The sequence below is a fragment of the Erwinia sp. AC075 genome (genome assembly GCF_979253995.1).
On record NZ_CEEDEU010000001.1, the window covers coordinates 2055906 to 2167674 of the forward strand.

General features: G+C 56.2%; 112 protein-coding genes and 3 pseudogenes (2 of these 115 only partly in view). 50 read left to right on the forward strand and 65 right to left on the reverse strand.

Annotated elements, in window-relative coordinates; translation table 11 throughout:
* Together clpA and clpS are read right to left on the reverse strand one after the other, a co-directional pair.
* Window positions 1–1322: the 5' portion of an ATP-dependent Clp protease ATP-binding subunit ClpA gene (clpA, locus tag AC0IXH_RS09620; RefSeq protein WP_013201509.1), read on the reverse strand. Its footprint begins 955 nt before the window's first position; only the first 1322 of its 2277 coding nucleotides appear in the window; the start codon lies at window positions 1320–1322; its stop codon lies beyond the left edge, outside the window.
* Between the two features lie 28 nt (window positions 1323–1350).
* Window positions 1351–1671 (reverse strand): ATP-dependent Clp protease adapter ClpS, encoded by a 321-nt coding sequence (gene clpS, locus AC0IXH_RS09625; RefSeq protein WP_013201508.1) that lies wholly within the window; start codon window positions 1669–1671, stop codon window positions 1351–1353.
* A gap of 318 nt (window positions 1672–1989) precedes the next feature.
* Here clpS and cspD point away from each other — a divergent pair, with 318 nt between their 5' ends.
* The 4 genes from cspD to ltaE all read left to right on the forward strand — a co-directional run bounded on the left by cspD (window position 1990) and on the right by ltaE (window position 6351).
* Window positions 1990–2217, forward strand: a complete 228-nt coding sequence (gene cspD / locus AC0IXH_RS09630) for a cold shock-like protein CspD (protein ID WP_013201507.1) — start codon at window positions 1990–1992, stop codon at window positions 2215–2217.
* Window positions 2218–2542: 325 nt separating this feature from the next.
* Window positions 2543–3442: a LysO family transporter gene (locus AC0IXH_RS09635; RefSeq protein WP_471720363.1), complete on the forward strand. Its 900-nt coding sequence runs from the start codon at window positions 2543–2545 to the stop codon at window positions 3440–3442.
* Window positions 3443–3565: 123 nt separating this feature from the next.
* Entirely contained in the window at window positions 3566–5287 is a 1722-nt protein-coding gene (gene poxB, locus AC0IXH_RS09640) for a ubiquinone-dependent pyruvate dehydrogenase (protein WP_206402826.1), read from the forward strand.
* A 62-nt stretch (window positions 5288–5349) separates the two neighbouring features.
* Window positions 5350–6351, forward strand: coding sequence for a low-specificity L-threonine aldolase (ltaE, locus tag AC0IXH_RS09645; protein WP_346566023.1), 1002 nt, complete (start codon window positions 5350–5352; stop codon window positions 6349–6351).
* A 53-nt stretch (window positions 6352–6404) separates the two neighbouring features.
* Here the strand turns inward: ltaE and AC0IXH_RS09650 are convergent, their stop codons facing one another.
* The gene (locus AC0IXH_RS09650) at window positions 6405–7232 is read right to left on the reverse strand and encodes an N-acetylmuramoyl-L-alanine amidase (RefSeq protein ID WP_013201503.1); all 828 of its coding nucleotides are present in this window, start codon (window positions 7230–7232) and stop codon (window positions 6405–6407) included.
* Between the two features lie 107 nt (window positions 7233–7339).
* Between AC0IXH_RS09650 and AC0IXH_RS09655 the strand changes: the two genes are divergently transcribed.
* The 6 genes from AC0IXH_RS09655 to AC0IXH_RS09680 all read left to right on the forward strand — a co-directional run bounded on the left by AC0IXH_RS09655 (window position 7340) and on the right by AC0IXH_RS09680 (window position 11817).
* Window positions 7340–7882, forward strand: a complete 543-nt coding sequence (locus AC0IXH_RS09655) for a lipoprotein (protein ID WP_013201502.1) — start codon at window positions 7340–7342, stop codon at window positions 7880–7882.
* Window positions 7883–8087: 205 nt separating this feature from the next.
* Entirely contained in the window at window positions 8088–8816 is a 729-nt protein-coding gene (gene artP / locus AC0IXH_RS09660) for an arginine ABC transporter ATP-binding protein ArtP (RefSeq protein ID WP_013201501.1), read from the forward strand.
* Between the two features lie 14 nt (window positions 8817–8830).
* Entirely contained in the window at window positions 8831–9562 is a 732-nt protein-coding gene (gene artJ, locus AC0IXH_RS09665) for an arginine ABC transporter substrate-binding protein (RefSeq protein ID WP_471720364.1), read from the forward strand.
* Between the two features lie 7 nt (window positions 9563–9569).
* The gene (gene artQ / locus AC0IXH_RS09670) at window positions 9570–10286 is read left to right on the forward strand and encodes an arginine ABC transporter permease ArtQ (RefSeq protein ID WP_471720365.1); all 717 of its coding nucleotides are present in this window, start codon (window positions 9570–9572) and stop codon (window positions 10284–10286) included.
* Window positions 10286–10954: an arginine ABC transporter permease ArtM gene (artM, locus tag AC0IXH_RS09675; protein ID WP_346566020.1), complete on the forward strand. Its 669-nt coding sequence runs from the start codon at window positions 10286–10288 to the stop codon at window positions 10952–10954. The genes artQ and artM overlap by 1 nt, the downstream gene beginning before the upstream one ends.
* A gap of 125 nt (window positions 10955–11079) precedes the next feature.
* Entirely contained in the window at window positions 11080–11817 is a 738-nt protein-coding gene (locus tag AC0IXH_RS09680) for a transporter substrate-binding domain-containing protein (protein WP_013201497.1), read from the forward strand.
* A 60-nt stretch (window positions 11818–11877) separates the two neighbouring features.
* Here the strand turns inward: AC0IXH_RS09680 and AC0IXH_RS09685 are convergent, their stop codons facing one another.
* Both AC0IXH_RS09685 and AC0IXH_RS09690 read right to left on the reverse strand, forming a co-directional pair.
* On the reverse strand, window positions 11878–12357 hold the full coding sequence (locus tag AC0IXH_RS09685) for a YbjO family protein (protein ID WP_134823806.1): 480 nt from the start codon (window positions 12355–12357) through the stop codon (window positions 11878–11880).
* 247 nt (window positions 12358–12604) lie between these two features.
* Window positions 12605–12802 carry a hypothetical protein gene (locus AC0IXH_RS09690; RefSeq protein ID WP_346566018.1) on the reverse strand — a complete coding sequence of 66 codons (198 nt, stop codon included), beginning with the start codon at window positions 12800–12802 and terminating at the stop codon, window positions 12605–12607.
* Here AC0IXH_RS09690 and AC0IXH_RS09695 point away from each other — a divergent pair.
* The 3 genes and pseudogenes from AC0IXH_RS09695 to AC0IXH_RS09705 all read left to right on the forward strand — a co-directional run.
* Window positions 12755–12963: pseudogene (locus AC0IXH_RS09695) on the forward strand (hypothetical protein); the annotation flags it as partial. The gene AC0IXH_RS09690 and the pseudogene AC0IXH_RS09695 overlap by 48 nt on opposite strands.
* Window positions 12940–13199 (forward strand): annotated as a pseudogene (locus AC0IXH_RS09700) (hypothetical protein). The pseudogenes AC0IXH_RS09695 and AC0IXH_RS09700, both read left to right, overlap by 24 nt.
* A 24-nt stretch (window positions 13200–13223) precedes the next feature.
* On the forward strand, window positions 13224–14327 hold the full coding sequence (locus tag AC0IXH_RS09705) for a M20 peptidase aminoacylase family protein (RefSeq protein WP_346594947.1): 1104 nt from the start codon (window positions 13224–13226) through the stop codon (window positions 14325–14327).
* 78 nt (window positions 14328–14405) lie between these two features.
* On the opposite strand, the gene potI is transcribed toward AC0IXH_RS09705, so the two are convergent.
* From potI to AC0IXH_RS09745, 8 genes are all read right to left on the reverse strand, one after another.
* Window positions 14406–15248 (reverse strand): putrescine ABC transporter permease PotI, encoded by an 843-nt coding sequence (gene potI, locus AC0IXH_RS09710; protein ID WP_013201493.1) that lies wholly within the window; start codon window positions 15246–15248, stop codon window positions 14406–14408.
* The gene (gene potH, locus AC0IXH_RS09715) at window positions 15245–16207 is read right to left on the reverse strand and encodes a putrescine ABC transporter permease PotH (protein ID WP_471720366.1); all 963 of its coding nucleotides are present in this window, start codon (window positions 16205–16207) and stop codon (window positions 15245–15247) included. The genes potI and potH overlap by 4 nt, the downstream gene beginning before the upstream one ends.
* A 10-nt stretch (window positions 16208–16217) precedes the next feature.
* Window positions 16218–17351: a putrescine ABC transporter ATP-binding subunit PotG gene (gene potG, locus AC0IXH_RS09720; RefSeq protein WP_134824873.1), complete on the reverse strand. Its 1134-nt coding sequence runs from the start codon at window positions 17349–17351 to the stop codon at window positions 16218–16220.
* 121 nt (window positions 17352–17472) lie between these two features.
* Window positions 17473–18582 carry a spermidine/putrescine ABC transporter substrate-binding protein PotF gene (gene potF, locus AC0IXH_RS09725; RefSeq protein ID WP_013201490.1) on the reverse strand — a complete coding sequence of 370 codons (1110 nt, stop codon included), beginning with the start codon at window positions 18580–18582 and terminating at the stop codon, window positions 17473–17475.
* 429 nt (window positions 18583–19011) lie between these two features.
* Complete coding sequence (locus AC0IXH_RS09730; protein ID WP_013201489.1) at window positions 19012–19491, reverse strand: YbjN domain-containing protein; 480 nt, start codon at window positions 19489–19491, stop codon at window positions 19012–19014.
* 86 nt (window positions 19492–19577) lie between these two features.
* A complete protein-coding gene (gene rimK / locus AC0IXH_RS09735; protein WP_105759333.1) occupies window positions 19578–20480 on the reverse strand; it encodes a 30S ribosomal protein S6--L-glutamate ligase in 903 nt (300 codons plus the stop codon).
* Window positions 20481–20497: 17 nt separating this feature from the next.
* Window positions 20498–21220 (reverse strand): oxygen-insensitive NADPH nitroreductase, encoded by a 723-nt coding sequence (nfsA, locus tag AC0IXH_RS09740; protein ID WP_471720367.1) that lies wholly within the window; start codon window positions 21218–21220, stop codon window positions 20498–20500.
* On the reverse strand, window positions 21204–21485 hold the full coding sequence (locus tag AC0IXH_RS09745) for a DUF1418 family protein (RefSeq protein ID WP_346566012.1): 282 nt from the start codon (window positions 21483–21485) through the stop codon (window positions 21204–21206). The genes nfsA and AC0IXH_RS09745 overlap by 17 nt, the downstream gene beginning before the upstream one ends.
* A 200-nt stretch (window positions 21486–21685) precedes the next feature.
* On the opposite strand from AC0IXH_RS09745, the gene AC0IXH_RS09750 reads away from it, so the two are divergent.
* Window positions 21686–21949 (forward strand): GrxA family glutaredoxin, encoded by a 264-nt coding sequence (locus AC0IXH_RS09750; protein ID WP_013201485.1) that lies wholly within the window; start codon window positions 21686–21688, stop codon window positions 21947–21949.
* Between the two features lie 125 nt (window positions 21950–22074).
* Here the strand turns inward: AC0IXH_RS09750 and ybjM are convergent, their stop codons facing one another.
* Window positions 22075–22455: an inner membrane protein YbjM gene (gene ybjM, locus AC0IXH_RS09755; RefSeq protein ID WP_013201484.1), complete on the reverse strand. Its 381-nt coding sequence runs from the start codon at window positions 22453–22455 to the stop codon at window positions 22075–22077.
* 860 nt (window positions 22456–23315) lie between these two features.
* Here ybjM and ybjG point away from each other — a divergent pair.
* Window positions 23316–23921: an undecaprenyl-diphosphate phosphatase gene (ybjG, locus tag AC0IXH_RS09760; RefSeq protein ID WP_346566010.1), complete on the forward strand. Its 606-nt coding sequence runs from the start codon at window positions 23316–23318 to the stop codon at window positions 23919–23921.
* A gap of 492 nt (window positions 23922–24413) precedes the next feature.
* A complete protein-coding gene (locus tag AC0IXH_RS09765) occupies window positions 24414–25697 on the forward strand; it encodes an HAAAP family serine/threonine permease (RefSeq protein WP_013201482.1) in 1284 nt (427 codons plus the stop codon).
* Window positions 25698–25750: 53 nt separating this feature from the next.
* Here AC0IXH_RS09765 and AC0IXH_RS09770 read toward each other — a convergent pair whose 3' ends face one another.
* Window positions 25751–26953 (reverse strand): serine hydrolase, encoded by a 1203-nt coding sequence (locus AC0IXH_RS09770; protein WP_013201481.1) that lies wholly within the window; start codon window positions 26951–26953, stop codon window positions 25751–25753.
* A gap of 273 nt (window positions 26954–27226) precedes the next feature.
* Here AC0IXH_RS09770 and AC0IXH_RS09775 point away from each other — a divergent pair, with 273 nt between their 5' ends.
* Window positions 27227–27883, forward strand: coding sequence for an HAD family hydrolase (locus AC0IXH_RS09775; protein WP_134823800.1), 657 nt, complete (start codon window positions 27227–27229; stop codon window positions 27881–27883).
* A 68-nt stretch (window positions 27884–27951) separates the two neighbouring features.
* Here AC0IXH_RS09775 and AC0IXH_RS09780 read toward each other — a convergent pair whose 3' ends face one another.
* The 6 genes and pseudogenes from AC0IXH_RS09780 to AC0IXH_RS09805 all read right to left on the reverse strand — a co-directional run bounded on the left by AC0IXH_RS09780 (window position 27952) and on the right by AC0IXH_RS09805 (window position 31842).
* Window positions 27952–29064, reverse strand: coding sequence for a PQQ-dependent sugar dehydrogenase (locus tag AC0IXH_RS09780; protein WP_013201479.1), 1113 nt, complete (start codon window positions 29062–29064; stop codon window positions 27952–27954).
* Between the two features lie 115 nt (window positions 29065–29179).
* Complete coding sequence (locus tag AC0IXH_RS09785; protein WP_013201478.1) at window positions 29180–29842, reverse strand: DUF3313 domain-containing protein; 663 nt, start codon at window positions 29840–29842, stop codon at window positions 29180–29182.
* Window positions 29843–30047: 205 nt separating this feature from the next.
* Entirely contained in the window at window positions 30048–30377 is a 330-nt protein-coding gene (locus tag AC0IXH_RS09790; protein ID WP_053145847.1) for a DUF1493 family protein, read from the reverse strand.
* A complete protein-coding gene (locus AC0IXH_RS09795; RefSeq protein WP_134823798.1) occupies window positions 30371–30829 on the reverse strand; it encodes an STM2901 family protein in 459 nt (152 codons plus the stop codon). Before AC0IXH_RS09795 ends, AC0IXH_RS09790 begins: the two co-directional genes overlap by 7 nt.
* Window positions 30830–31003: 174 nt before the next feature.
* Window positions 31004–31495 (reverse strand): Hcp family type VI secretion system effector, encoded by a 492-nt coding sequence (locus AC0IXH_RS09800; protein WP_346594953.1) that lies wholly within the window; start codon window positions 31493–31495, stop codon window positions 31004–31006.
* A 32-nt stretch (window positions 31496–31527) separates the two neighbouring features.
* Window positions 31528–31842 (reverse strand): annotated as a pseudogene (locus tag AC0IXH_RS09805) (DUF1493 family protein).
* Window positions 31843–32092: 250 nt separating this feature from the next.
* Between AC0IXH_RS09805 and rimO the strand changes: the two are divergent.
* Complete coding sequence (rimO, locus tag AC0IXH_RS09810; RefSeq protein WP_013201476.1) at window positions 32093–33421, forward strand: 30S ribosomal protein S12 methylthiotransferase RimO; 1329 nt, start codon at window positions 32093–32095, stop codon at window positions 33419–33421.
* A 51-nt stretch (window positions 33422–33472) separates the two neighbouring features.
* Here rimO and AC0IXH_RS09815 read toward each other — a convergent pair whose 3' ends face one another.
* From AC0IXH_RS09815 to AC0IXH_RS09840, 6 genes are all read right to left on the reverse strand, one after another.
* Window positions 33473–33922, reverse strand: a complete 450-nt coding sequence (locus tag AC0IXH_RS09815) for a DUF4385 domain-containing protein (protein ID WP_151037872.1) — start codon at window positions 33920–33922, stop codon at window positions 33473–33475.
* A gap of 77 nt (window positions 33923–33999) precedes the next feature.
* On the reverse strand, window positions 34000–34905 hold the full coding sequence (gene gsiD / locus AC0IXH_RS09820) for a glutathione ABC transporter permease GsiD (protein WP_013201474.1): 906 nt from the start codon (window positions 34903–34905) through the stop codon (window positions 34000–34002).
* Window positions 34906–34914: 9 nt separating this feature from the next.
* Window positions 34915–35835: a glutathione ABC transporter permease GsiC gene (gene gsiC / locus AC0IXH_RS09825; protein ID WP_013201473.1), complete on the reverse strand. Its 921-nt coding sequence runs from the start codon at window positions 35833–35835 to the stop codon at window positions 34915–34917.
* 66 nt (window positions 35836–35901) lie between these two features.
* Window positions 35902–37437, reverse strand: a complete 1536-nt coding sequence (gsiB, locus tag AC0IXH_RS09830; protein WP_053146443.1) for a glutathione ABC transporter substrate-binding protein GsiB — start codon at window positions 37435–37437, stop codon at window positions 35902–35904.
* A gap of 48 nt (window positions 37438–37485) precedes the next feature.
* Window positions 37486–39342: a glutathione ABC transporter ATP-binding protein GsiA gene (gsiA, locus tag AC0IXH_RS09835; protein WP_013201471.1), complete on the reverse strand. Its 1857-nt coding sequence runs from the start codon at window positions 39340–39342 to the stop codon at window positions 37486–37488.
* A gap of 9 nt (window positions 39343–39351) precedes the next feature.
* A complete protein-coding gene (locus tag AC0IXH_RS09840; protein ID WP_471720368.1) occupies window positions 39352–40314 on the reverse strand; it encodes an isoaspartyl peptidase/L-asparaginase in 963 nt (320 codons plus the stop codon).
* 252 nt (window positions 40315–40566) lie between these two features.
* On the opposite strand from AC0IXH_RS09840, the gene moeA reads away from it, so the two are divergent.
* The 3 genes from moeA (at window position 40567) to AC0IXH_RS09855 (ending at window position 44235) form a co-directional block, all read left to right on the forward strand.
* Complete coding sequence (moeA, locus tag AC0IXH_RS09845; RefSeq protein WP_013201469.1) at window positions 40567–41799, forward strand: molybdopterin molybdotransferase MoeA; 1233 nt, start codon at window positions 40567–40569, stop codon at window positions 41797–41799.
* A gap of 1 nt (window position 41800) precedes the next feature.
* On the forward strand, window positions 41801–42553 hold the full coding sequence (gene moeB / locus AC0IXH_RS09850) for a molybdopterin-synthase adenylyltransferase MoeB (protein ID WP_013201468.1): 753 nt from the start codon (window positions 41801–41803) through the stop codon (window positions 42551–42553).
* A gap of 137 nt (window positions 42554–42690) precedes the next feature.
* On the forward strand, window positions 42691–44235 hold the full coding sequence (locus AC0IXH_RS09855; RefSeq protein WP_471720369.1) for a sensor domain-containing diguanylate cyclase: 1545 nt from the start codon (window positions 42691–42693) through the stop codon (window positions 44233–44235).
* Between the two features lie 69 nt (window positions 44236–44304).
* On the opposite strand, the gene AC0IXH_RS09860 is transcribed toward AC0IXH_RS09855, so the two are convergent.
* The 7 genes from AC0IXH_RS09860 to ompX all read right to left on the reverse strand — a co-directional run bounded on the left by AC0IXH_RS09860 (window position 44305) and on the right by ompX (window position 52835).
* Window positions 44305–45897 (reverse strand): ABC-F family ATPase, encoded by a 1593-nt coding sequence (locus AC0IXH_RS09860; RefSeq protein ID WP_041691954.1) that lies wholly within the window; start codon window positions 45895–45897, stop codon window positions 44305–44307.
* A gap of 165 nt (window positions 45898–46062) precedes the next feature.
* Entirely contained in the window at window positions 46063–47616 is a 1554-nt protein-coding gene (locus AC0IXH_RS09865; RefSeq protein ID WP_134823790.1) for an efflux transporter outer membrane subunit, read from the reverse strand.
* A 1-nt stretch (window position 47617) separates the two neighbouring features.
* Complete coding sequence (locus AC0IXH_RS09870) at window positions 47618–49186, reverse strand: DHA2 family efflux MFS transporter permease subunit (protein WP_105759398.1); 1569 nt, start codon at window positions 49184–49186, stop codon at window positions 47618–47620.
* Window positions 49183–50337 (reverse strand): HlyD family secretion protein, encoded by a 1155-nt coding sequence (locus AC0IXH_RS09875; RefSeq protein ID WP_373421581.1) that lies wholly within the window; start codon window positions 50335–50337, stop codon window positions 49183–49185. The genes AC0IXH_RS09870 and AC0IXH_RS09875 overlap by 4 nt, the downstream gene beginning before the upstream one ends.
* Before the next feature lie 198 nt (window positions 50338–50535).
* Window positions 50536–51651 carry an SLC13 family permease gene (locus AC0IXH_RS09880; protein ID WP_013201462.1) on the reverse strand — a complete coding sequence of 372 codons (1116 nt, stop codon included), beginning with the start codon at window positions 51649–51651 and terminating at the stop codon, window positions 50536–50538.
* 25 nt (window positions 51652–51676) lie between these two features.
* Complete coding sequence (gene mntR / locus AC0IXH_RS09885; protein ID WP_013201461.1) at window positions 51677–52129, reverse strand: manganese-binding transcriptional regulator MntR; 453 nt, start codon at window positions 52127–52129, stop codon at window positions 51677–51679.
* A gap of 190 nt (window positions 52130–52319) precedes the next feature.
* A complete protein-coding gene (gene ompX, locus AC0IXH_RS09890; protein ID WP_013201460.1) occupies window positions 52320–52835 on the reverse strand; it encodes an outer membrane protein OmpX in 516 nt (171 codons plus the stop codon).
* A gap of 365 nt (window positions 52836–53200) precedes the next feature.
* Here ompX and rhtA point away from each other — a divergent pair, with 365 nt between their 5' ends.
* The 7 genes from rhtA to ybiO all read left to right on the forward strand — a co-directional run bounded on the left by rhtA (window position 53201) and on the right by ybiO (window position 60248).
* Window positions 53201–54094: a threonine/homoserine exporter RhtA gene (gene rhtA / locus AC0IXH_RS09895; RefSeq protein WP_346566001.1), complete on the forward strand. Its 894-nt coding sequence runs from the start codon at window positions 53201–53203 to the stop codon at window positions 54092–54094.
* A 386-nt stretch (window positions 54095–54480) separates the two neighbouring features.
* Window positions 54481–54984: a DNA starvation/stationary phase protection protein Dps gene (gene dps, locus AC0IXH_RS09900; protein WP_013201458.1), complete on the forward strand. Its 504-nt coding sequence runs from the start codon at window positions 54481–54483 to the stop codon at window positions 54982–54984.
* Between the two features lie 88 nt (window positions 54985–55072).
* Complete coding sequence (locus AC0IXH_RS09905) at window positions 55073–55336, forward strand: DksA/TraR family C4-type zinc finger protein (RefSeq protein ID WP_013201457.1); 264 nt, start codon at window positions 55073–55075, stop codon at window positions 55334–55336.
* 297 nt (window positions 55337–55633) lie between these two features.
* Window positions 55634–56380, forward strand: coding sequence for a glutamine ABC transporter substrate-binding protein GlnH (gene glnH / locus AC0IXH_RS09910; RefSeq protein WP_013201456.1), 747 nt, complete (start codon window positions 55634–55636; stop codon window positions 56378–56380).
* A gap of 88 nt (window positions 56381–56468) precedes the next feature.
* Window positions 56469–57128, forward strand: a complete 660-nt coding sequence (glnP, locus tag AC0IXH_RS09915) for a glutamine ABC transporter permease GlnP (protein ID WP_013201455.1) — start codon at window positions 56469–56471, stop codon at window positions 57126–57128.
* A complete protein-coding gene (glnQ, locus tag AC0IXH_RS09920; RefSeq protein ID WP_013201454.1) occupies window positions 57125–57847 on the forward strand; it encodes a glutamine ABC transporter ATP-binding protein GlnQ in 723 nt (240 codons plus the stop codon). Before glnP ends, glnQ begins: the two co-directional genes overlap by 4 nt.
* A 133-nt stretch (window positions 57848–57980) precedes the next feature.
* Window positions 57981–60248 (forward strand): mechanosensitive channel protein, encoded by a 2268-nt coding sequence (ybiO, locus tag AC0IXH_RS09925; protein ID WP_346565999.1) that lies wholly within the window; start codon window positions 57981–57983, stop codon window positions 60246–60248.
* On the opposite strand, the gene rlmF is transcribed toward ybiO, so the two are convergent.
* Window positions 60245–61177 (reverse strand): 23S rRNA (adenine(1618)-N(6))-methyltransferase RlmF, encoded by a 933-nt coding sequence (gene rlmF, locus AC0IXH_RS09930; protein ID WP_013201452.1) that lies wholly within the window; start codon window positions 61175–61177, stop codon window positions 60245–60247. The genes ybiO and rlmF overlap by 4 nt on opposite strands.
* Window positions 61178–61303: 126 nt before the next feature.
* Between rlmF and AC0IXH_RS09935 the strand changes: the two genes are divergently transcribed.
* Window positions 61304–61933: a flavin reductase family protein gene (locus AC0IXH_RS09935; protein ID WP_471720370.1), complete on the forward strand. Its 630-nt coding sequence runs from the start codon at window positions 61304–61306 to the stop codon at window positions 61931–61933.
* A 365-nt stretch (window positions 61934–62298) separates the two neighbouring features.
* Here AC0IXH_RS09935 and AC0IXH_RS09940 read toward each other — a convergent pair whose 3' ends face one another.
* Genes AC0IXH_RS09940 through AC0IXH_RS09960 form a run of 5 tightly spaced genes read right to left on the reverse strand, consistent with a single transcriptional unit; the run spans window position 62299 to window position 66925 of the window.
* Window positions 62299–63801 carry an HAL/PAL/TAL family ammonia-lyase gene (locus tag AC0IXH_RS09940; protein ID WP_471720371.1) on the reverse strand — a complete coding sequence of 501 codons (1503 nt, stop codon included), beginning with the start codon at window positions 63799–63801 and terminating at the stop codon, window positions 62299–62301.
* Between the two features lie 2 nt (window positions 63802–63803).
* Complete coding sequence (locus AC0IXH_RS09945; RefSeq protein WP_013201449.1) at window positions 63804–64586, reverse strand: ABC transporter ATP-binding protein; 783 nt, start codon at window positions 64584–64586, stop codon at window positions 63804–63806.
* Window positions 64579–65322, reverse strand: coding sequence for an ABC transporter permease (locus AC0IXH_RS09950; protein ID WP_471720372.1), 744 nt, complete (start codon window positions 65320–65322; stop codon window positions 64579–64581). The genes AC0IXH_RS09945 and AC0IXH_RS09950 overlap by 8 nt, the downstream gene beginning before the upstream one ends.
* A 12-nt stretch (window positions 65323–65334) precedes the next feature.
* Window positions 65335–66051, reverse strand: coding sequence for an ABC transporter permease (locus AC0IXH_RS09955; protein WP_013201447.1), 717 nt, complete (start codon window positions 66049–66051; stop codon window positions 65335–65337).
* Window positions 66052–66067: 16 nt separating this feature from the next.
* Window positions 66068–66925, reverse strand: coding sequence for a transporter substrate-binding domain-containing protein (locus AC0IXH_RS09960; protein ID WP_013201446.1), 858 nt, complete (start codon window positions 66923–66925; stop codon window positions 66068–66070).
* Window positions 66926–67386: 461 nt separating this feature from the next.
* On the opposite strand from AC0IXH_RS09960, the gene hutC (AC0IXH_RS09965) reads away from it, so the two are divergent.
* Window positions 67387–68115 carry a histidine utilization repressor gene (gene hutC, locus AC0IXH_RS09965; RefSeq protein WP_471721140.1) on the forward strand — a complete coding sequence of 243 codons (729 nt, stop codon included), beginning with the start codon at window positions 67387–67389 and terminating at the stop codon, window positions 68113–68115.
* 39 nt (window positions 68116–68154) lie between these two features.
* Here the strand turns inward: hutC (AC0IXH_RS09965) and hutG are convergent, their stop codons facing one another.
* Both hutG and hutI read right to left on the reverse strand, forming a co-directional pair.
* Window positions 68155–68934 carry an N-formylglutamate deformylase gene (hutG, locus tag AC0IXH_RS09970; protein WP_471720373.1) on the reverse strand — a complete coding sequence of 260 codons (780 nt, stop codon included), beginning with the start codon at window positions 68932–68934 and terminating at the stop codon, window positions 68155–68157.
* Window positions 68931–70151, reverse strand: a complete 1221-nt coding sequence (gene hutI, locus AC0IXH_RS09975) for an imidazolonepropionase (RefSeq protein WP_471720374.1) — start codon at window positions 70149–70151, stop codon at window positions 68931–68933. The genes hutG and hutI overlap by 4 nt, the downstream gene beginning before the upstream one ends.
* Before the next feature lie 76 nt (window positions 70152–70227).
* On the opposite strand from hutI, the gene AC0IXH_RS09980 reads away from it, so the two are divergent.
* Together AC0IXH_RS09980 and AC0IXH_RS09985 are read left to right on the forward strand one after the other, a co-directional pair.
* The gene (locus AC0IXH_RS09980; RefSeq protein ID WP_471721141.1) at window positions 70228–71583 is read left to right on the forward strand and encodes a formimidoylglutamate deiminase; all 1356 of its coding nucleotides are present in this window, start codon (window positions 70228–70230) and stop codon (window positions 71581–71583) included.
* On the forward strand, window positions 71580–72128 hold the full coding sequence (locus AC0IXH_RS09985) for a HutD/Ves family protein (protein WP_471720375.1): 549 nt from the start codon (window positions 71580–71582) through the stop codon (window positions 72126–72128). Before AC0IXH_RS09980 ends, AC0IXH_RS09985 begins: the two co-directional genes overlap by 4 nt.
* Before the next feature lie 775 nt (window positions 72129–72903).
* Here AC0IXH_RS09985 and hutC (AC0IXH_RS09990) read toward each other — a convergent pair.
* A complete protein-coding gene (gene hutC / locus AC0IXH_RS09990) occupies window positions 72904–73659 on the reverse strand; it encodes a histidine utilization repressor (RefSeq protein ID WP_013201440.1) in 756 nt (251 codons plus the stop codon).
* 385 nt (window positions 73660–74044) lie between these two features.
* Between hutC (AC0IXH_RS09990) and hutH the strand changes: the two genes are divergently transcribed.
* The 3 genes from hutH (at window position 74045) to AC0IXH_RS10005 (ending at window position 78595) form a co-directional block, all read left to right on the forward strand.
* On the forward strand, window positions 74045–75589 hold the full coding sequence (gene hutH, locus AC0IXH_RS09995) for a histidine ammonia-lyase (protein WP_013201439.1): 1545 nt from the start codon (window positions 74045–74047) through the stop codon (window positions 75587–75589).
* Window positions 75590–75615: 26 nt separating this feature from the next.
* Window positions 75616–77301: a urocanate hydratase gene (gene hutU / locus AC0IXH_RS10000; RefSeq protein ID WP_013201438.1), complete on the forward strand. Its 1686-nt coding sequence runs from the start codon at window positions 75616–75618 to the stop codon at window positions 77299–77301.
* A 136-nt stretch (window positions 77302–77437) separates the two neighbouring features.
* Window positions 77438–78595, forward strand: a complete 1158-nt coding sequence (locus AC0IXH_RS10005) for a M20 aminoacylase family protein (RefSeq protein ID WP_346599310.1) — start codon at window positions 77438–77440, stop codon at window positions 78593–78595.
* Window positions 78596–78661: 66 nt separating this feature from the next.
* Here the strand turns inward: AC0IXH_RS10005 and ybiB are convergent, their stop codons facing one another.
* The 3 genes from ybiB to AC0IXH_RS10020 all read right to left on the reverse strand — a co-directional run bounded on the left by ybiB (window position 78662) and on the right by AC0IXH_RS10020 (window position 82784).
* Window positions 78662–79633 carry a DNA-binding protein YbiB gene (gene ybiB / locus AC0IXH_RS10010; protein WP_105759412.1) on the reverse strand — a complete coding sequence of 324 codons (972 nt, stop codon included), beginning with the start codon at window positions 79631–79633 and terminating at the stop codon, window positions 78662–78664.
* A gap of 20 nt (window positions 79634–79653) precedes the next feature.
* On the reverse strand, window positions 79654–81816 hold the full coding sequence (gene dinG, locus AC0IXH_RS10015; protein ID WP_471720376.1) for an ATP-dependent DNA helicase DinG: 2163 nt from the start codon (window positions 81814–81816) through the stop codon (window positions 79654–79656).
* A 68-nt stretch (window positions 81817–81884) separates the two neighbouring features.
* Complete coding sequence (locus AC0IXH_RS10020; protein WP_206402715.1) at window positions 81885–82784, reverse strand: LysR substrate-binding domain-containing protein; 900 nt, start codon at window positions 82782–82784, stop codon at window positions 81885–81887.
* 128 nt (window positions 82785–82912) lie between these two features.
* Here AC0IXH_RS10020 and speB point away from each other — a divergent pair, with 128 nt between their 5' ends.
* Both speB and AC0IXH_RS10030 read left to right on the forward strand, forming a co-directional pair.
* Window positions 82913–83875 carry an agmatinase gene (gene speB, locus AC0IXH_RS10025; protein WP_471720377.1) on the forward strand — a complete coding sequence of 321 codons (963 nt, stop codon included), beginning with the start codon at window positions 82913–82915 and terminating at the stop codon, window positions 83873–83875.
* A 35-nt stretch (window positions 83876–83910) separates the two neighbouring features.
* Window positions 83911–84996, forward strand: a complete 1086-nt coding sequence (locus AC0IXH_RS10030) for an iron-containing alcohol dehydrogenase family protein (protein ID WP_471720378.1) — start codon at window positions 83911–83913, stop codon at window positions 84994–84996.
* 199 nt (window positions 84997–85195) lie between these two features.
* Here the strand turns inward: AC0IXH_RS10030 and AC0IXH_RS10035 are convergent, their stop codons facing one another.
* From AC0IXH_RS10035 to AC0IXH_RS10045, 3 genes are all read right to left on the reverse strand, one after another.
* Entirely contained in the window at window positions 85196–85924 is a 729-nt protein-coding gene (locus AC0IXH_RS10035) for an SDR family oxidoreductase (protein WP_053145914.1), read from the reverse strand.
* The gene (locus AC0IXH_RS10040) at window positions 85924–86415 is read right to left on the reverse strand and encodes a nuclear transport factor 2 family protein (RefSeq protein ID WP_471720379.1); all 492 of its coding nucleotides are present in this window, start codon (window positions 86413–86415) and stop codon (window positions 85924–85926) included. The genes AC0IXH_RS10035 and AC0IXH_RS10040 overlap by 1 nt, the downstream gene beginning before the upstream one ends.
* A 66-nt stretch (window positions 86416–86481) precedes the next feature.
* Complete coding sequence (locus tag AC0IXH_RS10045) at window positions 86482–87228, reverse strand: SDR family NAD(P)-dependent oxidoreductase (protein ID WP_053145919.1); 747 nt, start codon at window positions 87226–87228, stop codon at window positions 86482–86484.
* Window positions 87229–87405: 177 nt separating this feature from the next.
* Between AC0IXH_RS10045 and AC0IXH_RS10050 the strand changes: the two genes are divergently transcribed.
* Window positions 87406–87987: a TetR/AcrR family transcriptional regulator gene (locus AC0IXH_RS10050; protein ID WP_053145921.1), complete on the forward strand. Its 582-nt coding sequence runs from the start codon at window positions 87406–87408 to the stop codon at window positions 87985–87987.
* A gap of 97 nt (window positions 87988–88084) precedes the next feature.
* On the opposite strand, the gene AC0IXH_RS10055 is transcribed toward AC0IXH_RS10050, so the two are convergent.
* From AC0IXH_RS10055 to argH, 8 genes are all read right to left on the reverse strand, one after another.
* Window positions 88085–88861 carry a DUF3750 domain-containing protein gene (locus tag AC0IXH_RS10055; protein ID WP_471720380.1) on the reverse strand — a complete coding sequence of 259 codons (777 nt, stop codon included), beginning with the start codon at window positions 88859–88861 and terminating at the stop codon, window positions 88085–88087.
* Window positions 88862–88945: 84 nt separating this feature from the next.
* Window positions 88946–90307 carry an MmgE/PrpD family protein gene (locus AC0IXH_RS10060; RefSeq protein ID WP_471720381.1) on the reverse strand — a complete coding sequence of 454 codons (1362 nt, stop codon included), beginning with the start codon at window positions 90305–90307 and terminating at the stop codon, window positions 88946–88948.
* Window positions 90304–91191 (reverse strand): polysaccharide deacetylase family protein, encoded by an 888-nt coding sequence (locus AC0IXH_RS10065; RefSeq protein ID WP_471720382.1) that lies wholly within the window; start codon window positions 91189–91191, stop codon window positions 90304–90306. Before AC0IXH_RS10065 ends, AC0IXH_RS10060 begins: the two co-directional genes overlap by 4 nt.
* Window positions 91184–92032, reverse strand: a complete 849-nt coding sequence (locus tag AC0IXH_RS10070) for a polysaccharide deacetylase family protein (RefSeq protein ID WP_199862659.1) — start codon at window positions 92030–92032, stop codon at window positions 91184–91186. Before AC0IXH_RS10070 ends, AC0IXH_RS10065 begins: the two co-directional genes overlap by 8 nt.
* Before the next feature lie 2 nt (window positions 92033–92034).
* On the reverse strand, window positions 92035–92856 hold the full coding sequence (locus AC0IXH_RS10075; protein WP_471720383.1) for an ABC transporter substrate-binding protein: 822 nt from the start codon (window positions 92854–92856) through the stop codon (window positions 92035–92037).
* A gap of 17 nt (window positions 92857–92873) precedes the next feature.
* Window positions 92874–93638 carry an amino acid ABC transporter ATP-binding protein gene (locus tag AC0IXH_RS10080; RefSeq protein ID WP_013201426.1) on the reverse strand — a complete coding sequence of 255 codons (765 nt, stop codon included), beginning with the start codon at window positions 93636–93638 and terminating at the stop codon, window positions 92874–92876.
* Window positions 93639–93650: 12 nt separating this feature from the next.
* Window positions 93651–94523 (reverse strand): amino acid ABC transporter permease, encoded by an 873-nt coding sequence (locus tag AC0IXH_RS10085; RefSeq protein ID WP_013201425.1) that lies wholly within the window; start codon window positions 94521–94523, stop codon window positions 93651–93653.
* A gap of 29 nt (window positions 94524–94552) precedes the next feature.
* The gene (argH, locus tag AC0IXH_RS10090; protein WP_471720384.1) at window positions 94553–95980 is read right to left on the reverse strand and encodes an argininosuccinate lyase; all 1428 of its coding nucleotides are present in this window, start codon (window positions 95978–95980) and stop codon (window positions 94553–94555) included.
* 172 nt (window positions 95981–96152) lie between these two features.
* Between argH and AC0IXH_RS10095 the strand changes: the two genes are divergently transcribed.
* Entirely contained in the window at window positions 96153–97103 is a 951-nt protein-coding gene (locus tag AC0IXH_RS10095) for a LysR family transcriptional regulator (protein WP_346565975.1), read from the forward strand.
* Between the two features lie 39 nt (window positions 97104–97142).
* Here AC0IXH_RS10095 and AC0IXH_RS10100 read toward each other — a convergent pair whose 3' ends face one another.
* A complete protein-coding gene (locus AC0IXH_RS10100) occupies window positions 97143–97664 on the reverse strand; it encodes a GNAT family N-acetyltransferase (RefSeq protein ID WP_346565974.1) in 522 nt (173 codons plus the stop codon).
* Window positions 97661–98227 (reverse strand): helix-turn-helix domain-containing protein, encoded by a 567-nt coding sequence (locus AC0IXH_RS10105; RefSeq protein WP_471720385.1) that lies wholly within the window; start codon window positions 98225–98227, stop codon window positions 97661–97663. The genes AC0IXH_RS10100 and AC0IXH_RS10105 overlap by 4 nt, the downstream gene beginning before the upstream one ends.
* 145 nt (window positions 98228–98372) lie before the next feature.
* On the opposite strand from AC0IXH_RS10105, the gene AC0IXH_RS10110 reads away from it, so the two are divergent.
* From AC0IXH_RS10110 to AC0IXH_RS10155, 10 genes are all read left to right on the forward strand, one after another.
* Window positions 98373–99104, forward strand: a complete 732-nt coding sequence (locus tag AC0IXH_RS10110) for a MerR family transcriptional regulator (RefSeq protein ID WP_013201420.1) — start codon at window positions 98373–98375, stop codon at window positions 99102–99104.
* Between the two features lie 16 nt (window positions 99105–99120).
* A complete protein-coding gene (locus tag AC0IXH_RS10115; RefSeq protein ID WP_013201419.1) occupies window positions 99121–99552 on the forward strand; it encodes a nuclear transport factor 2 family protein in 432 nt (143 codons plus the stop codon).
* A complete protein-coding gene (locus AC0IXH_RS10120; protein WP_013201418.1) occupies window positions 99549–100265 on the forward strand; it encodes an SDR family NAD(P)-dependent oxidoreductase in 717 nt (238 codons plus the stop codon). Before AC0IXH_RS10115 ends, AC0IXH_RS10120 begins: the two co-directional genes overlap by 4 nt.
* Before the next feature lie 3 nt (window positions 100266–100268).
* The gene (locus tag AC0IXH_RS10125) at window positions 100269–101534 is read left to right on the forward strand and encodes an NAD(P)/FAD-dependent oxidoreductase (RefSeq protein WP_471720386.1); all 1266 of its coding nucleotides are present in this window, start codon (window positions 100269–100271) and stop codon (window positions 101532–101534) included.
* Window positions 101531–102244 carry a DUF1365 domain-containing protein gene (locus tag AC0IXH_RS10130; RefSeq protein WP_151037904.1) on the forward strand — a complete coding sequence of 238 codons (714 nt, stop codon included), beginning with the start codon at window positions 101531–101533 and terminating at the stop codon, window positions 102242–102244. Before AC0IXH_RS10125 ends, AC0IXH_RS10130 begins: the two co-directional genes overlap by 4 nt.
* 3 nt (window positions 102245–102247) lie before the next feature.
* Window positions 102248–103477, forward strand: coding sequence for an SAM-dependent methyltransferase (locus AC0IXH_RS10135; RefSeq protein WP_013201415.1), 1230 nt, complete (start codon window positions 102248–102250; stop codon window positions 103475–103477).
* Window positions 103474–103959, forward strand: coding sequence for a DUF2878 domain-containing protein (locus tag AC0IXH_RS10140; RefSeq protein WP_013201414.1), 486 nt, complete (start codon window positions 103474–103476; stop codon window positions 103957–103959). The genes AC0IXH_RS10135 and AC0IXH_RS10140 overlap by 4 nt, the downstream gene beginning before the upstream one ends.
* The gene (locus AC0IXH_RS10145; RefSeq protein ID WP_471720387.1) at window positions 103956–104468 is read left to right on the forward strand and encodes a chalcone isomerase family protein; all 513 of its coding nucleotides are present in this window, start codon (window positions 103956–103958) and stop codon (window positions 104466–104468) included. The genes AC0IXH_RS10140 and AC0IXH_RS10145 overlap by 4 nt, the downstream gene beginning before the upstream one ends.
* Window positions 104468–105001, forward strand: coding sequence for a DUF3833 domain-containing protein (locus AC0IXH_RS10150; RefSeq protein ID WP_013201412.1), 534 nt, complete (start codon window positions 104468–104470; stop codon window positions 104999–105001). The genes AC0IXH_RS10145 and AC0IXH_RS10150 overlap by 1 nt, the downstream gene beginning before the upstream one ends.
* An 85-nt stretch (window positions 105002–105086) precedes the next feature.
* Window positions 105087–105191, forward strand: coding sequence for a protein YohO (locus AC0IXH_RS10155; protein WP_041691950.1), 105 nt, complete (start codon window positions 105087–105089; stop codon window positions 105189–105191).
* Here AC0IXH_RS10155 and AC0IXH_RS10160 read toward each other — a convergent pair.
* The 4 genes from AC0IXH_RS10160 to osmF are packed head-to-tail and all read right to left on the reverse strand — an operon-like array spanning window position 105178 to window position 108962.
* Window positions 105178–105903: an ABC transporter permease gene (locus tag AC0IXH_RS10160; protein WP_013201411.1), complete on the reverse strand. Its 726-nt coding sequence runs from the start codon at window positions 105901–105903 to the stop codon at window positions 105178–105180. The two genes, AC0IXH_RS10155 and AC0IXH_RS10160, sit on opposite strands and share 14 nt — an antisense overlap.
* Window position 105904: 1 nt before the next feature.
* Complete coding sequence (locus tag AC0IXH_RS10165) at window positions 105905–106837, reverse strand: ABC transporter ATP-binding protein (protein ID WP_346565967.1); 933 nt, start codon at window positions 106835–106837, stop codon at window positions 105905–105907.
* The gene (locus AC0IXH_RS10170; protein ID WP_134823762.1) at window positions 106834–107994 is read right to left on the reverse strand and encodes an ABC transporter permease; all 1161 of its coding nucleotides are present in this window, start codon (window positions 107992–107994) and stop codon (window positions 106834–106836) included. The genes AC0IXH_RS10165 and AC0IXH_RS10170 overlap by 4 nt, the downstream gene beginning before the upstream one ends.
* Before the next feature lie 47 nt (window positions 107995–108041).
* Window positions 108042–108962 carry a glycine betaine ABC transporter substrate-binding protein OsmF gene (gene osmF / locus AC0IXH_RS10175; RefSeq protein WP_151037911.1) on the reverse strand — a complete coding sequence of 307 codons (921 nt, stop codon included), beginning with the start codon at window positions 108960–108962 and terminating at the stop codon, window positions 108042–108044.
* A gap of 221 nt (window positions 108963–109183) precedes the next feature.
* Here osmF and AC0IXH_RS10180 point away from each other — a divergent pair, with 221 nt between their 5' ends.
* Entirely contained in the window at window positions 109184–110653 is a 1470-nt protein-coding gene (locus AC0IXH_RS10180; protein WP_013201407.1) for an MFS transporter, read from the forward strand.
* A gap of 32 nt (window positions 110654–110685) precedes the next feature.
* Here the strand turns inward: AC0IXH_RS10180 and idi are convergent, their stop codons facing one another.
* Together idi and AC0IXH_RS10190 are read right to left on the reverse strand one after the other, a co-directional pair.
* The gene (idi, locus tag AC0IXH_RS10185) at window positions 110686–111228 is read right to left on the reverse strand and encodes an isopentenyl-diphosphate Delta-isomerase (RefSeq protein ID WP_013201406.1); all 543 of its coding nucleotides are present in this window, start codon (window positions 111226–111228) and stop codon (window positions 110686–110688) included.
* Window positions 111229–111350: 122 nt separating this feature from the next.
* A protein-coding gene (locus tag AC0IXH_RS10190) for a methyl-accepting chemotaxis protein (protein ID WP_471720388.1) crosses the window boundary here: on the reverse strand, window positions 111351–111769 show its 3' end. Its footprint extends 1477 nt past the window's final position; only the last 419 of its 1896 coding nucleotides appear in the window; its start codon lies beyond the right edge, outside the window — the gene reads right to left on this strand; its stop codon occupies window positions 111351–111353.

Below are 111769 nucleotides of genomic sequence, written 5' to 3' on the forward strand. Positions count from 1 at the left end.
GAAACACTCTTCTCTGGAATACGCGCAATGCGGGCCACCACAGATTCGATATCCGACACGTTAACCGTTTTCTTACGCTTACTAACCGGCATCAGACGTGCGCGAGCGCCCGCCTCATCAATCACGTCAATCGCCTTATCAGGCAGATGACGGTCGTTGATGTATTTCACCGCCAGCTCCACGGCGGCTCTGACCGCTTTCGCGGTGTAGCGCACGTCGTGGTGAGCTTCGTATTTCGGCTTCAGACCATTGATGATTTGCACGGTTTCGTCGACAGAAGGTTCGGTAATGTCGATCTTCTGGAAACGGCGAGCCAGCGCACGGTCTTTTTCAAAGATGTTGCTGAATTCCTGATAGGTTGTGGAACCCATCACGCGAATTTTCCCGCTGGAGAGCAGCGGCTTGATCAGATTAGCGGCGTCAACCTGGCCACCTGATGCAGCACCGGCACCGATGATGGTGTGGATCTCATCGATAAACAGAATGCTGCTGGTATCCTGCTCAAGCTGTTTTAACAGCGCTTTGAAACGTTTTTCAAAATCACCACGGTATTTGGTGCCCGCCAACAGTGAACCGATATCCAGCGAATAAATCGTGGCATCTTTCATCACTTCCGGCACGTCACCCTGCACAATGCGCCAGGCCAGGCCTTCCGCAATGGCGGTTTTACCGACGCCAGACTCACCCACCAGTAACGGGTTATTTTTACGACGACGGCAAAGTACCTGAACAGTACGCTCCAGTTCTTTATCGCGCCCGATCAGTGGGTCAATCCCACCTACGCGAGCAAGCTGATTAAGATTGGTGGTGAAGTTTTCCATACGATCCTCCCCGCCTGCTTGCTCTTCGTTGACCGGATTTTCCGCACCTGACGCCGGACCCGGTTCATCTTTACGCGTCCCGTGGGAAATGAAGTTAACCACATCAAGACGGCTGACTTCATGCTTACGCAGCAGATAAGCGGCTTGCGACTCCTGCTCGCTGAAAATCGCGACCAGGACGTTAGCACCCGCAACTTCGCTACGACCGGATGACTGCACGTGGAATACGGCGCGTTGTAATACGCGTTGGAAACTGAGCGTCGGCTGAGTGTCGCGCTCTTCTTCGCTGACCGGCAAGACCGGGGTGGTTTGTTCGATGAAGGCTTCGAGCTCCTGCCGGAGAGCCACGATATCGACCGTGCAGGCTTCTAACGCCTCGCGGGCCGACGGGTTACTGAGCAATGCCAGTAACAAATGCTCGACAGTCATAAACTCATGACGGTGCTCGCGCGCTCTGGCGAAAGCCATATTTAAACTGAGTTCCAGTTCTTGATTGAGCATAGGCACCTCCCCCAATAGATCGCCTTATTCAGGCTTTTTCCAGCGTACACAGCAACGGATGCTCGTTCTCCCTGGCGTACTTATTTACATGAGCGACTTTGGTCTCTGCCACTTCAGCAGTATAGACACCGCAGATCGCCTTTCCCTGGTAATGGACCGCAAGCATCAGTTGCGTTGCACGTTCAGTATCATAAGAAAAGAACTTTTGCAGTACGTCAATAACAAATTCCATAGGTGTATAATCGTCATTGTTCAGAATAACTTTATACATCGAAGGTGGCTTAAGCCCTTCACGGAGCTTGTCATCTGCAAGGTGTTCAAAGTTAAGCCAATCGTTAGTGTTTGCCATACGTACCCAATCTCAACACGTTACTTACTCAGGTCAGACTAACATTATTAAGGGTATGTTTAACACGCCCAGAATGTTGGCCCACGCCGGTGATTTTTTTCTGCAAACTGCCGCTACGCGACCTCCATCACAAAATTCGCAATAGCGTTAACTGCTTCAAATTTTGATGATTTCGTCCCCGTTTGAACGCCCCATTTGCTTGACGCTCAATGCTAAATCTCTACAGTACAGGCATAAGCTGAATGCGTTTTAACCAGCTTAGAGGCTTTAAGCCTCGCCACCTCACTCATTCGAATGTCTTGCGAGGGAAGTAGAAGCATGGAGACGGGTACTGTTAAATGGTTCAATAATGCCAAAGGCTTCGGCTTTATCTGTCCAGTCAGTGGCGGCGAGGATATCTTCGCGCACTACTCGACCATCAAGATGGATGGATACAGAACGCTGAAAGCCGGGCAACAAGTCCAGTTTGATGTGCATGAGGGACCGAAGGGCAATCATGCCAGCCTCATTGTCCCTGTGGAAATGGCGATGGCAGTCAGTGCCTGACCTTTCCTTACCTCATTCTGAACAACCCTACAGTAAAATGCCAGCCATGCACGCTGGCATTTTTATGACTGACATCCGGCAATACCTTTAAGATTGGGCTGCTACGCCTCTTTTCAAGGGAGCAAATTCAGAATTCATCGTTACGCTGGCCGGCAACGGAGCAGTGTCATGATAACCCTCTGAAAATCCGAGCTTATGCAGGAAATGCTCCATATCCAGTACGGGTAACCCGACGAGGCCCGGTGAAGACGGGAACTTTGCTTTACTCCGCTAAGAATTTTCGCTAGCTTGACGCCACAAATTCTCCCCACGGACGACCTTCCCCATGTATTCAGGATTGCTGATCATTCTTATTCCTTTGATCCTCGGCTACATTCTGCCGACTACAAACCCCTCTTTGCTGCGACTGGTAAATAAGCTTCTCAGCTGGATGGTGTACGTTATCCTGTTTTTTATGGGCATCAGCCTGGCCTTTCTCGACGATCTGAGCAGCAATCTGCTGTCTATTTTCCATTACTGCGCGGTCAGTGCGGTCTGCATCTTGATCTGTAATTTGCTGGCGCTGCGGTTGTTGGAATCGCGCCGTCCGTGGACACATAAACACCGGCAGGAAGCCCTTCCTTCGCGGCTGCATATGGCGCTGGATTCATTAAAGCTATGCGGCGTGGTGGTGATTGGATTTGTGCTCGGCCTGAGCCACTGGGCGCCGCTGAAGTTTGCCTCGCTGGCCAGTGAGTACGCGCTGCTGTTTTTGCTGTTCCTGGTCGGATTACAGCTGCGCGGCAGTGGCATGACGCTGCGCCAAATTATCCTCAACCGTCGTGGCCTGATGGTGGCGATGGTGGTGTTCCTCAGCGCGATGGTCGGTGGCGTGCTGACCGCCTTATTGCTTGGCCTGCCGCTAAAAACCGGCATGGCGATGGCGTCTGGCTTCGGCTGGTATTCGCTGTCAGGCATTCTGATGACTGAATCCTTCGGGCCGGTGATTGGCAGCGCGGCGTTCTTTAATGACCTGATTCGCGAACTGCTGGCGATAATGCTGATCCCGGCGCTGATCTCACGTCACCGCTCAAGCGCGCTTGGGCTGTGTGGCGCAACCTCCATGGATTTCACCCTTCCCGTGCTGCAACGCAGCGGCGGAACGGAGATCGTACCGGCGGCCATTGTTCACGGCTTTGTGCTGAGCCTGTTTGCGCCCATTCTGATCGCGCTGTTCTCCTCCTGAGTCTCTGGCAGCCTGCGGGCTGCCGTAAACCGCACGTTTGACTACCGCACTCGCCCTGACAACGCCCCTCCTTCGTCTATGCTTTACTCTGACTAATTTGAGATAAGCCAAACGGAGAAAGGCATGAAACAGACCGTAGCCGCCCTTGTGGCGAAAACGTTAGAAAGCGCCGGGGTAAAACGCATTTGGGGAGTCACCGGAGATTCCCTGAACGGGCTGAGCGACAGCCTGAACAAAATGGGCACCATCGAATGGATGCCGACCCGCCATGAAGAAGTGGCCGCCTTTGCCGCCGGTGCCGAGGCACAAATCAGCGGCGAACTGGCAGTGTGTGCCGGTTCCTGTGGCCCCGGCAACCTGCACCTGATCAACGGCTTGTTTGACTGTCACCGCAACCGCGTTCCGGTACTGGCGATTGCCGCGCACATTCCTTCCAGCGAAATTGGCAGCGGCTATTTCCAGGAAACCCATCCGCAGGAACTGTTCCGCGAATGCAGCCATTACTGCGAGCTGGTCTCCAACCCGGAGCAGCTTCCGCAGGTACTGGGTATCGCCATGCGCAAAGCCATTCTTAATCGCGGTGTGTCCGTGGTGGTGCTGCCGGGTGATGTCGCCCTGAAGCTGGCGCCGGAAGGTGCGACGGCTAACTGGTATCCGCCTCAGTTGCCGGTGGTGCAACCGCAAGCCACTGAGATGGCTAAGCTGGCTGAACTGCTGAATGAGTCACATAACATCACCCTGATGTGCGGCAGCGGCTGTGCCGGCGCGCATGCGGAAGTCGTCAAGCTGGCCGAGACGCTGAAAGCGCCGATCGTTCACGCGCTGCGCGGCAAAGAGCATGTGGAATACGATAATCCTTATGACGTTGGCATGACCGGGCTGATCGGCTTCTCGTCTGGCTTCCATGCGATGATGAACGCGGACACCTTAGTGTTGCTGGGCACGCAGTTCCCTTATCGGGCGTTCTATCCTGCCGATGCGAAAATCATTCAGATCGATATCAATCCGGGCAGCATTGGATCGCACAGTCACGTCGATATGGCGTTAATTGGCGATATCAAAACCACGCTCGCCGCGCTGTTACCGCAGCTGGAGGTTAAACAGGATCGCGACTTCCTTGATAAAGCGCTTGAGCATTATGTCGATGCGCGTAAAGAGCTGGATAATCTGGCAACCGCCAATGATAAACAGGCGATTCATCCACAATACGTGGCCCAGCAGTTAAGTCGCTTTGCCGACGACGACGCCATATTTACCTGTGACGTGGGAACGCCGACCGTCTGGGCCGCACGCTATCTGAAGATGAACGGTAAACGCCGGCTGATTGGCTCCTTTAACCATGGCTCGATGGCTAACGCCATGCCGCAGGCGCTGGGGGCGCAGTCGCTGGACAAGCAGCGTCAGGTGATAGCGATGTGTGGCGATGGCGGTTTCAGTATGCTGATGGGCGATTTCCTCTCGGTTGCTCAGCTCAAACTGCCGGTAAAACTGGTGGTGTTCAACAACAGCGTCCTCGGCTTTGTGGCGATGGAGATGAAGGCCGGCGGTTATCTGACTGACGGTACCGACCTGGAAAATCCGAATTTTGCGGAGATTGCCACCGCCTGTGGGGTGAAAGGGATCCGCGTGGAGCGCGCGTCAGACCTTGATGCAGCCCTGCAGGAAGCGCTGAATCACGATGGTCCGGTGCTGGTTGATGTGGTGACCGCCAAAGATGAGCTGGCCATGCCGCCGCAAATCAAGCTGGAGCAGGCGAAAGGCTTTAGCCTGTATATGCTGCGGGCGGTGATCAATGGCCGTGGTGACGAAGTGGTTGAACTGGCAAAAACCAACTGGCTGCGGTAAAACATTTGCAGGTCTTTTTTTACGGACGCTACGGCGTCCGTTTTCATTAGAGGAGCTCAGGTGTGATTGATTTACGCAGTGATACGGTAACCCGCCCCAGCCAGGCGATGCTTTCCGCGATGATGGCCGCAGAAACCGGGGATGATGTTTACGGCGATGACCCAACGGTCAATGCACTTGAAGCCAGGGCCGCGCAGTTAACCGGCAAAGAAGCCGCCCTGTTTTTACCCACGGGCACCCAGGCTAACCTGATCGCGCTGCTGTGCCATTGTCAGCGTGGAGAGGAGTACATTGTCGGCCAGCTGGCGCATAACTATAAGTACGAGGCTGGCGGTGCCGCGGTGTTAGGCAGCATTCAGCCACAGCCGATTCTGGCGGCAGCTGACGGCACGCTTCCGCTGGATGTCGTGGCGCAGTTCATCAAGCCTGACGATTTCCACTTCGCGATGACCAAACTGCTCAGCCTTGAGAACACCCATAACGGTAAAGTCCTGCCGATTGCCTATCTGAAAGACGCCTGGGAATTCACCCGTCAGCACAAGCTGGCGCTGCATGTCGACGGTGCGCGTATTTTTAACGCCAGCGTGGCACTCGGAGTTGAGCTGGAAGCCCTGACGCGCTACTGCGACACCCTGACCATCTGTCTGTCAAAAGGGCTCGGCACGCCGGTAGGTTCACTGCTGTGTGGCAGCGCCGAATACATTCAGCGCGCCCGCCGCTGGCGTAAAATGACCGGCGGCGCGATGCGTCAGTCGGGCATTCTGGCGGCTGCAGGCCTGTATGCCCTGGAACACAACGTCGCCCGTCTGCAAGACGACCATGATAATGCCGCCTGGCTGGCGGAGCAGTTAAAAGCGATTGGCGTGGATGTGTCCCGTCAGGACACCAATATGGTGTTTGTAAGGTTGCCAGACGCGCAGATTGAACCGTTGAAAGCGTGGATGAAGCAGCAGAATATCCTGATCAGCACCGGTGCGGTCACGCGTCTGGTAACCCATCTGGATATCGACCGCCACGCGCTGGAAACGCTGGTGGCGCAGTGGAAGGCGTTCCTCGCCGCGTAACCCTGCACAGCCCACTCCCACCAGGGGAATGGGCTTTTTACTTTCCCGTCACCCTAACCTTCGCCGTACTTTTCCAGCAACGCTCTCACCGTCGCTTCCGTTTCCGCATCCGGCAGCCCTAAATAATTTGCGGGGCGGAAATGCATCTGGAAAGCAGCTATCACCTTACGCTGTTCGTCTGCCGTCATCTCCGGACTGGCCTGATAACCATAAAGTGAAAGCAGGGTCAGCAAATGGGCGTGATCGACCGGTTGCTCCGGCGGCCTGCCTGCCAGATAAAAACTGACCCGTCCGGCATCTGGCCAGGCGCCAATCCCCTGCTCTGCCAGCCATTGCCAGGGGAATAGCGGGCCAGGATCCTGCTTACGCTGCGGGGCGATATCGCTGTGCCCAACAACATCCTGCGGCAGGATGTTGTAACGCTGTACGATATCTCTGGCCAGCGGGGCCAGCGCCGCAATCTGTGACGGCGCAAACGGGTACCAGATTTGGCCAGCAGACGTTCGCCTGTAGCCCTGATTCTCCAGCTCGATGCCGATCGAGGTGTCATTTAACCGGGAGGCTCCCCGCCAGAAGCTGGGGCCCGCATGCCAGGCAAGCTGTGATTCCGGTACCAGACGAAACACCACCGGCTGATGTGCTTTCTCCACCGGTTTCGCCGGAATCAGGTAGTGTGCGCTTACGTCACGATCGGTGAGCGTAGCCAGCGAGCTGGGGAAATCTTCCGCGGTGTAGTGGATCACCAGCACCTTAATACGGGGACGGGCGCCATACGCGGGATGGCGGGTATCAACGGTGTAGCCGGAATGCGACTCGAAGCCTGATGAACCACAGGCGCTCAGCAGCAGCGAAAAAACTGCCAATATCAACAGACGCATCATTGAATGCTCTCCTTTTGTTGTTCTTTCCCAGTGTAGCCCTTCTGGTTAAGCAGAGCGGCTATACTCTATGCTAAAAACCGTCATCCAGAAACAATAAGGAAATCAAGATGAAATACCAAGCGATTGCTGCACTGGCTCCAATGGCGCTGCTTCTCAGTGCCTGTACCACGGTACAACCCGCGTATAAGGACATTGGTACGCGTATGGGGCCCTGCGTCGATGGCGGCCCGGATTCAGTCGCGCAGCAGTTCTATGATCTGCGCCTGAAAGAGCCGACTCAGGGAATGCCGACGGCGCAACAGCTGGCCAAATACCGCCCTTATCTCAGCGATAAACTGTATGCCACCTTGCTGAAAGCCAACAGCGACACCACTCGCGCGCCTGAGTTAAATCAGGGTGATATCTTCTCAAGTTTATCGGTTGGCCCAACCTCAGCCAGCGTGGCGGATGCGTCGACCATTCCGAATACCGATGCACGCAACATTCCGCTGCGCGTGACGCTCACTCGGGATGGCAGCAAGCCGGTAGAGTGGCAGGATGAAGTGCTGATGGTGCGCGAAGGCACCTGCTGGGCAGTTGACGACGTGCGCTACAACAGCCCGAATCCGCATCTTCAGGGCGGCTCGCTCAGCCAGTTGCTGCTGAAGTAGTGTCTCCCAGTGTCGTGCCATCGCCCGATGGCACGATCGCTCTCGCAGTTCTTGCATCTTCCCGGGCAAATCCGCTTAAAGCACGCGATCTTGTGCTAGCCTTTTAGTTTACAGCAGGCATAAAGGTATTTTCACGCACGATGATTGCATAAGTATGCCGTCAACGTTAAGATTCGCAGCATCAATTGCTATTCACTTTTTGCGCATGAGTATTCAACTAAACGGTATTAACTGCTTTTATGGTGCCCATCAGGCACTGTTCGACATTCAACTGGCGTGCCCTGAGGGCGAAACGCTGGTTCTGCTGGGTCCAAGCGGTGCCGGTAAGAGCTCTCTGCTGCGCGTTCTCAATTTGCTTGAGATGCCGCGTTCCGGCACGTTGAGCATTGCGGGACATCAAATCGACTTCAGTAAAACCCCGTCAGACGCGGCCATCCGCGAGCTGCGTCAAAACGTGGGTATGGTCTTCCAGCAATATAATCTCTGGCCGCACCTGACGGTGATGCAGAACCTGATCGAAGCGCCCTGCCGCGTGCTGGGGCTGAGCAAAGATCAGGCCCATGCCCGCGCCGGAAAACTACTGGATCGCCTGCGCCTGACCACATTCGCCGACCGCTACCCTTTGCACCTTTCCGGCGGCCAACAGCAACGCGTGGCGATAGCCAGAGCGTTAATGATGGAGCCGGCGGTGTTGCTGTTCGATGAGCCCACCGCCGCGCTTGATCCGGAAATTACGGCCCAGATCGTGTCGATCATTCAGGAACTGGCGCAGACCAACATCACCCAGGTCATCGTGACGCACGAAGTGGAAGTGGCGCGTAAAACCGCCAGCCGCGTGGTGTATATGGAGAACGGTTACGTGGTCGAACAGGGTGATGCCAGCCGCTTTACACAGCCGCAAACCGACGCGTTTGCCAATTATCTATCGCACTAATGCAGGGTATAATGATGAAAAAAGTCGTACTTGCCGCACTGTTAGCGGGTTTAAGCCTGAGCGCGAGCGCCGCGCAGACCATTCGTTTTGCTACCGAAGCCTCTTATCCTCCGTTTGAATTTGTCGATTCCGATAACAAAATTCAGGGCTTTGATGTCGATCTGGCTAACGCGCTGTGCCGTGAAATGAACGCAACCTGTACCTTCACTAACCAGGCGTTCGACAGCCTGATCCCAAGCCTGAAATTCCGTCGTTTTGACGCGGTAATGGCCGGCATGGACATCACGCCTGAGCGTGAGAAACAGGTTCTGTTCTCCAAAGCTTACTATGACAACTCTGCTCTGTTTATTGCGCAGAAAGGCAAAGTGGCTTCGGTTGATGCGTTGAAAGGCAAACGTGTTGGCGTACAGAACGGCACCACGCATCAGAAATACCTGACCGAAAAAATGACCGGCGTGAATGCCGTTCCTTACGACAGCTATCAGAATGCGATCCTCGACCTGAAAAATGGCCGTATCGATGTGGTATTCGGTGACACCGCGGTGGTGAACGAATGGCTGAAGCAGAACGCAAACCTGGCACCAGTGGGCGAGAAAGTGACGGATAAGGCTTACTTCGGCACCGGTTTGGGCATCGCGGTTCGTCAGGGTAACGCCGAGTTGCAGGGCCAGTTCAACACCGCACTGGACAAAGTGAAGGCTGACGGCACCTACAAAACCATCTACAGCAAATGGTTCCAGCAGTAATTTCTGAATGAATGAACTCACTCCTTTAGCAAGCGCCGCCGGCATGACCGTCGGCCTTGCCGTTTCTGCACTGGTCGTTGGGCTGATTCTGGCGATGATTTTCGCCGCCTGGGAATCGGCCCGCTGGCGTCCGGTCGCCTGGCTGGGAACCGGTCTGGTCACGCTATTCCGTGGCCTGCCGGAGATCCTGGTGGTGCTGTTCGTCTATTTTGGCGCCTCGCAACTGCTGCTGACCCTGTCCGATGGTTTCACCGTCAATCTGGGGCTGTTCAGCTTCCTGGTGCAGGTGAATATTCAGAACTTCGACGTCAGCCCGTTTCTTTGCGGGGTGATCGCCCTGTCGATCCTCTATTCCTCCTATGCTTCTCAGACCCTTCGCGGCGCGCTGAAAGCGGTCCCTGCGGGGCAGTGGGAATCGGGACAGGCGCTGGGCATGAAAACCCCGGCCATTTTCTTCCGCCTGATCCTGCCGCAGATGTGGCGTCATGCCCTGCCAGGCTTGGGTAATCAGTGGCTGGTGCTGCTGAAAGACACTGCGCTGGTCTCGCTGATCAGCGTGAACGATATTATGTTGCAAACCAAAAGCATCGCGGCCCGCACCCAGGAGCCGTTTACCTGGTATCTGATGGCCGCGGCCATCTATCTGGTGATCACCTTATTGAGCCAGCAGGTGCTGAAGCGAATTGATGCCCGTGCGACCCGTTTTGAGCAGGGGAATACCTGATGTTGAGCTATTTACCCGAACTGCTGAAAGGGCTGCATACCAGTCTGACGCTGACCGTGGCATCGCTGATCCTCGCGCTGGTGTTTGCGCTGATCTTCACGGTGATTTTATCGCTGAAAGTGCCGGTATTGCGGCTGGTAGTCCGGGGCTATATCACCCTGTTTACCGGGACACCGCTGCTGGTGCAAATCTTCCTGATCTATTATGGGCCAGGACAGTTTCCGTCGATTCAGGCCATTCCCTGGCTATGGCATTTACTCTCGCAGCCCTGGCTCTGCGCGCTGCTGGCATTGTCGCTAAACAGCGCCGCCTACACCACGCAGCTTTTCTATGGCGCGATGCGGGCGATCCCTGCCGGTCAGTGGGAATCCTGTGCCGCACTGGGTATGAACCGTAAAGAAACGCTGCGCATCCTGCTGCCCTATGCCTTTAAGCGCGCCCTCTCCTCTTACTCCAATGAGGTGGTGCTGGTGTTCAAAAGTACCTCGCTGGCCTACACCATCACGCTGATGGAGGTGATGGGGCACGGTCAATTGCTGTATGGCCGCACTTATGACGTCTCGGTGTTTGCGGCAGCGGGCCTGATTTACCTGTGCGTAAACGGCTTACTCACCTTAATGATGCGGATGATTGAACGTCGCGCGCTGGCCTTTGAACGCAGAAACTGATCGATGCCGGTGCAGGTCACCGGTATCCGTCAGAAACAGCCCTTCTTTAGCGGTTAATCCGCGGATAGCCCAGGCATCACCCGCGGCATAATGGTCAGGTAAAGTGACCGCAAGGACGGTACGTGATGCTTAAGTTTGTTTTTACCCTACTACTGACCTCGATATGTGCCTGTGCTCAGGCAGCGGAACCGCTGCGTTTTGCTTCTAACGCTAACAATCCTCCCTTTGAGTTTCTCACTGCTGAAAATCAGCTGGTCGGATTCGATATCGATCTGGCGAAAGCCCTGTGTGACCGGATGCAAAAGCAGTGTATTTTTACCAATAACACCTTCGAACGCCTGTTGCCGTCATTAAAGTTCCGCCGTTATGATGCGATCATTTCCGGTCTGGATATCACCGATGAGCGTAAGAAAACGGTCGAGTTTACCCAGCCTTATTTTATGAATTCGGGCACGCTGGTCGCCAGGGCGGGTCTGTACAGCAATATTGAACAGCTGAAAGGTAAGCGTATCGGTATCGGTGCGGAAACCACTCAGCAGGCCTATTTAATGACGGCCTGGCCTGAGATCATTACCGTCGCCTACGACAATTATCAGAATGCCTTACTGGATATTCGTAACGGCAGGCTGGATGGCATTTTTGGCGACACGCTGGCGGTGAAGGAATTACTGAAAACCAATCCACATCTGGCCAAAGTCGGCGATCCGATCACCGATAGCCGCTTCTTTGGTTCAGGATTGGGGATTGCCGTGCGCAAAGGCAACACCGAGCTGCGTGACAGCCTGAATCAAGCCCTGCAAAGCCTGAAAGACGATGGCACGCTGGAAAAGCTTCGCCAACGCTGGTTTGGCGCAGCGGCTTAGCTTAAAAAAGGTTTATTGCTCCCTCAGCCGACAGAAGGTCGGCGTCTGTCGTGCCGCCGTTCAGTGCTGCCTAAAAAATCGCCGGCTGCTTTCAGGCATAAACAGCAGCAGGATAATCAGCAGATCGGGCAACTTCTGCGAGATCAGCAGATGAATAATTTGCAGGTTGTTCTCGCCACTAACGCTGAACAGTTCAGGATAGATCCAGCCCATCGACGCGCAAAACATATAGATCAACACGGTGATTTGAGAAATCACAAAGCCCCAGCGTCCCCAGTTTTTCCCACGCATCATCGCAACCGCGCAACGCAGCTCAAAAAAGAAGATCAGCTGGCTGGCGATAAAAATCAACGTCGAGTTCCACGCCTGAGCACTGCGATAAACAAAGCTCATGACTTCTGCCAGACCTAAGTCATGCACCTGCAAGGCCACGCCGAGTACGCGCGTAGCGATCGCCGCAATGCCCGCCACCAGCACCGCCACAGGAATTGAAGACGGTGATTTCAGGACTGCTTTACCCTCTCTGAACACCTCTGACATGACACTCTCCTGACCAACCTGTTGCTCCGCCCCAAAACAGTGCACGTGCGCGATAGTGGGGGTCCACCGACCTGATGCCTGATTTTACGATAAATAAGGCTGGATAAATATTGAACGTCGGCATTACGCGATGTTTTTTTATTACGCCTTCATACGCAACGATGGCGGTAATAAGGGGTTATCGGCAGTTATTTTGTTTAATTCAGCCATACTGGCACGAACTCTGCAATTCATCCTTACCTGAAAGTTAACAGGTTATTTTTAGCGCAATTACCGAAAGAGTGCCACTCAGGGCCCCTTTTTTGCTGCGTTTTCTGCATTTTTCTATTTTTGGGAGGAGAAACGTTGATGAAGGAAGAGATAACGTGCTCGCCAGCCAGAACACCATCGGCATTGGGGTCTGCTGGAAATATTCACCCATTACGGTGCCATCCGCGCTGCGCATAAATTACTCACGCCGTTATTAAAACCTGTTTTAGGTTTGCGGGTCGATCCGGCCTGGCGCTAATTACCGATTTGCAAAGTACCGGTGCGGGATTAATCAATAACTATTTTGCTATTGGCTCAGCACTATTTGTTTCCCTGTCGATTCCGGTATTGATCCCGCGGATCGCCATTCATAATTTATTGCCGAATGTGGTGATGGCGTATGTGATTGCGGAGATGCTAAATTTACCCGGGATTATGGGCTTTATTGGTAAGGTGTTTGCACCGCACAGTGACAATACATGGGCCGTCTGCTGGGTGTGTCCGACGTGCCGAAGAAGTACTGGCCACTGCCGTTGGTGACCAGCATCCTGAATGCGGTCATCTCGATGTTGGTCATGCGAGTGGTTGCCTGATAACTGATAAATGGAGTGCTTAACGTGTTAAAAGTTTTAGAACATTACGCTTATCTGCATGAGATCCCTGAACTGGGATTCCAGGAATTTAAAACCTCGGCCTATATCAGCCAGCAGCTTAAAGCAGCAGGTTATGCGGTGCAGGACAACTTTAATGGCACCACGGGTATCGTCGCCGTACTGGACAGCGGCGTGCCGGGCCCTACCCTCGCTCTGCGGGCAGACATGGATGCGCTGGGCCATATCATTAATGGCGAAGCCTGTGCACGTCATACCTGTGGTCATGACGGCCATTCCTCGGTTGTGCTGACTGCGGCGCAGGAGTTGATTGCTGAAGGCGCGGTGAAAAAAGGCCGCCTGAAGCTGATCTTCCAGCCTGCAGAAGAGTTGGGCACCGGTGCGCTGGCGATGATTGCCGGCGGCGCCATCGACGATGTCGACATGATTCTGGGCTTCCACCTGCGTCCGGCAGAAGAGTGCGAAGTCGGCACAGCCATTCCGGCGGTCTATTATTCCGCCTGTGTCACCATTGAAGCGACCATCCGCGGCCAGACGGCACACGGCGCGCGCCCTCACCTTGGGATTAATGCGCTTGATGCCGGTGCCGCCGCGGTGCAGGCCGTTAATGGCGTGCATATGGCACCCGGTAAGAGCTGGAGTGCTAAAGCCACCCGCTTCCTGTGCGATGCCGGCGTGACCAACTCCATTCCCGATGAAGCCCGCGTGGTATTCGATCTTCGCGCAGCGGAAAATGAAGATATGGAGGTGTTGCAGGCGCGGGTAGAAAAAGCCGTTCAGCACAGCGTCGCCGCTTATGGCGCAACCGCGCATATCGTCGTTCTGAAATCGATGCCAGCGGCAGAGATTGATGATGAGATGACCGCGCTGATTTCGGCGTCAATCAAAGAGGTGCTGGGTGAAGAGGCGTTGATGCCGGTCCGTTCCACGCCGGGTAGCGAAGACTTCTTCCACTATGCGGTGCAGCGCCCTGAGGTCAAGTCCGGTTTCTGGGGATTAGGGACGGGATTAGTGCCGGGCCTGCATCATCCCGATATGCATTTCGATCTGAACTCGCTGCCTGTTGGCATCAAGGTGTTTAAAGCCTGCGTGCAGAAGGTCCTCGGATAGCCTCGCTCTGACAGTTTGCCGCCACCCAATACGACAATGGGTGGCGGCAAAAATCGCCTAACACAGCGCTAACGCGTCTTAACCGCCTCGCGCCTTCTGAATATCACGCAGCCGCTGCTTCTCTTCGTGCGCCATAAAGCGCCAGGCGATAAAGCCCACGATGCCCACCACAAAAAGGATTAACGACGCCAGCGCGTTGATTTCCGGGTTCACGCCACGGCGAACCGTTGCAAAGATCTGCATCGGCAAGGTGGTGGCACCTGGCCCGGTGACAAAGCTGGAAATTACCAGGTCATCCAGCGACAGCGTAAAGGCCAGCAGCCAGCCGGTGACAATCGCCGGGGCGATCATCGGAACGGTAATCACAAAGAACACCTTCAACGGTGTGGCACCCAAATCCATCGCCGCTTCTTCAATGGAGCGGTCAAGCTCGCGCAGACGCGAGTTGATCACCACCGCCACATAAGCGGTACAGAAGGTGACGTGCGCCAGCCAGATAGTCAGCATTCCGCGGTCGGCAGGCCAGCCAAAGGTATTGGCCATCGCAACAAACAGCAGCAGTAACGACAGGCCGGTGATCACATCGGGCATCACCAATGGTGCGGTCAGCATAAATGCAAATCCGGTTGAGCCTTTAAAGCGACCAAACCGCACGATAATCACCGCCGCAATGGTGCCCAGGACCGACGCCGCCGTTGCCGCCAGCGCGGCAATGCTCAGGCTCAGGGTCACCGCGCTGATCATCGCATCATCATGGAACAACACGTTATACCAGTGCAGGGAGAAACTCTCCCATGCCGCCAGTTGCGAGGAGTTAAACGAATAGATCACCAGCAACGCCATCGGCGCATACAGGAAGAAGAAGCACACCACGAGGATCGCCGTGCGCCATGGAGAACGAATGGTGGGTAAGGTAGTCATTTCGTTTCCCCCAGCTCTTTATTCTGATGCTTATGGAACCAGATAATCGGCAGGATCAAAATCAGCAGAATAATCACCGCCAGTGCCGACGCTACCGGCCAGTCACGGTTATTAAAGAACTCCTGCCAGAGCACGCGACCGATCATAATACTGTCAGGGCCGCCCAGCAGTTCGGGGATCACGTACTCACCCACCGCAGGGATAAACACCAGCATGGAACCGGCGATAATGCCGCCTTTGGTCAACGGCACAATCACGCTAAAAAAGGTTTTCATCGGACGCGCGCCAAGGTCCAGCGACGCTTCCACCAGCGAATAATCGATACGCGTTAACGCGGTATAAATCGGCAACACCATAAACGGTAAATAGCAGTACACGATGCCGATATAGACCGCCAGATTGGTATACAGAATGGCGATCGGATGATTGGTAATGCCGGTCCACATCAGGAAGCGGTTCAGAATACCGTTGTCATTCAGAATGCCCATCCAGGCATACACGCGCACCAGGAACGAGGTCCAGGAAGGCAAGATCACCAGTAACAGTAGAATATTACGCGTTGACGGAGAACTGTGCGCCACTGCCCACGCCAGCGGGTAGCCAATCAGCAGACAAACAACCGTCGAGATCGCGGCGACCTGCAACGAGTGCAGATACGCATCCACGTACAGCGGATCGTCTGTCAGCGTGATGTAGTTGCCCAGATTCATTACCATGGTCAGCTGACCATCGGCCCAGGTCACTAAATCGGTATACGGTGGGATCGCGCGCGCAATATCAGCGAAGCTGATTTTCAGCACGATCAAAAATGGCAGCAGGAACAGCAGTATCAGCCACAAATAAGGCAGTGCAATAACCAGCTTGCGGCCCTGTTTCATCTGCAACCGGCCGAGAAGCGCGCTAAAAGCACCCTGCTGTCGGGTTGGTGGCTCGGTCGTTCTCGAAGAATTCTCGCTCATCACTCCCCCACTACACCGTCAGAACCACGCAACTGTCCGCTTCCCAACAGAGACGCACTTCGTCCCCCCAGGTTGGCGCACCCTTGCGGAAGCGATGGGCGTTCTGTAACTGAGCACTGATCATCTGACCGCTGCGCAGGCGCACATGGTAAATCGACAGATCGCCCAGATAGGCAATGTGCACCACTTCACCGACCGCGAAGTTGCAACCGTCTGCCGGAACCTCTTCACACAGCATGACTTTCTCAGGACGCAGCGCGACGTGCACCGGCACGCCGTCCACCACGGAGGCATCAGAATCGACCTTTAGAGGATGGATCAGCCCTGGGCTTTCAATCACCAGACCATCGGCCTGACGCTCACGTAAAATCCCTTCGAACAGGTTTACCGATCCGATAAATTCCGCGCTGTAGCGGGTGGTCGGATGCTCATAAATCTCTTCCGGCTCGCCGATTTGCACGAACTTGCCACGGTTCATGATCGCAATACGGCCGGCCATGGTCATCGCTTCTTCCTGGTCGTGGGTCACCATTACGCAGGTTGCACCGACGCGCTCCAGAATATCGACCACTTCATGCTGCATACGGTCGCGCAGCTTCTTATCCAGCGCGCCCATTGGCTCATCCAGCAGTAGCAGCTTAGGACGTTTAGCCAGGCTGCGGGCCAACGCCACACGCTGGCGCTGTCCTCCAGAAAGTTGATGCGGTTTGCGTTTAGCAAACTCCTGCATATGCACCAGCGTCAGCATTTCTGCCACGCGGCTGGTGATCTCGTCTTTTGCCAGCCGGTCCTGCTTCAGGCCGAAGGCGATATTCTGCTCCACCGTCATGTGTGGGAACAGCGCGTAAGACTGGAACATCATATTAATTGGGCGCTGGTAAGGCGGCACGTGGGAGAGATCCTGGCCATCCAGCATAATCTGCCCGGAGGTTGGCGGCTCGAATCCTGCCAGCATACGTAGCAGCGTCGATTTGCCGCAGCCTGAGGCGCCAAGCAGTGCAAAAATCTCACCTTTGTAGATCGTCAGGTTGACATCATCAACCGCATGTTGACCGTCGAAAGACTTGGTCAGATTGCGGATCTCGAGCAGTGGCGTTAAGGCCTTGGCTGCTTTTTGTTGCGGACGGGCGATCGCGTCGTTCACTACCATTACTCTCCGGCGGCTTGAGAGAATACGGCATCTCAGCCGTATAAAAGACAAAACAGAGGCCAGTCACTGCGCCTCTGTTGCACGATCAAAAGTGAGTCAAATCCACTAATGTCTGTTACTTACCACTTTTAACTTTAGTCCATGCGCGCGTACGCACACGGTCAAGTTTCGGATCCTGTACTTTCAGCACGAACAGTTTCGCCATGGTTTCTGGCGTTGGGAAGATGCCAGGGTTGTTGCGGATATCTTCATTGATCAGCGGAACGGAAGCTTTGTTTCCGTTGGCATAGAACACCTTGTTAGAGACGTCAGCAATGACCTTCGGCTCCATCAGATAGTTGAGGAACTGGTAAGCTTCATCGACATTTTTGGCATCTTTAGGGATCGCCAGCATATCGAAGAACGCCAGCGCACCTTCTTTAGGAATGCTGTACGCCAGGTGAACGCCGTTTTTCGCTTCAATCGCGCGGTTTTTCGCCTGCAGAACGTCACCCGCCCAGCCAATCGCCACACAGGTGTTGCCATTTGCCAGGTCGTTAATGTACTGAGAAGAGTGGAAATAACGGATGCTTGGACGCAGCTTCAGCAGCAGGTCGGTGGCCGCACCAGAATAATCTTTAGGATCGGTGCTGTTCGGATCTTTGCCGAGGTAGTTCAGTACGGTGGCGAAGATCTCTTCCGGTGCATCGAGGAACGAGACGCCGCAGCTTTTCAGTTTTTCCAGGTTTTCCGGTTTCAGCACCAGATCCCAGCTGTCGACCGGGGCATCTTTGCCCAGCGCCGCTTTAACTTTATCGACGTTATAGCCGATACCGGTGGTCGCCCACAGGTAAGGGATGGCGTATTTGTTGCCCGGATCGTGCTGATCCAGCTTTTTCAAAATGTCCGGATCGAGGTTTTTGTAATTAGGCAGTTTGCTCTTATCCAGAGGCTGGAAGACGCCGGACTGCAGCTGACGCGCCAGGAAGCTGGAAGACGGCACCACCACGTCATAACCGGTGCTACCGGCCATCAGCTTGCCTTCGAGCACTTCGTTGGAGTCAAACACGTCATAGACCACTTTGATACCGGTTTGTTTTTCAAAGTTCGGTACGGTATCCGGGGAAATATAGTCTGACCAGTTATAGACATGCAGCGTCTTATCAGCAGCACCTGCGCCAGCGGAAGCCGCCATCAACACGCCAGCAACCACACCTGACAACCATTTCTTACGTTGGTTGAACATGTTTTCCATTCTCCTGAACAGGGATAATTACAAACAGAGGCACAGGCTCAGCCGGCCAGAACATGGCCCTATAATGAATGACTATTCATGGTGCTGTTAAATAGAAAAAACCTATACCTGAAGCGACGTTGCATGCGAAATGCAGCCTGGCAAGAATAGCCCCCCTGCTGCCCTCAGGCCAGCCCTCCGCGTAAAAAACGCCTTTTATCGATTTTTAATGCATGTTTCCTCTATGTGATACGCCAAAGGTGGCATAAACGGCGACAGATATCTGGCATTTTAGGCTATAAAGCAGAATAAAAAATGGTTGTTCAGGCGAATCAACTGGGGAAAATAGCAACAGTTAAAGGAGAGTGAATAAATAAACGGCAGGCAAAGCGGAGGACGGGTTAATCAGCGATCAACCCGACAGAGAAGAGAGGATGGAATTTAGTGCAGGATCGAATGGGAAGAGACGATTTCGGTACGGTCGTCTTCCTCGCCTGGGATCAACAGTTGGTTGGCAAACGCTTCCAGAACCACCATCGAGATTTGCTCTTCACTCTGCTTCATAAAGTGCGCAAATTGCCCGTAGGTGATGCCCGCAGCGACCGTCAATGACTGGCAAACGATCAGCTTAGGCAAGTTGTCATCCTGAATATCCAGGAAGGCCTTAATGGTCAGCGAGCTGGCGTTGATCTGCGAAAGATCGCCAACCAGCGGGATCAGCGCAGTAGGTTTAACCTCAGCCAGCGCTGAAAACAGAATGACGTTGTCGACCAAATCGAGCTTGGCATCAAACACCCCGTCGAAATTTTGCATATGCGGCAGGTGAAGCGCCTGACAAGAGTCGCACTCAAACCAGGTGATGCTTTGCTGATCCAGCCAACGTCGTATCACGTCAATATCTGGAACGACGAGTGAATCCATGTGCTTTCTCTCTTACCGCCTTAAAATTGCGGCCTAGCTTACGGAAAAACGCCGTTAAACACCACGATTGTGACAGAAATATGCGCTTATCCGCCGGTTTTCAGACAGAAGCCGGGGCGCGCCTGTTGCTCAATCCAGCCAATCATCATTGCGGCAATATCCAAACCGGTTGTCTTTTCAATTCCTTCCAGCCCGGGAGAGGCGTTCACTTCCATCACCAGCGGCCCACGTTTCGCCCGCAAAATATCCACGCCCGCCACGTCCAGTCCGAGCGTGGCCGCCGCGTTAATCGCCATTTCGCGCTCGCGTCCGGTAATTTCGATGCTGCGTGCGGTGCCGCCGCGATGAAGGTTAGAACGGAAATCACCTTCTTTCGCTGACCGCTCAATGGCCGCCACTACTTCACCGCCAATCACCAGGCAGCGAATATCCCGACCTTCAGCTTCTTTAATGAATTCCTGCACCAGAATATGCGCATTCAGTCCACGGAAAGCATCGATAACGCTTTCGGCTGCCTGACGCGTTTCCGCCAGCACCACACCAATTCCCTGAGTGCCCTCCACCAGCTTCACCACCAGCGGTGCGCCACCGACCATTTTAATCAAATCGCTGGTGTCATCAGGCGAATGGGCAAAGCCGGTAACCGGCATATCAATGCCCTGCCGCGCCAGCAACTGCAGCGACCGCAGCTTGTCCCGCGCGCGGGTGATGGCCACAGACTCATTCAACGGATAGCTGCCACAGACTTCAAACTGGCGTAGCACCGCCGTGCCATAAAAGGTGATCGCCGAACCAATGCGTGGGATCACCGCATCAAAATGGGCCAGCTGCTTGCCACGGTAATGAATGGCCGATGAACCGGGATTGATGTTCATATAGCAGGAGAGCGGATCGATCACTTCGACGCTGTGGCCACGCTTTCGCGCGGCCTCAAGCAGACGTTTGCAAGAGTAAAGCGAGCCATCTCGGGAAAGAATCGCTATTTTCACAGCTGCCTCCAGGGAACTTAACGCGTTGCCCAACCCTGCTTATGCAGGTAGTCCAGCATAAACGGACGGCTCTCTTTAACGATGGTTTTCTGGATGTGCTCACTCCAGCTTTCGCGGCGCGGATTGCTCTCGCGGGAAAGATAGTATTCTTCCTGCTCACCATCGTAGGCGGCAAGCACCTGCGCATCAATCGGCTGGTAATGGTTCTCGTGCACCAGCATCGCCAACGGCATACGCGGTTTCAACTGTGGCGTCTGCGCGGGCGTGCCAAGGCAAAGACCAAACAGCGGCAGCACAAATTTCGGCAGGCCCAGGAGTTCGGTCACTTCCGCGATGCTGTTACGGATACCACCAATAAAGACGCCACCCAGGCCGAGGGATTCTGCGGCGAGCATCGCATTTTGTCCCATCAATGCCGTGTCTACGCTGCCTAACAGCAGCTGTTCCGCCAGGCCTAACTGGGCGTCAGGGCAAATCTGCAGCAGGCGATTAAAATCGGCGCAGAACACCCAGAACTCCGCAGCCGTTCCGACATATTTTTGACCGCCGGTCAGGCCAACCAGTTTTTCACGCAGCGCCTTATCGGTAATGCGGATAATGGAAGAACATTGTAAAAAGCTTGAGCTTGAAGCTGACTGAGCGGCTGTCAGAATGGCCTCGCGTTGCGGGTCAGTCATCGGCTGGTCGGTAAACGATCGAATCGATCGGTGCGAGCGCTGTAGCTCAATGGTCGGGGTCATGCTTCTCTCCTGGTTTTACATCATCACGCTTAGCGTTAAAAAGTTCCGGCGCCATCGCTTTAGCCGTGCGCCACATCATCATCAGCGCCGCGGGTAGCATCATCGCAATCCCGACGAAAATCATCACGGTGGCGGCCAGCGGGCCGGAAAAAGGTGCCGGTAAGGGTAGCATCCGGTGCAGCGTGAAGTAAGAGAGCACCAGCAAAATACCCCCCAGCCCTTCCAGCAGTAAAATGGATTTGGGTAGCTGACTAAAAGCACGCATGGAGTATCTCCTCTGTAGGGGGTGCTCTATCCTTTATCAGGTTATTAAAGCCTATCCCGCAGCGTTGTGCATAGCCTGTACGAATCAGATCAACAGGTAATTCCTTCTTCCCTTCCCTGCGTGAAGAGGGCATCATATTCGGCATTAACTGATGAAGTGTGATGTACATCACATAAATTTTGACCTTTGAGGAGAAACCTATGTTTGCAGTGATTTTTGGACGCCCTGGCTGCCCTTACTGTGTCCGTGCGAAAGAGCTGGCTGAAAAGCTGACCGCCGAGCGCGAAGACTTCTCCTTTAGCTATGTGGACATCCACGCCGAAGGGATCACCAAAGCGGACCTGGAAAAAACCGTCGGCAAGCCAGTCGAAACTGTGCCGCAGATTTTCCTCGACGAGAAACACATTGGTGGTTGCACTGATTTCGAAGCTTACGCGAAAGAGAATCTGGGCCTGTTCCAGTAAGATTTCTCCGCTGGCTGTTTCATCAGCCTGCTGAAGGCGTAAAAAAGGTCGATATTTATCGACCTTTTTTATTGCCTGCAGTTTGTCACTTTAGCCTGCTCTTGCCACAGGCCGCGCGTTGGCTGTCAGTGCCTCGTATGATCTTCATCGCCCAGCAACGTGCGGGACAGCATCACCAACAGCGCACCGGATCCACACCAGAAAATCGCACTGGTGATAAAGGCCAGTTCCTGTAACACCGGGCTGGCTGCCGCCAGCGAAAAATGCAGAATAAGCCAGAAAACAGGCGTGGCCAGCAGGGCTCCCGCCAGCGCCACCGTCAGCGGCGCTTCTTTCGAGGTTAAGGCGGCAATTGCCCCAGGCAAGGCAAACATCAGCAGGCCCAGGCGGGGTTTTTCCTGAATAATGCTGTCGACACTCATTTCATATCTCACGGCGACAAAAACGAGGCAGTAAAGGACAAAACAAGCAATGACGCCTGTCCAGGACATCCCTTTAAATACCATAGGATCTTCTCCCGGCTATGTAATTCAGTTAACGAGTAAAAAACTACCGTAACTTACGTCGCGGCGATGACTGGCTGAAAAAGTGATACGAAAGTGTCAAAAACAGTTTTTGATTGCTGGCTGTTATTCAGGGTATCCCGGAATATTACCGCTACTCTGCTGGCAGCGACGCAATATAAGATAAATCCCGATTAACTTCAACAGGTTACTGGTAAACAGGACGTTACATGAGGCAGTAAAAGGTCGCAAAGTTGTTAAATCGAAATGACATGGTGTTTATGAGTGGTGCAGACTTAAGCCTAACCTGCGGTTTTATTGAGAAATTTCTTAAGCGCCAAATTCCCCTAATTTCCGGTTACCCCTTCTTCCTTATGCGAAAAAAAATATTTCTGTGCAGATCAGAACTTTTGCATTTTGCCGCAGTCCTAATTAGTGCCACTGCTTTTCTTTGAAATCCCCTAAATTGTGGAGCCCGTTAATCATATGATTGGCGGGTTTTTTTCTTTCTACTTCAGAGTAATCTTAGTTATTCCGCATGATGATCCCTTTTTTAACACCCCCGAATCTTTGCTCTCCCTTTCTCGGGCTGACAGTAAACTGTCATCAATTCTTAACAAAAGCACAACCAGACCGTCAAATAGGAGAGAGTCTATTTATCTTCTTGTGCGGTGCTTTTATCTTATCTGACTGATCCTGCAAGCCACTTGCCTTCGATGTCACGCAGGACAGCGTACTGGTATCGCCGTTAAGCACCGATGCCGAACGCCTTTTACCCCTTTGATCAACTGGCTGACAGGTTTGGCTGGAGTGTTGGACTTTAGGTGTGTCTTACACCTTTTTAAAACGAGGAATAAATAACGATGGAAGCGCTGAACCGCATGCTTTTTCTGTGGATAAACGCAACGCCGGCCTCACCGGACTGGCTGATTTCCCTGGCAACGTTTATCGCGCGCGACCTGATTGCCATTGTGCCTGTGTTGATAGTCGCCATGTGGCTGTGGGGACCAGAGCGCGAAGTGGGTTCACAGCGTAAGCTGGTGTTGAAAACGGGCATAGCGTTGGGTTATGCGCTGACTATCTCCTGGTGCGTCGGCAATTTATTCCCCCATGCGCGACCTTTTGTGGTGGGTCTGGGTCATCAGTTCCTGCCGCATGCGCCAGATGACTCTTACCCAAGTGACCACGGCACCGCCATTTTCACCTTCGCCATTGCCTTCTTCTGCTGGCATCGTCGCTGGTCAGGTGCCGTGTTATTGCTGATGGGTGCCGCCATTGCCTGGTCACGTATTTACCTTGGCGTCCACTGGCCAATGGATATGCTGGGAGGATTGCTGGTCGGTGCGCTCTCCTGTTTGTTTGCGCAGGTTGCCTGGTTTTTTTGTGGCCGCCGCCTGTTACAGAATATCTCCACGATATATCGACTGCTGTTCGCCTTCCCCATTCGTAAAGGCTGGGTGCGCAATTAGCGGTTGCGGATAAGTGCTTATTCGCTGCATGGTTAAAGAAGCGGCAGTTTTATTGCGCAACGCGATCTCATATTCGGTGAATTTAGCTCTCGTGTTGCGCAAGCCAGGATATTAGTTAACTTTTGCTCCCGCCTTAAAATCTATTGCATTGATTTACATCATATTTAATGTTGGTAAATCGTTAAAAAACGATCAGATGAACATTATTTAACCAACTCCAATCAGTAAAATCCCAGTCTAAAAAACCACAGCAGCAATATAAAACCAGCGTATTTGCCCACCTTAAAAATCCCCTCCAGCATTTATCACTAATAATATTATTGGTATTGTGATTCAGATCGCCAGAAATTCGTTTTCGCCCCCTTCCTTCTTCCATTTCAGATGGTAGAGTGTCGGCCTTTCAGGCAGAGCCTTAAATTAAATTGCGCTGGTTCGCCGCCGTTTTCGCTGTATAGCGCACTTTACTTTACTGTTTTCAAACTGGAGATCATCATGGATTCATCCAAAACGGCTTCACTGCCCCTCGCCAGCGCCGAAGAGGCAGCCAGCTGGCGCAAAAGCGACACCATGTGGATGTTGGGCCTGTACGGCACGGCGATTGGTGCCGGTGTGTTGTTCTTACCGATAAACGCCGGTATCGGCGGGTTGATCCCGCTGCTGATTATGGCGCTTCTGGCGTTCCCGATGACCTTCTTCGCCCATCGCGGTTTGTGTCGCTTTGTGCTGTCCGGACGTGAAGTGGGTGAAGACATCACCGGTGTGGTTGAAGAGCATTTCGGTCAGGGCGCCGGTAAATTGCTCACCCTGCTCTACTTCTTCGCGATCTACCCGATTCTGCTGGTCTACAGCGTGGCGATCACCAATACGGTTGAGAGCTTTATGACCCACCAGCTGCATATGCAGGCGCCGCCAAGGGCGCTGCTGGCCTTAATCCTGATTGTCGGTCTGATGTCGATTGTGCGTTTTGGCAAAGAGATGATCGTCAAAACCATGAGCGTGCTGGTTTATCCGTTTGTGATTGTGCTGATGGCACTGGCGCTGTTTTTGATTCCTCACTGGAACAGCTCCGTTTTCCAGCACGTCAGCTTAGCAGGCAGCGGCAGCAGCTTGTGGATGACATTGTGGTTAGCGATACCGGTGATGGTGTTCTCCTTTAACCATTCGCCGATCATCTCCGCGTTTGCGGTGGCCAAACGTCAGGAATATGGCGAGGAAGCCGAGAAGAAGTGCTCACGCATTCTGGCCCGCAGCCATCTGATGATGGTGGTAACGGTGATGTTCTTCGTATTCAGCTGCGTACTCAGCCTGTCTCCGGAGAATCTTGCCGAAGCCAAAGCGCAGAACATCTCGATCCTCTCCTATCTGGCGAACCACTTTGATACGCCGCTGATGGCCTGGCTGGCACCGATCATCGCCATGGTCGCCATTACCAAATCCTTCCTCGGTCACTATCTTGGTGCGCGTGAAGGCTTCAACGGCCTGATGGTTAAATCTCTCGGTGAGAAAGCGAAAAAGCTGCCGGAAGCGAAGCTGAACCGCATCACCGCCATCTTTATGCTGATCACCACCTGGCTGGTCGCTACCCTGAATCCAAGCATTTTGGGAATGATTGAAACCCTGGGTGGCCCGGTGATTGCCGTGCTGCTGTTCCTGATGCCGATGTATGCCATCAATAAAGTGCCGGCAATGCGTCAGTACAGCGGCAAAATCAGCAATATCTTTGTGGTGCTGGTGGGATTAATCGCGATTTCCGCTATCGCATACGATCTGGTCTGACAGAGATAAAAAAAGGGGCGAATCTCTTCGCCCCTTTCATTTCTTACCGCGCGTCAGGCAAACCATTTGCCGAACCAGCCGGTCATTTTCATCATCACGAAATCCCAGATGCGGCTAATAAATCCCCCCTCATTCACGTCTTCCATTACCACCAGCGGTCGCTGTTCAATCGTTTTGCCATCAAGCTGGAAATCGATATTGCCCACCACCTGATTTTTCTTCAACGGCGCAGTTAGCTGAGGCTGTGAGAGGGTAAAGCTGGCTTTAAGGTTCTTGAGCTGACCTTTCGGCACGGTCACTGAGGCATCGCTGGCGACGCCAAGATTGACCTCTTTCTTTTCGCCATACCACACCCGCTGGGTGGAAAACGGCTTGTCGGCTTTGATTGGCGTGACCGTATCATAGAAGCGGAATCCCCAGGTCAGCAGCTTTTCACTCTCGCGAAAACGCGTGGCATCGGTCGGGGAGCCTAACACCACTGAAATCAGGCGCTGGTCGCCACTGACCGCCGAAGCCACCAGATTATTTCCCGCGCCCGCGGTATGGCCGGTCTTGATGCCATCAACCTGCAGGTTGCTGCTCCACAACAGGCGGTTGCGGTTCTGCTGATGGATGCGGTTAAAGGTGAATTCTTTCTCTTTGTGCAGCGCATATTCTTGCGGAACGTCGCGGATTAACGCCTGGCCAATCAGCGCCATATCTCTGGCCGTGCTGTATTGCCCGTCAGAATCCAGTCCGTGCACGGTTTTGAAGTGGGTATTTTTCAGTCCGAGCGCCTGCACATAGTTATTCATCAGGCTGACAAAGGAGTCCTGACTGCCCGCAACATAATCGGCCAGTGCAATACTGGCGTCATTGCCAGACTGGATAATAATTCCCTTGTTCAGTTCTGAAACGGGAATGCGATCGCCCGGCTTCAGAAACATCAGCGAGGAACCTTGCAGAATGGGGTTACCCGTCGCCCAGGCATCCTTGCCGACGGTCACCATATCGTCGTTGGTAATTTTGCCGGCTTTGATGGCCTGCCCTACCACGTAGCTGGCCATCATTTTTGTCAGGCTGGCAGGGTCAAGACGGTCATCTGCATGGGATTCCGCCAGCACTTTACCGCTGTTGTAATCCATCAGGATCCAGGCTTTAGCATCGATTTGTGGCGCTGCGGGCGCCTCTTCTGCACGGGTTGAGAAGGTGAACAGCAACAGTGAAGTGGTGGCAGTCAGTGTCAAAGCACCGGCGGAAAGGCGTGATTTCTTCATGACGAGACCCAAGTATCCATTTGAAAGACAAGTGTTTTGCAGCGCGGCGGCGGAAACCCTGACACGCTAACGGTTTCTGGCCTTAAAAAGAACAGCATTACTGTAAAGTTATTCAGAGTTTATTAGATAAATCTGGGATATGCCGTTTCGCTGCGCTTTTTTTCGCCGTTTGCGGCCAACAGCACCAGGTGAAATTCCGATTTTTCGCAGAACAGTTAAGTCAGTCACATTTTTCCGCTAACCTGAATAAAGTTTGCCTCAGGAGTAATAACCATGGATTTAGCTTTGTTCGATCTTGATGAAACGTTGATCTGCGAAGACAGCACCGGCCTGTGGCTTCGTTATTTAGTCTCCCAGGGCTTTGCACCGGCCGCGCTGATTGAGCAGGAACGGGCGCTGATGGACCAGTATTATCAGGGTTCCCTGTCGATGGAAGAGTACATGTCCACCACCCTGTCGCCATTAACCGGCATGGGCACGCTTACGGTAACGGGCTGGGTCCGTCGCTTTATTCAGCGGGATATTCTGCCACGGGTTTATCCTTCCGCCCGCGAGAGAATGGCCTGGCATCAGGAACGCGGTGATAAGGTGATGGTGGTGTCTGCCAGCGGAGAACATCTGGTGGTGCCGATTGCCGAACAGCTGGGTGCCCATGGCGCGCTGGCGATTGGCGTGGAAATCGTCGATGACCGCTACAGCGGCCAGACCTACGGCACCATGACCTACAAAGAGGGCAAGGTCACCCGTCTTAATGACTGGCTGGCAGATCAGAGCGAAACCACCTTTGGGAAAACCTGGGCCTACAGTGACTCAATTAACGACCTGGCGTTACTTGAACATGCGGATCATGCCCATGTCATTAACCCCGGCGAACAGTTGCACAGTCTTGCCGAACAGCGTGGCTGGGAAGTGTGTCACTGGGTAAGATAAGCCTGACAAAAATCGGGAAGGCTGAATCAGCCCTCCCGATTTTGCTGACCATACCGTCAAGCCTGCCGTTATTTCGCTAATCCCACCTTAAGCAGCTTGCCGTCCGACTCGTCGGTCAGCACATAAAGATAGCCATCCGGGCCAGCCCGGACATCGCGGATACGCTCACCGCGATCCTTCAACAGGCGCTCTTTCTCTTCGACCTTATCGCCATTGACCGTCAGACGGATCAGACTTTTATCTTTCAGCGCCCCGATAAATAGCGAGTTTTTCCATTGCGGGAAGTGGCCGTTATAGAAGGCCATGCCGCTGATCGCCGGAGACACCTTCCACCAGAACACCGGCTGCACGGTGCCTGGCGCGGTTCCTCCTTTCGAGCCTGGCACTTTCTCACCGCTGTAATCAATTCCCCAGGTCGCCAGCGGCCAGCCGTAATTCTGGCCTTTTCGCGGAATATTCACCTCATCACCACCGCGTGGACCGTGTTCACTTTCCCACATCTCCTTGCTCCACGGATTAAAGGCAAGCCCTTGTGGATTGCGCATACCATAGCTCCAGATTTCAGGTCTGGCGCCCTTCTTACCGACAAAAGGATTATCTTTTGGAATACTGCCATCCGCATTGAGGCGAATAACCTTACCGGTTAAGGCGGTTAAATCCTGCGCTGACGCGGCCTGGAAGTTATCGCCAAAGGTGACGTACAAATAACCTGCCTGATCAAAGGCCAGTCGCGACCCTAAATTGGCCCCGCTGGAGAGTTTCGGTTGCTGGTGGAGTAAATCTTTAAAATCGGTCAGCTGCGTCAGATCTTTGCTGAGCAAGCCGGAGCCCACCACAGCACCGGCACGCCCGTTGTCATCGGCTTCGGTCCAGGTCAGATAGACGCGGCGGTTTTGCGCAAAGTCGGGGGACAGCACGACATCCAGCAGGCCGCCCTGACGTTGCGCCCAGACTTTCGGCACGCCGGTAATCGGTTGCGAGAGTCCTTTCCCCTGTTGCCAGTGCCGTAGCTGGCCCGATCGTTCGGTGATTAATATGCCTTGATTGTCGGGCAAAAAAGCCATCGCCCAGGGATGATCAAGCCCTTGTTGTAACTGCTCGACACTGACCTTTTCGGCCAGTACGGGATGGGAAAACAGGACGGCGCTGGCGAGTAAACAGAGGGGAAACAGACGAGACATACCTTCACTCCTTCAGGTCAATGTTCGTTAAATTTAGTGAAGAAGGCTGAAGACGGGGCTGTTTTTACAAAACATTAAGCGCCGCAAGGGTGCGACGCTTAATGGAAGGTGACGATTAAGGTTGATGCGGGAAGGTGGTGACGTCGTTAATCATGTCATCAGCGCCCTGCTTAAGGTCTTCCAGGGTGACAGGTGCCGAGTTGTTAGGTACGGTTTTGCCATAGGCTTTACGCACCGCTTCCACCACCGGCTTACCGGTTTTGGCATCAATCAGCTGCGCTTCAAGGTAAAGCACGCTATTTTGCGTCCGGTGGCCAGAGGCCGCCATGGTTCCGGCAATCACCGCGGCAACCGGCACCACTTCATAGAACTTCATGTCCTGATTTTCAGCACTGACGGTGGTGATCGCGGTTTTCATAATTAACGTATCTGGGCCCGGGGAACTGACCAGCGGCATTTGCTTAGCGACAGCCGCTTTCAGCCGGGTATCTACGTAGCTTCTCAGGCTATCCAACGTTTGCTGGCTAACGCGTTCGGTAGGTTTCGCCGCAGGGTAATAGACCACCGGGGTGAAATAGATCCCGCGATAATCAGAAGCTTTATAGTCTGGCGAAATCCAACGCAGCGTTGGATGCCCGCTCGGAGATTCGGTTGGTTTCAGTTTGGAATAATCTGAGAGAAACCCAGAATACTGATGGGATTCCGTGACTTTTGAAGAGCATCCGGCCAGAACCGCAATCGCAAGTCCGGCAACAAGACCAAGACGTAACACACGCATGGGGTGTTCCTTTTTCACAGAGGATTAGGCAAAAAAACGTAAGGACAACTGAAGCATAGCGCGTCTTCCGCGCATCACCAGAAAGCGTAAGAGTAAACGTTATGTCGCCATACTTTTACTCGTACCCTGCTCAATTCTTGCCTTTGCAATGGGGCTCACATTCCTGTGGGATTAACCTAAGCCGCGCGTTCTGCGCTAATTTAAGCTAGTCATACAACCATTTTCCGGCTTTTGCTGAATCGATCAACATTCCGACCGTGAAATCGGGAATATCCACCGGTTCGGATTTCTTAAAGGGATTCCAGGAAAAATGAACGTCAGGATAATAGGTTTCAATATGGAAGCTGGACATATCCACATTGAATTCTTCCGAGAAGTCATCGATCAATTCTTCAACATCATCCTGATCTAACTTCACGTCAAAATGAATGCTTGAGGACGCGGTGTAGGTGTCGTATTTCTTCTTCCTGAACATATACACGCCACTCCGGCGGGTCACGAATTCGATAACCCGCTGTTCAATGCTGTCTACCATAACTTGTCGTCACCTCGTGCTATGAAGTTATAATCGCGTAAAGAGCAGTAAGTGATCCTTGATACATCTGCAATCAGAATAACCTCACCGATGAGGGGTATGGTTCGCCCTACGAACGTGCTTACTTTTCTAACCATCTTTAGTTTCACAGTCCATGGCGTATAACCTCCTATCCATGTTGGCATTTTGATCCCAAATGGGAACATCGTATTTTTGAGAAGTCCTCTGACGCTTTTAGACACTCGTGAGGTACCGGGGACGGCGTTTATAGGTTTAGCTCGCGTTGTCTGATCATTAATACCGCTATATAAAGCAACTACAGCAGCGACATCTACTATCCCGAAGTGTTTCGCAGTATTCATCACGAATACCATAAAAAACAACTCAGAGGCGTTAACGTTAGATCGCCCTGCATAGAAATATGTTCCATTAAGTTCCTCAACTGTATCCATACTAATATCCCTTTTTTGCAGACTTAAGATTTGTTTTTTTACAATCAGGTTGGTAAATGACAGGCTTCCATATGATTCTTGGGGTCAAGTAAACCTTAATTGCCCTACAACAATGGCTTTTTAGACTCGCTACTCTCGGATGAAAAAGGGGCAATAGCCCCCTTTCCCTTTGTTTCAAGCCGTTGCCGTTGTACGCTCGTTCCAAGCGTCATGGGCTAACAGATTGCCGTCTTTGTACAGGTGAGTGATCTTCTCGTAGTTCAATGAAACTTCTTCCATGTGACCTGTTCCCGGGCAACCTCGCGTGTCGTGCATAGCAGGACTAACAGAAATCACTTTCACTTTTTCCAGTGTGATTACGTAATACACCACTTCCTGGCCGGCATAGTTGATGTGATAGAAACGAAATTCAGCCGATTTTAGTGTCTGCCCTGTTGCCGCAGCTTTGAAGAGGTAGGGAGAGGAGCTATCAAGCTCCTTGGTGAACTGGAAAGGTGAATGTTGGCGAGTCCCCGTAACCTTCCCTGTCATAGAGTCGGTTGGGAGGGTGATATTGTGATGCAAACTCCTCAGTTCCACACTTCCTTCACGGTGTTTCACCTCGGAAGAACCCCGGATTATAGCGCCGCCATCATCGGTCAAAAATAAGTGTACAGGTACGGCCATTTTGAGCTCCTTGCTTGTGGCTAGTCATACAACTATTTCCCGGCTTTTGCGGATTCAATCATCATCCCGACAGTGAAATCAGGGACGGGAAAAGTTGCACTCTTTTTAAAGACATTCCATGTAAAAGGCATATCAGGGAAATAGGTCTCAATCCTGAATTTTCCTCACTGAACATTAAACTTTTCGAAAAACTCATTCATCAAATCTTCAATTTCAAGCTCATCAATGCTCAGGTCGGTATCAAGGTCAGTCTCAGGCGATAATTTCACCTTCTTAAGATTGAACAGGTACGAGCCAGCATAGGGCCGCACATGCTCATAAACCCGCTGTTCAATGCTGTCTACCATAACTTGTCACTGTCCATTGATAACGCCAACAGCCTCAACAATACTGTTTGCAGCCACTGTTATACCGGTCAAAATCCCAGCAAATCAAACAAATGCCGCCCCTAATCCCGCTTGTTTTGATCTCCCTCAATCCGGCCGGGAATGCCCGTCGGTCAGAAGAATCCCCCTACACTTCATATTGCTGTATAAATTCTACGTAGAGATGGGTAGAATCCCGCGCAAAATTGCTGTGCAAAACAGGAAATGAGTAATGTCGCAAAATACAACTATGGCGCCGCGTGTCGGATTTGTTTCTCTCGGCTGTCCGAAAAATCTGGTCGACTCTGAACGCATCCTCACCGAGCTGCGCACCGAAGGCTATGAAGTGGTTCCACGTTATGACGATGCCGAAATCGTCATCGTCAACACCTGCGGATTCATCGACAGCGCTGTACAAGAATCGCTGGAAGCGATCGGCGAAGCGCTGAATGAAAACGGTAAGGTGATCGTCACCGGCTGCCTCGGTGCGAAAGAGAACCAGATCCGTGAAGTGCATCCAAAGGTGCTGGAAATCACCGGACCGCACAGCTATGAGCAGGTGCTGTCGCACGTCCACCGCTATGTGCCTAAGCCAGCGCATAACCCGTTCCTGAGCCTGGTGCCGGAACAGGGCGTGAAGCTGACGCCGCGCCATTACGCTTACCTGAAGATTTCAGAAGGCTGTAACCACCGCTGTACTTTCTGCATCATCCCTTCCATGCGTGGCGATCTGGACAGCCGTCCGATTGGCTCGGTGCTGGATGAAGCCAAGCGTCTGGCTGAAGCCGGCGTGAAGGAGCTGCTGGTGATCTCCCAGGATACTTCGGCTTACGGCGTGGACGTGAAACACCGTACCGGTTTCTGGAATGGATCGCCGGTAAAAACCAGCATGGTCAGCCTGTGCGAACAGCTGGCTAAACTGGGCGTGTGGGTGCGTCTGCACTACGTTTACCCGTACCCGCACGTGGACGATGTCATTCCACTGATGGCGGAAGGGAAACTGCTGCCTTACCTGGATATCCCGCTGCAGCACGCCAGCCCGCGCATCCTGAAGCTGATGAAGCGCCCGGGTGCCGTTGAACGTACGCTGGAGCGCATTAAGCGCTGGCGCGAAATTTGCCCGGACCTGACGCTGCGTTCGACCTTTATCGTCGGTTTCCCTGGCGAAACGGAAGAAGACTTCCAGATGCTGCTCGACTTCCTGAAGGAAGCGCGTCTGGATCGCGTCGGCTGCTTCAAATACAGCCCGGTTGAAGGCGCGACCGCCAATCAGCTGCCGGATCCGGTACCGGAGTCGGTGAAGGAAGAACGTTACGATCGCTTTATGCAGCTGCAGCAGGCGATCTCCGCCGAACGTTTGCAGGAAAAAGTCGGTCGTGAAATTCTGGTAATCATCGATGAAGTGGATGAAGAAGGGGCGATTGGCCGCAGTATGGCTGATGCACCAGAGATTGACGGTGCCGTCTATCTCAACGGCGAGAAATCCCTGAAGCCAGGCGATGTGGTGCGTGTGAAGGTGGATAACGCCGACGAATACGACCTGTGGGCGTCTAAGATTTAATACCTGCCAAAAGGGCCGGCCGGAATGTGCTGGCCCTTTTCACTTTCCGCGTTAGCCAAACTCTTTTTGATGCTGTTTTTTGCGCTGAAGATAGTCTTTATCGGCGCGAATCTGGTCCCAATACCCTTTGAAAATCGCCGCTGAGGCCGCTTTTTCCTCGTTCAGCTCGAAGGGCAACAGCTCGCGCTTCTCATCGTATTTCTTCCCGCCCTTATGGTTGGCATAGCGTCTGGCGCGGGTGTAGCCCATCTGAATAAATTTGCGGGCCATATCCATGCCGACAAACTCATCATTTTTCCGATACTGCTCAAAAAGCGCCATGATCGCCGTGGCTGACACCTGCGCAATATCCGGTGTCTTAAACCGCCAGTGCGGTAGGATCTCACTTTTATAGGGCTCAACCATTAACACGCCCTGTTCCCCGCGCCCCACCTGATACAACTCGGGATGCTTACGAAAGTCGATTGTTTTGAAATCCTGCTGATAGTCGAATTCTTTCATTGCCACCCCACTAAGAAAGAAGCAAGCATGGCACAGAAATCTGCAGCGCGCGCCGACAGGGCACGCACTCAGCGACATCAGGTCTTCAGTTTAGGATCCAGCGCATCGCGCAGGCCATCCCCCAGCAGATTGAACGCCAGCACCGTCAGGAAGATCGCCAGGCTGGGGAAAATCGCCACGTGCGGGGCCATCACCATATCGGCACGGGCTTCATTGAGCATCGCCCCCCATTCCGGCGTCGGCGGCTGTGCGCCCAATCCAAGGAACGACAGGCTGGCTGCGGTAATGATTGAGGTGCCAATACGCATGGTGAAATAGACCACGATCGATGAAATCGTTCCCGGCAGAATATGCCGCATGATGATGGTGAAATCGGAGGCACCAATACTGCGGGCCGACTCGATAAACGTCATATGCTTCAGCACCAGCGTGTTGCCGCGCACCAGACGGGCAAAGGCCGGGATACTGAAGATCGCCACCGCCACAATCACGTTGGACATCCCCGTGCCTAAAATCGCCACCACGGCCAGCGCCAGCAGGATCCCCGGAAAGGCGAACAGCACATCGCTGACGCGCATAATGATCCGATCCCACCAGCCTTCATAGTAGCCGGCCAGCAGCCCCAGCAAGGTGCCAATTGCCGCGCCGATCGCCACCGAGAAGAAGCCGGAAATTAGCGACAAGCGCGTGCCGGTCAGCACCCGGCTGAAGATATCGCGACCGAGCGAATCCACACCAAACCAGTGCATCATCGACGGGCCTTCGGTCAGCCGATCGTAGTCAAAATAGTTCTCTGCATCGAATGGCACAATCCACGGCGCAATCACCGCCACCACAATCAGCAGCAGCACAAACACCCCGGCCACCATCGCCACCGGCTGCTTTTTAAATCGCCGCCAGAATTCCCGCCAGGGTGTCCGCACGCGATGTTGGTTAATCGTTGGCATCGCGGACAGCGCCGCGCTACGTCGCCAGTTTTTCATCGCCGGTCCTTATTTGTAACGAATCGCGGGGTTGATGGCGGCGTAAAGCATGTCCACAACCAGGTTAATGAGAATAAATTCCAGCGAGAACAGCAGCACCTCGGCCTGCACCACCGGGTAATCACGCATCTCGACCGAATCCACCAGCAGACGCCCCAGTCCCGGCCAGTTGAATACTACTTCCACCACAATTGAGCCGCCAAGCAGGAAGCCAAACTGCAGGCCCATCATGGTGACCACCGGGATCATCGCATTGCGCAGGCCGTGCTTGACCACCACCAGCGTCTCACGCACGCCTTTGGCCCGCGCGGTGCGCATATAATCTTCCTGCATCACCTCAACAAACGAGGCGCGGGTAAAGCGCGCCATCACTGCCGCAACCGCGGCGCCCAGGGTGATGGACGGTAAAATATAGTGCTTCCAGCCGTCCGCCCCCACCGTGGGCAGCCAGCCTAATTCAACCGAGAACACCTGCATCAGCAGCATCCCCAGCGCAAATGCCGGGAACGAAATCCCGGAAACGGCCAGCGTCATGCCAAGCCGGTCTGGCCAGCGGTTGCGCCAGACAGCGGAGGTAATGCCGATGCCCATGCCAAAAATCACTGACCACACCATGCTGCTTAACGTCAGCCACAAAGTGGGTAAAAATCGCGCGGCAATTTCCGCCGAAACCGGCCGCTTTGATACCATCGACTGACCAAAATCGCCCTGCACTGCATTGCTGATAAAGTGCCAGAACTGCTGGATCATTGGCTGATCGAGGCCTAACTGCTGACGAACCAGTGCCACTACCGTTGCATCGGCTTCTGGACCGGCAATCAGCCTGGCGGGATCGCCCGGCAGCATATGTACAAACAGGAACACCAATACCGCCACAATCAGCAGTGTGGGGATCAGTCCCAGTAAGCGTCTGATAAAATAATTGAGCATGCGTCATCCTGCGCTTAAGACAACCACGCCTCCCATATCGGGAGGCGCGGTCACCGTGAGCGGGGTTTACTTCAGATCGGCGTCGTCAAAGCTGAACGAGGTGTCCGGCATCACGTAGAAGCCCGTCAGGTTTTTGGTGTTGGCTGAAACCAGTTTCTCCACCACCAGCGGTACCCAGGGCTGCTCTTTCCAGATAATGTCCTGAGCATCTTTGTACAGCGCGGCTTTCTTCTCGCCGTCGGTGGTTTTCAGTGCATCGGCCAGGTCGCTGTCAACCTTGGCATTACTGTAAAACGCGGTGTTGAAGATGGTTGGCGGCCAGGACTGGGTGGCAAACAGCGGCGTCAGTGCCCAGTTAGCCTCACCGGTGGACGCCGACCAGCCGGTGTAGAACATCCGCACACCGCTCTCTTTCTGCCCTTTGTCTTCCACTTCTGCCGCACGCTGTCCCGCATCCATCGCAGTCAGGGTGGCTTTAATGCCCACCTGAGCCAGCTGCTGCTGAGTGAACTGCAGCACTTTCTGCGCGGTGCTGTGGTTGTGGGATGACCATAAGGTGGTGGTGAAGCCGTTCGGGAAGCCCGCTTCCTTCAGCAGCTCACGCGCCTTAGCCGGGTTATATTCCGGGGCCGGATAGGTCTGGGCGAACTGGATCGCTGGCGGCACGATACCCGTTGCTGGCGTGGCATAACCGGCAAACGCCACTTTCACCAGCGCCTGACGGTTGATGGCGTAGTTGATCGCCTCACGCACCTTCGGATTATCGAACGGCTTTTGGGTGACGTTAAAGCTGATGTAACGCTGCATGATGGATGGCGAGGTCACCAGATCCAGCTTGCTGTTTTTCTCCAGCAGTTTTGCCTGCTCATAAGGGATTGGGAAGGCAAAGTTGGCTTCACCGGTTTGCAGCATCGCCGCACGGGTGTTGTTGTCCACCACCGGACGCCAGGTGATGGTATCCAGCTTCGGATAGCCTTTCTTCCAGTAGCCGGCAAATTTCTTCACCTTCACGAAATCGGTCTGGTTCCAGGTATCCAGCTCATACGGGCCGGTACCGACCGGGTGGAAGCCGATCTCCTTACCGTATTTCTTCAGCGCCGTTGGCGAAATCATCGCGGCAGCCGGACTGGCCAGCGTGTTGATAAAGGCCGAGAACGGCTGCTTCAGGGTGATTTTCACCGTCAGCGGATCGATAACCTCGGTGGTCGCAATGGATTTAAACAGGTTGTAGCGCTTCAGGTGATTATCAGGATTGCTGGCGCGATCGAGGTTGACCTTCACCGCTTCGGCATTGAAGTCGCTGCCATCCTGGAATTTGATGCCGCTACGCAGTTTGATGGTGTAGGTCAGGCCATCTTTGCTGGCATCGGAGCTTTCAGCCAGCACGTTGACCAGCTTCATGTCCTTATCAAAGCCAAACAGGCCCTGATAGAAGGATTTGGCCACCGCCTGCGACAAGGTATCGTTTGCGTCGTAGGGATCCAGTGTCGTGAAGTTGGAACCCACCGCGATCACCGCATCTTTCGCCGCCCAGGCAGGCACAGCGGCAAAGCTGCTCAATAAACCTGCGGTTAACAGTAACTTACGTTTGCTATGAATCATCATTGTGCGTTCATCTCCTGAAGTCCTTGTTGTTGTTGTGCAGCAATATCAGGCACCGCCAATCGCATGACGGGCAACATAGTGTCCGGCACTCACCTCAATCAGCGGTGCCACCACCGGTTCGTCCCCAAGGGCACGGATCGGGCTGGGAATTTCGTCCACCAGCAGCGCTCGTTCACGACGGCGATGTCGGGGATCGGCCACCGGCACCGCTGACATCAGCTTGCGCGTGTAGGGATGCTGGGGATTTTCAAATACGGACTGACGTGGGCCAATTTCAACAATCTGCCCGAGGTACATTACCGCCACGCGATGGCTGATGCGCTCGACGACCGCCATATCGTGGGAAATAAACAGGAACGCGATGCCGAATTCACGCTGCAAATCCAGCATCAGGTTGACGATTTGCGCCTGAATCGACACGTCCAGCGCGGAGACCGACTCATCGGCAATCACCACTTTAGGATTCAGCGCCAGCGCGCGGGCGATGCAAATTCGCTGACGCTGGCCGCCGGAGAACTCATGCGGATAACGCCGCGCATGTTCAGGTAACAGACCGACGCGCTCCAGCAGCCATGCCACCCGATCTTCTGCCGCCTGCCCTTTTGCCAGCTTGTGCACCAGCAGCGGTTCCATAATCGAAAAACCGACCGTCAGCCGGGGATCGAGCGATGCGTAGGGATCCTGAAAAATAAACTGAATATCCCGCCGCAGATGTGAAAGCGCCGAACCGGAGAGGGTGTCGATGCGCTGGCCATCAAAGGTAATGGTGCCGCCCTGGCTTTCCACCAGCCGCAACAATGAGCGACCGGTGGTGGATTTCCCACAGCCGGACTCGCCCACCAGCGCCAGTGTTTCACCGGGCCGCAGGTCGAAACTGACCTTCTCCACCGCATGAACCCGGCGGATGACGCGATTAAAAATGCCGCCACGGACATCGAAGCGCGTCACCAGGTCGCGAACCTGCAACACCGGCTCCGCGTCGGGTGAAACGGTATCCTGAGGCACCACGATTTCGTCGCGGCTCTCCAGTGAAATCAGTGGGAATTTGGCCGGATACGCCTGGCCAGTCATGGAGCCGAGTTTCGGCACGGCGGCCAGCAACGCCTTGGTGTAGGGCTGCTGTGGCGAGCTGAAAATCTCGTCCACGGTGCCGGTTTCCACCACATCGCCGCGGTACATCACCTGCACGCGATCGGCCATTTCGGCCACCACGCCCATGTCGTGAGTGATAAAAATCACCCCCATCTGCATCTCTTTCTGCAGCACGCGGATCAGCTGTAATATCTGCGCCTGAATGGTCACATCCAGCGCGGTGGTCGGCTCATCGGCAATCAGCAACGCCGGACGACAGGAGAGCGCCATCGCGATCATCACCCGCTGCCGCATCCCGCCGGAGAGTTGATGAGGAAAGCGGGTGAGGACGTTTTTCGCTTCCGGGATGCGCACCAGATCCAGCATTCTCTCGGCTTCCTGCAGCGCCTCGCGGTGGCTTTTCCCCTGATGCAGGCGAATCGACTCGGCAATTTGCTCGCCCACCGGGAACACCGGGTTTAGCGAGGTCATCGGCTCCTGGAAAATCATCGCCATATCCGCACCGCGAATGGTGCGCAGCTGGGATTGGCGCGCGCTGGCCAGATCGACGATGCGATCGTTGCGTCTGCGCAGCCACATTTCGCCGCTGTCGATGCTGCCACCGCCCTGCTCCACCAGCCGCATTAAGGCCAGCGAGGTGACCGATTTCCCGGAACCTGATTCGCCAACAATCGCCAGCGTCTCACCGCGCTGCACATCCAGCGACAGGTTTTTCACCGCCTGCACCACGCCCTCTTCCTGACGGAAGCTGACGCTGAGGTTTCTGACTGATAATACCTGCCCGGCAGGCAGGTCCGTGATCACCGGCATCCTGCTTCCTTATTCTTCGCGGTAAATACCGACATTAGGCGCATCACCCACATAGCCGTAGCCGCGATACATGCCTTCACTGTTGAATGGCAGGGCGACATTGCCCTCGCGGTCGACGGCGATCACGCCGCCGCTGCCACCCAGCACCCGGATTTTTTCCATCACCACGCGATCGCTGGCTTCTTTTAACGACAAGCCGCCGTACTCCATCAGCGCGGCGATATCGTAAGCCGCCAGCGTGCGCATAAAGACTTCGCCGGTGCCGGTACAGGAGACCGCAACGTTAGCGTTGTTGGCATAGCAACCCGCGCCAACAATCGGCGAGTCGCCCACGCGTCCGGCCTGTTTGTTGGTCATGCCGCCGGTCGAGGTGGCCGCGGCAAGATTACCGGATAAATCCAGCGCCACCGCGCCCACCGTGCCGAACTTGCGATCCGGATCGAGAGGATCGTCAGAGGTGTGCGCCGCGCCATCATGATCGAGCACGGCATGATCGGAATGCAGCGCGCGCTGAAGCTGTTCCCAGCGCTCAGGCGTGGAGAAGAAGTCAGGCGGAACCTGTTCCAGCCCGTGCTCAGCGGCAAATTTCTCTGCGCCTTCACCGATAAACATCACGTGCGGGCTGTTTTCCAGCACGGCACGGGCGGCCAGTACCGGATTACGCAAGGTATTCACCCCGGCAACCGCACCGGCGTCCAGCGAGCGGCCATCCATCACGCAGGCATCCAGCTCGTGGGTGCCCTGATGGGTGAAGACGGCGCCCTTACCGGCGTTAAACAGCGGGCACTCTTCCAGCAAGCGCACCGCTTCGGTTACGGCATCTAGCGCGCTGCCACCCGCCGCCAGCACCGCCTGTCCGCTGGCAACAATCCCCGACAGGGCCTGAATATAGTGCTGTTCTTTCTCTGCGCTCATGCTGGCGCGGGCAATTGCGCCCGCACCGCCGTGGATCGCGATGACTGCTCTGGCCATAATCCGATTACCCTGGGTGCTAAATCAGCATGAAAAACACTGAGTTAGAATGAAATTGTTAAGGTCTGCGTCGTTTTCGACTATAGGCAGGCTGTAAAGTGATGTAAAGCAGAATGTTCGCTGGCTGATAATAACGAAAGGTTCTATGTCATAACCGCCTTCGGTGCAGGCGTGACCAGACCGCGAATTCACGCCATAATAATGGCAACTGACTGGATGACGGCCCGACGCTTCGGGCACGCTGGAGACATTATGGAAGCCTTTACTGCGGGATTGATCTCGCTGGACGATGCGCTGGCGAAAATGCTGGCGGCGATTACCCCGCTGACAGAGACGGAAACCCTGCCGCTGTCCGCGGCCGTCGGACGCATCACCGCCTGTGCGGTGACCTCGCCGATTGACGTGCCGCCGTTTGCGAACTCGGCGATGGATGGGTACGCCTTAAGAATGGCAGACCTTGCCAGACAGCCGCTGAAAATTGCCGGTAAAGCCTTTGCCGGCGCCCCGTTCAAAGGTGAATGGCCCGCGGGCACCTGCCTGCGCATTATGACCGGCGCGCCGGTGCCACCCGGCACTGAAGCCGTAGTGATGCAGGAACAGACCGGCGAGGATGGCGATGCGATCCGCATTCTGGCCGACGTCACCGAAGGGCAAAATATCCGCCTGGCGGGCGATGACATCCTGCAAGGCGCAACGGTGCTGGAACAGGGTATCCGCTTAGGTGCCGCCGAACTGCCGCTGCTGGCGTCTCTCGGTGTGGCAGACGTGAAGGTGCTGCGCAAGCTGCGGGTCGCGGTGTTCTCCACCGGCGATGAGCTGCAACCTGTCGGCCAGCCGCTGGCGGAAGGACAGATTTATGACACCAATCGCTTTGCCGTGCGGTTGATGCTGGACAAGCTGGGTTGCGAAGTGATTGACCTCGGGATCATCCGTGACGATCGGCAGGCGCTGCGTGAGGCTTTCCGCCAGGCCGACAGTCAGGCCGATGTAGTGATCAGCAGCGGTGGCGTCTCGGTGGGCGAAGCGGATTACACCAAAAGCATGCTGGAAGAGTTAGGCGAAATCAGCTTCTGGAAGCTGGCGATTAAGCCGGGCAAACCGTTTGCCTTTGGCCGTCTGACCAACAGCTGGTTCTGCGGTCTGCCGGGCAATCCGGTTTCCGCCGTCCTCACCTTCTATCAGCTCGTTCAGCCACTGCTGGCAAAACTGACCGGGCAACAGGGACCGGCGCTGCCGCCTCGCCAGACGGTGAAAACGGCAACCGCGCTGAAAAAATCCCCTGGCCGCCTCGACTTCCAGCGCGGATTCGTGCAGCGCAACGAAGACGGCGAACTGGAGGTGCACTCCACCGGCCCGCAGGGTTCCCATGTGTTCAGTTCATTCAGCCAGGCCAACTGCTTTGTCGTGCTGGAGCGTGATCGTGGCAACGTTGAAGCAGGTGAATGGGTCGAGATCGAGCCGTTTAACAGCCTGCTGGAGGGCTGACATGCTGCCTGAACTCAGCGACGAAGAGAGCCTGCGCTACAATCGCCAGATTGTGCTGCGCGGCTTTGACTTTGACGGCCAGGAGAAGCTGAAAGCCGCTAAAGCGCTGATTGTCGGACTGGGCGGGCTGGGATGTGCCGCCGCGCCCTACCTCGCTTCCGCTGGCGTAGGGCAGCTTACGCTGCTCGATTTCGACACGGTTTCGCTCTCCAATCTGCAGCGGCAAATTTTGCATCGCGACAGTGCGATTGGCCAGGCGAAAGTCGATTCTGCCCGCCAGCAGTTAAGCCAGATTAACCCGCATATCCGCCTCGACGCCATCAACCAGCAGCTGGATGATGCGCAACTGGCTGAGCTGATTGGCCAGCAGGATGTGGTGCTGGACTGTACCGATAATGTGGCCACCCGTGAACAGCTAAACCGGCTGTGTTACGCCAGCAAAACGCCGCTGGTGTCGGGCGCGGCCATCCGTATGGAAGGGCAAATCGCCGTCTTTCGCTGGCAGCAGGATGAACCCTGCTATCGCTGCATCAGCCGCCTGTTTGGCGATGCCACGCTCAGCTGCGTCGAAGCAGGCGTGATGGCGCCGTTGGTCGGGGTGATTGGCTCGCTGCAGGCGATGGAAGCGATTCGCGTGCTGAGCGACTTTGGCAACCCGGTGCCGGGAAAACTGCTGATGTATGACGCGATGACGCTGCAATTCCGCGAAATGAAGGTGGCGAAAGATCCGGCCTGTGAGGTCTGCGGTCACTGATATTTTCCTCTGCTTGTTGGGCGTTTTTGCTACTAAGCGCCCACTTCTGCTCTTTTTCCACAGTTAAAACAACGCCCTTTACCCGCAGCCACTATAGTTAGGCGAGTTAATGCCGGTACTAAAGGAGCGTTTTGTTTATGACCGCGGAGCCCCGTCCACAGCCAGACGTCAACCTGCTCAACCTGAGAAAGATGCTGATTGTCTTTCTGCTGGTGATTGGTGGTGCAGTGGTGATGGTCACGGCCTGGGTGGTGTTCAACACCTGGGAACGGATGGTCGACGAGACGCAAAACGATGCGCGCAACCTGTCGCAATCCGTTTCCCGACAGGCGGAAGACTCCTTTTTGCAGGTCGAACTGACCTTACAGGATCTGCGCGATCGCATTACCCTGGTGGGTCTGGATAAAGAGCGGCAGGAATACCTGCGTTCGCTGATTACCGATCGCAAGGCGTCACTGCCACAGCTGCACGGGCTGTTTGTGTATGACAGTCAGGGCAACTGGGTGGTGACGTCAGAAGGCGCGCTAAAGCAGCACAGCAACAATCAGGATCGTGAATACTTTCGCTATCATCAGCAGCATAGCGATCCCGGCGTGCATATCAGTGAGGTGATCCGTAGCCGCACTACCGGCGCATTGATTATTCCGGTTTCCATGCGGCTGAATAATAGCGATGGCTCCTTCCGTGGCGTGCTGTTGGCGACCCTGCGCATCGACTATTTCCGGCAGATATTTGGCTATTACAATCTTGGCGAGCGAGGTTTAATTGCGCTGATCGTCAATAACGGCACTATCCTTTACGCCCGTCCCTTCCCTGACAGCACCATCAACCGCAATATTGCCAATAGCCCGTTATTTACCGATCTGCTTAAAACCTCGCCGAATGGGACCGCAACCTATAAGTCGGCATTAGACGGCGTGGAACGGGTGTTTGGCTATGCCAGCCTGAAGCGTTATCCGCTGGTGGTGACCGTCGGTTACGATCGTAAGCAGCTGGTTCATGCCTGGTTTACCGACCTGCTGATCTATCTGATCCTCTGCTGTCTGCTGCTGCTGGCGATTTTTGTGCTGGGCTATTTCCTGCTGCGCAATCTTAGCCAGAATATCCGCGATCAGGCCGAACTGGCTCAGGTGCGTGAACAACTCACCAGCATGAACCGCACGCTGCAAACGCTGGCACTGGTAGACAGCCTGACCGGGTTAGCGAATCGCAGACAGTTTGACCTCTATCTGGATCGGGCGATGGAACTCGCCAATAAGCTGCGAAAACCGCTGGCGCTGCTGATGATTGATGTCGACTCCTTTAAGAACTTCAACGACACCTATGGGCACCTGTCCGGCGATGACTGCCTGAAACGCGTCGGTGATGCGCTACTGCAGGTGTCACACCGGTCGGACGATATGATCGCCCGTTACGGCGGCGAAGAGTTTGCGGTGATCCTGCCAGACTGCGAGGGTGAAGGCGCTCTGCGCTTTGCCCGCTCAGCCCTTGAATCGGTGGCGGCCATGGCCATCCCCCATCAGAATAGCCAGCACGCGGCTAAAATAGTCACCATCAGCATTGGCGTCCACGTAATGAAGGGTGGCCTGCCGGAAAACTCACGCCATGCGTTGATTGGTCAGGCCGATAAGGCGCTGTACCAGGCGAAAATGTCCGGTAAAAACCGGGTTGAGATGGGATAACTGCGCGCAACCCAATAAAAAAGGGACCCGAAGGTCCCCTTATTGCGTTCTGTCAGTTCTGAGTCAAAATCAGTTGATGCCCTGACTGCGCAGATAGTCTTCGTAGTTACCGGTGAAGTCGTTGAATTTGCCCGGCGTCATTTCGATCACGCGGGTTGCCAGCGAGCTGACGAATTCACGGTCATGGGAAACGAACACCAGCGTGCCTTCATACATCTCCAGCGCCATGTTGATCGCTTCGATGGATTCCATATCCAGGTGGTTGGTCGGTTCATCCATGATCAGCACGTTTGGTTTTTCCATCATCAGCTTACCAAACAGCATGCGGCCTTTCTCACCACCGGACAGCACTTTAGCGGGCTTTTTAATGTCGTCCTGGCTGAACAGCAGACGACCGAGGATGCCACGCACAGCCTGCTCGTCATCGCTTTCCTGCTTCCACTGGCTCATCCAGTCGAACACGTTCAGATCGTTGGCGAAGTCGTGAGCATGATCCTGCGCGTAATAGCCGATACGGGCGTTCTCAGACCATTTCACTTCACCGTTATCCGGCTGCAATTCACCGACCAGCGTTTTCAGCAGCGTGGTTTTACCGATACCGTTCGGGCCCAGAATGGCCAGCTTCTCGCCGACTTCCAGCAGCAGGTTAACGTTCTTGAACAGCGGACCCTGATCGAATCCCTTGGTCAGTGACTCAAGCTGCAACGCATTACGGAACAGCTTCTTGTCCTGATCAAAACGAATGAACGGGTTCTGACGGCTGGAGGCTTTAACTTCATCCAGTTTGATCTTGTCGATCTGCTTGGCACGGGAGGTCGCCTGACGGGACTTCGAGGCGTTGGCGCTGAAGCGGCTGACGAAAGACTGCAGTTCGTTGATCTGCGCTTTCTTCTTGGCGTTCTCAGACAGCAGACGCTCACGTGACTGCGTTGCCGCGGTCATGTATTCATCATAGTTGCCCGGATAAACGCGCAGCTCGCCGTAATCCAGATCGGCCATATGGGTACAGACCATGTTCAGGAAGTGACGGTCGTGCGAAATGATGATCATGGTGCTGTTACGTTCGTTCAGCACCTGCTCCAGCCAGCGAATGGTATCGATGTCCAGGTTGTTCGTCGGTTCGTCGAGCAGCAGAATTTCCGGGTTGGAGAACAGGGCCTGCGCCAGCAATACACGCAGCTTCCAGCCGGGAGCCACTTCGCTCATTGGGCCGTAATGCTGCTCCAGCGGAATCCCCACGCCTAACAGCAGTTCGCCAGCGCGGGCTTCTGCGGTATAACCGTCCATTTCGCCATATTTGACTTCCAGATCGGCCACTTTATAACCGTCTTCTTCGGTCATCTCTGGCAACGCATAAATGCGGTCGCGCTCTTCTTTCACTGCCCACAGCTCGCCGTGGCCCATGATCACCGTATCCAGCACGGAAAACTCTTCGAAGGCGAACTGATCCTGGCGCAGCTTACCGATGCGTTCGTTAGGATCGAGCGATACGTTGCCGGCAGAAGGAACCAAATCCCCACCGAGGATTTTCATAAAGGTGGACTTGCCGCTACCGTTGGCACCGATCAGGCCATAGCGGTTGCCGCCGCCAAATTTGACAGAGATGTTTTCGAACAGCGGCTTACTGCCAAACTGCATGGTGACGTTGCTGGAAACTAGCACAGGATTGCCTTTCGTTTGCGATGTGAGTATGTGAACCAGCGCGCATTATGCCAAAAAAAAGGGGCGGCGAATACACCGCCACCCTTTCCACTGTCTTTAGTTCAGTTTAATGGCTTTCAGCTTGCCATGAACACGCCGGTAAAATTCAGCGTTCGGACATGAAGGTTAATTAATCGGCTTGTCGGCGCTCTCCGCCGGGCCGAATACCGAATAGTCTGGCATCTTCACGTTCTGATAAAGCTCCCAGCCGCCGCCGAGCGCCTTATACAACGCAACCAGATCCAGGCTGCTTTGCACGCGGGCCTGGGCGGCCTGCTGCTTGGCCTGTGCCAGCTGACGCTGCGCATCCAACGCGTCAATAAAGGTTGAAAGCCCCTGTTTGTAGCTGTCGCTGGCCAGGTCGAAGGCGTTCTGCATTGCCTCGACGGTTTGATCCAGCCCTTCCACCTGCTGCTGATCGGTACGGTAGCTGACCAGCGCATTCTCCACGTCCTGAAGTGCCGTCAGCACCGTCTGACGGTAACCTAACGCGGCACTGGCCTGATCCGCTCGGGCCAGCTTGACGCTGGAAATCAATCTGCCGCCCTGGAAAATCGGAATCGATACCGACGGCCCGAAGCTGTAGAAATTGCTGCTCCAGTTATCCAGATAGCTGATATCCGAGTTACGCATGCCAAACTGCCCGGTCAGTGACAAATCCGGGAACAGCTGCGCCACCGAGACGCCGATATTGGCGGTGGCGGCATGCAGCTTCGCTTCCGCCTGACGCACGTCAGGTCGCCTTCTGGCCAGCGTCGACGGCAAACCGACCGGCACCACTTTCGGCAGCGGCGGTAAAGGTTTACTGGCGATCAGCTCTGCGTCGAGGGCGCCCGGCGGCTTACCGATCAGCACCGCCAGACCGTTCAGGGCCTGATGGACCTGCGACTCGTATTGCGGCAGCTGGGCTCGCAGCGAATTCAACTGCGCGCGGGCATTTTCCACGTCCATTTGCGGCGCCAGGCCATTACGCTGCTGGCTTTGCGTCAGCTCAAACGTCTGCTGAGCAACATCGATCTGCGTTTGCAAGGTCTGGCTGACGGACTGCGCGCCACGCAGCTGCAAATAGGTTCTCGCCACTTCGGCTTCCAGCGACACCAGCGCATCGTTGCGGCTTTCGACCGACTCCTGCTGCTGAGCATCGGCCATTTCGACCTGACGCCGGACTTTGCCCCACAGATCCAGCTCCCAGGAGGCATCAAAACTGCCCTGGTAGAGCGCCACCGGCTTGGTCAGGCCGTTCAGCGCCGAGCTGACCTGCGGATCAACATTATCGGCCTGATCATAGACGCCATTGGACTCCAGCTCGCCCTTCAGGCCCAGCTGTTCGCGTTTCGCCGAGGCGTTGGCATTGACCGAGGGATACCACGCACCGCGCGCCTGATTCAGCTGCTGACGCGCACCGGCAATACGCAGTACCGCCTGCTGCAGGCTCAGATTGCCGGCAATGGCCCGGTCGATCAGGCTGTCAAGTTGCGGATCGTTAAACGATTTCCACCAGTTGGCGTTGGTGGCGCTGGCCTGGGGATTGGAGCCGCTGTCGTTTTTGATGCTGTTAAAGGCCGCAGGCGTTGACGGCTTCGGCGCCTGATAGTCAGGCCCGACCGAGCAGGCAGACAGGGCCAGCGTGGCCACCACCGCGCTAAGCCGCGAACGCAAAAAAGGAAGATAAACGTTCATGTCAGTGTGCTCCAGCACTGCCCTCGCTCTTAATCGGCGAAAGTAGTAAACAAAATGGAATAAGGATCAGGGCGACAAGGCTGAGGCCCATAAAGACGTCGACATAGGCCAGAATACGCGCCTGAGCAATCATCTCTTTATACAACTGTCCGGTGGCAATGGTGACCGGATCGCCCACCGCCGTGGTGAAATCCCGGACGCCCTGCGCCCAGCGCTCGACGGTCAGATTGAACGGCTCATTCAGCGGCGACATGTTATGCACCATATTGGCGCTGCGCACCTGCGCGCGTTCGGTGATCATCGCCGTTGACAGCGAAATGCCGATAGAGCCCGCGACGTTTCGACACATGGTAAACAACGCGGAGGCGTCCGCGTTAAGCCGTTGCGGGATCGTGACAAAGGCGATGGTGGTCAGCGGCACAAACAGGAATCCCAGCCCAATCGTCTGCGCACTGCGCATCAGCACCAGCGTGGTGAAATCGACGTTGGGCGTCAGCGTTGCCGAATAGACAAAGGAGACAAACAGGCAGGTAAAGCCAAAGGCAATGATCCACCGGGTTTGAATAATCGGCATCAGCTTCAACACTAGCGGGATCGACAGCACGATCAGCACCGCGCCGGGCGATAACACTAACCCCGACCAGGTGGCGGTGTAGCCTAAATCCTGCTGCGCCAGCTGCGGTATCACCACCGAGCTGCCGTACAGAATGGCCGCCATCCCGGCCATCAGCAGGCTGGCAACGGCAAAGTTCTTGTCCTTCAGGACATGCAGATCCACCACCGGTTTTTTGGCATACAGCAGCCAGTAAACGGCACCGACCAGCCCGATGGCGGTCAGCACGGCAAAGGTAATGATAAAGTTCGAGCTGAACCAGTCATCGTCTTCCCCGCGATCGAGCATCACCTGCAAACAGCCGAGGCCCAGCGTAATCAGCCCGATACCGATGTAATCGATACTGAGCTTACCTTTCGCCCATTTGCGTTCCCACGGCGGATCTTCCAGCAGCTGATAGATTGCCATCACGCTGAAAATCCCCACCGGGATGTTGATAAAGAATACCCAGCGCCAGCTGTAGTTATCGGTGATCCAGCCGCCGAGCGTCGGACCCAACACCGGAGCCACGATGATCGCAATCGACGAGAGGCCAAACGCTTTGCCGCGATCTTCCGGTTTGAAGTAATCCAACAGCACCGATTGCTGTACCGGCTGCAAACCACCGCCAAAAAAGCCCTGCAACACCCTGAACAGGATGATTTGCCACAGTTCGGTGGCAATGCCGCACAGGAAGGAGCAGATGGTGAACATCACGATGCAGATCAGGAAGAACTGCTTGCGGCCAAACATGCGGCTGAGGAAGGCCGAAATCGGCAACACGATGCCGTTGGCCACCAGGTAAGAGGTCAGAACCCAGGTGGATTCATCGTAACTGGAAGAGAGCGATCCGGCCACGTGCGGCAGCGCCACGTTGACGATGGTGGTGTCGAGGATTTCCATAAACACCGCCAGCGTCACCGTCATGGCGACCAGCCAGGGATTGCTGGCCGGCTTCCAGCTTTCGCTGTGACTCATTCCACCGTCACCTTCGGTTCAACCGACAGGCCCAGCGGCAGCGGCTTGTTCGGATCCAGACCTTTATCAATCACGATTTTGACCGGCACGCGCTGCACAATCTTCACGTAGTTGCCGGTGGCATTCTCCGATGGGAAGGTAGAGAAGCGCGAGCCCGATCCCATCTGGATGCTGTCGACGTGCCCTTCCAGCTTCATATCCGGCCAGGCATCCACGGTGATATCGACTTTGTCGCCCGGCTTCATGCGTTCCAGCTGCGACTCTTTGAAGTTAGCGGTGATCCACACGTCCGGTGACACCAGCGAGAACAGTGCGGTGCCCGCCTGAACCAGCGTCCCCACCTGCACATTACGTTTGGTGACGAAGCCATCATAAGGCGCACGCACTTCGGTATAGGAGAGATTGAGATTGGCGGTATTCAGCTGGGCCTGGGCCTGCTCGACCTGCTGCTGACGCGCCTCAACATTGGTTTCCTGTTGACGGATCTGCAGTTTAATCTGCGAAGCGACTTCGACCTGCGCTTTGGCGCTTTCGAGTTCAGCCGCCGCACTTCTTAACTGCGAATTGGCGGCATCGATATTACGCTGCGAGGTGGCACGGGGATCGACACCGCGCTGACGCCGGTAATCTTCCTGCGCGTTCATGTAATTGGCCTGCGCTTTCGCCTGCTGGGCCACGGCCTGATCTTTCTGCGCCGGATACTGCACCTTCGAAAGCTCCAGTGAAGCCTGCGCCTGGTGAAGCTGTGCGACAGCCAGCCCAAGTTGAGCCTGTGCCTGATCGCGTTGCGCTTTGTTGTCACGCGGATCGATTACCACCAGCAAATCGCCTTTTTTCACCCGCTGGTTATCTCTGACCCGCAGCTCGGTGACATACCCGGACGCCTTAGGCGCGATGGTGATCGCATCCGATTCCGTAAAGGCATCGTCTGTGGTTTCAATATTGCGCGTGGTGAACCAGAAGAACAGCGCCACAACGATCGCTATCACCACCACCACCGCCAGAATAATCAGCGGTTTTTTGCCGGGGCGTTTACGTTCGGGCGGCTCGTTATTGTCCTGTTGCGGGTTGTTGTCCTGCTGCTGGTTGTCATCCTGCTGACGCTGGTCGTCATCTGACCCATTATTCGATTGATTAGCCATAATTCTCATCAGTTAGCGAAGCCCATACCGGGCCTGAAGTCACTCAAGCTGTCTTAACAATAGAAGGAAAACTGACAAAATCAAACACAGCTTTACGACACTATACAGGATGAAAATCAGGGCAGGAAAGAGCGCCAGACAGCCCTAGTAGGCAACCTGACGCATTTAATGGCCGACCGGCCGGTGTGAACTCAGACTTTCCTCACATCAGACCGCATTTAATATCAAAAGCAGTCCCCAGCCTACCGCCATCGCCCAGGCCAGCATCGGCACCGAATAGAGATGGAAATGCCACCAGATGCTGCGGTCTTTTGCCATGCGCAGGGCAATCAGATTCGCCAGCGAGCCGGGTAACAGCCCAAAGCCACCGATGTTGACGGCCCAGGCCATCAGCGTGGTGGCAGGCAGGCTGCTCAGCAACAGGATCGTCGCCGGGACATTACTGATCGCCTGAGACAATCCGATGGCCAGAAGATACTGACCTCCTGCGGACAACTGGGTAATGTGGTGCAGTGAGCTTTGCAGCGCGGGCAATCGCGTCAGTAAAAACACATCAATAAACATCGCGATAAAGACCGCCAGCAGACTCCAGTCGATATTCAGTAGAATCCGCCGCGCCATCAGCATAAACACCGCAAATACCAACGCCAGACCCCAGATCGCCTGATCCAACTCCAGCGCGACGATAAACAGCCCATACAGGATCACACTGGCGATCATCAACGGGCGCTGCCACTGCGGACTGTCCTGCTCACCTGACAGCTCAATTTTCCTGGCGGAAAAACAGAGTGCGGTTAACAGCAGCAGGCTGGCGACCATCACGGCCGCCAGCGGCAGCATCTGCCAGACAAAACCGGCGAATCCGGCCTCACCGTGGCGCCACATCAGAATGTTCTGCGGATTGCCGATGGGGGTTAATAACGAGCCGGCATTAACGGCCAGCGCTTCGAAGATGATCAGCCTGGCGATGGGTAACGTAGAGTAGCGACGCAGCGACAGCGTCAATGGCACCAGAATAAACAGGGCGACATCGTTGGTCAGAAAGGTCGACAGCAAGGCGGCTGCGGCAATCAGGAACAATGCCAACGTGCGTTGGCGATGGAAGCGTTTGACCAGCCTGCGACCCAGCACATCGAAGTAACCACTCGCTTCGATGCCTTTGGTGAGCATCAGCAGGCCACACAGGGTGATGATGGTCGGCCAGTCAACCGCCCGGGGAAGCTGCTGCAGTGAGAATGGAGCAAAAAAGGCCAGTATCAGGCCCAACAGAACTAACAAATGCAAAAAGCGGTCTTGCAAAAAAGGTCTGAGCAGCGTTGCCATAAGGACTCACTGAGAAGGGATCGGGTTATTGACGGCTTTCGTAAAACTTCTGGAAAATAGCCAGGGTTTCATCACTGACATGATGCTCCAGCCCTTCCGCATCACGGCGTGCGGTGTCAGGACTGATCCCTAACGCCAGTAAAAAGGTTTCAACAATATAGTGCCGTTTGCGGCTCTCTTCCGCTAACGCCTCACCTTCCGGCGTCAGAAACACGCCACGATAAGGAATTTGCTCAACCAGCCCACCAATGGCCAGTCTTTTCAACATCTTAGCCACGGTCGGTTGTGACACACCCAGCCGGGCAGCCATATCCACCTGACGGGCTTCGCCATACTGGCGGATTAAATCGGAAATCAGCTCAACATAGTCATCAATCAGCTCGCGACGATGGGCTTCACGTACCTGGCGGAAGCCTTCGACATGCTCTTCGATATCTTTTAGTGGCGCGGGCGCTGCACTTTTGGCGCGACGACTCATTCAGCTTCCTCTTCTTATTCTCGGATACCCAGGTAGCGCATAACGGCAGCGGGTGCCACATTGTAAACTAAGCTCATAGAAGCACAAATATTCGCTTAAAAGCGTCAGTTACTGCAGACAGACAAAAAAAATCCGCCACTGAGGGCGGATTTTTTATAGCACCAGCTAGGCTGGGCTTGAGGGTGACAACTTAGAAGCTGTAACCTACGCCAGCAATCCAGGTGCCAACGTCAACGTTACGGATGCGGCTCTGCTCGTAACCAACGTCCAGGGCAACATCCTGAATGCCTGGGTTGAACTGCATGCCAGCACCGTAGGAGAAACCTACGTCGCTTGAATCAGATTTGTCACGGCTGGTAGTAGAGTTCTGCTGGAATTTACCGTAGCCGATACCTACAACACCATAGATGCTTGCCCAGTCGTTCAGACGGTAAGCAGGACCACCAGTGATACCGTAGTACTGGCCTTTGTTATAGATGCCAGCGTCAGTGTTATCTTTTTCGGTGTAGGTGAAAGAGCCGATCCAGCCCAGTGGATCGCTGCCGTTTTCGTAACGATATTTCAGGTTGAAGCCGTTTGCTTTGTTAGCAACGCCCTGGTAGTCGCTCTGAGCGTAGCCGCCAGAAACGGTGCTTTGTGCCATTGCTGAACCAGCTGAAACGGCCAGTACACAAGCCAGTGCGGAAAGACATGCAATTTTTTTCATAACCACCTCAAATGTGAAAATACTTATTCTCCTGACAACGCTGAAAATATAACAAAACTTAGCCAGAAACTCTGCCTAGATTTTGTTGTCCAACACAATGTTTGGTGTAACAGGACGTTAATGATGGTTCGTATGTCATTCTTTTCTCTTATGATTATCGAGTTCCCTTCACCTTGTCATCATAATGTAAAAAAATGTGCACTCAGATTATTCTTACTAAAATCTGACGTTTCTTTACTGAAACGGCCCTGTTTTTGACAGTTTCTGGACTTTTTTATCCGCCTTTAGATCCGTTTTTAGCCCCCTTCCAGTACACTCAACGGAACTTTTTCCCAAAATGATGGACGAATAAGGTTGGTTCACGGATGTCTTCTGCTGATAAATCTCCACTCTGGCTCCCTGTTGTTGTTCTGCTGATTGCCATGACCTCTATTCAGGGCGGCGCGGCGCTGGCGAAAACCCTTTTCCCTGTGGTTGGCGCGCCCGGCATTACCGCCTTGCGACTGGGGCTGGGCACCGTCATCCTCTGCATTATCTTCAAACCCTGGCGTTTACGCTTCAGTCGGCAGCAGTTTTTACCGCTGTTCCTGTATGGCCTGGCGCTGGGCGGCATGAACTACACCTTCTATTTAGCGCTGCGCACCGTGCCGTTGGGCATTGCGGTGGCGCTGGAGTTTACCGGTCCGCTGGCGTTAGCGCTGGCCGGCTCAAGAAAACCGCTGGATTTCGTCTGGGTGTTGCTGGCGTTACTTGGGTTGTATTTCCTGCTGCCGATTGGTCAGGACATTTCAAGCGTCGATCCGAAAGGGGCATTACTGGCGGTGGTGGCCGGCGCCTTCTGGGCCGTGTATATCCTGGCCGGTAAGCGCGCAGGGTCTGAACATGGTCCGGCGACCGTGGCGATGGGATCGCTGATCGCTTCGGTGATCTATGTGCCGGTTGGCCTGGCGTTTGCCAGCGCCGGGCTGTGGAGCCTGTCGCTAATCCCGGTCGCGTTATTGATTGCGGTGTTGTCCAGCGCACTGCCCTACTCGCTGGAGATGATGGCGTTAACGCGCTTACCTGCTAAAACCTTTGGCACCTTGATGAGTCTGGAGCCGGCGATGGCTGCGCTGTCAGGCATGCTGTTCCTCGGCGAAATCCTCAATTTCGTTCAGTGGCTGGGCCTGCTGGCGATCATTCTGGCCTCTGCGGGTTCAACGCTAACCATGCGTTCTTCAAAGCAGAAAATAGATCCCGTCAGTGAGATCCGCGAATAAAAATTCAGATAATTCTTGCCCCTACAGTGGGGTAAGGATTTTAATCATCGTGTAATACGACGGTTATTAAAAGCGGACCATCGTGTTGATTCAACGGGCAGAAATATCCTGCAAGGGTTATTCATTAAAAATAACGCGCGAGTTGACTGGGGTTTAATAACACCCTTAAAAGCCCTATAAATTAGCACCTTATAAAAACAACCTTGAGTGAGAATATTTATCACTCGCATTTTATTTGTCTGAATTCGTTTAATATCCAACCGCCTGGACGTGAAAGGCCTGCTCTATACAACTAATAGGCAGTAACTTTCCGGCAGAGTTAAAAACCGCTGCTATACTTAATCTCGTACTTAATTAGGACAACCACAATTAAGAGGATATTAATGATGAGTACCGCTAAACTGGTTAAAGCAAAATCTCCTGATCTGATTTACACCCGCAACAACGTGGCCGACGACGAGAAAAAAGCCACCATCGAGGTGCTTAATCGCATAGTTACGGAATTCATTGATTTGTCCCTGATCACCAAGCAGGCGCACTGGAATATGCGCGGCGCAAACTTTATCGGTGTGCATGAGATGCTCGACGGTTTCCGTACCGCGATTACCGACCATCAGGATACGATTGCAGAACGTGTTGTGCAGTTAGGTGGCGTGGCACTGGGCACCACCCAGATTGTTAACGACAGAACACCGCTGAAAAGTTACCCGCTCAATATCCACAGCGTGCAGGATCATCTTAAAGCGCTGGCAGAACGTTATGCCGTCGTTGCAAATGATACCCGCAAGGCAATCTCTGAAGTAGAAGATGAAGACACTGCAGATATCTTTACCGCGGCATCCCGCGATCTGGATAAATTCCTGTGGTTCATCGAATCCAATATCGAATAATGTCGGTCGCCGCGTTTAGCGCGGCTTGAAAGAGCGATTACAGAGCAGATGGCGTTTTCCATCTGCTCTTTTGCATCTGGAGGTCAGTATGGCAAGTGGATGGGCACGTGACGATGCCGTTCAGGAACAGATCGATTCCACCATTGATGATGCCGTATCGCGCGCGCGACGGGCTATCCATCACGGTGTCAGCGCGGAATATTGTGAACATTGCGGTGAGCCAATCCCCGAAGCCCGCCGACTGGCCCTGCCCGGCGTGCAATATTGCGTACAGTGTCAGCAGCAGCGCGACAACCAGCAGGCCGCATCGCTGTATAATCGCCGTGGCAGTAAAGACAGCCAGCTGCGCTAGTTCCCATGCTTTTCACAGCTAAACAAGACTTCGTTAACACTTATTCAATTTCCTCCTTCACTATCAGTTGTTTTTATCCCTCAGTTTGTTAAAAGAAACCCTGCACCATAATGGTTACGTTGCACCAAAGTAGCGCACCATAATGATGCATCGTGGATTTCCCTGCTTTCCAGCCCGGCTTAAATTGACTCAACGTGCTGTTTTCAATATATTTTGAAAAGTTGGCATAATATTTTCATATGGCTGCTGGCACTCAATCAGGCAAAGACCTTGCCTGACGGCAAAAAGGATAAAAAGATGAAGTCGATTGTTAAGTTTTCCCTGGCTGCGCTGACGTTGGCGTTTGCCGTCTCTTCTACCGCCGCAGAAAAGAAATTGGTTGTCGCAACTGACACCGCCTTCGTTCCTTTCGAATTTAAGCAGGGCAACGAATACGTTGGCTTTGATGTCGATCTGTGGGCCGCTATCGCCAAACAGCTGAACATCGAATACACCCTGAAGCCAATGGACTTCAGCGGCATTATCCCTGCGCTGCAGACCCGTAATATCGATCTGGCGCTGGCCGGTATCACCATTACCCCGGAACGCGAAAAGGCGATTGAATTCTCCGATGGCTACTACAAAAGCGGCCTGCTGGTGATGGTGAAAGCCAACAACGATAAGATCAAAAGCATTGCCGACCTCGACGGTAAAGTGGTGGCAGTGAAGAGCGGCACCGGTTCGGTGGATTACGCCAAAGAGCACATCAAATCCAAAGAACTGCACCAGTTCCCGAATATCGACAACGCCTACATGGAGCTGGGCACCAACCGTGCTGACGCCGTGTTGCACGACACGCCAAACATCCTGTACTTCATCAACACGGCCGGCAAAGGCCAGTTCAAAGCGGTAGGCGAGTCGATCTCCGCTCAGCAGTACGGCATCGCCTTCCCGAAAGGCAGCGACGAGCTACGTGAAAAAGTGAATGGGGCACTGAAAGTCCTGCGCGAGAACGGTACCTACAACACGCTGTATAAAAAATGGTTCGGCAGCGAGCCTAAATAATTCAATTTTTTGCAGTCTTTAACGCAGGCTCAGGCCTGCGTTTTTTCACCACCACCAGAATATGTTTTTTGATCCGGAGAAATAAAGCATGCAGTTTGACTGGAGCGCTATCTGGCCCTCGATTCCGGCCCTGCTTGAAGGCGCCCGACTGACGCTGTGGATTTCGGTCCTCGGTTTAGTCGGCGGTCTGATAATTGGCCTGGTAGCCGGCTTTGCCCGTGCTTATGGCGGCTGGATATCCCGCAATATCGCACTGGTATTTATTGAACTGATCCGCGGTACGCCAATTGTCGTGCAGGTGATGTTTATCTATTTTGCCCTGCCAATGGCCTTTACCGACCTGCGCATTGACCCGCTCAGTGCAGCTGTGGTCACCATCATGATCAACTCCGGCGCCTATATCGCTGAGATTACGCGCGGTGCGGTGCTGTCTATCCATAACGGTTTCCGTGAAGCGGGTCTGGCGCTGGGCCTGTCCCGTCGCGAAACGCTGCGCTACGTGATTATGCCGTTAGCGCTGCGCCGTATGTTACCGCCGCTGGGTAACCAGTGGATTGTCAGCATCAAAGACACCTCGCTGTTTATCGTGATTGGCGTGGCGGAACTGACCCGTCAGGGACAGGAAATTATTGCCGGAAACTTCCGTGCGCTGGAAATCTGGAGCGCCGTGGCCGTTATCTATCTGTTTATTACCCTGATGCTGAGCTTCATTCTGCGTCGCATTGAGAAAAGGATGAAAATCCTGTGATTGAATTTAAAAACGTCTCCAAGCATTTTGGCGAAACCCAGGTGCTGCACAACATCGACCTGACCATTCAGCAGGGCGAAGTGGTGGTGATTATCGGCCCGTCCGGATCCGGTAAATCTACTCTGCTGCGCTGCATCAACAAGCTGGAAGAGATCACCAGCGGCGAGCTGATTGTTGATGGTTTGAAGGTTAACGACCCGAAAGTCGACGAACGCCTGATCCGTCAGGAAGCCGGCATGGTGTTCCAGCAGTTCCACCTGTTCCCGCAGATGAACGCGCTGGATAACGTGGCGTTTGGCCCCATCCGCGTGCGCGGCACTAAAAAAGCCGAGGCGCATCGTCTGGCGAAAGAGCTGCTGGGCAAAGTTGGCCTGGCCGAACGTGCCCATCACTTCCCGTCTGAGTTGTCCGGTGGACAGCAGCAGCGCGTGGCGATTGCCCGTGCGCTGGCGGTGAAGCCAAAAATGATGCTGTTTGATGAGCCGACCTCGGCGCTGGACCCGGAATTGCGTCATGAAGTGTTGAAAGTGATGCAGGATCTGGCGGAAGAAGGCATGACCATGGTGATCGTCACGCACGAAGTGGGCTTTGCCAAGAAGGTCGCCTCGCGTCTGATCTTTATCGATAAAGGCCGTATTGCGGAAGATGGCAACCCGGATGAGTTGATCGACAACCCGCCGAGTGCCCGTCTGCGCGAATTCCTGCAGCACGTTTCCTGATCCCCCAGGGCGAACCCCGGTTCGCCCTGTTTTTCACCCACCTTATCTTAACGTGCCCTCTTTACCTTTTGCTGACGCTGAGCCGACTATACTTTGTGGCTGATGCTTTCTCGCGCCGCACTTGGAGAACACGATGTGGGTACCCTCTCCACCCTGGCGCTATGCCTTCAGGTGGCTTTTTTTTGCCGTAATACTGTTTACCGCACCGGCGCACGCCGTGTCACTTCCCGCCGCTGCCGTGGCGGCTTCGCAAACCCAGCAACACAGCGCGACCAGCCAGCAGGATCAACCTGACCCCGCTGAGCAAAAGGCCGCCTATGCCGCGTTAGCCAATATCCTGCAGAACGATCGGTCGCGTCAGGCGCTGATTGACCAGCTCAGAAGCGCCTCAGAGACGCCTGCCAGCGCGCCGGAACCGGTACTGACACCACCTGCAGTAGATGATGATAAAACGGTGCTGGAGAGCGTTACCGACGTCAGCCGCCACTTTGGCGGGGAGTTCCTGACCAAAGTCGAAACGCTGCAACGCAATATTGCCGATGCCCCGCACAAACCCTTTAATCAGCACACGTTCTTCACCGCCCTGAGCCACTTTTCGATGCTGGCCGTGGCGCTGTTCGCCTTTTACTGGCTGATCGGATGGGCAATGACGCCGGTTTACCGCCGGATGGGGCAATGGGGACGGGTGAAAAACAGCGACCGTACCAACTGGCTGCATCTGCCCGGCATGATCCTTGGCGCGTTTATTATCGATCTGCTGTTGTTGGGTATCGCGCTGTTTGTCGGGCAAATCCTCAGTGACGCGCTGAATGCCGGCAACCGCACCATCGCCTATCAGCAAGGGTTGTTCCTGAATGCCTTTGCGCTGATTGAATTCTTTAAGGCGATCCTGCGGCTGATGTTCTGTCCGCGCTATCCTCAGCTGCGTTTTTTCCATTTAGCTGATGACCGCGCCGCATACTGGAACACGCGTCTGAGCTGGCTGAGCGGACTGATTGGCTATGGTTTGCTGGTGGTGGTACCGATTGTTTCCAATCAGGTCAATGTCCAGGTGGCCGCGCTGGTTAACGTGATTGTGATGGGGCTGATTACCGTCTGGGCGTTGTATCTGATTTTCCACAACCGTCGCAATATTCAGCGCGAGTTGGTGAATCTTGCCGACCGTTCCCTGTCGTTCTTCTCGCTGTTTATCCGCGCGTTTGCGCTGGTCTGGCACTGGCTGGCCAGCGCCTATTTTATCGCCCTGTTCCTGTTTTCGATGTTCAATCCCGGCGACAGCCTGAAGTTTATGATGTCCGCAACGGTGCGTTCGCTGGCGATTATCGGCATCGGCGCACTGGTTTCGGGCATCCTGACCCGCTGGATTTCCAAAACCATCATTCTGTCGCCTGACTTACGGCGCAACTATCCCGAGTTGCAGCAGCGGGTGAACGGCTGGATTTCGGTGATGTTAAAGCTGGCGCGCACGCTGACGGTGTTCGCGGTGAGTTTGCTGTTGCTGAACGCGTGGAATCTGTTTGATCTCTGGCACTGGCTGACGGTCGGCGCGGGCGTGAAGCTGGTGGATGTGATTATCCGCATCGTGATGATCCTGTTCTTCTCCGCCGTCGGCTGGACGTTGCTGGCGAGTCTGATTGAGAGCCGTCTGGCGTCAGACTCCCACGGTCGCCCGATGCCCAGTGCCCGAACCCGCACCCTGTTGACCCTGTTCCGCAATGCGCTGGCGGTGGTGATCAGCACCATTACCATCATGATCCTGTTGTCAGAAATTGGTGTAAACATTGCGCCATTATTGGCGGGTGCCGGTGCGTTAGGTCTGGCGGTCTCCTTTGGTTCGCAAACGCTGGTGAAAGACATTATCACCGGGATTTTCATCCAGTTTGAGAACGGCATGAATACCGGGGATTTGGTGACTATCGGCGCGATCACCGGCACCGTAGAGCGGATGTCGATTCGTTCGGTCGGCGTGCGGCAGGATACCGGTGCGTATCACATCATTCCCTGGTCTTCGATCACCACCTTCGCCAACTTTGTGCGTGGCATTGGCTCGTTCGTGGCGAATTACGATGTCGATCGGCGGGAGGACAGCGAGCGAGTGAACAGCACGTTACAGGCGGCCGTTGAGGAGTTGATGCAGGATGCGGATATTCGGGGGATGGTGATTGGCGAGCCGTCCTTTGCCGGGCTGGTCGGGCTGACCAATCAGGGCTTTACGGTGCGGGTGTCCTTCACCACGCAGCCACTGAAGCAATGGACGGTTCGCTTCGCGCTGGACAACATGGTGAAGAAACATTTTGATGCGGCCGGTATCAGAGCGCCGCATCAGACCGTGCAGGTGATGCAGACCGGTAGCGAGATTGACGGTGCCGCCAGCGTCCAGTCGTTACCTGCGCCGGATTAAACGCGGCCCATCTGACGTTCACGCGCCGGTTTTTCCATAAAGGTCCAGGCGATGATGCGGCTCTGTTTTTGCCCCTGCGCCATTTCGATGGTGCGGTAGGCAACGACTTCGTGCTCTTCCAGTGCGCGCCAGATGTCCGGCAGGTTTTCTTTGCGGGATACCAGAGACGTGAACCAGACGCACTGGCGGGAGAAGTTAACGCTTTCGGCGATCATGCGGCTGATAAAGCCTTTTTCGCCGCCTTCACACCAGAGTTCATCCTGTTGGCCGCCGAAGTTGAGCGGAGAGTTTTTCGCCAGGCCGAGGTTACGCACTTTACGCTGGGTACCCTGTTGGGCATCGCCGGCAGAGGCGTGGAATGGCGGATTACACATCACCGCGTGGAAGAATTCGTTTTTGTGGATGATACCGCTGAACATCAGGCTGCTGTCTTTCTGACGACGCAGGCGAACGCCGCGGTTGAGGTCCGGGTTAGCGGCAATAATGGCGTTAGCGGCCTTCATCGCTTCTTCATTAACTTCGCTACCGGTGAAGCGCCAGCCGTATTCGCGGAATCCGATCAGCGGATAGATGCAGTTCGCGCCACAGCCGATATCCAGTACGGTGATGTCGCGCGGCACAGAACGCTTATTATCTTCCGCCAAAAGGTCGGCAAGATGGTGAACATAGTCAGCGCGGCCCGGCACCGGTGGGCAAAGGAAGCCTTCCGGGATGGTCCAGTTAGCGATCTGATAAAAGTGCTGCAGGAGCGCCTGATTCAGGGTACGCACCGCCGCCGGATCGGCAAAGTTCACCGATTCATCACCGTGTTGGTTAACGGCCACAAAGTCTGCCAGCGGAGGAAAGCTGGCGATCAGCGCGGGGAAGTCATAACGCGCGCGGTGACGGTTACGGGGATGAAGCTGTGTTTTTTCGGCGGTGTATTTCATGAGCGGCTCTCTTGTCTGAAGCCGCGTAAGATACCTGCTAAGGTAAAGATCGTAAACACTTCCCGACTTTTTTCCGCGAACAGTTGTTCTACACTGTGCGATTCCCGTAAAGATAAAGGTGTCCTGATGTCCCAATCCCGTTACTCGTATCAACCCCGTCTTGGTCATGGTTTACCGCACGATCCTTTAAACGCCATTATCGGTCCGCGGCCGATAGGGTGGATCAGTTCACAGAGTGCCAGCGGCGATCGCAATCTGGCGCCATACAGTTTTTTCAACTGTTTCAACTATAAGCCGCCGATCATTGGCTTTTCGAGTCAGGGTTGGAAAGACAGTGTGGCCAATATTGTTGAAACCGGCGAGTTTGTCTGGAATCTGGCAACGCGGGAGTTAGCGGAAGCGATGAACGAGAGTTCCGCCTCGGTTGCGCGAGATGAGGATGAGTTCGCGCTGGCCGGGTTAACCGCCTTGCCGGGCACGCAGGTGGCGGTGAGCATGGTCGCTGAAAGTCCGGTCAATTTTGAGTGCAAGTTGACGCAGGTGTTGCAGTTGGAAGGGGTCAACGGCGAGAAGTTGGAGCAGTGGATGGTGTTTGGCGAAGTGGTCGCGATCCACATTGATCCGGGGTTGTTGGAAGACGGCATTTACCAGACGGCGAAGGCCAATCCGATTCTCAGGGCCGGGGGTCCAAGTGCGTATTACGGCATCAGCGAGGAGTTGCGTTTCGATTTGATTCGGCCGGATGCGCGTCGGTAGGGTTTTTGAGAAATAAGGTTAAGGGCACAGGTCAAAACCTGTTCCGGGGTACGGCGTCAGCAAAGGTCAAAACCTGCTCCGTGGTTCGGCGTCAGCAAAGGTCAAAACCTGCTCCGTGGTTCGGTGTCGACATAGGGCACCTTATCCGGGACGCCGTAAATACATCCCTGTAGGCTTGGATGCAGCATCCCTGCTGCATACACCCGGCGAAGGTGCCCTATGCCGCCACCCTTAAGCTTCTGTGTTGTTGGGGAGCTGGGTGGCTGCACAGGTCAAAACCTGCTCCGTGGTTCGGCGTTGTTGTGGAGATTGTGGCTGGGTGGGAAAGTTTTAAGACCGACATGAGCGTTAATCTGTAGTCACTTTCAGACCGCAATATGCTGGGTGCGGATCAGATGCGCGGCTTTTTCGATCTCGGGTGCCAGCCAGCGATCTTCCCGCCAGGTTGCGACTGTCTGTCTCAGCAATCGCCAGGCACGTTGCGTGCCCTCGCCCCCGTGTTCAGCGTTATGGAAGTCCAGCGCCTGGGCGGCAAGCAGGTATTCGATAGCCAAAATCTGTACGGTGTTGTCGGTGAGTTTCAGCAGCTTTAATGCCGCGCTGGTGCCCATGCTCAGGTGGTCTTCCTGCAGGCCGGAGGTGACGTAGTTATCCAGTACCGCGGGCTGTGCCAGCTGGCGGTTCTCGCCGCACAGTGAGGCGGCAACGTATTGCGCAATCATCATGCCGGAGTTGACGCCCGGTTCAGCCACGAGGAAGGCGGGCAGGCCGCTGACCAGCGGGTTGATCAGGCGGTCGAGGCGGCGCTCCGCCACGCTGCCGGTTTCGGCCACCGCAATGGCTAACGCATCGGCGGCCAGCGCCACGGACTGGCCGTGCGGGTTGGCCTGTGACACTACGCGCCACTGCTCAGCCGTTCCCAGCACCAGCGGGTTGTCAGTGGCGGCATTCAGCTCTGTTTCAATCTGCCGGGCCGCGTAATCAAACTGATCGCGGCTGGCACCGTGGATTTGCGGCATCGATCTCAGGCTCAGAGCATCCTGAGTGCGGATGCCTTTGCTCTCGGCGATAATCTGGCTGCCCGCCAGCAGGCCACGCAGTCGTTCCCCCACAATCTGCACGTTGGCGCTGCCTTTGAGTGCCAGGATCTCGGCATCGAAGGCGTCGAGCTGGCCGCGCAAGGCTTCAAAACTCATCGCGCCGGTAACGTCTGCCCAGGCAAATAAGCGGCTTGCTTCTTCCAGCGCCAGGCAGGAGAGTCCGGTCATACAGGGCGTGCCGTTCACCAGGCTCAGGCCATCTTTCGCGCCTAACCGGCACAGCGGCAAATCTTCGGCCGCCAGTGCTTCCGTTGCCGGCACAATTTGCCCGCGATAACTGACGTGGCCGACGCCAATCAGCGCCAGCCCGACATGGGCCATATGCGTCAGGTAGCCAACCGATCCTTGCGTCGGCACCTGTGGGGTGATGCCGCGATTCAGTAACGACAGCAGCCCCTGCACAATTTCTGGCGAAACGCCGGATTTACCGTGGCTGTAGTTGCCAATGGCGGCGCAGATAATCGCCCTGACCTGCACATCCGGCAGTTTAGGCCCGACGCCGCAGGCATGGCTCAGCAGCGTATTGCGTGACAGCAGGCTGAGCTGATCGTCTTCCAGAGTGATATTGCACAGCGCGCCCAGCCCGGTGTTGATGCCATAGGCGATCTGCTTATCGCTGACGATGCGGCTGACAATGTCGCGCGCGGCATAGATGCGCTGCCAGGCGGCGGCACTCAGTTGCAGGCTGGCGGAGGATTTCGCCACCTGCACCACATCCTGCCAGTTCAGACGCGTATCGCCCCAGGTGACCTGCTCTGTTGTGCTCATGGTTAGCCCGCCCGATGACTGGAAATAAACTGTTGGAAACGCGGCGATCCCTGTTCGCCAAACATCTCTTCCGGCGTGCCCTGGCAGTCGATGGTGCCCTGATGCATAAACACCACGCGGTTCGACACGTTACGGGCAAACCCCATTTCATGGGTAACCACCAGCATGGTACGGCCCTCTTCGGCCAGGCTGCGCATCACTTTCAGCACATCGCCGACCAGCTCGGGATCCAGCGCGGACGTCGGCTCATCAAACAGCATCACTTCCGGCTCCATCGCCAGCGCACGGGCAATCGCCACGCGCTGTTGCTGACCGCCCGACAGCTGCGAAGGATAGAAATCTTTGCGGTTGAGCAATCCGACGCGGTCGAGAATTTTTTCCGCCTGCGCAATGCACTCTTTCTTGCTGCGCTTCAGCACATACAGCGGCCCTTCAATCACGTTTTGCAGCACGGTCATATGCGACCACAGATTGAAGCTCTGAAAGACCATTCCCAGCCGGGAACGCAGCGACTCCACCTGGCGATGGTTGGCCGCCAGCTGATGCCCGCGCGCATGGCGCTTCATCTCGATGGTTTCGCCCGCCACGCTGACCACGCCCGAATCCGGCGTTTCCAGCAGATTGATGCAGCGCAGAAAGGTACTTTTGCCGGAGCCGCTCGCGCCGAGGATCGAAATCACGTCGCCCTTCCTCGCCTCCAGCGAAATGCCTTTTAATACTTCAAGCGAGCCGAAAGACTTGCGGATGTCGTTCATCGACAGGGTAATTGGGGCGTAATCAGTCATGTTTCTCTCCGGCAATCACAGGGGGAACAGGCAGAGGCACATCGGCCTCCACCGGGCGCAGACGTGGCGACAGCCTGCGCTCAATCCAGGCATAGATTTGGACGATGATAAAATTGAGGATTAGGTAAATCAGCGCCGCACAGACGAACACTTCCATCGTGCGGTACGTGCGCTGAATAATCTGTTGCGCCACGCCGGTGACATCCCACACCGTCACCAGGCTGGCAAGCGCGGTGGACTTCACCAGCAGGATCGCTTCGGTAGAATAGGCCGGCAGCGCATAGCGCAGCATGATGGGCGCGATAATCCGGCGCAGCAGCAGCCAGCGGGACATGCCGCAGGCCATTCCGGCTTCAATCTGCCCGGAAGGGATCGCCAGCAGGCCACCACGGAAAATTTCGGCGGTGTAAGACGCGGTACAGAGTGCCAGCGCCACCACGGCGCAGAAGAACGGCTCACGCAGCACCGGCCAGACAAAGCTGTGGCGGATCACCTCGAACTGCCCCAGGCCGTAATAGATCAGGAACAGCTGGATCATCAGCGGTGAGCCGCGGAAAACCAGAATATACAGACGGGCGAAGCCGCTGAACAGCGGGTTGCGGCTCATACGCATCGCCAGGATCACCAGTGCCAGCAGACCGCCCAGCACAAATGACGCGAAAAACAGCCCCAGCGTCACCGGCAGCGCGGCCGCGAGTTTGAGGAAGGTATCGGTCAAAAAAGCAAAATCAATCATCGGGCCTCTCCTTTAGCTGTGGGCCGCAGTGCGGCTTTGATGTGCGCGCCCCAGCCGTTGTTCCGCCTTTTTGAAGGCGGTGTTCGAGAGCACCGTCAGCAGCAGATAACAGGTGCCGCCAATCAGATAAAAGGTGAAGTACTGCCGGGTGGAACCGGCCGCCACCTGGCTGGCACGCATCAACTCCACGATGCCGGTCACCGAGATCAGCGCCGAATCCTTCAGGCTCATCTGCCAGACATTGGACAGGCCCGGCAACGCGTAACGCACCACCTGCGGCAGAATAATGCGTTGCAGAATGCGCCACTTCGGCATGCCGATGGCCTGTGCCGCTTCGATCTCGCCGGAATTGAGCGCCAGTCGGCCCGCGCGAAAGACTTCCGCCTGGTACGAGGCGGAAATCAGGCCGATCGCCAGCGCGCCAATCAGGAACGGCGGCACCTCGATAAAGCCATCAGCACCAAACATCTGACCAATCTGGGTAATCAGCCCGGAGCCACCGAAATAGAACAGGTAGATAATCAGCAGTTCCGGAATGCCGCGGAAAATCACTGAATAGCCGTCACCCAGCCAGCGCACCGGACGTCTGGGAGAAAGTTTGGCTGCCGCCACGCCGCTGCCCACCACCGCACCGACCATCATCGCCACCAGCGAAAGCAGTAATGTGGTCAGCGTTGCACTCAGGATTAAGCCTCCCCAGCCATTTTCACCAAACCCAAGATTGGCCATTGTTGCTTCTCCCCGCCTACGGCGTTACGTCAGTTTTAAACCATTTTTGGCTGAGTTTTTTCACCGTGCCATCCGCCAGCGCCGCTTTGATCGCCTCATCCAGTTTGGCTTTCAGATCGTTGTCAGATTTACGGATGCCCAGCGCTTCGCCTTCACCCCAAATCGGACCGCCCAGCTGCGTACCGCCCAGCTGAAGATCTTTGTTCTCCGGCTTGCTGAGAATCGAAGTGGCAAAGGTCACATCGTCAAACACCGCGTCAATACGCTCGGCCTGCAAATCGAGGATCGCATCCGCCGATGCGTTGTACTCGCGCACGGTCGCCACATCCTTGAAGTACTTATCAATAAATGGCGTGTACACCGTGCCGGAGGCGATGCCGATGGTTTTGCCCTTCAGCGCCGCTTTCAGGCTGGCAATCGCCGGTTCGATTTCTTTCGCATCGTCATGCAACTTGATGATCCCGGCAGCGCCGGTGCCCGCTGGCAGCACGCCGCCGCTTTTGGTGGTGATAAAGCTCGCCGGGGTTGAGGCGTACGGCACGGTGAAGTCAATTACCTTGCGGCGGTCCGGGGTGATGACGATCGCATCCATGATCACGTCGTATTTCCCGGCCTGCATACCGGCAATCATCCCATCCCAGTTCTGCACCACCAGCTTGCAGCTGATTTTCATCCGCTGGCACAGGTCAGCCATTAGCTCTGGCTCAAAGCCGCTGAGCTTGCCGCCTGGCAACGTCATGTTCCAGGGTTCGTAGCTGCCTTCGGTGGCAATGGTGATCGATTTCCACTCTTTCGCCTGAACAGAGACGGCGCAAAGCAAGGCTGAAGTAACAAGGGAGGTAACCAGTACCCGACGGACTAACGGATGTTTCATCAAGCGCTCCTGGATAAAAGGGGTGGCACAACTGACGGCGCAACCCTGAGTTTGTCTCTGTTAAACCCGCACAGAGGTGAAGTAGCTATGTCATGTATATACAAGTAAAGCCGTGACTATTCCCGCGACCAAAGACAAAACTGTGACGCACTCTATGTTAATGACTTGTTGTCAGCAGTTGTTATGTCTTGTACATACAACCAGAGCAATTTTTATGCCATTTTCACCCTTACCGGCTCACCCCTGCTAAAACAAGACACGTCTGAGCCAAACAGCCATTTAGCCTGGTAACGACATCAATCTTTTGCACCAGAAGAAGGCAATACGCACCAAAAGTGCACGGTTAAGTGCGGCCAACGACGGCAAAAAATGTCTGTTGTACCGTCAGATACACTGTGTACACTTTCTCCTCAGCCCGCAAAAAGGTATCCGCAGTGTCAGACCACAAAGCGCTCTCCGAGATGATTACCCTGCTCAGCAATGAACCCGCCCCGCTCTATCAACAGGTCAAACAAGGCATCATCAACCTGATCCGCGCCGGACACTGGCAACCCCATCAGCGCGTTCCCTCGGAAAGTGAAATGGTGGTGGAACTGGGCGTCAGCAGAATGACCATCAACCGTGCGCTGCGGGAGCTGACCAGCGAAGGGTTTCTGATGCGCCTGCAGGGCGTCGGCACGTTTGTCGCCGAGTTAAAGGCGTTCACGCCGATGCTGGAGGTGCATAACATTGCCGATGAGATTGCCAGCCGGGGACATCGTCACGCCAGCGAGGTGCTGTTCCTGCGTGAGGAAAAGGCCGAGTTTGTCGCCGCCCAGGCGCTGGGCATCAGCGTGGGGTCAGCCCTGTTTCACTCGCGCATTATCCATTTTGATAACGAGATACCGGTGCAGTTAGAGGATCGTCAGGTTAATCCGCGGGTCGCCCCTGACTATCTTCAGCAGGATTTTACCCAGGGAACGCCCTTTGCTTATCTGACCGGGATTGCGCCGTTAACCGCCGGCGAGCATGTGGTGGAAGCGGTGAGCGCCACGGAAGAGGAGCGGCTGTTGCTGCAGATTGCGGTGGGTGAGCCCTGCCTTCAAATTCAGCGCCGCACCTGGCATCAGCAGGCGGTGGTGACCTGCGCACGCCTGCTGTATCCGGGCGCGCGCTATAAGATGTTCGGCCGTTTCCAGCCGCAGAATTAAGGGATTAAGCCAGCCTGCTGATTGAACAGGCTATTGAGGTTAGCGCTTTAGCATCCGGTCGATAAGTTGCTTCAGCAGCGGTTGCAGCGTGCTGGCCTTATCGCCGCGCCAGTTAAACGGCGGCGTCTCATCCATATAGTTGCACTGGGCCAGCTCCAGCTGCACCGCATGCTGATTTTCTTCCGGCTTACCGTAAGCGCGGGTGATATAGCCGCCCTTAAAGCGCCCGTTCATCACCCAGCTGAAGCTGGATTGCGCGGCACAAATCTCCGTCAACCCTTCGGCGATGGCCGGGCTACAGCTCAGGCCGCCATTGGTACCCAGATTCACATCCGGCAGCTGGCCGTCGAACAGACGCGGGATCACCGAGGCGATGGAGTGCGCATCAAACAGCAGTGCATAGCCAAACTTCTGCTTAATTCGCGCCAGCTCCTTTTGGATTTGCTGATGGTATGGCGTCCAGAGAGTCGCCAGATAGCCCAGCCGCTGCGCATCGCTCGGCGTCATGCCGGGCTTGAAGGTTGGCGTACCGTCAAACAGCGTTTCGGGATAGAGCCCGGTGGTGGCGGTGGTGTACAGCGCCTCGTTGTCCGGCGGTCGGTTCATGTCGATAACAAAACGGGAATAGTTGGCCACCAGCACGCTGGCACCCATCTCACGGACAAAATCATACAGCTGGGGGATATGCCAGTCGGTGTCCGGCAGGCCGCGGGCCGCGTCACTCAGACCCTGTTCGACTTCCGGTGTCAGCGCGGTGCCGGCATGCGGGATGCTGACCAGTAAGGGTAGCGAACCCTGGGTAAACTCAAATGGTTTCATCGAATTGCCTCTCCTCTGAAGATCACCTGACAAGGCAATTGCCCGCCAAGCCAGTAAACCAGTTCCGCCGGGCGCTTGAGCGGCCAGTGAACGAAATCAGCGTATTTGCCGGTCTCAAGCGATCCCTGCGTATCCGCCAGGCCCAGCGCCCTTGCGCCGTGCAGGGTGGCTCCCGCCAGCGCTTCTTCCGGCGTCATACCGAACAGCGTGCAGCCCATATTGAGCATCAGGCGTAATGACAGCGCGGGCGAGGTGCCCGGATTGGCATCGCTGGCCAGCGCCATCGGCACCTTGTACTGGCGGAACAGCGCCACCGGCGGCACCTGTTTTTCACGCAGCAGGTAGAAAGCGCCGGGCAGCAAGACGGCCACGGTGCCGCTTGCGGCCATCGCGGCCACATCCGCTTCGGTGGCATATTCCAGGTGGTCAGCAGAGAGCGCGTTAAACTTCGCCGCCAGCGAACTCCCACCGAGGGAAGAGAGCTGTTCGGCATGCAGTTTCACCGGCATCCCCAGCCGTTGTGCGGCCTCAAACACGCGGGTGACCTGGGCAGGCGAGAACGCCAGATGTTCGCAGAAGGCGTCCACCGCATCGGCGAGTTTTTCACGGGCGACCTGCGGCAGCAGCTGTTCGCAGATTAGCGTGATCCAGCCATCAGGATCGGATTTGAATTCAGGTGGAGTGGCGTGAGCGGCCAGGCAGGTTGAGCGAATCTGCACCGGATGGATCTTTGCCAGCTGACGGATCGCTTTCAGCATTCGCAGTTCACTCTCCTGGTCCAGCCCGTAACCGGATTTGATCTCAACGGTAGTGACGCCTTCCGCCAGCAGTCTTTCCAGTCGCCAGCTGGCACTGGCCACCAGTTCGTCGAGCGAGGCTTTGCGGGTGGCGGTGACCGTGGAGATGATCCCCCCGCCCTGCGCCGCAATTTCGCTGTAGCTGACGCCATTGAGACGTTGTTCGAACTCGTGGCTCCGGTCGCCGCCAAACACCAGATGGGTGTGGCAATCGACGAAACCTGGCGTGATGATGCCGCCTTCCAGTTTGTTATGGATATCGGCGCGAGTATGTTTTGCCTCTTTCCACGGGCCAATCCAGACGATCCTGTCCTGACGCACCGCGATAGCCCCGTTCGGGATGATGCTATACTTGCCCTCCTGCATCGTCACGATATCGGCACCGTACCACAGGCTGTCACAGCGAAGTTCACCGCTCATCTTCTCTCCCGGCTTTACTGTTGATTCATAAGTATGTATATGTATATACAACTACATTGCCTGGGAAGCAACCATGATGGCTCGCTATTTTGCGCCGCGCGTCCTGCTGGTGGACGGTTGGCATCACGATGTTTTGATTGAAGTCGACGACGCTGGATTTATTCAGAAGCTCACGCCCAATGCCGCTGAAGGCGACGCCGAACGCCTGAATGGCGCGGTGATCCCGGCGATGGCGAACCTGCATTCTCATGCCTTTCAGCGCGTGATGGCGGGGCTGGCCGAAGTGGCCGGCGACCCGCAGGACAGTTTCTGGACCTGGCGTGATTTAATGTATCGCATGGTGCAGCGCCTTTCGCCTGAGCAGGTTGGCGCCATCGCCGCCCATCTTTATGTCGACATGCTAAAAGGCGGCTATACCCAGGTCGCTGAATTCCATTATCTGCACCATCACACCGACGGCACGCCGTATCCGCAGGATCAGATGTTGCAGCAGCTGATTGCCGCAGCTGGCCGCGTCGGCATCGGTCAGACCATGTTGCCGGTTCTCTACAGCTATGCCGGTTTTGGTGCGCAGCCGCCGCAGCCGGGCCAGAAGCGCTTTATTCAGGATACCGCCGGTTATTTGCGTCAGCAGCAGCAGTTGACTGAGCTGCTCGCCGACAAGCCGCTGCATAATCAGGGGATTTGCTTTCACTCGCTGCGTGCGGTCAGCGAACCGCAAATGCGAGAGGTGCTGGCCGCCCTGCCGGCCAGTCTGCCGGTACATATTCACGTTGCCGAGCAGGAAAAAGAGGTGGCTGACAGTCTGGCGTGGAGCGGTGAACGCCCGGTCAGCTGGCTGCTCAATCGGTTTGCGGTGGATGCGCGCTGGTGTCTGATCCACGCCACTCATCTCGACGAGAGCGAGGTTTCGCGTCTCGCCGCCAGCAAGGCGGTCGCCGGTCTTTGCCCGACCACCGAAGCCAATCTCGGCGACGGCATTTTCCCGGCCACCGACTATATCGCCCTTGGCGGCCGTTGGGGCATTGGTTCCGACAGTCACGTTTCGCTGGATGTCGTTGAAGAGTTGCGTCTGCTCGAATACGGTCAACGGCTGCGCGATCGTCGTCGCAACCGCATAGTCACCCCAGAACAAACCTCGGTTGGCGATCTGCTTTACCGTCAGTCGCTGGAAGGCGGCGCGCAGGCCTGTGGCGTGAAGATGGGTCAGCTGGCGCAAGGATACCGGGCCGACTGGCTGGTGTTGGCCGATGATGCCTTATTGGGAAGCACGGCAGACGCTTCGCTGTTGAACCGTTGGCTGTTTGCCGGGCATCGTGGGCAGATTCAGGACGTCTTTGTTGCCGGTAAGCAGGTGATTGCGGACGGTAAGCACGCCGATCAGCCGAAAATCGATGCGGCGTTCCGGACTGTGGTTGAGGCGCTGAAATGATGCATTTCTTTGACATGCAAACCTTGCCGGTCAGCCGTTGGCGAAATGGTGGCGGCGAAACGCGGGAGATCATCAGTTTCCCGCCTTCTGCGGAGGCGTTTAGCTGGCGCATCAGCATTGCCACCATCGCTCAGGACGGGGATTTTTCCCTGTTTCCAGGCATCGATCGGGTGATCACGCTACTGGACGGCGACGGTGTGGAGCTGAATGCCCGTGGCAAGTATCAGCAGCTGTTATTGCGCAACCAGCCATTTGTGTTCGCGGGTGAAGATGAGATTTCGTCACGGTTAATCGGTGGTGTAAGCAGTGACTTTAACGTGATGACCCGGCGGGAAACGCATCAGGCAGCGGTGCGGGTGGTCAACGAAAGTATTTTCCCTGCCGCCGAAACCGCCGGCGTCGCCTATGTGTTAGCCGGAGAATGGGTCCTTGGCGACCGCCGTTTGCAACAGGGTCAGGGCGTCTGGTGGCCGCAAAACGGTGAGCCGCTGGCACCGGGATCGGCGGATGCCGAGTTGCTGTTTACGGAGATTAGGCAGAGATAGTTAGATAAGTCGGCTGGGGGTATTGGTGGCAAGGTCTGGGAGAGTTTGTTGCTGCTATTCTGTAAGTCGTTTGGGGGTCTTGGTGGCAAGGTTAGGGAGAGTTTGTGGCTGCTATTCTGTAAGTCGTCTGGGTGTCTTGGTGGCAAGGTCTGGGAGAGAGGGGTGAACACAAAGTCGCCGTGAACCCATCCCTGGGGGCTCAGCGGCGACATCCCTGTCGCCGATGCTTTGCTTATCACCCCTCTCTCCCTTCCCCTAAGCTTCAGCGTCGAATAGTTAATTCGGGACGCACAGGTCAAAACCAGATGGATTTTGACCTGTGCGTTCACCAAAGCATCCGAAAACGTTGAAGTTAGTGGGCGGTAGCACAGAGCGGGTTAGCCGAGTGTATGCCGCAGGGATGCGGCATCCAAGCCCCCAGGGATGGGTTCACGGCGTCTCGGATAACCCGCTCTGTGCGGACGCTATACACCGAACCCGGTCTTGACCTTGACTGAAGGCTAACACCAAAGCCGAATTTGACCTTGGCTGAAGACTTACACCCAACCCGGTTTTGACCTTGACTGAAGACTTACACCGAACCCGGTTTTGACCTGTGCATCCACAAAACCACCCAATAAACGTTGAAGTTACCGGGCGGTAGCACAGAGCGGGTTAGCCGAGTGTATGCCGCAGGGATGCGGCATCCAAGCCCCCAGGGATGGGTTCACGGCGTCTCGGATAACCCGCTCTGTGCGGACGCCATACACCGGACCCGGTTTTGACCTTAGTAAACTTAGCCGTGCCCCTTAAAACGCCCCAGCAACTTATATCGCGAGCCGGGATACAACAGCTTGGCGTAGGTCACGATCTTCGCGTCACTCCATGTCTGACGACGGATTAACAAACAGGGTTCATTGGCCTCTATCGCCAACGACGTACACTGCTGACGATTCGGCAATACCGCTTCGACAATGTGCTCACCCGCCGTTAATGGCGCGACGCGCATCAAATAGGTGTAGGGGGTTTGCGCGGTGAAATCCTGCTGCAAATAATCCGGCGCCACCAGCGGATTCACCAACCGGTCCTCCAACTGAACGGCCAGATCGTTCTCGAAATGCACAATCACCGAATGGAACACCGCATTACCGGTGCTCAAACCCAATACTGAAGCCTGCTCAGGATCGGCTTTGATTTCCCGTAATGCCACAATCTTGCAACTGTGGCGATGCCCGCGCTGAGCAATCTCCTCGGCAATATTGTGCACTTCCAACATCGCCGTGTAGCCTTTCGACTCGGCCACAAAGGTGCCGACGCCCTGCATGCGGATCAAATAGCCTTCGCTGGTCAGCTCACGCAACGCCCGATTTATGGTCATCCGGCTGACGCCAAGCTCATTCACCAACTCGCTCTCAGACGGCACCCGCTGATTCGACTTCCAAACGCCTTCCGTAATCTGGCTGACGATCGCCTGCTTCACCCGCTGATAAATCGGCGCAGGCTGATCGCTCATGGCGGCTGAGAGTTGAGAAATGGCAGTCTGCTCGACCATAAATTGCTTCCTTAATAAAAATACTTTCGCCAGTTTACTGTTAACCCACCCAAATGTATATACATCTGAGGGGCAACCACTGCACTGAAATGGAGCAGCCTGCTTCAGAATAGCGCACGACCCGCGCCTCGGTTAAAAACACCACCAACCCAGTCACCACGCGGATCCGGCCCTGAAGCCCGCCGCCACCGCGCTTGAGATGAATTTCACCACAGACAGAAAGTTTTGTGATCGAACTGGCACAAGCATTGCTAATTGTATAGACAAGACTATACACATCTGCTTCACTGCAGAAAGTGACCTGTTAAGCCCCCGCTGCCCAATGGCAACGGCATCCCTGAAAAAGGGTCGATACCCTACGAACTTGTCTATACAGGAGTATACCATGTCAGCCACCCCGCATCTCTGCCACCTGATCCCCGGTAAGGTTGAGTTGGCGATGCTGAAACGCATCTATCACGGTGAGGTTCACCTCTCGCTGGATGACAGCGCCCGCGCCAAAATCCTTGAGGCCCGCGCCACCGTCGAAGCCATCGTTAATTCTGGCAAGGTAACCTACGGCATCAACACCGGCTTCGGTAAACTGGCGCAAACCTCTATCCCGGCTGAACGCCTGGCGGAACTGCAACGCAATTTGGTGCTCTCGCACAGCGTCGGCCTGGGTGACCTGCTGCCCGATGATGTGGTGCGCGTGGTGATGGCGACCAAAATCATCAGCCTGGCGCGCGGCCATTCTGGCGTGCGCATCGAACTGATCGACGGCCTGCTGGCCCTGTTTAACGCCGGCGTGATGCCCTGTATTCCCGAGAAAGGATCGGTTGGCGCGTCCGGCGACCTCGCACCGCTGGCGCACCTTTCCCTGATGCTGCTGGGCGAAGGTGACGTGCGGGTTGAAGGCAAACTGATCCCGGCGACGGAAGGCCTGGCGCTGGCCGGCCTGCAACCGTTCGTGCTGGGACCAAAAGAAGGCCTGGCGCTGCTGAACGGCACCCAGGTGTCGACCGCACTGGCCCTGCGCGGCCTGTTCGAAGGCGAAAAAGCCTTTGCCGCCGGACTGGTTGCCGGCGCGCTGTCGCTGGAAGCCATCAAGGGATCGATTAAACCTTACGACAGCCGCATCCATGAAGCGCGCGGTCAAGTGGGGCAAATCGCCGTGGCCGCCGCCGTCACTGCGCTGCTGGAAGGCAGTGAAATCCTCCCTTCGCACGCCAACTGCGGCCGGGTGCAGGATCCCTACTCCATTCGCTGCGTGCCTCAGGTGATGGGCGCCTGCCTCGATAACCTGACCCACGCCGCCAAAATCCTGCAGATTGAAGCCAATGCGGCTTCGGATAACCCGCTGGTCTTCAGCGACACCGGCGATGTGATTTCCGGCGGTAACTTCCATGCCGAACCCGTTGCCTTCGCCGCCGATATTCTGGCGCTGGCGATTGCCGAAATTGGCGCCATCTCCGAACGCCGCATGGCGCTGTTGCTGGATACCGGCCTGTCCGGCCTGCCACCGTTCCTCGTCAACGACGGCGGCGTCAACTCCGGCTTTATGATTGCCCAGGTCACCGCGGCCGCGCTGGCCTCGGAAAACAAATCCCTGGCGCACCCTGGCAGCGTCGACAGCCTGCCTACCTCGGCAAACCAGGAAGACCACGTCTCAATGGCAACCTATGCCGCCCGACGCCTCGGCGCGATGTGCTTTAACACCTCGGCGGTGGTCGGCATTGAAGCGATGGCGGCTGCACAGGGCATCGACTTCCATCGCCCGCTGCAAAGCTCTCCGCTGATTGAGCAGGAACTCTCTGCCCTGCGCGAGCGCGTCGCCTTCCTCGACAAAGATCGCCTGATGGCGCCGGATATTGAACAAATGCGGTTATGGGCAAGCAGCGACCGCTGGCCGCAGCCAGTTGCCGCCCTTTTACCCAGTGCAGCACGTTAAGCAACCCCAAAATTAAGGACTGAAAAATGAGTGACAACGTAAGCAAAGCCGTGGCTCGCGAAGTGCGTGCCCCTCATGGTAGCGAACTTAACTGTGCCAACTGGCTGATTGAAGCGGCCTACCGCATGATCCAGAACAACCTCGATCCCGACGTGGCAGAGCGCCCGGAAGATCTGGTGGTGTACGGCGGCATCGGGAAAGCGGCCCGTAACTGGGAGTGCTTCGAGCAGATCCTGCGCTCGCTTAAAGCCCTGCAACCGGAAGAAACGCTGCTGGTGCAGTCCGGCAAACCGGTCGGCGTGTTCCGTACCCATGCCGATGCGCCGCGCGTGCTGATCGCCAACTCCAACCTGGTGCCGCACTGGGCCACCTGGGACCACTTCCACGAGCTGGATAAAGCCGGCCTGATGATGTACGGCCAGATGACCGCCGGTTCCTGGATCTACATCGGTGCCCAGGGCATCGTGCAGGGCACCTTTGAAACCTTCGTTGAGGCCGGCCGCCAGCATTACAACGGCGACCTGAGCGGTAAATGGATACTGACCGCAGGCTTAGGTGGCATGGGCGGCGCGCAAACGCTGGCTGGCGTACTGGCTGGCGCGTCGGTGCTGGCCGTTGAGTGCCAGGAATCGCGTATCGACTTCCGCCTGCGCACCCGCTATGTCGACTTCAAAGCCACCAGCCTCGATGAAGCGCTGGCGATGATCGACAGCGCCAACAAAGAAAAACGCGCAATCTCCGTCGGCCTGCTGGGCAACGCCGCTGAAATCCTGCCGGAACTGGTGAAACGCGCCAAAGCCGGCGGCATGAAGCCGGACATCGTTACCGATCAGACCTCGGCCCATGACCCAATCAACGGTTACCTGCCGGTGGGCTGGCGCGTTGAGCAGTGGGAAGAGACCCGCAAATCCGATCCTAAAGCGGTGGCGAAAGCCGCCCGTGCCTCGATGGCGGTGCATGTGCAGGCGATGCTCGACTTCTGCCATATGGGCATTCCCACCGTCGACTACGGCAACAATATTCGCCAGGTAGCGCTGGAAGAAGGGGTCAAAAATGCCTTCGATTTCCCAGGCTTTGTCCCGGCGTATATCCGTCCGCTGTTCTGTGAAGGCAAAGGTCCGTTCCGCTGGGTGGCGCTGTCTGGCGACCCGGAAGATATCTACAAGACCGATGCCAAACTGAAAGAGCTGTTCCCTGATCACAAAAACCTGCACCGCTGGCTGGATATGGCGCAGGAGCGTATTGCTTTCCAGGGCTTGCCAGCCCGTATCTGCTGGCTGGGACTGGGCGAGCGTCACCTTGCCGGTCTGGCCTTTAACGAAATGGTGCGCAATGGCGAACTGAAAGCGCCGGTGGTGATTGGTCGTGACCATCTGGACTGCGGCTCAGTCGCCTCGCCAAACCGGGAAACGGAAGCGATGAAAGACGGTTCTGATGCCGTTTCCGACTGGCCGCTGCTGAATGCGCTGCTGAATACTGCGGGCGGCGCGACCTGGGTCAGCCTGCACCACGGCGGTGGCGTCGGTATGGGCTTCTCACAACATGCGGGCGTGGTGATTGTTGCCGACGGTACCGCAGAGGCCGATAAGCGTCTGGGCCGCGTGCTGTGGAACGATCCGGCGACCGGCGTGATGCGTCATGCGGATGCGGGTTATGAACTGGCGCAGGAATGTGCCGCGAAGCACGAACTGAACCTGCCGATGATTCGCTAGACCTGATGGCCGGGCGCCCTGCCCGGCCTGTTTCATTTTTTCGCCATCCGCACAGCACGCCATTTCTGCCCGCCATTTTATGCTACCTTAAATCAGCCAGATATCAGGAATGACAGCCCGCAGAGGAGAGGACGTTATGGCAATCCCCGTTTCGCTGATTGAACAAGCCACCCGCTGGCGTAAAGAGCTGCATGCTCTGCCGGAACTGGGCTACCAGGAACATCAGACTTCCCGCAAAGTCGCTGAACTGCTGCGGGAATTTGGCTTGCAGGTGCATACCGGCCTGGCCGGCACTGGCGTGGTGGGCTCGCTGGAAAACGGCCCTGGGCCGACGATTGGTTTCCGTGCCGATATGGACGCCCTGCCGATCACCGAGCTGGGCAATGCCGAATGGCGTTCCACCCAGCCAGGCGTGATGCATGCCTGTGGACATGATGGCCATACCGCCATGCTGTTGGCCGCCGCAAAACATCTGAGTGAAACCCGCCAGTTTAGCGGTACGGTGCACTTTGTTTTTCAGCCGGCGGAAGAGAATCTCGGCGGCGCCCGCAAAATGGTTGCGGATGGCCTGTTTGAGCTGTTCCCGATGGATGCGATCTACGGCCTGCATAACTGGCCCGGCTTGCCGGTCGGTCATCTGGCGGTTAACAGCGGCGCGATGATGGCCTCGCTGGATGCCTTCGAAATTACCCTGCATGGCAGAAGTTGCCATGCGGCGATGCCTGAAAACGGCGCGGACCCGATTGTGGCTGCCGCCCAGCTGATCCTCGCACTGCAAACCATTCCAGCCCGTCGCCTGTCGCCGCTGGCGTCTGCGGTGGTCAGCATCACCCAGATTGCCGGTGGTGAAGCGATCAACGTTATCCCGGAGAATGTGGTGCTGCGCGGCACCCTGCGCTGTCTGCAAGGGGATGTCCGAAGCAAAGTGCGCAAGATGATTGATGAATTCGTTACTACCTTCACCGCACCAATGGGCATTGAAGGCAGCATTGAGTATCTGACGGATTATCCGGTGACGCGCAACAATGCGGCGGAAGCGGAGAAGGTGCGCGACTGTGCGCTGGCGCTGCTGCCGGCTGAACGGGTGCATTGGGAAGTCAGTCCGTCGATGGCGTCGGAAGACTTCGCCTGTATGCTGGACGTCTGTCCGGGTGCCTACTTCTGGATTGGCGCAGATGGCGAGACGCCCTCCAGGCCGTTACACAATGCCCATTACGATTTTAACGATCGGCTGATTAGCGAAGGCATTTCGCTGTGGACCGCGCTGGCCGAGCGTTTACTGCCTCTGCGTTAAACTGACGTCGGGCGGTAAACGCGCCGCCCGAATCTCTGTCACGCAACACTCCCCGCGACGTCGCGCTTAATAGCCGGCAGCGTCGATCTGCACTAACCCTTCGGCGATATCCGCCGCCCGACCGGTGGCGACATAACAGCAGGCGATCTGCTGGCGCAGCGCTTCCGGCACCGCAACCTCACGATTCAGGCAGCGGGTGATCCAGGCGGCGGTGGTGTCGGCATCTTTCGCTTCCGGCAGCGCATCACGGTCGGTAATCACCTCGTCCTGACGCGGCAGCATCAGTTGCGGTTCGCTGCCATTGATCAGGCTGATGGCCGGGAAACGCTGGGGATTGGCGTACACCTCGCCTTCGGTGCCGTTCAGCAACAGCGCACGACCGCCAATCGCCTGGAAAAACTTGCCGACGCGGGGAATGTACTCAGGATGGGACACGCTGGAGAGGCGCAGCGCCGCGTCTTCCGCAAACGGCGTCGCCAGCTTGGCCAGCGTGTGCGCGCTGTTACGCACGCCCATCTTCCAGCGCAGCGACAGCTGACGATCCAGCGGTTCACACAGCGTGGCGACGGTCATAAACACCAGTTCACCCTGCGCCAGTTTCGCCTGGGCCTGTTCGGCGTTGTGCACCGCAGGCACGTCTAACGCCGCAAAAATCGCTTCGCTGGTAATGCGGGTCGGATCGTCGCTCACGCCATGGACCACCACCGGAAAACCGAGCCTGCTTAACAACAGCGCCAGCAGCGGCGTCAGGTTTCCCTGTTTGCGCGCGCCGTTGTAGCTGGGGATCACCACCGGCATCGGCTGATTGGCCGGCGGCGTCAGCTGCATCACCCGTTCCTGCATCGCCTGATAAAAGCCGAGCATCTCTTCTTCGCCTTCGCCTTTGATGCGCAGGGCAATCAGAATGCCGCCGAGTTCCAGATCCGGCACCGCTCCCGTCAACATCTGGCGATAGAGATCGCGCGCGGTGGCAAAATCGATATCACGGGCATGGTTTTTACCGCGCCCGACTTCTTTGATGATCTTGTTATATTCCATGCTTCTACTCTGTTCGGTGGTTAGCGGCGACGACGGGCGGCAGGTTTCTTGCCGCTGAGGGCTGGACTGGCTTTCGGCAGCGGCCCTTCCGGCATGGCAGGTTGCTCGATCGGGAAGACCGGAAGTGCCCCCAGCAAACGGGCGCCGTAACTTTTGCTCAGTAAACGGCGGTCGTAAATCACGATTTCGCCAAAACATTCATGGCTGCGGATCAGTCTGCCCACCTGCTGAATCAGATTAAAGGAGGCGCTGGGCAGACTTTGTACTTCAAACGGATAGCGCTTCAGGCTTTTCAGCCATTCGCCCTCGGTCAAAATAACCGGACTGTCCACCGGGGGGAAAGCAATTTTATGAATATGCACCTGGGACAGCAAATCGCCCTTCAGATCCAGACCTTCGGCAAACGACTGCAGGCCAACCAGGATGCTGGTTTCACCCTGCTCAACGCGCTTACGGTGCAAGGCCACCAGCGCCGGACGCGGCTTATCGCCCTGCACCAGCATCATCAGCCGCAGCTCAGGAATATAAGCGAGAAACTGCTGCATGGCCCGGCCGCTGGCAAACAGCACGAGGATGCCTTTGTGCTTTGCCTGCTTAATTTGATCGCGGAAAAAGTGCGCCATTTCCGCCAGATGCTTCACCTCATTCGCCAGCATCGGCTCGAACTGCATCTGTGGGATCACCAGCTTTCCCTGGTCAATATGGTTAAACGGGGAATCCAGGGCGACAAAACGATCGCCGACCTTCTCCGTCAGGCCAGACATCTCCTGCAAACGCTGGAAGCTGCTGAGCGAGCGCAAGGTAGCGGAAGTCAGCACCACATGGGGAATTTTGCGCCACAGCAGTTTCTCCAGCTGATCGCTGACGCGGATCCCGGCGCAATGAAACATCAGATGTGCATTGCCTTCACGGATTTCCCGCGTGGCCCATTTCGACACCGGTGCGCCAGAGGCTTTCTCCATCGCCGCCAGCCGCCACAGTTTGCTGCTGGCTTCAAACCAGCCCAACGCTTTGTTCATCTGGATCAGCGTGCGGTGCAACCTGACCACATCAAACTGGCCGGATTTTTCGCTCAAATCGTTAAGCAAGGCTTCTGCCAGACCACGCAGCCCGTCGCTGAGCTTGAACAGGCGCGCACAGATCGTCAGCACCTCTTCCGGCAGCAGGCCCATTTCAAAGCGGTATTCGCCTTCCTGATTATTGGGCGGCAGCAGCTGGGCGAGGATATGCGACAGCTGCTGAAGCTGTTCACGCACCTCTTCGCAATGGGCTTTCAGCCGCTCAGGGTTACTGAGCCCCGGCGGCCTTTTTGGCTGGAACTGCGCCATACACTGCTCCACCAGACGGCAGAACAGATCGAGCTGTAAGGTGGTCCAGCCCGGGGTGATCTCGCCGCTCATTTCCAGCGCATCGCGGGCGACGTCCGGCAGATGATGGCCCTCATCCAGCACCAGCAGCAGGTTTTTCGCTGGCGGTAACACCGATTCGGTTTCCAGCGCGGCCATCACCAGCGCATGGTTGGCGACCACCACATCCGCATGTTCAATCTCACGGCGGGCAACATAGAACGGACATTCACGAAACCAGTGGCAGTTACTGGCCAGGCAGTTGGCTTTATCGGTGCTCAGGCGCTGCCACAGGGAGTCCTCAATGGTGTCTTCGCAGTGATCGCGCAGGCCGTCCCATTGATGGCGGTTGAGTTTTTTTTCTAACGTGGTGCACAGCGCGCGCTCATCCTTGCTGGCGGTCATCTGCTCATCAAGGAACAGCAGCAGATCGCCCTGCTTCTCTTCATCGGTGGCCAGCGCCGAGAGATTGCGCGGGCAGACATAGCGCCCACGGCCAAAGGCCGCCGTGAACTGCAGATCGGGAATGATTTTCTTCAGCAGCGGCAAATCCTTGCTGTAAATCTGATCCTGCAGCGCCACGTTAGCGGTACTGACCACCAGCGGCTTCTTCTCGTCACGGCTGACCGCGATGCCGGGGATCAGATAGGAGAGCGTTTTCCCCACGCCGGTCGGCGCTTCAATCGCCAGATGGCGACCATCATCGCCCGACAGCGTTTTCGCCACTTCGGCAATCATCTGCCGCTGCGGGGCGCGGGGAATAAAATCGGGAATTTGTTGCTGAAGGGCTTTGTACCATTCGGCAATTTGCGTTTTTAACGCGGCAGATAACGCCATGACAACCACTTTTTACTGAAACGGCCTGTATTTTTACACAGTATAAGGCTGACGTCAGCCTTCTTAGATTATTGTGTCGGCGCGGCACGCAATTTTACTAAATCGCGGAAAGCCCTGATCAGCGTCTCCCGGCTGCGCCCACGGCGGAAAATCAGTGAGAAAGAGGCCTGATAGCTGAACTGCTGCGGAGACAACCTTTTCAGCCGCCCTTTCTCCACCCAGGGCCGCGCACAGTGTTCCGGCAGATAGCCGATATAACGCCCGGAGAGGATCAGGATCAGCTGGGCTTCAATACTTTCCACCGAGGCGGCGCTGGCCTTGAATCCACGCCGCATCAGCTCGGCCTGATTCCAGTAACTGCGGGTGACAAAGCCATAATCATGCAGATCCAGCGCATCAAGATCCGGCTGGTCAAACAGCTGATGGCTGTCACTGCAGTACAGCCAGTGCTGCTCGTGATGCAGCGGCACCGTCACCAGGTTATTGACGTTAACCGGGAAATGACCGATAGCCAGATCGAGCCGGTTATCCAGCACCTTCTGCTGCAGCTCATTGGGATCGCGAACCGAAAGATTGAGGTACACCGCCGGGAATCGCTCGCTGAACTGATTGATGCTCTCCGCCAGCCCCAGCCGGGTGTCGGTAGAGACGGAATCCACCACCCCCAGCGAAAAAACGCCGCCCTGTTCGGTTTTCAGCCCCTCAACCTGGCGGTCAAAGTCGGACAGCGTGCCCAGCAGCTGCAGGCTGTATTGCAAAAACTGTTCACCGCGCGGGGTTAACGAAAATCCGCCGCGTCCGCGCTGGCACAGCACAAATCCCAACCGCTGTTCCAGTTCGCTCATATAACCGCTGATCGCCGGCATGGTCATATTCAGCTCCTGCTGCGCGCGGGAAAAGCCCTGGCAGCGGGCCACCGTGGCGAAAATAGTCAGAAGCTTGAGGTTGGGCAGACGGGTGGTACTCACGGCGGATCCTCAGGGTCGGCAATCAGTTATGAATTTTATGAACTGATTATTTGCTCTCAGGGATTTTTTCACAAGCCTGTACGACAGATGATGGCGGTTCATTTGCTGACTGCCCGGAGGCGCACCCGATGCAACCTGTTGATAACCCCGATTTCCCGCAGCCGCAAAGCGGTAACGATATGCCGCGTTTTGCCGGACGTGGCACCATGATGCGTTTGCCGGCAGTCGACACGCCGGCTGGACTGGATGCGGCCTTTGTCGGCATTCCGCTGGACATCGGCACGTCGCAGCGCGCAGGTACCCGTTATGGCCCGCGCGCGATTCGGGCGGACTCGGTGATGATCCGGCCGTATAACATGGCCACCGGCGCGGCCCCGTTTGATTCACTGCGGGTGGCTGACCTCGGCGATGTGCCGATCAACACCTATAATCTGCATAAATCCGTACAGATTATCGAAGACTATTACACCGGGCTGAACGCCTTCCCGCTGGTGCCGCTTACGCTCGGTGGCGATCACACCCTGACGCTGCCCATTCTGCGCGCGCTGGTAAAAAAGCACGGACCGGTAGGACTTATCCATGTCGATGCGCATACTGATACCAACGACGACATGTTTGGCGAGAAGATTGCGCATGGCACCACCTTCCGCCGGGCGGTCGAAGAGGGATTACTCGATCTCACACGCGTGATACAGATTGGTCAGCGGGCGCAGGGCTACGATGCCGGCGATTTTCAGTGGGGCGTCGATCGGGGTTTCCGTCTGGTACCCGCTGAAAAATGCTGGTATCAGTCCATGGCACCGCTGATGGCAGAGGTTCGCGCGCAGATGGGCAGCGGCCCGGTTTATCTTTCCTATGATATCGACAGCTTTGATCCCGCCTGGGCACCGGGCACCGGCACGCCGGAAGTGGGCGGCTTAACCTCGATTCAGGGGCTGGAAATTGTGCGCGGATGCCGTGGTCTGAACCTGATTGGCGCTGACCTGGTTGAGGTTTCGCCCCCTTATGATATCAGCGGCACCACCTCGCAGCTGGCAGCAAATATTCTCTACGAAATGCTCTGTGTGTTACCCGGAGTGAAATACAACTGAAGGCGCCCAGCGTCGGCACATTGATAAGGTCAGTCATGTCTGAACAAAATCTGGTTTTCCCGGCCCGTGTGTTGCGTGGCGCAGGGGTGATTCATCAGTTAGGAGAAATCTGTTGCGAGCTGGGGCAGCGCGCGTTGCTGATCGGCGGCCATCAGGCGCTGAAAGCGGTGGAGCCGCAGGTGCGAACGCAGTTGGCGGATGCAGAAGTGGCGCTGGTCGGCTGCGAATGGTTCGGCGGGGAAACCTCGCTCACGCAGATTGCCCGGCTGGGTGAGCTGGCAATGGCGTTAAGGGCGGATGTGATTATCGCCACCGGCGGCGGCAAGTCGCTGGATACCTGCAAGGCAGTAGGCGCTGAATGCAATATCCCGGTGATTACCCTGCCCACCATTGCCGCCACCTGTTCGGCGGTGACGCCGCTGAGTATTCGTTACGATGATAACGGCAATTTTCACGATATCTTCCCGTTGCATCAGGCGCCGGCTGCGGTGATTATCGACAGCGAACTGCTGGCGCTGGCACCGCTGCGCTGGCTGGCGGCTGGCCTCGGCGATACGCTGGCCAAGTGGTACGAATTCCGTGCGGTCAGCCAGCGCCACCCCGCGCTGGATGCCAATGCCCGTTCTTCGCTGGCGCACAGCCATATCTGTTATGAAATTATCGCCGCCCACGGGCCAAAAGCGGTCGAGGCGGTGCGCAAAAATCTGCCTGACCACCATCTGGATCAGGTGCTGGACGTGATCTTTACCTTTGCCGGCCTGACCTCATTAATGAGCAATGGCGCGCATGCTGCCGCCGCGCACGCGATTTATGAAGGCTTTACCTTCTGCGATAAAACCCGCGAATTCGGTCACGGCCTGCTGGTGGGCTACGGCAATCTATGCCTGCTGGCGCTGGAAAACCGCAGTGACGAAGAGTTGCTGCATGAGATGGCGTTGGCGCACAAATGCGGCGTGCCGCTAAGTCTGAAAGAGATTGCCGGGCTGACGGAGGAAGAGCTTGAGGTGATTGTCCGCGAGTCGGTGCACGCGCCGGATATGGAAAACATGGCCGAGCCGGTTACCGTCGAGGCGCTTTACCAGGCGATTGCCCGCGTGGAAGCGCTGGCCGCCCAGCGTTAGGCCTTGAGTGACGCGCACGGTAAGCGCGCCCGAACCAGCATAGTGCCGGATGTTACGTCCGGCGAAAAATGTCGGCGGCGGTTCGCCAATATCGCATCAAAACCTGGTTATAATCAGCCAGCTTATGAAACCGGTCAGCAAGATAACTGCTGACCGGCACTTCAAGTTAAGCCAGGTCACGGCTCATTGAGGGGCTCACCTACCAGGGTTGACGCCCGTGACTGCCAAAGAATCCCCCCGTTGGCCCCTCAGGCCCCAATAAGGCCATCTTTATCGCGGTTTCTGCCCCCTCTTCTGGCGTCAGAAATCCTGTATTACCATTCAGATCGGTGCGTACATGGCCCGGTTCCACGGCGTTGACTTTAATACCTTCAGATTCAAGCTCTTTTGCGAACGAAACGGTAATGGCATTCAGAGCGACCTTTGAAGAGGTATATTCCATAAGATTAACGCTTGAATAAAGTGAGGTTGGGTCGGTAATCAGCGTCAACGACCCCACTCCACTGCTCATCATAACGATCCGCGATCCTGTGGATGCTTTAAGCAAAGGCAGAAAGGCCTGCGTAACGCGAACCGGGCCGAAAAGATTCACCTCGTAGACGGCTTTCATCTCTTCAATATTGACCTGACTGGGAGGCGTATCGATGTCTTTAATAATGCCGGCATTGTTGACAAGCACATCGAGGGAATCAATATTCTCAGAAAGTTTTGCAACGGCATCCTGCACGCTTATTTGATTTGCGACATCCATTTCCAGCAACCGGACGTTAAGTCCTTCCTGACGTAAAAGCGCAACGGCCTGCTCACCCCGCCTGCGATCCCGCGCGCCCATCCAGACCGACATCCCCTTCTGGGCGAGTCCCCGGACGATGGCAAAACCGATCCCCTTATTGCCGCCAGTAACCAGCGCGTTGTTTTTGTTATTCATTACACCCCCTCCATCCGGGTCCTGTCGATTGGGGTACCAACGTGATAGTGAAGGTTGCCCATCAGGCGGGGAACGACATTGCGCGAGGTAAAGTGCCATTGACCAGTGTGTTTCTCAAAGCTGTCATAGTAGCGGCCCGCGCAGATTGGCTGTAACGGAAAGCCTTCCAGCTCCTGATGTACGGTGAAGTAACTTACGCAGGTTGCAGAATCGCCGGAAGAAGAGATATCGATCAGGGCATTAGAGACGTTATGCCATGTACGGGGAGTGCCGTCCTGATGGCGCTGAACGCCACGAATAAGAAACTGCTCAACTTCCTCACGCCCCTGAGCCGACTCTGTCAGGACAATAAATTTGGAATGCCTGAACAATTCGGCGTTTTCAGCAAATTTTCCATCATCCAGGTTGTGGACATAAGTGGCCAGCAACCGCTGTATTTTTAACTCATCGATAAAATGTTGTTCATTCACTGCATTCATTGAAGTTGTCATTATGGGACTCTTAATTTAAAGGGTTGAATATGTCCGCGGCGGATCGCCACGCGCCGGTCACAACGGTTAAATCTGAGATGCCCCTCCATCGGCAAAAATCTCTGCACCATTGATATAGCCGGCATCGTCACTGGCGAGGAAGGTAACCGCTTTGGCAATTTCTTCTGTACGGCCAATACGCCCGATTGGGCTGCGGTCGCGCAGAGACTGCAAAATGGCGTCAACCGGTTCGGGTAAGAAATCGCGTAAGGACTGTGTATCAACCGGACCGGGGCTGAGGATGTTTATGCGTATGCCGGAACCTTTGATATCCAAAATCCAGCTACGAACCATGGCGCGTAACGCCGCCTTAGTGCCGCCATAAACACTCATTCCCTCACCGGGATTTATGGAGGCTGTCGATCCGGTGATAACAATGCTGCTACCGGGCGGCATAAGCGCTAAGGCTTTCTGGACAGTAAAGGTGATCCCCCTGACGTTGGTGGTGAACTGACGGTCAAACTTTTCCGGGGTGATCTGCCCCAGTGGCTCAATTTCGCCCATGCCGGCATTGGCAATAAGGACATCGATCCGACCATAGCGTGAACGAATTTGCTCATAGAACGCATCCAGTTCGGAAAGGCGGGAGACATCCACCGAATATTGACTCGCATCAGGGCCTAAGGTACTGAGGGCTGAATTAAGTTTATGGTTATCTCGCCCGGTAATGATGACCGTCGCGCCCTGTGCTGCCAGTTCCTGGGCGATCCCGAGACCAATGCCGGATGAGCCGCCAGTCACAACAGCGATTTTTTTATTGAAAGCCTGAGTCATTGTGTTTCTCCTGATTACTGGGAATTATCTATGTAGTGATCACTACATGTATTTAGGGGCAATAACAACAGCTAATTTTTTAGTGTTTTTATTAATCAATATAATCAATAAGTTAAATTTACCTTTTGATGCTTTTACTTTTAGCGGTTACTATATAAAAAGTATTCAGGAGGAAAGATGAAATCAGAAAACAGACTGCGACGCCCGGCATTTGATCGTGAGGCAGGCGTAGCCATTGCGCAGGCTCTTTTTCATGAACATGGCTATGATGCCGTCAGTCTCGCTGACCTGACCGAGGCGCTGAACATTAAGCCGCCGAGTTTTTATGCAGCCTATGGCAGTAAGGTGGGATTGTATGAACGGAGCCTGGAACGGTATGCGCGCGAAAGCGCCCTTCCGCTGAACAAACTGTTATCAGCCGATAAATCTGTAGCACAGGGCGTGGAAGATTTGCTTGTTGCCGCAGCCAGGCAATATGGACGCCACGCGCATCAGCGGGGCTGCCTGGTCACCGAAGGCATGCGGGCGGATGATAAAGATGCCAGGGAGGTTGCCTGTACCATAGCGAAACCTGGCATTACGGCCATACATGATTGGTTGCTGACCGCTACCCCTCAATCAGCGGAATGCCTGACGGATTTTATGGTGGTGACGCTGAAAGGATTATCTTCCGCAGCTTGTCTGGGCATGTCCCAACGCCGACTGATAGAGACGGCGAAAATGGCTGCTCAGGTGGTCGCCAGCCATGTAAAACCCTGATTAGAAAGCATATGTATTTTTTACCTGAGCAGACATTTTATAAGGCGGCGTTGTTATATAAACCACCCGGCGTGAAACCGGGTGTCTCCAGCAGACGCTAGCTTCCGCTATCGGTTTCCAGACGGGCTTTGCCAATGCGGCCGATAAACGGCAGGCGCAGCGCGGGAGATTTCACATCCACGCCCATATTGAAGCCGAGGATATTGATCTCCAGCCCTTCTTCCCCACCCAGCGTTAATCCCAGCACGCCCAACAGCGAGGCCTGGAAACCGCGTCCTGACGGCGGCAAACCGACCGGATTGGTCAGCGGCCGGAAATCTTTGCCGATGGCGTTAGCGGGCAGATCGAGCTTCAGCGCGGGGACTTCGCGGCCAATGTGCGCCAGGAAGGTATTGCTGTTCGGGCCAGGCCAGACGCGGTAGGTGTGCGGCCACGGATAGCTTTTAATTGCCGCTTCAATCTGCGGGATCATCGCCTCTGCGCCAGCGCCCCGGTGATCGACGATCAGCTGCGGCTTACCGCCAAACCAGTAACCGTCCGGCAGGGTGAAATTCTCTCTGATGACGTTGTTACTTCCCCAGCTCACCACTTCATAGCGGCGGAACTGCGTCTCGCCAGCCTGCTTAAAGATGATCCACGGATGAACAGCCAGCAGCCCGCGCCAGCTAAAGGCAGGCGCAATATACACCTGCACAATGGCGGTCTGCCTGAAGGCCACCGGATCGGGGGCGATGCCGGCGGAATCCCGTTTCGCTGTGGACCAACTCTGACCGGTCATCGCCGTACCGTTCTGCGAGGCGTTAAGGTAACTCTGGCCGAAAGAGAGCAGCATGATGCAGATAAATCCAATACTTAACACTTTCAACGTGAGCATAGTTCCTTGATCCACCTGGGGGAAAAACGGGCATTAAAGGAAAGTAACCCCCGCAGCGCCTGAAGGTCAACTGCGGGGATTTTTTTAATGCACCGTCAGCAGATTCAGCAGTTCCTGCATATCGGTCTGCTGCTCCAGCGTCAGGCAGTAAGCTTCCAGCGCGGCGGTTTGCTGCGCCGGCAACACCCTTAGCGCCAGCTGTTGAAACTTCAGCAACAACGCCTCATCGCTCAATGGATTTTGCGGCGATCCCAGCGGAACGGTCACCTGCTGACGCCCGCGTTCGCCGTTAAGCGTTTCCAGTTCAACAATCGGCTCTTCGTTGCTGTTCTGGCTGGCGTCGACATACAGCACAATGCGCTCCAGCATGGCGGCCATCTCTGAGCTGCCGCGTTTTTCCTCGTCATACGCCGCGAGGCCAGCATGACCATACAGCACGCGGGCGGCCATCGCGTAAGGCAGGCTCATCTGTGCTGCCGCCAGGCTTTCAAGATCGCTGTTGCCGCACATCTCCAGCAGGAAGGGATTAAGGTAAACGTGCAGGCGGGCAATCTCTGCGGCGCTGCAATGATGGGCTGCCATCAACTCGCCGACGGCATCCACCGCCGAATGCGTGCCGCGGCAGGAGGCATAGGGCTTGATCGAACAGCGGTTGAGTTTCCATACCTGCCCCAGTTCGGCGGTCAGCGCTTGCGGTTGCCGGCTGGAAGGGGCCAGCGTCTTCAGAAAGCCGCCCCAGAGATCCTCAAAGGTCTGTGATGCCCCGGTGATCCCTTGCCGGGCCAGCATCGCCGCCAGCACCCCGCCCTCTGCGGCCCGTCCGGCGTGCAGCTTCTTGCTTTGCGAACCGTCGTGGATAAAGCCCCATAAGCCGCCGCTAAAGCTGGCCGCTATGCCCAACGCCTGCACCGTTTGGTTCTGATTAAGCTTAAGTAATGAGGCCACCGCCGCCGCCGCGCCAAATACGCCGCAGGTGGAGGTGGAATGCCAACCGGCTTCGTTGTGCGGTGCATAGCCACCGCAGGCTTCCAGCACCCGGCGGCCAATCTCATAGCCCAACACCACGGCGGTAATCAGCTCGCGGCCCGTCACATCAGCCGGGCACAGTGGCAGCACCGCCATTACCGCAGGCAGCACCACCGCGCCGGAGTGATCGCAACCGCCGGTATCGTCCAGCTCATACATATGCGCCGCAATACCGTTCAACCAGGCCGCATTACGCGGCGAGGTGGCCAGCGAACGTCCCCAGACGCGGGCAGCCGGCGCGCAGCCTTCAGCCAGCACCGTTTGCTGAACCGCCAGCGCGATCGGGCTGTTGCTGCCCGCAAGGGTCGCGCCGAAGGTATCCAGAATATGCCGTTTGGCGCGCTCAACCAGCGCCTCAGGCAGATCGCTGAAGGTGGTTTGCGCGACAAAGCGGGCCAGCTGATTGATGCTCTGGCTCATGCTTGCTGCTCCTGCTCCTGCTGCTGGCGCCGGAAGATCTCCGCAGGGTGTTCGCTGACGTTATCCGGCTGGGTCTGCCACCACGCCGCCACCTCTCCGGCGCTGGCCAGCCAGACCTTTTCATGGCTGCGGATAAAGTCCAGCAGTTCCCCGAGCAGGCCAATGCGCCCGGCCGTGCCGATGATTTCGGGATGCAGGCGTAAGACGTAGCACAGGCCAAAGCGGTGGAAGCCCCGAAAATCGAGCTTCATATTTTCCAGCGTCTGCTGATACGAGGCGATGCGCGACTGCCCCGGTGGCACCGCCGGACTGAGGTTGAAGGCGAAGTAAGGCTCGTCTTCCAGTTCATAATGCATTGGCAGTTCCACCAGTCGGGTGGCCGGATGAAAATAGGGCAAATCGTCACCGCGCCAGCTGGAAGACCAGCGGATGCCGCGATCGCTCAGCGCCTCTGCCAGCCCCGGTTTCCACTGCCCGGCTGGCGTGCGGAATCCCACCGGACGCTGGCCGCAGGCGGCTTGCAGCAGGTCGCAACCCGCAGTGACGCTGCTTACTTGCTCTGCCAGCGTCAGGCTATCGAAATTCTGATGGCGATCGCCGCTACCGGCAATTTCATGCCCCGCCGCGACAATCCGCGCGAACACCTCAGGATTCTCTTCCGCCACGATAGCGGTCAGACACCAGCTTGCGCGCACGTTTTTCTCTGCCAGCAGCTTCAGCAGGCGATCGACGCCGCGAAGCGTGCCGTAACGCCAGACCGAGAGGGTTTTATCGCGCCCGGCCACGGCGGGGGTGTCCGTCAGAATGCCGTGAATATCATTGAAATCGATGGTCAGCACCACGGCAGATTGCTGCCCGTCTGGCCAGCGTGTGGGTTCAGTCATGCTGCTGCTCCTTGAGATACCAGTGGGCGACATCGCGGCAGCGGGCGAACCACACGTTGCGCTGGCGCATATGCGCAATAAATTGCTCCAGCAGCAGAATGCGGCCCGGTTTACCGCTGATTTTCGGATGGAACAGAGTGGTCAGACACAGCCCTTCATCCATCGCGCCATCAAATTCACGGCACCAGTTATCCAGCGTTAAGGCATAACTGGCGGTGCGATCCAGCCCTTTCGGGAAGTCCGGCTCGCGGGTATAGGCCAACGACGCGTAATCATCCATCTCCCATTTGCCGGGGATTTCCACCAGCTTCTGCGTAAAGCCCGGCACGGCGATGGCGTAGGGCCGGTCGTCGCCGCGCATACTGCTGGAATAGGTCACCCCAGCGTCCAGCAATATGCCCGGCGTCTCGTGGTGCCAGTCGCCCGAGGGCGTGCGGAACCCCTCGGCACGGATGCCGAGGTGTTGCCAGAAAATTTCACGCGAGGTCGCCATCACCTGACGCTGCTGTTCGCCGCTCAGGGCATAGAAGGATTCGTGGCGGTAGCCGTGATACGCCACCTCATGCCCTTTTTCGACGATGGCGGCGCACTGCCGCGGCCACTGCTCCACCACCCACGCCGGAATAAAGAAGGTGGCCGGAACGTCAAACTGCTCCAGCAGATCGAGGATCCGCCCCAGCGCGCGGAACGGGCCGTAGCCGCCGAAGGTGAAATACTCGGGCTTCTGCCAGATCGTGCCGTTAAGCATCGCGTCGCCGGTGGGACCATCGAGATCGAAGGCCAGTGCCATACAGCCCTGCTTGCCTTCCGGCCAGCGCGGGCGAACGTCAGGTGAGGTCATCATCAGTTCCCGTTCACGGTCGCTGTTTTCACGGCGTTATCCGCCAGGCCCCATTTGCTGAGGATCTTCACATAGCTGCCATCGGCGATCATCTCATTGACCGCGCCCTGCACCGCCGCAATCAGCGCCGGATCGTTTTTGTCGATCGCCATGCCGGTGAACTGCGACGCAATCGCCTTATCCAACGGCTTGTAGGTGTTTTTCTCCAGATTCATCACGTAAGGCAGGGTTTCGCTGCCCTGCACCGCGCCATCCAGACGACGCTGACGCAGCTGGGTACGCGCATCTGCCGTGCCTTCCGCGCCGACCACCACGATAGCGGGCTTACCTTTGGCTTCGCAGTTGGCCTGGCTCCATTTGGCGATTTCCTGTGGAAAGGTGGTACGACGGCTGGTGCCGACTTTCTTGCCACACAAATCGGTCGCGCTGTTGATGTCCTTGCGCGCCGCTAAGGTGTAGAACTGCGGGCCGGTAGTGAAGTAGTCGATAAAGCTGACCACCTTCTGGCGTTCGGCGGTGTCGGTCATGCCGGACATCACCATATCGACACGCTTAGTTGATACGGCGTTGACCATCTGTTCAAAGGCAATTTCCTGCCAGTTGATTTTGACGCCCAGCTTCTCGCCAATCGCGTTACCCAGGTCGACATCGACGCCGGTTAAGGTATTGGTCGCCGGATCTTTGAATTCCATTGGTGGATAGTTCGGCATGATGGCCACGGTCAGTGCGCCTTTCGCTTTCAGGGCAGCAGGCAGCTCCGCAGCCCAGGCGGCGGAGTTAAGCAGAACAGCGGCAGCAACGGCAGTAAGCACGATCTTTTTCATCTGATTTACCCTGGTTATTAAAGAAGAATGGCGTTGATAAAATTCTGCATCCGCGGATTTTGCGGATTCAGCAGGATGTCTTCGGGCGCACCGCGTTCGATAATGCGACCTTCATCCATGAACACCACCTGGTTGGCCACCTCACGGGCAAAGCCCATTTCATGGGTGACCACCACCATCGTGGTTCCTTCTTTTGCCAGCGTCCGCATCACGGCCAGCACTTCGCCGACCATTTCCGGGTCAAGCGCCGAGGTTGGCTCGTCGAACAGCATCAGCTTGGGCTTCATCGCCAGCGCGCGGGCAATCGCCACACGCTGTTGTTGTCCGCCGGAAAGCGCCTGCGGATAGGCGTGCGCCTTACTGGATAGTCCCACCCGATCCAGCAGCGCCATCGCTTCTTCCGTCGCTTCCCGCTTTGGCCGCAACAGCACCCTGCACGGCCCTTCAATCACGTTTTCCAGCGCGGTTTTATGCGGGAACAGGTTAAAACGCTGGAAAACCATGCCGGTTTGCAGCCGCTGACGGGCAATCTGCTTGTCGCTGAGCGGATGCAGTTTGTTGCCGGCCATGCGGTAGCCGGCCAGTTCGTTGTCGATCCAAATCCCGCCCTGATCGACCCTTTCCAGCTGATTGATGCAGCGCAGGAAGGTGCTTTTCCCGGAGCCGGACGGCCCCAAAATGCACATCACCTCGCCGTAATTCACCTCCAGACTGACGTCCTTCAGGGCATGGAAATGGTCGAAGTACTTGTTCACCTCAACGGCTCTGACGATATTTCTCATCGCAGGAATTCCTTAGTTGCGGCGGCGCTGGCCGCGTGAGAAGTAGCGCTCAAGGCGGCTCTGCCCGAACGACAGCACGGTAACGATAATCAGATACCAGATGCCCGCCACGAACAGCAGCTCCATCACCCGCGCATTGGCGTAGTAGATGTTCTGCGTGTTGTAGAGCAGTTCGGAGTACTGGATCATGCTCGCCAGGCTGGTGGTTTTGATCATGCTGATAAATTCGTTGCCGACCGGCGGCAGGATCACCCGCATCGCCTGCGGCAGGATGATGCGTTGCAGCGCCTGCAGACGCGGCATGCCAATCGACTTCGCCGCCTCATACTGACCGGTATCAACAGATAACAGCCCGGCCCGCACCACTTCCGAGGTGTACGCGCCCTGGTTGATGCTCAACCCCAGCAGCGCCGCGACAAATGGCGTCATCACGTTGACGGTTTCGACGCTAAACACGCCGGGAATGGCGATCACCGGGAACACCAGCGCCAGGTTAAACCACAGCAGCAGCTGGAGGATCAGCGGCGTACCGCGAAAGACCCAGGCATAGCCGACCGAGAGGTAATGCAGCACCGGGTTGGGCGACATATACATAATCGCCGCCACCACGCCGAAGAAGATGCCCAGCGCCATCGCCAGAATCGACATCACCAGCGTATTCACCACCCCGTCCAGAATGGCGCGGGCGGTAAAGAACTGCCCGACATAGGACCACTCGATTTTGCCCTGCGAAAAGGCGTGCACCAGCGAGCCGAGCAACAGGATGATCACCACCGTGGCGGTGATGCGCCCGTAATAGCGCTTGGGGACCATCTGGTAGCGCTTGAGATCGTAAGCGGGGTCGGCTGCCCTGCCCGTCTCGTTAACGTTTTGCGAACTGTTCATTCCGGCTCCGGAGGTTGAAGGCTGAGAAGTTACAGACGAGGGCCCTGATAGACGCTCACCCACTCGGCCTGCTGCTGGATACGCGCTTTCAGGCGGCTAATCTGCTCGCTGACGCGCGCCGGTGCGGTGCCGCCGAAGCCGTCGCGGGAATGGATCGCCGCTTCCAGCGTCAGCGCACTGCGCACTTCTGGCGTCAGCCGGACATCGACCTCAGCCAGCTGGTCGTCGGTCAGATCGGACAGGCCCTGCTGATGGAATTCACACAGCTGAACCAGTTTGCCGGTGATCTCATGCGCTTCCTTAAACGGCACGCCGCGCATCGCCAGCCAGTCAGCCACTTCGGTGGCGAGGGTGAAGCCATCCGGGGCCTGAGCCAGCATCTCCCCGGTGTTGACCTTCATGGTTTCAATCATGCCGGCCATTGCAGGCAGCACTAACAGCAGGGTGTCGACCGAATCAATGGCGCTGCGTTTGTCTTCACTCAGGTCGCGGTTATAGGAGAGCGGCATCGCCTTCATGGTGGCCAGCATCGCCGTCAGGTTGCCGATCAGGCGGCCGCTGCGACCGCGCGTCAGCTCGGCAATATCCGGATTCTTTTTCTGCGGCATGATTGAGCTGCCGGTGGCATAGCTGTCGCTGATTTCTACCCAGCGGAACTGGCGGGAGGTCCACAGGCAAATCTCTTCGCTGATGCGCGACAGGTTGACGCCGATCATGCTGGTGATAAACAGGAATTCAGCAACGTAGTCGCGGCTGGCTACGGCATCAATCGAGTTCTCGCACGGGGCGCGATAGCCCAGCTCTTTCGCCGCCAGTTCCGGGCGACGCGCAATGGCGGAACCGGCCATCGCTGCTGCACCGAGTGGCGAGAAGGCGCTGCGGTGATCCCAGTCCTGAATGCGTTCAATATCCCGTGAGAACGACTGCGCATGGGCCAGTAGCTGATGAGCAAACACAATCGGCTGAGCCTGCTGAAGATGGGTGAAACCGGGCGCGAGGGTGTGGGTGTGCTGGTCGGCCTGGAAAATCAATGCCTTCTGCAGGGCCAGCAATGCGGTGGTGATATTGCGGACGTTATCGCGCAGATACAGTCGCAGATCGTTGACGGTCTGATCGTTACGAGAACGGCCCGCGCGCAGCTTGCCGCCCAGCGCGCCAAGCCGCTCGGTCAGGACGCGCTCGATAAAGGTATGAACATCTTCATCAGCCGCGATCGGATCGACCTTTCCTGCCCGGTAATCCAGGTCGAGCTGGTCGATAGCGGCGGTCATGTGCCGGGTTTCTTCTGCGGTAAGCAGGCCCGCGCGCTGAAGTTCGTGCGCATGGGCCCGGCAGCCGGCGAGGTCATAAGGTGCCAGTGCAAAATAGTATTCAGGGCTGCGCGACAGCGCGGTTAAGGCGGCGGCTGGTGGCGTTTTAAAACGGGCACCCCATAAACGATCGGCACTGTCTGACATAATTTCTCTCTTATGGCGAGGTTAACGCCGGATCCGCAGGAGAATAAGGAAATCCTCTGGAAACAGCCTTAACGATAAATAAAGGTTATATTTGCGTACTATCTGGTATTTCGTGTCTGATTCAGGTTCACTCTTACTTTCACTGTATTTAATCCGGGGTTGAATAGTTATTATGGAAAGTAAGGTTTCCAATACGGGAAACATGAATTATCCGCGCAGCGATAATTCATCGATAACCATTAACAATGTCGACCTGAAGTTATTGCGTGTATTTAAATGTGTCGTGGAAGCCGGCGGGCTGACCTCTGCCAGTCATGAACTGAATATTGGTCTGGCGGCAATCAGTAAACAGGTGTCGGATTTGGAGATCCGTTTAGGGATGACCCTGTGCAGCCGTGGGCGGGAAGGCTTTGAGCTGACGGAGTACGGCATTACCGTTTATCAGGCCACGCTGGAGTTGTTTTCGTCGCTGAATACCTTCCGCGACAGGCTGCATAACAGCCGCAATGAACTGCTGGGCGACCTGAGTATTACCGTGGTCGATAACACCATTTCTGACCCGCATTCGCCGGTCACCAAAGCCGTGCAGCGACTGCATATTGCTGCACCAAAAGTAAACATCCGGCTGCAAACCGCGCATCTGGATGATATTGAAAAAGGATTAAATGAGGGCCGTTTTAATTGTGCTATTGCGCCGGTTTATGATGAGAAGAGTGACTTCGATTATTATTCTGCCTACAGCGAAACCTCGGCATTATATTGCAGCAGCGAGCATGCGTTATTTTCAATGGCGGATGCTGACATTACCCTTGAATTATTAAAACAACAAAAGATCATTAATCATACCTATGTCACACATCGCCACGGCAATAAGCTGTTCGCCTTTAATGAGAGCAACATTCAGGCGGTACAGGTTGAAGCGGTGGCGATGCTGATCCTCACCGGGCATTTTATTGGTTATTTACCGACGCATTACGCCACGCGATATGTGCAGGAGAATAGCATCCGCGCCGTCGGCCCGGATGCGTTGCAGGTGCATACGCCCTTCTGTCTGATAATAAAAAAGGGCCGCAAGATAAATCAGATTATTAAACTGTTTATGGATTCGCTGGGAATAGCCTGAGCGCCTGCACCATCATGATGCGCACCCTTGGCTTTTTTTTCAGCCTACCCGCTTAAACATCACCGTGGTGGCATCAAACACCCCTTCGGTGGAGAGTGCGTAATGCGGGATCTGACCGCTTATCTGCCAGCCCTGCGCCAGATACAGTTGCTCTGCCACATCGCCGCTGCGGGTATCCAGCACCAGCAAGGTTCTTCCCTCCTGCTCAGCCCGTTTCTCCGCCTGATGCAGTAATGCGCGGGCGATGCCCTGCCGTCTGGCTTTGGGATGGACCAGCAGCTTGGCGATTTCCGCGCGATGCTGACCGTTAGGCATCATGCCCAACACCACCATCACCGTCGCCACGATCTCGCCCTGCTGGCGGGCCACGATTAACCGTTTATCGCCACTGGCCAGGCTGGTCACCACGCCCTGCCAGAAAGTGAGCATGGGCTGCGGATCCAGCGAGATAAAACCAATGCTGGCGCCTTCTGCCACACAGCCGTGCAGAACGTTGTACAACGCGTCCTGTTCACTGGCTGCCTGTTCTGCACTGAGAAGCTGATACTGAATTTCATTCATGGACGACACACCACCAACGCGTAATGCGCACCTTCGGCCTCCGGCGCGTGGAAGGAGGAGCGGCCAAACAGGTGAAAGCGCAGGCAATCACCGGCTTCCAGCCGCCACTGCTCGTCGTTCATGCTGAACTCCAGCACGCCGGCGAGCATCCAGATATGTTGTTCAATGCCTTCTACGGGCGGCGCGTCATATTCAATCAGCGCCCCGCTCTGCAAACGCCCTTCCACCAGCTCAGCGTGAAAAGGGGTGGCCGGCGGTGAAACGCTACGCCGGTGATAGCCATTTTCGCGGTCCTGCCAGACGGTCTGCGCGGCCGCGCGCAGAAGCTGCGGTCCCTGCTCTTCAACCTCGCTCAGCAGACGCGACATAGTCAGCTCGTAGGCAATGCACAGGCGGTTCATCAGGGCGGCGGTTGGGCTGGTTTCGCCCCGCTCAATGCGCGACAAAGAGGCCCGGCTGATGCCGGTCAGCTCAGCCAGGGTTTCCAGCGACCAGCCTTTTTCCAGACGTAAATCCGCCAGCCGCTGGGCCAGACGTCGGTCGGTATTGGCAAGAGGTTCCATAAAAATCTCATAAAAGGGAAAGTTTCTCTAAATTGAGATCTACAGGGATTTAGTGTGAACTTCAACTTGTACAGAAAAATAATAGTTGTACAGCAATGGAGAGTTCGCTACGGTTAGGTGGAGTGGGCAGATCCTGAGGAAATGAATGGCATTGTACAGTATTGGTGACGTCGCAGTCCGCTGCGGTATCAATCCCGTCACGCTACGGGCATGGCAGCGTCGCTACGGCTTATTAAAACCCCAGCGGACCGAAGGCGGTCACCGCCAGTTTGATGACGAAGATATTCTTCGCATCGAAGAGATTAAACGCTGGGTGCAAAGTGGCGTCCCTGTCGGCAAGGTCAAGGCGCTGTTAGAAGGCGAAAACGTTAACGTCCATGATGGATGGGTCACACTGCAGGAAGAAATGATGGCGGTCCTCCGTCATGTCAGGCCGGCAAAACTTCGCGCTAAAATTGCGGCAACCGGTCGTGAAAATCCGGCAGATGTGTTGATTGACCACGTTTTCATCCCAATCAGACAGCGGCTGGGGCTGGATCAAAATACCGCCAGGACCATGTGCAGTTTGCTGGATGGTGCTTTAATTGATTATGTCGCCTTCTGTTTAACCGGTTCGCGTAAGAAACCTGGCAAGGACGCGTTGCTGATGGGTTGGGCCAATGAAGACCGCACCCGACTCTGGTTAGAAGCATGGCGGCTGTCGCAGCAGGGTTGGCGAATCGATGTGCTGGCTGAACCCCTTGAGATGCCGCGCCCTGAACTGTTTCCGGGCCAAAAAATCTTTGTGTTCACCGGTAAACCCCTCACCCGCCGACAGCAGGAACAGCTGACGCACTGGCACGAACAGGGGTTCTTAATCACCTATATCAACAGCTGAGGCTGAGGAGTGGCATATGACACAGCAGGAAACGCTGGCCAGACTGGTGGCGTTTTACCAGACGCTGGAGGCCAGCAAGCTCAACCAACTGGCCGACATTTACCACTCTGATATCTGCCTGGCAGACCCGGTCGGTGAACATCGCGGGCTGCCGGTGGTCTCGGACTACTTTTCTTCACTGCTGAAAAACCTGCGCTACTGCCGGTTTGACGTCTCGCAGACTCACCATTTTGACAATAACGCCCTGCTTATCTGGCGAATGTTCTATGCGCACCCTTCGCTGCAAGGCGGCGCGGAGCAGACGCTGGAGGGCAGCAGCTACATCCAGTTCCGCGACGATAAGATCAGTTTTCAGCGCGATTACTACGACATGGGCGCCATGCTGTACGAAAAGATCCCCGTGCTGGGATCGGTAATCAGGCAGCTTAAAAAGAGGTTACAACCATGAAACGGGTGTTAATTACCGGCGCAAGCTCCGGAATTGGTTACCAACTGGCGCTCGATTATGCCGCCGACGGCTGGCACGTTACCGCGTGCGGCAGAAATCGCGCCAAGCTGGAAACGCTGCGGGAACACCACAGCGACATCGTGCTGTGCGTGTTTGATATCACCGATCTGAATGAGACCCGCCAGGCGCTGCTGGGTAAAAGTGCCAGCCTGGTGATCCTCTGTGCCGGCACCTGTGAATACCTTAATCACGGCGTGGTGGAAGCGGAGAAAGTCCATCGGGTGATGAGCACCAATTTCAACGGTCCGGTGAACTGTCTGGACGTGCTGCTGCCGCAGCTGGCCCCCGGCAGCCGGGTGGCGCTGGTCGGGTCGACCGCCAGCCTGGTGCCGATGCCTCGGGCCGAAGCCTATGGCGCCTCCAAAGCCGCGCTGGCCTACTTCGCCCGCAGCCTGGCCCAGGATCTGAAGCGTCAGCAAATCGCCATCAGCCTGGTGCAGCCCGGTTTTGTCGATACTCCCCTGACCGAGCGAAACGATTTTCCGATGCCGATGATTATCAACGTCAATCAGGCTTCGCGCTGCATTCGTGAAGGCCTGGCGAAAGGCAAAGCGGAGATCTCCTTCCCGCGCCTGCTCTCCTTCATTCTGCGCATGACCTCCCGTCTGCCGGTATCGCTACAGCGTCTGCTTACCCAACAGATAGCGAGGTAATCTTTGAGAATTGCGATTGTAGGCAGTGGGATTTCCGGGCTCAGCTGTGCATGGAAGCTGGCAAACAAAGCAGAAGTGCATCTTTATGAGGCCGGCGACACGCTGGGCGGACATACCGCGACGGTTGACGTGGAACTGGCGGGCAAACGCTGGGCGATTGATACCGGTTTTATCGTTTACAACGATCGGACCTATCCGCGTTTTCTGTCGCTGATTGCCGAGCTGGGGCTGGAAAGCAAGCCGACCGAAATGAGCTTCTCGGTGCGCAACAATCGCAGCGGCCTGGAGTACAACGGCCATACGCTGAGCACGCTGTTTGCTCAACGCAGCAACCTGTTTAAGCCGAGCTTCTGGCGTTTCCTGATGGAAATCGTGCGTTTCAATAAACGCGGCAAGGCCTGGCTGGAACATCAGTCGGAGCAGGGAACGCTGGATGATTTTTTGCAGCAAGAGGGCTTCAGCCAGTTCTTCGCCCAGCACTATATTCTGCCCATGGGCGCGGCGATTTGGTCGACGTCACTGGCCGAGATCCGCCAGATGCCGCTGTCGCTGTTTTTGCACTTCTTTAACCATCACGGCCTGCTGGATTTGAGCCAGCGCCCGCAGTGGTATGTGGTGCCCGGTGGGTCCAGAGAATATATCCGCCGGCTGATCGCGCTGGTGGGCGACAAGCTCACCGTACATCTTGCCACACCGGTGCTGAAAGCGGTGCGTCATCCACAGGGTGTGACTCTGTACAGCGCGCGCGGTGAGGAGAGCTATGACCAGGTGATTTTCGCCTGCCACAGTGACCAGACGCTGAACCTGCTGGCCGATGCCACCGCAGAAGAACGCGAGATGCTGCTGGGCGTGCCTTACAGCGCCAACGAAGTGATCCTGCATACCGATACGTCGCTGCTGCCGGAAAACCGCCGCGCCTGGGCCAGCTGGAACTACCGTCTGGATGATACGCAGGCCGGCGACGAGCTGTTGGGCGCCAGCGTCACCTACAACATGAACATTTTGCAGGGCATCAAGTCATCCGAGACCTTTTGTGTCTCGCTGAATGCCACACAACCGATCGATCCGGCCAAAGTGCTGGGTCGCTATAGCTACCATCATCCGCAGTTCAGCCTGCAAAGCCTGATCACCCAGACCGAACGGCTGCGGCTGAATGGCTGTAACCGCAGCTGGTTCTGCGGCGCATGGAGCTATAACGGTTTCCATGAAGACGGCATTCGCAGCGGGCTGGATGTGGTGGCCGGCATGGAACAGGCGGGATTGCTATGAACAGCGCCCTGTACAGCGGCCACGTGCGTCACCGGCGTTTCACCCCGGTGGATCATCAGTTCAGCTACCGCATTTTTATGCCGCTGATTGACCTTGATGAGCTGCCACTGCTGCGCAGCGTCGGCATCCGGCCCGGCAAGTTTTCCTGGGCCTCTTTTTGCCAGGATGATTATCTTGGCGGCGGCGACATTAAGCAGCGGGCGCAAACGCGGATTGCCGAACTGACCGGCGAGCAGCTCAACGGCCGGGTGATGTTACTGACCCAGTTGCGCTATCTCGGCAGCTCGTTTAATCCGGTGAATTTTTACTACCTCTACGATGACGCCGACAGCCTGCGCTGGATGCTGGCCGAAGTGCGCAATACGCCGTGGAACGAACGCCATACCTATGCGGTGAAGCCAGACGGCAGCGAAACCACGCAGAAAGCGTTTCACGTTTCGCCGTTTAACCCGATGGATATGGTCTATCACTGGCGGCTTTCCGCGCCCGGCAAATCGTTGTCGGTGCACATTGAGAATCACCGGGCCGGTCGCGAATTTGATGCCACGCTGCACCTGCGTCATCAGCCGCTGACCCGCAAGACCTTGCGCCACCATCTGTGGCGGTTTCCGCTGATCACCCTGAGAACCGGACTGGCCATTTACTGGCAGGCCTGGAAGTTGTGGCGCAAAGGCGCGCCGATCTATGACCACCCCAAGTCGGAGAAATAGCGGATGTGTATACCGGAACTGACCCTGACCCGTCGCGGTAAAGCGGGCAAACGTTTGTCCACCTCACGACGGCTGATTTTTTCTCTGTTGCAACATCTGCAAGGGGCGGGTCTGCGTCTGCACGATCCGCACCTCGGCACCCATTTCTTTGGCGACAGCCAGGCGGCGATCCAGGCCGAAGTGGTGGTCCATCACTCCAGCGCTTACCGTCGGGTGTTGTTCGGTGGCAGCATTGCCGCAGCAGAAACCTATATGGACGGTGACTGGGATACGCCGGATTTAACGGCGGTGATCCTGACGCTGGCCACCAATATGCCGGTGCTGGATAAGCTGGAGTCGCGGCTGAGCTGGATGTCGTCGCCGCTGAACAGGATGCGCCATGCGTTTCGCCGCAACAGCGTGAAACAGGCGAAGCGCAATATCGCCGCCCATTATGACCTGGGCAACGATTTCTACACCGCGTTTCTCGACCGGGCGATGCTCTATTCGAGTGCCTGCTACAAGCAGCCGGAGATGACGCTGGAACAGGCGCAGCAGGAAAAAATGCGCCGTCTGTGCGTCAAGCTGGGGCTGGGTCCCAACGATCACCTGCTGGAAATCGGCACCGGTTGGGGCGCGATGGCCGAGTTCGCGGCACGCGAGTATGGCTGCCGGGTGACCACCACCACCATTTCGCAGGAGCAGTACGACTACAGCTGCCAGCGCATTCAGGCGGCGGGGCTGAGCGATCGGGTCACGGTGCTGAAAGAGGATTACCGCAATCTGACCGGTCAGTACGACAAGCTGGTGTCGATCGAAATGATTGAGGCGGTGGGCAAAAACTATATCCCGCTGTTTTTCGAACGCTGTCAGCAGCTGGTAAAACCCGGCGGCCGCATGGCCTTGCAGGCAATCACCATCAGCGAAGAACGCTTCGACAGCTATGCGCGGGGCGTTGATTTCATCCAGCGCTATATTTTCCCCGGCGGTTTTTTACCGTCGGTCAACCTGCTGCAAAAGACCATGAACGAGCTGACGGATTTCGTCAGCCTGGATCTGTTTGAGATGGGGCTGGATTACGCGCGCACGTTGCAGGAGTGGCGTCACCGTTTCGATCACGCCTGGCCGCAGCTGGAAAAAGGCCGTTTTGACGAACACTTCCGCCGCATGTGGCTGTTCTATCTATGCTATTGCGAAGCAGGCTTCCGCGCGAAAACCATCGGCACCGTTCAGCTCACCGCGGAGCGGGCATGAGCACCCTGCGCTTCTGGCTGCTGACGCTCGGGTTTGACCTCTACTGGGCGCTGGCTGTCGGGATGCGCGAGCGCGCGGTTTACGCGTTAGTGGTCATTGCGCTGCTGGCCTGGTGGGCCAGCGATGCCGCCATCCGGCTGCGGGTATTAGCGGTGGCGCTGGTGGGGTTAGCCATGGACAGCCTGTGGCTGTGGCTGGATCTGTTCCATTTCGCCGACGCACACTGGGTGCCGCTGTGGATGCTGTCGTTATGGCTGGCCTATGCCTGCTGGTGGCCGCTGTGCCTGCACCGCTACGCCTTAAGCGGACCGTTGCTGGCGGTGCTGGGCGCCGTTGTTGGTCCGTTCACCTATTATCTCGGTGAACGGCTGGGCGGGATGGAACTGACCGCGTCGCCATTAAAAGTCTTTGGCCTGATGGCCATCGGCTGGGCGATTTATCTGCCGCTTACCCGCAGGCTGCTGCAAAGGAGTGAGAGATGAGATCGCTGTTGCTGATGATGCTGGTACTCTCGCCGCTGGCGCAGGCCACCGACTGGCAGCGCTGGCAGCCGGTGGGGAAAGCCACGCTGACCTGGGGACCGTTTACGGTTTACGATTCGCAGCTGTTTACACCGGCGGGCACGTTTACGCCGCAGCAGTGGCCGTTAGCGCTGGTGATCACCTACCGCCGCGACATCAGCCATCAGGATCTGACTCAGGCCACCGAAGAGCAGTGGCAGGCGCAAAACATTGGCACCCTTAGCCAGCGTCAGGCGTGGATCGCCGCATTAAACCGACTGTGGCCCGACGTCACGGACGGCACCCGACTGGCTTTTCAGGCCAGCCAACAGGGTGGACAGTTTTACTGGCAGGCGCCGGGGATCGCTTCCCCAATCAAACCGCTGGGGCAGCCTTTTGACCCGGCTTTCCGCGACGCCTTCCTGGCCATCTGGCTTTCAGAAAAAACCACCTATCCCGACATTCGTCGGGCACTCACCGGAGGTAGCTGATGTGGAAATCCCTGATGTTAATTGGTGCGCTGCTGCTGACAGGTTGCGGCGCGAAAATAGAAGATTATCAGCAGGCCCAGCCGAAGATAGATATTTTCCAGTGGTTTAACGGCCAGTCCCGCGCCTGGGGCATGGTGCAGGATTACAGCGGTAAGCAGATCCGCCGCTTTGAAGTGACCATCAAGGGCACGGTGGTCGGGCCAACGCTGACCCTCAACGAGCAGTTTGTTTACGATGATGGTGAAAAACAGAGCCGCGTCTGGCATATCCGCAAGCTGGAGGATGGTAGCTATGTCGGCACGGCGGGCGATATCATTGGCACCGCCAAGGGTCATGCGGCGGGCAACGCCTTCAACTGGCAATATGCGATGACGGTCAAAACCGACAGCAGCAGCTACAAGTTGAACTTTGATGACTGGATTTATCAGCAGGATGCCACGCATCTGATGAACGTAACGTCGATGAAAAAGCTGGGCGTTGAAGTGGCGCGCGTCACCATTTTCTTCAACAAAGAGCAGCCGGCCGGGCAATAAAATGACAGCAAAGGCTTAACCCGCGAGGGCGAATGGCGTTATACTTCGCCCTCTTTCAGCGGCAGACCACCATGGACACACCGGCATGAACTTGCAAAAAATTGGCGTCATCTTCATCTTCCTGTTAATGGCGCTCGGCGGCATTGGCGGCGTGATGCTGACCGGTTATACCCTGATTATCCGTTCCTGAAGCGTTTTTGCAGGCGCTCAAACAGGCGATCGGTGACGATAGCCAGCAGCGCCACCAGGCAGGCACCCTGAATCACATAGGCGGTATTAAACCCGCTGAGTCCAATGATCACCGGCGATCCTAATGTTTTGGCGCCGACGGTTGAGGCAATCGCCGCCGTGCCAATATTGATAATCACCGAGGTGCGGATCCCCGCCACGATCACGCTGGCTGCCAGCGGCAATTCGACCTTACGCAAAATCTGCCATGAACTCATGCCCACGCCTTCCGCAATTTCGCGGGCACTGGCCGGCACCGCGCCAATGCCCGCCAGCGTGCCTTGCAGGATCGGCAACAGGCCATAAAGAAACAGCGCGATTATCGCCGGCTTCTCGCCAAACCCCATGATCGGCACCGCAATCGCCAGCACCGCCACCGGCGGAAAGGTTTGCCCTGCGGCCACCAACGTTTCAATCAGCGAACGAAACTCTTTTCCCGCCGGACGGGTGACAAAAATCCCGGCCCCCATGCCGACGATCACCGCAAACAGGCTGGAAACCGCCACCAGTTCGATATGCGCCAGCGCCAGCTGCAGGAAACTGTCCTGCCGGTACATCGGCCGGTCGAGTTCTGGAAACCAGCTGGCGAACAGCGGCTGGCTGTAAGGCAGCAACACCAACAGCGCGATAAACACCGCGATCAGCCACAGCAACGGATCCCGAGTCCAGCGCATATTATTCCCTCCTCTGCCGCAGCAAATCGGCGAAGTGCAGCACGCCCAGCGGTTTCTGCTGGCGGTCGATCACCGGCAGGCGGTCGGTCTGGCGCGCGATAAACTGCGACAATGCCTCACGCAGGGTCATCTCTTCCGGGATGGCGTCCTCTTCCAGCCATTCACCGCGCCGCGCCGCCGCGCCCACGTTGCCCAGCGACAGCAGGCGGATGCCCAGCTCGCTACGTCCGAAGAAATCCCGCACAAAGTCGTTGGCGGGTTGGGTCAGCAATTCGACCGGCGTGCCCTGTTGGATCACCTTGCCGCCGTCCATCAACACCAGTCGGTCGGCCAGCGCCAGCGCTTCGTCAATATCGTGGGTCACCAGCACAATGGTGCGGCCAGAAATCTGGTGAATACGGGCGATTTCCTGCTGTAACGCGCCGCGCGTAACCGGATCCAGCGCGCCAAACGGCTCATCCATCAGCAGCACTTCGGGATCGGCCGCCAGCGCGCGGGCCACGCCAACGCGTTGCTGCTGGCCGCCGGAAAGCTGGTGCGGAAAACGGTGGCGAAACTGCTCGTCGAGATTGAGCAGCGCCAGCAATTCGGTGACGCGCTCGGCAATCCGCTGCTTTGACCAGTTCAGCAGCGCCGGCACGGTGGCGATATTCTTTTCCACCGTCCAGTGCGGGAACAGGCCAATGGACTGGATGGCATAGCCCATCCGGCGGCGCAGGATCTGCGGATTGAAGCTGCGGATCTCCTCACCGGCAAATTCAATGGTGCCCCGATCGTGTTCAATCAGCCGGTTGATCATCTTTAGCGTGGTGGACTTGCCGGAGCCGGACGTGCCGATCAGCACGGTAAATTCGCCTTTGGCGATATTCAGGGTTAACTCGCTGACCGCCGCTTTTCCGGCAAAGTATTTGCTGACCTGGTTAAAGTGGATCATTGGCGCTTCGCCTCAATAACGGAAAGAACAAATTTGAACAGGGCATCGATAACCACGGCCATAGCGATCACCGGGATCACCCCCAGCAGCACCAGTTCCAGCGCGCTACTGAGCAGGCCCTGGAAAATGATCGCCCCGAATCCGCCGGCGCCAATCAGTGCGGCGATCACCGCCATACCCACGGTCTGTACCGCAATCACCCGCAGGCCGGTCAGCAGCACCGGCAGCGCCAGCGGCACTTCCGCCTGCCAGAAAATCTGACTGCGGGTCATGCCCATCCCTTCTGCGGTTTCGATCACCTCTTTCGGCACCTGCTGCAACCCGGCGACCACGCTGCGCACCAGCGGTAACAGTGCATACAGCACCAGGGCGATCAGCGCGGGCGCCATGCCAATCCCGCTGATCCCCAGTTCGGATAACCAGGGAAAGGCGCGGGCCAGTCCGGCTAACGGCGCAATCAGCAGGCCGAACAACGCCACGGAAGGCACGGTCTGGATCACATTCAGCACGGCGAACACCGGTGACTGCACCGCCGCTTTTTTGGCGCACCACCAGCCGAGCGGAATGCCGATGGCCAGCGTCGGGATCAGGGTGCCGACCAGCAGCAGCAGATGGCGCGAGAATGCCTGATCGAACACTTCCCGACGGTTGGCGTACTCCTTCAACAGCGCCATCTGATCCAGCTGACCGTTCAGTAAAAAAACGATGACCGGTAGCCAGATTTGACCATTCAACAGCAGCCGCCAGAAGACCTGCGGCGTCAGGCGGGAAATCGTATCCGCCGCAATAAGCAGACAGAGCCCGCCGCTCAGCCAGAAGCCGCTGCCCCACGAGGTTCTAGCCAGTGGACTGCCCTGCTGGGAAAGGGAAGTCGCCTGATGGCCGCTAAAGGCGATCAGGGCGATAAACAGCCCTTCGCTCAACAGCAGCGTCAGCACCAGATGTCGACGGGAAACCGGCAGGAAAGCCAGCAGCAGCAACAGAATGACCGGCACAGGCAGCAGCCATTGCACGCCCTGCAACAGCTGATGCAGCGGCAATGGCTGGCCGGATACCAGCCGGTTAGGGGCGTAATTCAGAAAGGGCAAGCTGGCTGCGGCAACGGCCAGCAGCACAGCCAGCGTCAACAAAACCCGATTATGAAGTTGGAGGCGCAAAATTTTCCCACTACCTTGCGGGCCGGTGCGTCCGGCCCGGGCTCACCCTACAACAGTTTTTTCTGCTGCAAATAGTCCGCCGCCACCGTTTTCGCATCCTGCCCTTCTACGGCAATTTTTGCGTTCAGTTCCTGCAGCGTTTTCTCGTCCAGCGAGGCAAAGACCGGTTTCAGCCAGTCGCCAATCTGCGGATAGGCTTTCAGCACCGCATCGCGGATCACCGGCGTTGGCGCATAGATTGGCTGCACCCCTTTTGGATCGCTCAGGGTTTGCAGTCCCAGCGCCGCGACCGGACCGTCGGTGCCATAAGCCATCGCCGCATTCACGCCGGAGGTCTGCTGCGCTGCCGCCTTGATGGTCACCGCAGTATCACCGCCGGCCAGAGACAGCAGCTGATCCTGTTTCAGGGTGAAGCCATAGGCTTTCTGGAACGCCGGTAACGCATCGGCGCGTTCGATAAACTCGGCCGACGCCGCCAGTTTGAACTCACCGCCCTTCTTCAGGTAGGCGCTGAGATCGTCGAGGGATTTCAGCTTATTCTTGTCGGCCAGATCGCTGCGTACTGCAATCGTCCAGGTGTTATTTGCCGGGGCCGGCGTCAGCCAGGTCAGTTTGTTTTTCTCTTGATCCAGCTTCTTCACCTTCTCGTAGCCTGCTTTGGCATTTTTCCATGCAGGATCCTTTTCATCATTGAAGAAGAAGGCACCGTTGCCGGTGTACTCAGGATAGATGTCCAGTTCGCCGGCGGTGATCGCGCCCCTGACCACCTGGGTGGTGCCAAGCTGCACCTTATTGACCGTTTTCACCCCGTGCTTATCCAGCACCTGCAGGATGATATTGCCCAGTAACGATCCTTCGGTATCAATTTTCGAACCGACTTTGACCGGGTCTGCCGCCTGCGCGGTTGCGGTCAGAGCCAGTAATCCGGCCAGTGCCAGTAAGGCTGTACGCCCTGTTCTTTGCGACATTTTCTGTTCCTTTCCTTAAGGTTAGTAACAAGCGTAGCCTAATAAATCAGCAGAGAAAGCCAGACGGCTAAAAACCCCGAGCCGCCTCTCAGAGAGAGAACCCTTTCGCTCACCCTTTTTCAACGGGCATTTTGTTGTAACTTATAACCAGCAGGAATTTATCTCTGTCATCCCCGGGAGTATTCTCTGGGCTTATTCTTAAAATAAAAGACCTTAACATCATGACTGACTTAGCATCTTCGGCGCATGTCGCCATTGCAGGGAGTGCGCCGACGGGGGAAGCCTTCACTATCCGCCGCGCCGCTGACGTATCACATCTGGTCAACACCAGTACCCAGGCCCGCAGTAACGCCCGTATCGTGATCGGCATTGCGCTGGGCGGGGTGTTTCTCGACGCTTACGACCTCGGCGCACTGGCCTTTGGCATGAAGGATGTCACCAAAGAGTTTGGTCTGTCGCCAACCGGCGCGGGCATGGTGGCGTCGGCGATTGCATTTGGGGCCATTGTCGGCGCGCTGCTCGGCGGCTATCTGACCGATAAAATTGGCCGCTATCGGGTGTTTATGGCCGATATGTTTTTCTTCGTGTTTGCCGCGCTGGCCTGTGCCTTCGCACCGAATGAGTATGTACTCACCGCCGCACGTTTTGTGATGGGGTTAGGGGTCGGGATTGATTTGCCGGTGGCGATGGCGTTCCTCGCCGAGTTTTCCAAGCTGAAGGGGCGCGGCAACAAAGCCGCCAGTATCGCGATGTGGTGCCCCACCTGGTACGCGGCGATTTCGATTTCCTATCTGCTGGTGCTGTTCTTCTATTCCGTGCTGCCAGAAGCCCATTCCGGCTTGCTGTGGCGCATCATTCTGGGCTTCGGCGCGGTACCGGCGATTCTGATTATCTGCATCCGCAGCCGCTATATGAGCGAATCACCGGTGTGGGCAGCCAATCAGGGGGATTTAAAAGGTGCGGCGGCGATCCTGCGCAGCTCTTACGGCATCAATGCCCATGTGGCGGAAGACGCGGACCTGACGCCGGCCAAAGCCACCCGCAAGGCCAGCTGGCGCAACTATGGTGAACTGCTGAAAGGGGTTTACCTGCGTCGTACCATTCTGGCGACCGTGACGGCGATTGCCTCCGCCTTTGCTTATAACGCCGTGGCCTTTGGCCTGCCGGTGATCCTTTCCAGCTTCCTTGCCCAGTCAATGCTGACCACCATTCTGGTGTCGCTGGCGTTAAATCTGCTGTTTGCCTTTGTCGGCGGCATCCTGGCGGTGCGGCTGGTGCCCAGATTTGGCGCGTGGAAGATGACCACCCTTGGCTACAGTTTCCAGTTTGCCGCATTGATTGGCCTGGCACTGGTTGGCCGTCCCGCCGACGGTGCGGAAGCGGCGGTGTCGATCGGCATGCTGGCGCTGTTCCTGTTGGGTCAGGGATTTGGTCCGGGTTCCCATACCATGACCTTTGCCTCGCTCAGCTATCCCACCTCGTTACGCGGCGTGGGCGTCGGCTTCAATCAGACCCTGATGCGCGCCAGCTCTACCGCCTCGCTGTTCCTGTTCCCACTGCTGTCGGCGGCATTCAGTACCAATGTGTTCTGGATTATTGCGCTGGCGCCGTTGGCCGGGCTGATCGCCCTGCTGGCGATTCGCTGGGAACCGTCAGGTTACGATGTGGATGCGGAGGATTTTGCTCAGTAAGCGCGAGGATAACTGCCGATGCGGGCTGAGGTTCAGCCCGCAAGCTGTTGCGCGGTGAACTGCTTAAACGCCGGGGGAATGCGGGCAAAGGTGTGCAGGAACCACGGCGTAAAGCGTTCCGGGTAACGTTGCATCTCCTGCTCGATTTCATTCAGTGAAGCATAGCGCCAGCCTCCCGCTTCTTCCGGGTTGGGCTGCGGCGGCTCATCGCTAAAGGCAAAAAAGACGTGGCCGTATTCGTGTTCGGTTAAGCCGTTGCCCATCGGCAGGTTGTAGCTTAGCTCGAACGCCGGATCCAGCGACAGACGCATACCCATCTCTTCACGCAGACGGCGCTCTGCGGCATGTTGCGTTGATTCCTGGGGGAACGGGTGACCGCAGGTGGTGTTACTCCACAAGCCACCGCAATGATATTTACCCGTGGCGCGCTGCTGCAGCAACAGTTGGTGGCGGGAGTTGAACACGTAAACGGTTACCGCGCGATGCAGTAAACCTTTCTGATGAACCTCCAGCTTTTCCATCCTGCCGATGGGACGATCGTGACGATCAACCAAGATAACTTCGATTGCAGACATGCGCCCTCCTTAGGACTAATCTCACACATTGTGGCACAGCTTAGGGCGTTTCGGCTGCATGAAATCGTGCGAAATTATGACAGGGCAGCATAAAGCTGCCCTGTTGGCGGCGGGACGGAGGATTATAACTTGAAGCTGCTGACCACTAATTCCAGCTGAACGCTTTGCTCTTCCATCGCCTGGGCGGCGGCGGAAACCTGCTCAACCAGCGAGGCGTTCTGCTGGGTAGTGCTGTCCAGTTGGGTGATGGCGGTGTTCACCTGGTCAATACCCATACTCTGCTCGCGGCTGGCAGACATGATTTCTGACATTAAGGTGGTGACGCTGCTGACACCGTTCATCAGCTCATCCATGGTGCTGCCGGCTTCCTGCACCAGCTGACTTCCCTGATCGATATTCGCCACCGATTCTTCAATCAGTTTCTTAATCTCACGGGCAGAGTTCGCTGAACGCTGGGCCAGATTACGCACTTCGGAGGCGACCACCGCAAATCCACGGCCCTGCTCACCGGCACGCGCCGCTTCGACCGCCGCGTTCAGTG

Bases quoted from the DNA above. Each gene is read 5' to 3' on its own strand.
- clpS (WP_013201508.1), bottom strand. From the start codon at position 1,671: ATGGCAAACACTAACGATTGGCTTAACTTTGAACACCTTGCAGATGAC.
- cspD (WP_013201507.1), top strand. From the start codon at position 1,990: ATGGAGACGGGTACTGTTAAATGGTTCAATAATGCCAAAGGCTTCGGC.
- AC0IXH_RS09635 (WP_471720363.1), top strand. From the start codon at position 2,543: ATGTATTCAGGATTGCTGATCATTCTTATTCCTTTGATCCTCGGCTAC.
- poxB (WP_206402826.1), top strand. From the start codon at position 3,566: ATGAAACAGACCGTAGCCGCCCTTGTGGCGAAAACGTTAGAAAGCGCC.
- AC0IXH_RS09650 (WP_013201503.1), bottom strand. From the start codon at position 7,232: ATGATGCGTCTGTTGATATTGGCAGTTTTTTCGCTGCTGCTGAGCGCC.
- AC0IXH_RS09655 (WP_013201502.1), top strand. From the start codon at position 7,340: ATGAAATACCAAGCGATTGCTGCACTGGCTCCAATGGCGCTGCTTCTC.
- artP (WP_013201501.1), top strand. From the start codon at position 8,088: ATGAGTATTCAACTAAACGGTATTAACTGCTTTTATGGTGCCCATCAG.
- artJ (WP_471720364.1), top strand. From the start codon at position 8,831: ATGAAAAAAGTCGTACTTGCCGCACTGTTAGCGGGTTTAAGCCTGAGC.
- artQ (WP_471720365.1), top strand. From the start codon at position 9,570: ATGAATGAACTCACTCCTTTAGCAAGCGCCGCCGGCATGACCGTCGGC.
- artM (WP_346566020.1), top strand. From the start codon at position 10,286: ATGTTGAGCTATTTACCCGAACTGCTGAAAGGGCTGCATACCAGTCTG.
- AC0IXH_RS09680 (WP_013201497.1), top strand. From the start codon at position 11,080: ATGCTTAAGTTTGTTTTTACCCTACTACTGACCTCGATATGTGCCTGT.
- AC0IXH_RS09685 (WP_134823806.1), bottom strand. From the start codon at position 12,357: ATGTCAGAGGTGTTCAGAGAGGGTAAAGCAGTCCTGAAATCACCGTCT.
- AC0IXH_RS09690 (WP_346566018.1), bottom strand. From the start codon at position 12,802: ATGCGCAGCGCGGATGGCACCGTAATGGGTGAATATTTCCAGCAGACC.
- potI (WP_013201493.1), bottom strand. From the start codon at position 15,248: ATGACTACCTTACCCACCATTCGTTCTCCATGGCGCACGGCGATCCTC.
- potH (WP_471720366.1), bottom strand. From the start codon at position 16,207: ATGAGCGAGAATTCTTCGAGAACGACCGAGCCACCAACCCGACAGCAG.
- potF (WP_013201490.1), bottom strand. From the start codon at position 18,582: ATGTTCAACCAACGTAAGAAATGGTTGTCAGGTGTGGTTGCTGGCGTG.
- AC0IXH_RS09730 (WP_013201489.1), bottom strand. From the start codon at position 19,491: ATGGATTCACTCGTCGTTCCAGATATTGACGTGATACGACGTTGGCTG.
- nfsA (WP_471720367.1), bottom strand. From the start codon at position 21,220: ATGACCCCGACCATTGAGCTACAGCGCTCGCACCGATCGATTCGATCG.
- AC0IXH_RS09745 (WP_346566012.1), bottom strand. From the start codon at position 21,485: ATGCGTGCTTTTAGTCAGCTACCCAAATCCATTTTACTGCTGGAAGGG.
- AC0IXH_RS09750 (WP_013201485.1), top strand. From the start codon at position 21,686: ATGTTTGCAGTGATTTTTGGACGCCCTGGCTGCCCTTACTGTGTCCGT.
- ybjM (WP_013201484.1), bottom strand. From the start codon at position 22,455: ATGGTATTTAAAGGGATGTCCTGGACAGGCGTCATTGCTTGTTTTGTC.
- ybjG (WP_346566010.1), top strand. From the start codon at position 23,316: ATGGAAGCGCTGAACCGCATGCTTTTTCTGTGGATAAACGCAACGCCG.
- AC0IXH_RS09765 (WP_013201482.1), top strand. From the start codon at position 24,414: ATGGATTCATCCAAAACGGCTTCACTGCCCCTCGCCAGCGCCGAAGAG.
- AC0IXH_RS09770 (WP_013201481.1), bottom strand. From the start codon at position 26,953: ATGAAGAAATCACGCCTTTCCGCCGGTGCTTTGACACTGACTGCCACC.
- AC0IXH_RS09775 (WP_134823800.1), top strand. From the start codon at position 27,227: ATGGATTTAGCTTTGTTCGATCTTGATGAAACGTTGATCTGCGAAGAC.
- AC0IXH_RS09780 (WP_013201479.1), bottom strand. From the start codon at position 29,064: ATGTCTCGTCTGTTTCCCCTCTGTTTACTCGCCAGCGCCGTCCTGTTT.
- AC0IXH_RS09785 (WP_013201478.1), bottom strand. From the start codon at position 29,842: ATGCGTGTGTTACGTCTTGGTCTTGTTGCCGGACTTGCGATTGCGGTT.
- AC0IXH_RS09790 (WP_053145847.1), bottom strand. From the start codon at position 30,377: ATGGTAGACAGCATTGAACAGCGGGTTATCGAATTCGTGACCCGCCGG.
- AC0IXH_RS09795 (WP_134823798.1), bottom strand. From the start codon at position 30,829: ATGGATACAGTTGAGGAACTTAATGGAACATATTTCTATGCAGGGCGA.
- AC0IXH_RS09800 (WP_346594953.1), bottom strand. From the start codon at position 31,495: ATGGCCGTACCTGTACACTTATTTTTGACCGATGATGGCGGCGCTATA.
- rimO (WP_013201476.1), top strand. From the start codon at position 32,093: ATGTCGCAAAATACAACTATGGCGCCGCGTGTCGGATTTGTTTCTCTC.
- AC0IXH_RS09815 (WP_151037872.1), bottom strand. From the start codon at position 33,922: ATGAAAGAATTCGACTATCAGCAGGATTTCAAAACAATCGACTTTCGT.
- gsiD (WP_013201474.1), bottom strand. From the start codon at position 34,905: ATGAAAAACTGGCGACGTAGCGCGGCGCTGTCCGCGATGCCAACGATT.
- gsiC (WP_013201473.1), bottom strand. From the start codon at position 35,835: ATGCTCAATTATTTTATCAGACGCTTACTGGGACTGATCCCCACACTG.
- gsiB (WP_053146443.1), bottom strand. From the start codon at position 37,437: ATGATTCATAGCAAACGTAAGTTACTGTTAACCGCAGGTTTATTGAGC.
- gsiA (WP_013201471.1), bottom strand. From the start codon at position 39,342: ATGCCGGTGATCACGGACCTGCCTGCCGGGCAGGTATTATCAGTCAGA.
- AC0IXH_RS09840 (WP_471720368.1), bottom strand. From the start codon at position 40,314: ATGGCCAGAGCAGTCATCGCGATCCACGGCGGTGCGGGCGCAATTGCC.
- moeA (WP_013201469.1), top strand. From the start codon at position 40,567: ATGGAAGCCTTTACTGCGGGATTGATCTCGCTGGACGATGCGCTGGCG.
- moeB (WP_013201468.1), top strand. From the start codon at position 41,801: ATGCTGCCTGAACTCAGCGACGAAGAGAGCCTGCGCTACAATCGCCAG.
- AC0IXH_RS09855 (WP_471720369.1), top strand. From the start codon at position 42,691: ATGACCGCGGAGCCCCGTCCACAGCCAGACGTCAACCTGCTCAACCTG.
- AC0IXH_RS09865 (WP_134823790.1), bottom strand. From the start codon at position 47,616: ATGAACGTTTATCTTCCTTTTTTGCGTTCGCGGCTTAGCGCGGTGGTG.
- AC0IXH_RS09870 (WP_105759398.1), bottom strand. From the start codon at position 49,186: ATGAGTCACAGCGAAAGCTGGAAGCCGGCCAGCAATCCCTGGCTGGTC.
- AC0IXH_RS09875 (WP_373421581.1), bottom strand. From the start codon at position 50,337: ATGAGAATTATGGCTAATCAATCGAATAATGGGTCAGATGACGACCAG.
- AC0IXH_RS09880 (WP_013201462.1), bottom strand. From the start codon at position 51,651: ATGGCAACGCTGCTCAGACCTTTTTTGCAAGACCGCTTTTTGCATTTG.
- mntR (WP_013201461.1), bottom strand. From the start codon at position 52,129: ATGAGTCGTCGCGCCAAAAGTGCAGCGCCCGCGCCACTAAAAGATATC.
- ompX (WP_013201460.1), bottom strand. From the start codon at position 52,835: ATGAAAAAAATTGCATGTCTTTCCGCACTGGCTTGTGTACTGGCCGTT.
- rhtA (WP_346566001.1), top strand. From the start codon at position 53,201: ATGTCTTCTGCTGATAAATCTCCACTCTGGCTCCCTGTTGTTGTTCTG.
- dps (WP_013201458.1), top strand. From the start codon at position 54,481: ATGAGTACCGCTAAACTGGTTAAAGCAAAATCTCCTGATCTGATTTAC.
- AC0IXH_RS09905 (WP_013201457.1), top strand. From the start codon at position 55,073: ATGGCAAGTGGATGGGCACGTGACGATGCCGTTCAGGAACAGATCGAT.
- glnH (WP_013201456.1), top strand. From the start codon at position 55,634: ATGAAGTCGATTGTTAAGTTTTCCCTGGCTGCGCTGACGTTGGCGTTT.
- glnP (WP_013201455.1), top strand. From the start codon at position 56,469: ATGCAGTTTGACTGGAGCGCTATCTGGCCCTCGATTCCGGCCCTGCTT.
- ybiO (WP_346565999.1), top strand. From the start codon at position 57,981: ATGTGGGTACCCTCTCCACCCTGGCGCTATGCCTTCAGGTGGCTTTTT.
- rlmF (WP_013201452.1), bottom strand. From the start codon at position 61,177: ATGAAATACACCGCCGAAAAAACACAGCTTCATCCCCGTAACCGTCAC.
- AC0IXH_RS09935 (WP_471720370.1), top strand. From the start codon at position 61,304: ATGTCCCAATCCCGTTACTCGTATCAACCCCGTCTTGGTCATGGTTTA.
- AC0IXH_RS09940 (WP_471720371.1), bottom strand. From the start codon at position 63,801: ATGAGCACAACAGAGCAGGTCACCTGGGGCGATACGCGTCTGAACTGG.
- AC0IXH_RS09945 (WP_013201449.1), bottom strand. From the start codon at position 64,586: ATGACTGATTACGCCCCAATTACCCTGTCGATGAACGACATCCGCAAG.
- AC0IXH_RS09950 (WP_471720372.1), bottom strand. From the start codon at position 65,322: ATGATTGATTTTGCTTTTTTGACCGATACCTTCCTCAAACTCGCGGCC.
- AC0IXH_RS09955 (WP_013201447.1), bottom strand. From the start codon at position 66,051: ATGGCCAATCTTGGGTTTGGTGAAAATGGCTGGGGAGGCTTAATCCTG.
- AC0IXH_RS09960 (WP_013201446.1), bottom strand. From the start codon at position 66,925: ATGAAACATCCGTTAGTCCGTCGGGTACTGGTTACCTCCCTTGTTACT.
- hutC (WP_471721140.1), top strand. From the start codon at position 67,387: ATGATTACCCTGCTCAGCAATGAACCCGCCCCGCTCTATCAACAGGTC.
- hutG (WP_471720373.1), bottom strand. From the start codon at position 68,934: ATGAAACCATTTGAGTTTACCCAGGGTTCGCTACCCTTACTGGTCAGC.
- hutI (WP_471720374.1), bottom strand. From the start codon at position 70,151: ATGAGCGGTGAACTTCGCTGTGACAGCCTGTGGTACGGTGCCGATATC.
- AC0IXH_RS09980 (WP_471721141.1), top strand. From the start codon at position 70,228: ATGGCTCGCTATTTTGCGCCGCGCGTCCTGCTGGTGGACGGTTGGCAT.
- AC0IXH_RS09985 (WP_471720375.1), top strand. From the start codon at position 71,580: ATGATGCATTTCTTTGACATGCAAACCTTGCCGGTCAGCCGTTGGCGA.
- hutC (WP_013201440.1), bottom strand. From the start codon at position 73,659: ATGGTCGAGCAGACTGCCATTTCTCAACTCTCAGCCGCCATGAGCGAT.
- hutH (WP_013201439.1), top strand. From the start codon at position 74,045: ATGTCAGCCACCCCGCATCTCTGCCACCTGATCCCCGGTAAGGTTGAG.
- hutU (WP_013201438.1), top strand. From the start codon at position 75,616: ATGAGTGACAACGTAAGCAAAGCCGTGGCTCGCGAAGTGCGTGCCCCT.
- AC0IXH_RS10005 (WP_346599310.1), top strand. From the start codon at position 77,438: ATGGCAATCCCCGTTTCGCTGATTGAACAAGCCACCCGCTGGCGTAAA.
- ybiB (WP_105759412.1), bottom strand. From the start codon at position 79,633: ATGGAATATAACAAGATCATCAAAGAAGTCGGGCGCGGTAAAAACCAT.
- dinG (WP_471720376.1), bottom strand. From the start codon at position 81,816: ATGGCGTTATCTGCCGCGTTAAAAACGCAAATTGCCGAATGGTACAAA.
- speB (WP_471720377.1), top strand. From the start codon at position 82,913: ATGCAACCTGTTGATAACCCCGATTTCCCGCAGCCGCAAAGCGGTAAC.
- AC0IXH_RS10030 (WP_471720378.1), top strand. From the start codon at position 83,911: ATGTCTGAACAAAATCTGGTTTTCCCGGCCCGTGTGTTGCGTGGCGCA.
- AC0IXH_RS10035 (WP_053145914.1), bottom strand. From the start codon at position 85,924: ATGAATAACAAAAACAACGCGCTGGTTACTGGCGGCAATAAGGGGATC.
- AC0IXH_RS10040 (WP_471720379.1), bottom strand. From the start codon at position 86,415: ATGACAACTTCAATGAATGCAGTGAATGAACAACATTTTATCGATGAG.
- AC0IXH_RS10045 (WP_053145919.1), bottom strand. From the start codon at position 87,228: ATGACTCAGGCTTTCAATAAAAAAATCGCTGTTGTGACTGGCGGCTCA.
- AC0IXH_RS10050 (WP_053145921.1), top strand. From the start codon at position 87,406: ATGAAATCAGAAAACAGACTGCGACGCCCGGCATTTGATCGTGAGGCA.
- AC0IXH_RS10055 (WP_471720380.1), bottom strand. From the start codon at position 88,861: ATGCTCACGTTGAAAGTGTTAAGTATTGGATTTATCTGCATCATGCTG.
- AC0IXH_RS10060 (WP_471720381.1), bottom strand. From the start codon at position 90,307: ATGAGCCAGAGCATCAATCAGCTGGCCCGCTTTGTCGCGCAAACCACC.
- AC0IXH_RS10065 (WP_471720382.1), bottom strand. From the start codon at position 91,191: ATGACTGAACCCACACGCTGGCCAGACGGGCAGCAATCTGCCGTGGTG.
- AC0IXH_RS10070 (WP_199862659.1), bottom strand. From the start codon at position 92,032: ATGACCTCACCTGACGTTCGCCCGCGCTGGCCGGAAGGCAAGCAGGGC.
- AC0IXH_RS10075 (WP_471720383.1), bottom strand. From the start codon at position 92,856: ATGAAAAAGATCGTGCTTACTGCCGTTGCTGCCGCTGTTCTGCTTAAC.
- AC0IXH_RS10080 (WP_013201426.1), bottom strand. From the start codon at position 93,638: ATGAGAAATATCGTCAGAGCCGTTGAGGTGAACAAGTACTTCGACCAT.
- AC0IXH_RS10085 (WP_013201425.1), bottom strand. From the start codon at position 94,523: ATGAACAGTTCGCAAAACGTTAACGAGACGGGCAGGGCAGCCGACCCC.
- argH (WP_471720384.1), bottom strand. From the start codon at position 95,980: ATGTCAGACAGTGCCGATCGTTTATGGGGTGCCCGTTTTAAAACGCCA.
- AC0IXH_RS10095 (WP_346565975.1), top strand. From the start codon at position 96,153: ATGGAAAGTAAGGTTTCCAATACGGGAAACATGAATTATCCGCGCAGC.
- AC0IXH_RS10100 (WP_346565974.1), bottom strand. From the start codon at position 97,664: ATGAATGAAATTCAGTATCAGCTTCTCAGTGCAGAACAGGCAGCCAGT.
- AC0IXH_RS10105 (WP_471720385.1), bottom strand. From the start codon at position 98,227: ATGGAACCTCTTGCCAATACCGACCGACGTCTGGCCCAGCGGCTGGCG.
- AC0IXH_RS10110 (WP_013201420.1), top strand. From the start codon at position 98,373: ATGGCATTGTACAGTATTGGTGACGTCGCAGTCCGCTGCGGTATCAAT.
- AC0IXH_RS10115 (WP_013201419.1), top strand. From the start codon at position 99,121: ATGACACAGCAGGAAACGCTGGCCAGACTGGTGGCGTTTTACCAGACG.
- AC0IXH_RS10120 (WP_013201418.1), top strand. From the start codon at position 99,549: ATGAAACGGGTGTTAATTACCGGCGCAAGCTCCGGAATTGGTTACCAA.
- AC0IXH_RS10130 (WP_151037904.1), top strand. From the start codon at position 101,531: ATGAACAGCGCCCTGTACAGCGGCCACGTGCGTCACCGGCGTTTCACC.
- AC0IXH_RS10135 (WP_013201415.1), top strand. From the start codon at position 102,248: ATGTGTATACCGGAACTGACCCTGACCCGTCGCGGTAAAGCGGGCAAA.
- AC0IXH_RS10140 (WP_013201414.1), top strand. From the start codon at position 103,474: ATGAGCACCCTGCGCTTCTGGCTGCTGACGCTCGGGTTTGACCTCTAC.
- AC0IXH_RS10145 (WP_471720387.1), top strand. From the start codon at position 103,956: ATGAGATCGCTGTTGCTGATGATGCTGGTACTCTCGCCGCTGGCGCAG.
- AC0IXH_RS10150 (WP_013201412.1), top strand. From the start codon at position 104,468: ATGTGGAAATCCCTGATGTTAATTGGTGCGCTGCTGCTGACAGGTTGC.
- AC0IXH_RS10155 (WP_041691950.1), top strand. From the start codon at position 105,087: ATGAACTTGCAAAAAATTGGCGTCATCTTCATCTTCCTGTTAATGGCG.
- AC0IXH_RS10160 (WP_013201411.1), bottom strand. From the start codon at position 105,903: ATGCGCTGGACTCGGGATCCGTTGCTGTGGCTGATCGCGGTGTTTATC.
- AC0IXH_RS10165 (WP_346565967.1), bottom strand. From the start codon at position 106,837: ATGATCCACTTTAACCAGGTCAGCAAATACTTTGCCGGAAAAGCGGCG.
- osmF (WP_151037911.1), bottom strand. From the start codon at position 108,962: ATGTCGCAAAGAACAGGGCGTACAGCCTTACTGGCACTGGCCGGATTA.
- AC0IXH_RS10180 (WP_013201407.1), top strand. From the start codon at position 109,184: ATGACTGACTTAGCATCTTCGGCGCATGTCGCCATTGCAGGGAGTGCG.
- idi (WP_013201406.1), bottom strand. From the start codon at position 111,228: ATGTCTGCAATCGAAGTTATCTTGGTTGATCGTCACGATCGTCCCATC.